Below are 114,863 nucleotides of genomic sequence, written 5' to 3' on the forward strand. Positions count from 1 at the left end.
AGGTCAGCCCGGCGTCCGTCTCCAAGGCGATCACGTTCCTGGAGAGCCAGGGCCTCGTCCGCCGGGAACAGGACGAACGCCGCCGCGAGCGCTACGTGGTCGACGACGATGTCTGGTACCAGTCGATGATCGCCAGCGCCCGTGCCACCGCCCAGCTCGTCGAGACCGCACGGCAGGGCGTCGCCGTCCTCGGCCCCGACACCCCGGCCGCCGCCCGCCTGGAGAACATCGCCCGCTTCCTCGACTTCGTCTCCGAGAGCATCACCCGCGCCGCGGAGCAGGCCCGCGAGATTCTCCACACGAAGCCCGAAACGACCTCGCGTGGCCCTGCCACGCCGGGTTCGGATCGCGGATAGCCGGGCGCCTCGATGGTCACGGCGATCGATGGCACCGCGGCGCAGGTGCCTGGCGTTGCGAGCCTCGCGGGTCACCGGGGGCCACCTGTGGCCCCTCACGCATCCGGGCCGCCGCAGGGCCCGGATCTCAGTGCGGCCGGGGTTGCCCGCTGTCGTCCGGGTCGGCGCGGGGGCGTGCGCGGAAGGCGCGGCGGTAGGTGTCCGGGGGTACGCCGACGGTCCGGTTGAAGTGCCGGCGCAGTGTGGTGGCGGTGCCCATGCCGGTGGCCGCCGCGATGGCGTCGACGCTGAGGTCGGTGTTCTCCAGCAACTCCTGGGCGCGGCGGATCCGTTGGGTGAGCAGCCATTGCAGTGGCGTGGTGCCGGTCGCCGTCCTGAAGTGGCGGCCGAGGTTGCGTGAGCTCATCCGTGCCCGGCGTGCCAGGTCCTCCACGGTCAGCGGCCGGTCGAGGCGTTGGATCACCCAGGGGAGCAGTGCGGCGAGCGGGTGGTCGTCCTGGGCGGGCACCGGGGTGGTGAGGAACTGGGCCTGGCCGCCGGCCCGGAGCGGCGGGACGACCAGGCGGCGGGCGACGGCGTTGGCGATCGACGAGCCGTGGTCGAGGCGGACGAGGTGCAGGCACAGGTCCAGCGCGGCGGCCTTGCCCGCGGAGGTGAGCACGCTGCCGTTGTCGACGTAGAGCACGTCCGGGTCGACCTCCACCCGGGGGTAGCGGGCGGCCAGCGCGTCGGTGTGCGCCCAGTGCGTGGTCGCGCGCCTGCCGTCCAGCAGGCCGGCTGCGGCCAGGACGAACGCGCCCGTGCAGAGGGAGGCCACGCGCGCACCCGCCTGGTGGGCCGCGCGCACCGCGTCGACCAGCTCGGCCGGCGGGTCCTCGTCGACGTCGGCCCAGGCGGGGACGATCACGGTGTCGGCGTGCCGGAGCCGGTCGAGCCCGAGGTCGGGCTCCAGTCGGAACCGGCCGACCCGCACGGCTTGCGGTCCGCAGACGGCGAGGTCGTACCAGGGGACCGCGACGGCGGCCGGGGCGTCGCCGAAGACCTCGTACGCCACGGACAGTTCGAAGTGCAGCATCCCGTCCGTGACGGCCAGTGCGACAGTGCCCATGTCCGGAATTGTACGCACCATGGCGTTCCGGACACTCACGGTGACGTGCCCGCCGGCGACAGGATGTCCGCAGCGGATCATTCGAACATGAGGGGGAGAAGCCATGGGATCGGCGCACACGGTGGTGGTGTTCGGCGCGTACGGGCACACCGGGCGGTTCGTGGTGGCGCAGCTGCGCGAGCGCGGGTTCGTCCCGGTGCTCTCCGGCCGCGACGGCGACAAGCTGCGGGCGATGGCCGCGGCCGAGCCCGGATCCGAGACCCGGCCTGCGGCGGAGGTCCGGCCTGCGTCGGTCGACGATCCGGCCTCGCTCGACCGTGCGCTGGCCGGTGCGGCCGCAGTGATCAACTGCGCCGGGCCGTTCGCCACGACCGCCGCCCCCGTGATCGAGGCGGCCCTGCGCGCCGGGATCCCGTACCTGGACGTGGCGGCCGAGGTCGAGGCCAACCTCGACACGTTCGCGCACTTCGCGGACCGCGCCCGCGCCGCGGGAGTGCTGATCGTCCCCGCGATGGCCTTCTACGGCGGCCTCGGCGACCTGTTGGCCACCGCGGCGATGGGCGACTGGACCGCGGCCGACGAGGCACACGTCGCGTACGGGCTGAACAGCTGGCACCCCACGGAAGGGACCCGCGCCGCGGGCCGGATCTCCCGGGAGCGGCGGGGCGGTAGGCGCGTGCTCTACACGAACGGGCAGCTGGAGTACCGCGACGACGCCCCGCCCACGCTGGAGTGGGCCTTCCCCGATCCGGTGGGCACCCGGTCCGTCATCGGGGAGTTCACGATGGCCGACGTCGTGACCCTCCCCAGCCACCTGGCCGTCCCCGAGGTGCGCACCTATATGACGACCGAGGCCGCCAGGGACCTGTCGGCCCCGGACACCCCGGCGCCGACCGCGGTCGACGAGCACGGGCGGTCCGCACAGACCTTCCTCGTCGATGTCGTCGTGCGCCGCGGCGGCGCCGAACGGCGTGCCGTGGCGAGGGGCCGGGACATCTACGCCGTCACCGCGCCGCTCGTGGTGGAAGCGGCCTCCCGCATCCTCGCGGGCGGGACGAAGACGGTCGGTGTCGCCTTCGCCGGCGAGATCTTCGACGCGCCCGACTTCCTCCGCGCGCTGTCCCCGCACATCTCGCTGGAACTGCGTCAGTAGCCGCGGCGCCGTCCGCCCGGACGGGCGCGGCCGGGGCTCAGAGCGTGACGGTGGCGCGGAAGAGGGTGGCGCCCGGTCCGGCCAGCTCGGTGTCCTTGCCGGTGGCCGGGAGGAAGGCCGACTCCCCGCGGGCGAGGTCGACCGTGCTGCCGTCGGCGGCGGTGAGGCGGGCGGTGCCGGCCGTGCAGAGCAGGATCTGCGGCGCGCGGCCGTCGATCCGCCGGGGCTCGGTGCCCAGGTCGAAGCGGGAGAGCCGGAACTCGTCGATCGGGACGGGGTAGAGCCCCTCGCCGGGGTTGTCGGCGACCGGGACGGGGCGCAGGACGTCCGGTGCGGCGGCCTCGAACTCGACGATCCTGAGCAGCTCGGGGACGTCGATGTGCTTGGGGGTGAGCCCGGCGCGCAGCACGTTGTCGGAGTTGGCCATGATCTCCACGGCGGTGCCGTAGAGGTAGCCGTGCGGCACACCGGCGCCGAGGTAGAGCGCCTCGCCCGGCTGGAGCCGGATGTGGTTGAGCAGCATCCCGGCGATCAGGCCGATGTCCCCGGGGAAGGTGCGGGTGATCCGGGTGTAGGCGGCGTACGGGCCGGCGGGGTCGGTCTCGGCGGCGCGTACGACGGCCTCGGCTACCTCGCCGACGACGGCGGCGGTGGTCGCCCCGTCCATCGAGAGGATGGCGGCGAGCGCCTCGCGCAGGGCCTCGCCCTCGGGGCGGCCGCGCAGGATCGCGATCACCGGGTCGAGCGCCGGTACCCGCAGTCCGGCGATCAGGTCGGCGGCGTCGGTGGGGTGACGGAAGCCGCAGAGGCCGTCGAACGCGTCGAGCGCGCAGATCAGTTCGGGCTTGTGGTTCGCGTCGCGGTAGTTGCGCTCGGGTGCGTCCAGCGGGATGCCCCTGGCCTGCTCGTCGGCGAACCCGGCGCGGGCCTGGGCGAGCGTCGGGTGGGCCTGGATGGAGAGCGGGATCCCGGCCGCCAGGACCTTGAACAGGAACGGCAGGCCGGGCCCGAAGCCGGCGACGGCGGCCGCGCCGAGTTCGCCCTGCGGGTCGGCGGCGATCAGCTCGTCGAGCGGGCGGGGCCCGTCGCCGCGGTCCACCCGGGAGGGGGCGCCGGGGTGGGCGCCCATCCACAGCTCGGCCTGCGGCTGCCCGGTGGGCTGCTGCCCGAGCAGCTCGGGGATCGCGGTGACCGACCCCCAGGCATACGGGCGGACGGTGTTGACGAGCCTGTCCATGGACGCGGTCCTACTCGCTGGCTGCAGTGACGTGGCAGTGCCGTGGGCGCCGGATCGCCGGGGTGTTCGGACCCCTGTGCGTGCGCGGGCGATCCTGGCAGAGGCTGCGTCTCGACCCTATCCGACGTACTGTACGGCCGGGCAACCGTGTGTTCGAGGGTCCCCGGGGTGCCGGGCCTGGGCCCGGCTGTCCGAGGAGTGCGGTATAGGATGCCGTTTCTCAGTTCTTTCCCACTGCCCGCGGGCCGTTGGCGAGGCTCCGCGTCCTTCCCGGTGCGGGCCGCGGCGACGTCTCCCGTGCGCCACTGTCCGGAAGGTTTGCACGTGACCGCGACCCAGCAGACTTTTGCTGATCTCGGCAAGGTGCTGGTGATCATTCCCACGTTCAACGAGGCCGAGAACGTCGGGCTGATCGTCGGACGGGTTCGGGCAGCGGTGCCCGAGGTCCACGTACTGGTGGCGGACGACAACAGCCCCGACGGCACCGGTGACATCGCCGACAAGCTGGCCGCCGACGACCCGCACGTGCAGGTGCTGCACCGCAAGGGCAAGGAGGGCCTGGGCGCCGCGTACCTCGCGGGCTTCCGCTGGGGCATCGACCACGGCTTCGACGTGCTGGTGGAGATGGACGCGGACGGCTCGCACCGCCCCGAGGACCTGCCCCGCCTGCTCACCGCGCTGCGCGGCGCCGACCTGGTGCTCGGTTCGCGCTGGGTGCCCGGCGGCGAGGTGGTCAACTGGCCGAAGTCGCGGCTGCTGCTCTCGCGCGGCGGTTCGCTGTACTCGCGGCTGATGCTGGACGTGCCGATCAAGGACGTCACCGGCGGCTACCGCGCGTTCCGCAAGGAGACGCTGCTCGGTCTGGGCATGGACCAGGTCGCCTCGGCCGGGTACTGCTTCCAGGTCGACCTGGCGTGGCGCACGGTCAAGGCCGGCTTCAAGGTCGCCGAGGTGCCGATCACCTTCGTCGAGCGTGAACTCGGCGCCTCCAAGATGAGCCGCAGCATCGTGGTGGAGGCTCTCTGGCGGGTCACCGCCTGGGGTCTCGGCGCCCGGTTCGAGCGGCTGACCGGCAAGAAGAAGTAGCCGGTCGCCCTCCCCGTAACGGCTTCCAGAGCAGCACCCGGACCCGCCTGATCCCAGGCGCCGGGTGCTGCTTTCGTATGTCCGCCCGGTCCGCCCGGCCGGCTGGAGCCGAGCCCGGCCGGGTGGCCTCAGACCTCAGACCTCAGGGCCCGCAGGGCTTGCCGGGGATCAGGGCGGCGGCCGGGAGGTGTTCCTCGGCCCACTTGGAGAGCTCCGCCAGGGCGGGTCCGAGCGCCGCGCCGGCCTCGGTGAGCCGGTAGCTGACCCGCAGCGGCGGGCCCTCGTCGACCTGGCGCAGCACGATCCCGGCCTCGGCCAGTTCGGTGAGCCGGTCGGAGAGCATCCGCTCGCTGATGCCGGGGATGGCCCGGCGCAGTTCGGAGAAGTACGCGGGGTTGTGGCTGAGGACGGCGATGACCAGGCCCGTCCAGCGCTTGCCGAGCAGCATGAACACCCGCGTCAGGGCCACGCCGGCGCCGGTGCAGGCCGCGGGTGTGTGGGTGAGGACTTCCTGGGGTGCCTCCTGCTGCGCCATTCCTACAGCCTACCGTCACTCCGCTAGTGACTGCAGAAAAGTAAGCTGCTACCGTAATGACAGCTGCGCAGGATTCCGCAGCAACTAATCTCCTGGAGGTACCGTCATGCCCGTGCTGCTGCACATCGACTCGTCCCCGTTCGCCGAGAGCTCCGTCTCCCGGGAGGTCTCCGCCGCCTTCCGTGCCGCCTGGCAGGCCCAGCACCCCGACGGCACCGTGATCCACCGTGACCTCGCCGCCGAGCCGCTGCCGCACCTGGACGCCGCCGGTATCAGTGCCGCCTTCGTACCCGCCGACCAGCGCAGCCCCGAGCAGGCCGCCGCGCTGGCCCTGCGCGAGCAGCTGTTCACCGAGCTGGAGCAGGCCGACGCGGTCGTCATCGGCGCCCCGATGTACAACTTCACGATCCCCTCCAGCCTCAAGGCGTGGCTCGACCACGTGATCCTGATGGGCCGCACCGCGGGCGACGCCCCCTCGGCCGCCGGCACGCCCGTCACCGTGGTCTCCTCCCGCGGCGGCTCGTACGGGCCCGGCACCCCGCGTGAGAGCTTCGAGTTCGTGACCACCTACCTGGAGAAGGTGCTCACCGGGATGCTCGGCCTGGACGTCGACTTCATCGTCCCGGAGTTCACCCTGGCCTCGGTGAACCCGGCCCTGGCGGAGTTCGTCGAGACCGCCAAGGCGTCCAAGGCCAAGGCGCTCCAGGACGCCGAGCAGAAGGCCAAGGCGCTCGCGGTCTGAGCGGGCAAGGGCCGGGACCAGCGGGACCGGCGGGACACGCGGTACGGACGTAACCCTGGAACGTGGGGACGCGGGACGGTCGGGGGGCCGTCACCCCTGCGGGCGAGCCGGGCGCGTCCACCCGGCGATCGGCGGCCGGAGCTTCCATGCTGGAGCGGACACGGCGGGCCGGCCCGACCCGACCCGGCGCAGCCGGGAGCCGACCGCCGACCAGGGAGCCGAAGTGACCACGTCCCCACCCGAGGACAGCTCCGGAGCGGCCGAGCAGGTGGGCCACAGCGCGGGGGCGCCACCGGTGCGCCCGCTGGAGATCGACGTCTTCACCGGCCCGGAGTCGGCCTTCTTCGCGACCTCGACCCTGATCCTCGGCGAGCGCTCGGCGATCCTGGTCGACGCCCAGCTGACCCGCAGCGCGGGGCGCGAGCTCGCCGAGTGGGTGGCCGGCAAGAACCGCCGGCTGCTGGCCATCGTCATCACCCACCACCACCCCGACCACTACTTCGGCGCGGAGGAGGTGCTGCGGCTCTTCCCGCAGGCGCAGCTGCTGGCCGCGCCGCCGGTGGTGGAGGGGATCATGCGTACGGCGGCGGCCAAGGTCGCCCAGTGGAAGCCGGTGTACGGGGACGACATCCCGGACCACCCGCTGGTGCCGGCCCAGCTGCTGCCGCAACCGCTGATGGTGGACCGCCAGCTGATCCCCGTCCTGCTGCTCGGCCAGGCCGACTGCGCCGGCTCGACCGTGGTGCACATCCCCGGCAGCCGGACGGTGATCGCCGGGGACTTCGTCTACAACGGCACCCATGTCTGGACGGCCGACACCACGCCCGAGGAGCGGGTGGAGTGGACCCGCAACCTGGGGCGGATCGCCGACCTCGGCGCGGAGCGGATCATCGCCGGGCACCGCGCGCCCGACCAGGACGACGCCGCGCTGCGGGTGCTCGCCTTCACCGGGGAGTACCTCCAGGACTTCGACGCCTGGCTGCGCGAGTACCCCGCGGACGTCGACGCGCTGATCGCGGCGATGGGAGAGCGCTACGGGGAGCTGACGCTGCCGGCCTTCCTGCGGCTCAGCGCCGCCGCCAACGTCGAGCGGGTGGCGCGCGAGCGCGCGGCGGAGCAGTCGACGGGGCAGGTGTCGGGGCCGGACGAGGCGTTCTGAGCGGTGTGCCTGAACGGCGTGCCTGAACGGGCCCGAGGGGGGTTCCGGCCGGCGGCCCCGGTGACGCCCCACGTGGGCGGATACTGACGGCATGACGGCGACGCAGTACGACGCGATCGTGCCGGCCGGTGGCGCGGCCCGCCGGCTCGGCGGGGCCGACAAGCCGGGCCTCACGGTGGGTGAGTCGACCCTGCTCGACCGGGTTCTGGCGGCCTGCGCGGGCGCCCGCACCACCGTGGTGGTCGGGCCCGTCCGGCCGACCTCGGGCGGCGCACCGCGCTGGACCAGGGAGCAGCCGCCGGGTGGCGGTCCGGTGGCGGCCGTCGCCGCCGGGCTGGCGTATGTGACGGCCGGGACGGTGCTGCTGCTCGCCGCGGACCTGCCCTTCCTCGACGAGCGGACCGTACGCAGGCTGATCGGCGCCCTGGACGAGCCGGACCCGGCGGCGGGGGAGGACGAGAGCGCGGGGGAGGGCGGGGGCGAGGGCCCCGAGGCCGTGCTGCTGGTGGACGCCGCCGGCCGGGACCAGCCGCTCGCCGCCGCCTACCGCACCGCCGCGCTGCGCCGCGCGCTCGCCGAGCTGGGCGACCCGGCCGGGCAACCGCTGCGCCGCCTCACCGGCGGGCTGCGGACGGTGCGCCTGGCGGACACCGAGGGCGTCACCTACGACTGCGACACCTGGGAGGAGCTCGCCCAGGCCCGCGAGCGCGACCGGGCGGAATCGTCCGGCGCCGGACGTACCACCTGGTGAGACCGGCCGGGGGCCGGACCTCACCGTGGGGCGCGGCCCCGCGTGAGCGAAGCGACCCCGGACGGTCATCGCCGGAAGGCCCCCGGCACGCCGTTGATCAGGCAGCATGGGGCTATGGAGCGCACGCTGAATGACTGGATCGCCGAGGTCAGTGCCGAACTCGGCATCGAGCTCGATGTCGACGTGCCCGGGCTGCTGGACATGACCAGGGTGGTCGCCCACCAGGTCGCGAGACCGGCGGCGCCGCTGACCGCCTTCCTGGTCGGGTACGCCGCCGCCCAGCAGGGCGGGGGCGCCGCGGCCGTCGCCCAGGCCAACAAGCGGGTGGCCGAGCTGGCCGAGCGCCGCACCGGCGAGGCACCACCGGAGCGGGCATGACCGCCGGCACCCGGCCGAGCCGGGCCACCCCGCGCTCCGCCCACGCCCCCGCGCCGGCCCCCGTACCCGCCCCCGTAACCGCGCCGACGCCGGCCGCCGTCCCCACGCCGGCCGCCGGGTCGGCTCAGGGCCGGGCCGTGCGGCCGGGCCCGGCCGGCGAGCTGCCCTGGCCCGGGGCCCGCGAGGTGGCTCTGGCGGCGGGCCGGCGCACGCTGCCCACCCTCGAACTCGACCTCGCCGACGCGCTCGGCCACACCCTCGCCGAGCCGCTCGCCGCGCTCACCGACCTCCCCGCTTTCGACACCTCCGCGATGGACGGCTGGGCCGTCGCGGGCCCCGGCCCCTGGCGCCCGGCCGGCCGGCTGCTGGCCGGCGCACCCGCCCGGCCGCTGGCCGACGGCGCGGCCGTCGAGATCGCCACCGGCGCCCAGCTCCCGCCCGGCGCCACCGCCGTACTGCGCCGCGAGCACGGCGTCCTCGACGGCCCGCTGCTGCGCGAGGGCACCTCGGGCGGCCTGGCGCCGGGCCAGGACGTGCGCCCCCGCGGCCAGGAGTGCCGCCGCGGCGAGCAGCTGCTCCCGGCCGGCACCGTGGTCGGCCCGGCGGTGCTCGGCCTGGCCGCCGCCTGCGGCCACGACCGGCTGACCGTCCGTCGCCGGCCCACCGTCGAGCTGCTGGTGCTCGGCGACGAACTGCTGGACTCCGGCCTGCCGGAGCCCGGGCTGGTCCGCGACGCGCTCGGCCCGCTGCTCCAGCCCTGGCTGCGCGCGGCCGGCTGTGAGGTGATCGCCCGGCGCTCGGTCCGGGACGACTTCGGGCTGCTGCGGGACGCGATCCGCCGCTCGCCCGCCGACGTGGTCGTCACCACCGGAGCCACCGCCGCCGGGCCGGTGGACTTCCTGCACCGCGCGCTGGAGGCGGCCGGCGCCCGGCTGCTGGTGGACGGTGTGGCCGTTCGCCCCGGGCACCCGATGCTGCTCGCGGAGCTCGCCGACGGCCGCCACCTGGTGGGGCTGCCCGGCAATCCGCTGGCCGCCGTCGCGGGTACCGTCACCCTCGCCCTGCCGCTGCTGCACCGCCTGGCCGGCCGTGCCGCCGCGGAGCCGTGCACCACACCGGCCGCCGCCGACCTGCCCGGCCACCCGCGCGACACCAGGCTGCTGCCCGTCCTGCGCACCGCGCGGGGCGCCCTGCCGCTGGCCTTCGACGGCCCCGCGATGCTGCGCGGCCTCGCGCTGGCGGAGGCGTTCGCGGTGGTACCGCCCGGTGGCGTCCGGGCCGGGGTCTGCGTGGAGCTGCTGGCCGTACCGTGAGCGACCGGGCCCGGCGGCTCGCGGCGGGCCGCCGGGCCTGCGGCCGGGTCAGACTGCCGGGTCACCCGGGCGTGTGCCGCGGGCGCGGTGGCAGGCGTCCTGCCCGCCGGCAGGGGAGCGAAGCGGCGCCCGGGGAGCGGGTATTGACCGGACGTCGGTGCCGGGCCGGGTGTCCGGGCGGGCGTAGCGTGGCGGCCATGCGAGCCATCACGATTCCCCATCCCGGCGGCCCCGAGGCACTCGTTTGGGCCGATGTCCCCGATCCGGTCCCAGCCGCCGGCGAGGTCCTGGTCGAGGTCGCGGCGACCGCCGTCAACCGCGCCGACCTGTTGCAGCGCCAGGGCCTGTACGACCCGCCGCCGGGCACGCCGCCGTACCCGGGGCTGGAGTGCTCGGGGCGGATCGTCGCGCTCGGCCAGGGCGTCGCCGGGTGGGGCATCGGCGACGAGGTGTGCGCGCTGCTGTCCGGTGGCGGGTACGCGGAGCGGGTGGCGGTGCCCGCCGGGCAGCTGCTGCCGGTGCCCCGCGGGCTGAACCTGGAGCAGGCCGCCGCGCTGCCGGAGGTGACGGCGACGGTCTGGTCGAACCTCTTCATGGTGGCGCACCTGCGGCCCGCGGAGACGGTGCTGCTGCACGGCGGGGCGAGCGGGATCGGGACCATGGCGATCCAGCTGGCCAAGGCGGTCGGCGCCCGGGTGCTGGTCACGGCGGGCAGCGCGGAGAAGCTGGCGCGCTGCGCCGAGCTGGGCGCGGACGTCGGCATCAACTACCGGGAGCAGGACTTCGCGGAGGCCGTCGGCAAGGCCACGGACGGCGCGGGCGTGGACGTCGTGCTCGACATTATGGGTGCGAAGTACCTGGAGCGGAACGTCGACTCGCTGGCGGTGAACGGGCGGCTGGTGATCATCGGTCTGCAGGGCGGGGTGAAGGCCGAGTTGAACCTGGGCGTGCTGCTGCGCAAGCGGGCGGCCGTGGCCGCCACCAACCTGCGGGGGCGTCCGCTGGCGGAGAAGGCGGCGATCGTGGCGGCGGTGCGCGAGCACGTCTGGCCGCTGGTCGAGTCCGGGGTGGTGCGGCCGGTGGTGCACGAGGTGCTGCCGCTCGCGCAGGCCGCGGCCGCGCACCGGCTGGTGGAGTCGGGGGCGCACGTGGGCAAGGTGGTGCTGCGGGTGTGAGTGCTGCGGGTGTGAGCGCTGCCCCTGTGCGGAGGGCGCGCGGGTATGGGCGGGTATCGAGGAGAGTCCGTGGGGGTGTTCGGGGGTGGTCCGACCGCTCTTTCGAAATGCCCGGAATATCGGATTGTGTGACGCTGGTGCGGAGCTGTCCCGCCGCCGACCACGCCAGAAACGCGTGGTCGGCCGTCGGAAGGACCTCCGTCCGTGACTGCATCTTCGAACGCGTTCTCCGCGCTCCCACTCCCCGCGCCGCCGCCCGGCGGGGCTCCCGCCTGCTCCCTCGGCGACGCCCTCGTCCCGCGCCGCGCCCCCATCTCCGCTGCCGCCCGTACGTCCGGCGGCGCTGCGGGTGCCGCCCCTACGGCCGCCCGGGTGGGGCGCCGTGGCCGGATCGCCGTGGCCGCCGCCGGGTTCGCCCTGCCGCTGCTGCTGGCGGGCCCGGCCCTCGCCGCGTCCGGTGACCAGCCCGAGGTGGGCAGCGCGCGGGCGGCCTGGCCCGTGCCGGCCGCCCAGGCCGGGGCGGCCGAGGCCGCTCCCGATGGCCTTGGGCCGCTGCCGGGCCCGGACGCCGGTGCCGAAGCTGTAGCCGAAGCCGTCGCCGTGGACGAGCCGCCGCTGCTCGCCGCGCCGATCGAGGAGCCCGCAGGCGCGGCCGAGGCGGAGCCGGCCGAGGAGTCGGCTCCGGTGCCCGAGGCCGTGGCGCCGCCCTCCGCCGAACCGCTGCCCGCCCCCGCGCCCGCCCCGGCCCCCGCGCCCTCGGCGGCGCCGTCGGGAGCGCCGTCCCCGCCGCCCGCCCCCGTGGAGCTGCCGTCCGCCCCCGGGGCCCGCCCGCTCTCCGGGCCGGCCCAGCACCAGGACGGCCGCTCGCCCGCGCCCGCCCCTGTGCCGCGCCCCGCACCGCTGGCCCAGCCGGCGAAGCCCGTCCAGTCCGTCCGGCCTGCTCAGCTGCCGATGTCGAAGGACGTGGGCCCGGCGTGGGAGAGCCCGCTGTGGGAGAACGCGGCCTGGAGCGCCGCGCTCTGGGACAGGTCGGCCTGGCAGCTCCCGGTCCGGGAGGGTACGGACAGGGAGAGCACGGCCAGGGAGAGTGTCGTCCGTGACGACCCCGTCCGCGACGGCGTGGTCCGGGAAGGGCCCGTCCTGGTGCGCCGGCACCGGGCCGCGCTGGCTCCCGAGCGGCCCGCCACGGGCGGCCGGCTCGACCTCGGGGCCCCCGCCCGCGCGCCGCGCGGTCCGGCCGGGTCCGCACCGGACGCGGAGCCGGGCCTGGACGCGGCCGGGCCGGCCACCCAGGACCAGGCCGGGCCCGACCAGCTCGCCGCCGTCCCCTCGCCGGTGGCGATCCCCACGCACTGGCGGGACGCGTCGACGCTGCAGCTGCCGCTCGGCGCGGGCCTGGCCCTGATCGGCTGCGGCGTCGGCCTGATCGGCCTGCGGATGCGCCGGGGCTGACCCGGCCCGCTCCGCCGAGTCGCGCCGGCGCCGCCGGTACTCCCCGCGGTCCGGTGGCCGCGTACGGTGAGCCACACCCTGTCTCCACGGTTGCCGGAACCACGGGCCGGTCGGCAGCGTCCCAGGTGACACCGCCTGGCGCGGACCCCGCCCGGCCGCAGAGTCGTGCCCGCGGGGGCTTGAGCCGGACCAACCCCAGTGAGGGAGAATGCTGTTCATGACGAAGCCGATGAACGAGCGCTCGCAGCAGGAGTTGTACCAGGCGTCGGCCGGGCAGTCCGACGACAACCCGAAGGTGCTGGTCGTCGGACCGGACGGGCTGCCCATCGGCGAGGGGTTCGCCCGTTTCGGAGCGGACGAGGGCGCCGAGCCGCGTGAACTTCCGGTCACCGAGATGGTGGAGCAGCCGGCCAAGGTGATGCGGATCGGCAGCATGATCAAGCAGCTGCTGGAGGAGGTCAGGGCCGCGCCTCTGGACGAGGCCAGCCGGGTCCGGCTGAAGGACATCCACGCCAGCTCCATCAAGGAGTTGGAGCTGGGCCTCGCCCCCGAGCTGGTCGCGGAGCTGGAGCGGCTCTCGCTGCCCTTCACCGAGGACACCATCCCGACCGAGGCCGAGCTGAGGATCGCCCAGGCCCAGCTGGTGGGCTGGCTGGAGGGGCTGTTCCACGGCATCCAGACCGCGCTGTTCGCCCAGCAGATGGCCGCCCGGGCGCAGTTGGAGCAGATGCGCCGTGCGCTGCCGCCCGGCCTGCACGGCGGCGAGCACGACGGCGAGGAGCCAGGCGAGGGCCGGGGGATCCGGTCCGGCCCGTACCTCTGAGCCACTGGCGGCGGGTACAAGGCCGGGGGCCTGGGTACAGTGTCGGCCCTGCACAGAGCGGTGACGCCCGGAGCCGATACCCTGACCCCTGTCGCAGGCCCGCCGAGGCCGCGGCGGGGGTCGGGCGGGCCGGGCGAGGCCGCCGGATCCGGTACGGACGAGACGAGACGTCACGGCGGCGGTCGCACACCGCGCCGAGGGGGAGCAGAGGACCATGAGCGAGGACGGCACCGCGGGTCAGGGCTACTCCCTGGGCAACGGCAGGTACGAGCTGCAGCACCTGCTCGGTGAGGGCGGCATGGCCTCCGTCCACCTGGCGTACGACCGGGTCCTGGACCGTCAGGTCGCGGTGAAGACGCTGCACACCGAGCTCGGCCGCGAGCAGTCCTTCCGGGAGCGGTTCCGGCGTGAGGCGCAGGCCGTCGCGCGGCTGGAGCACACCAACATCGTCACGGTCTACGACTCCGGTGAGGACGTCGCGGCCGACGGCGCCACCACGCCGTACATCGTGATGCAGCTCGTCGAGGGCAAGCCGCTGCGCGACGTGCTCAACGAGGAGATCGCCCAGCACGGCGCGATGCCCAACGAGCGCGCCCTGAAGATCACAGCCGGGGTGCTGGCGGCGCTGGAGGCCTCGCACGACGCCGGCCTGGTGCACCGCGACATCAAGCCCGGCAACGTGATGTTCGACCGCAAGGGCGTCGTCAAGGTGATGGACTTCGGCATCGCCCGCGCGCTGCAGTCCGGTGTCACCTCGATGACCCAGACCGGCATGGTCGTCGGCACCCCGCAGTACCTCTCGCCGGAGCAGGCGCTCGGCAAGAGCGTGGACGCCCGCTCGGACCTCTACTCGGTCGGCTGCATGCTGTTCGAGCTGCTCACCGGCCAGCTGCCGTTCGACGGGGACTCCCCGTTCTCGATCGCGTACAAGCACGTGCAGGAGGAGCCGCCGACGCCGTCCTCGCTGAACCGCGCGGTGACCCCGGCGATCGACGCCCTGGTCGCGCGCGCCCTGCGCAAGGACCCGGCGCACCGCTTCCCCACCGCCGAGGCGATGCGCGAGGAGGTCGAGCGGGTCCTCGGGGGCTCCGGCAGCCCGCTCCAGGCCAGCACCCCGCTGGTGATCGGCGAGGGCCCGCGTTCCGCGCACGCCTCCGGTTCGCTCACCGGTATGCCGCAGGTGCCGGGCGACATCCGTACGCCGGCCCCGCACGTGCAGCAGCCGTACCAGCAGGCCACCCCGCCGCCGTACGGGCCGCAGACCCCGCCGCCGGCCTTCCCGCAGGCGCCGCAGTACCAGACGCCGCCACCGCAGCAGCAGTACCAGACCCCGCCACCGCAGTACCGGACGCCGCCGCCGGCGTTCCCGCAGCAGGCGCACACCCCGGCTCCGATGCCGATGCCGCAGCCGATGCCCATGCCGATGCCGACGCTGGTGCCCGCCCCGGCGAAGAACAGCAACGGCTGCTCCACCGCGCTGGTGATCGTCGGGATCATCCTCGGTGTGATCGTCCTCGCGGTCATCATCATGGCCATCGTGATCACCAAGGCGGATGACGGTAACTCCAGCACCAAGTACGCTCCTCGTCCCGCCACCGTTCTGCACACCGAGGACCTCGGCCCGCTCGACGGCGGCCTCGTCTGACGTGCGCGGCCCGGACGGGCCGGGCCACGACGGGCTGCCCGAGGCGGTAGCGTTCTAGGGATACGAAGCGACAGGGCGACCGCGATCCGAGCGAAGGCCCGGGGCGAGGAGCGATGGCAAACACGCATCAGCCGGGCGACAACGAGGGTGACCGGGAGGACGGTTGGGCCGACGGCACCGGCCCGACCGCTGCGATGTCTTCGTCCGCCGGGGGCCGGGGCGGCCCGCAGACGCCCGGGCGCGGCACGGCCGCGCCGCTGGGCACCGTCGGTGACGGCCGCTACCGCCTGACCCACCGGCTCGGCCGTGGCGGCATGGCCGAGGTGTTCGCCGCCCAGGACGTCCGGCTCGGCCGGACCGTCGCCGTCAAGCTGCTGCGGCCCGAACTCGCCCAGGACGACATCGCCCGGCTGCGGTTCGGCCGGGAGGCGCAGTCCGTCGCGGGCCTGAACCACCACTCGATCGTGGCGGTCTACGACACCGGCGAGGAGCACGTCGGCGAGGAGTCCACGCCGTACATCGTGATGGAGCTGGTCGAGGGCCGCACCGTCCGCGAGCTGCTCGTGGACGAGGAGGCGCCGCCGGTCGACCAGGCGCTGATCATCATCGCCGGCGTCCTGGAGGCGCTCGCGTACAGCCACCGGCACGGCATCGTGCACCGTGACATCAAGCCCGCCAACGTGATCATCACGACCGCCGGTGCGGTCAAGGTGATGGACTTCGGCATCGCCCGCGCGCTGACCGGCGCCGCCAGCACCATGACCCAGACCGGCATGGTCATGGGCACCCCGCAGTACCTCTCGCCCGAGCAGGCCCTCGGCAAGCCGGTCGACCACCGCTCCGACCTCTACGCGGCCGGCTGCATGCTCTACGAACTGCTGACGCTGCGCCCGCCGTTCACCGGCGACACCCCGCTCTCGGTGGTCTACCAGCACGTCCAGGACACCCCCGTACCGCCCTCGCAGGCCAACCACCGGGTGCCGGGCGAGCTGGACGCGCTGGTGCTGCGCTCGCTGGCGAAGAACCCGGACGACCGCTTCCAGGACGCCGACGAGTTCCGGGCCCACCTCCAGCACGCGCTGCGCGAGATGCACGGTACGGCCGGCGCCGGCTACGCGGCCGGTGCGGCGGCCGCCGCCGCTGCCGCCGCCGGGCTGGCCGCGGCCGGTCAGGGCCCCGGCAGCACGCCCAGCAACGGGACGGGCGGCTACCCGGGTTCGCCGAGCGGCGGGACGGCCATGACGGCCCCACTCGGCGGCGTGGGCGGTGGCGAGCCGACCTCGGTGCTGCCGTACCAGTCCGGTGGCGGGTACGGGACCCCGTCCGGCCCGTACCAGCCGGGCAGCGGGCGCTACGACGACGACGGGGACGACGAGCACCCGCGCCGGCAGCTCTGGGGCTGGGTGGCGGGCGTGGTGGCGGTGGTCGCGGCGGCCGGCATCGGCATCGCCCTCGCGGTGAACGGCAGCCACGGCCCGGGGACGAAGGACAACTCGCCCAGCGTGCCGGTGGCGACCACCACCTCGGCCCCGCCGACCACCGGGACGGCCCCCTCGCCGACGGCGCCGCCGTCCACCTCGCAGACCAGGCGGCCGACCACCCCGGTGCCCAACGACAACCAGAACACCGTGCCCTCACAGCCGACGACCAGGCACACCTCGGCGCCGACCCAGCCGATGTCGCCGTCGGCCACCGCGAGCCGGTCGCCCAGTGCCACGGCCTCGGCGAGCAGCTCGGCGACCTCGACCCCGACGGGCGGGGCGAGCGCGACCAGCACGCCCACCGGCACCGGGAACCCGCCCCCGGTGACCACGACGCCCAAGCCGCCGACGCCGGACGCCTCGCCGCCGGCCCCCTGACCGGCCGGGCCCGGAACCATCGGCCCCGAACCGCCGCCGCCCGGCCCCCTGACCGGGGCCGGGCGGTGCTGTTCCCGGGCCGCTCCCAGGCCGGGGCTCAGTTCGCGAAGGCGTCCAGCACCTGCTCGTACTCCTGGCACCACCACGCCAGCTGCCCCGCCGCAGCCGCGAACAGCGGGTCGGCGCGGTGGTCGCCGCGCTGGTAGTGCCACTGGAGCATCCAGAAGTCGTTCAGCCGCTCCCACCACACCCGGTGCGTGGCCGCCGCCAGTTGTTCCGCGGTGGCGGCGCCGGTGGCCCGGTAGGCCTGGGAGTAGTGGCGGACCCGGACGAGATCGAGCACGCCGCCGACCGGGTCGTTGAAGAGCAGTGTGGCGCCGCGGACGGCCTCCTCGGCGCGGGGCTGGCGGCCGAGCTTGTCCCAGTCCAGGACCGCCGCGACCCGGCCGCCGCGGTAGAGCAGGTTGAGGCCGTGGAAGTCGCCGTGGGTCCAGCCGGTGGGCGGTGCGGCGTGCGGGGCGGGCCGGCGGTGGGCGTAGCCGCGGAGCAGGTCGAGCCGCTCGGTGAGCCGCCGCTCGGCGAGCTCGTCGAAGGCGCCGTGCGGCCGCCGGGCGCGGGCCCGGCGGCGCAGTTCCCGGGCGATCCTGGCGCTGTCGTGGGGGTCGGCGGTGCGGTAGCCGGCGGGTTGTGCGGTGGGGGCGCAGACCTCGTCGAGCGCGCCGTGCACCCGGCCGAGCAGCGCGCCCAGCTCGTCGCACTGCGGAGTTTCGAGCTCGGTGCCGTGCCGGTGGCCGCCCTCCACCCAGGGGAACAGTGCGAAGAGCCGGCCGCCGTGGGCGGTGACCGTCCGGCCGTCGGAGTCGGCCAGCGGCGGTGAGGTGGGCAGGCCCAGGGCGTGCAGCGCGGCGCTCGCGCGGTGCTGGGCGACGATCGCGGGGCGGTTGGCGGTGGCGGCGTCGACGTAGCACTTCAGGAAGTACGTACCGGCCTCGGTGGTGACCCGGTACCCCCGGTTGAGCAGCCCCTCCGCGACGGGTACGGCGGAGAGCGGCCGGCCCACCCGGTGGGTCTCCAGCACCCCGCCGAGGACGGCCGGCGGGACGGGCGGACTGAGCGTCCCTATCGGCGGTGCGGAGAGGTCGGGGCGGGCCGGGGCGCAGGCGAGGGTCTGGCTGTACGTCACAGCCGCAGCGTAGGGCCCCCAGGCGGGGGCCCTTGACAGGTCGTCAGAAGTGTGATCAGTGCTGCTGGTCGGCCTGGTGGCGGGCCACGAACGCGGCGGCCTGGGTGCGCCGTTCCATGCCCATCTTGGCGAGCAGGCTGGACACGTAGTTCTTGACCGTCTTCTCCGCCAGGTGCAGTTCGTTGCCGATCTGGCGGTTGGTCATCCCCTCGCCGATCAGGTCGAGGATGCGGCGCTCCTGCTTGGTCAGCTGGGCGAGCCGCCCGTCCTCCTTCTCCCCGCCGGCGCGCAGCCGCTCCAGCACCCGGCTGGTGGCGAGGGGGTCGAGCAGGGACTTGCCGGCCGCCACGTCCCGGACGGCGGCGATCAGGTCGGTGCCGCGGATCGCCTTGAGCACGTAGCCGGAGGCGCCGGCCATGATCGAGTCGAAGAGCGCCTCGTCGTCGGAGAAGGAGGTCAGCATCAGGCACCTGATCTCCGGCAGCCGGGAGCGGACCTCCCGGCAGACCTCGACCCCGTTGCCGTCCGGCAGCCGTACGTCCAGCACCGCGACGTCGGGGTGCACCGCGGGGATCCGGCTGAGCGCCTCGGCGACGGTGCCGGCCTCGCCGACCACCTCGATGTCCTCCTCGACGCTCAGCAGCTCATGGACGCCTCGGCGGACCACCTCATGATCATCAAGTAGGAATACCCGGATTTGTCCGTTTCCAGTCACGCCCAAAGACTCCCATATCGGTCCACAAAAGGCCCATGGTCCGCAGCGGCCCTCCCGTCCGATCCCGCCGGAGAAGGCAAAACCGATGCCCTGTACCCCCTTACGCGGAGGCCTTTGCCCGGATAGCGTGCGCTGGTGTCCTGACGGCACCGATGTGAGAGCTGCGCCACACCCGCAGCCCTCGGGACGTGAACAGCTAGGACGTCCTAGCTCCGGCGCACCGCAAGGTGTTGCTGGGTAACGTTCTCGTGAGGGACGCCGTCGGAGAAGGATCACCACCTGCCCCGCACTCGGCGCGCACACCCACGCGCGCCCCGCGGGGCGGTGACCGGACCGGTCACCGGCGACCCCGGGCGGCCGGACAGACCGAGGAGTGAACGTGACCGTCAAAAGCACGGCGAGGGCGAAGAAGAAGGCCGCCCCCGGCGTCCCTGGCACCCACAGTGCGCTCGCCGCGGCAGCGGCGCAGCAGCCGGAGCTCGTACAGTTGCTCACCCCGGAGGGCGAGCGGCTGGAGCACCCGGACTACCCGCTGGCCACCACCCCGGACGAGCTGCGCGCGCTGTACCGCGACCTCGTCCTGGTGCGGCGCTTCGACGCCGAGGCCACCGCGCTGCAGCGCCAGGGCGAGCTCGGCCTGTGGGCGTCACTGCTCGGGCAGGAGGCAGCCCAGGTCGGCTCCGGTCGCGCGATGCGCCCGGGCGACTACGCCTTCCCGACCTACCGGGAGCACGGCGTCGCGTGGTGCCGGGACGTGGACCCGCTGAACCTGCTCGGCATGTTCCGCGGCGTGAACCACGGCGGCTGGGACCCGAACGAGAAGAACTTCCACCTCTACACCATCGTGATCGGCTCGCAGACGCTGCACGCGACCGGCTACGCGATGGGCATCACCCGGGACGGCGCCGACGACGCGGTGATCGCGTACTTCGGCGACGGTGCCTCCAGCCAGGGTGACGTCAACGAGGCCTTCACCTTCGCCTCGGTCTACAACTCCCCGGTCGTCTTCTTCTGCCAGAACAACCAGTGGGCGATCTCCGAGCCGACCACCAACCAGACGAAGATCCCGCTCTACCGCCGCGCCTCCGGCTTCGGCTTCCCGGGTGTCCGGGTGGACGGCAACGACGTGCTGGCCTGCCTCGCGGTGACCCGCTGGGCGCTGGACCACGCCCGCAGCGGCAACGGCCCGGTGCTGATCGAGGCGTTCACCTACCGGATGGGCGCCCACACCACCTCCGACGACCCGACCCGCTACCGGCTCGCCGAGGAGACCGAGGCCTGGCGCGCCAAGGACCCGATCTCCCGCCTCAAGGCCCACCTGGAGAAGGAGGGCCTGGCCGACGAGGCGTTCTTCGCCTCCGTCGAGACCGAGAGCGAGCAGCTGGGTCTGCGGGTGCGCGAGGGCGTCCGCTCCATGCCCGACCCGGACCCGACCCTGATCTTCGACCACGTCTACGCCGAGCCGCACACGCTGGTGGACGAGGAACGGGCCGAGTACATCGCCTACGCGGCGTCCTTCGAGGGCGGGGAGAACCTCTGATGGCAGGTCAGCTCAGCATCGCCAAGGCGCTCAACGACGCCCTGCGCAAGTCGCTGGAGAACGACCCGAAGACCTTGCTCATGGGCGAGGACATCGGCAAGCTCGGCGGCGTCTTCCGGATCACCGACGGCCTGCAGAAGGACTTCGGCGAGAGCCGGGTCATCGACACCCCGCTCGCCGAGTCCGGCATCGTCGGCACCGCGATCGGCCTCGCGCTGCGCGGCTACCGGCCCGTGGTGGAGATCCAGTTCGACGGCTTCGTCTACCCCGCCTTCGACCAGATCGTCTCCCAGCTCGCCAAGATGCACGCCCGTGCGCTGGGGCACGTCAAGATGCCCGTCACCATCCGCATCCCGTACGCGGGCGGCATCGGCGCGGTCGAGCACCACAGCGAGTCCCACGAGGCGTACTTCGCGCACACCGCGGGCCTGCGGGTGGTCAGCCCTTCCAACGCCCACGACGCGCACTGGATGCTGCGCCAGTCCATCGAGTCCGACGACCCGGTGATCTTCCTGGAGCCCAAGCGCCGCTACTGGGACAAGGGTGAGGTCGGCGACTCGGCCGACCTCGGCCTGTACGACGCGCGGATCGTGCGCCCCGGCACCGACGCCACGCTGATCGCGTACGGGCCGATGGTCAAGGTCTGCCAGGAGGCCGCCGCGGCGGCCGAGGAGGACGGCCGCCGGCTGGAGGTCGTGGACCTGCGCTCGCTCTCCCCGGTGGACTTCGCGACGCTGGAGGAGTCGGTGCGGCGTACCGGCCGCGGCATCGTGGTGCACGAGGCGCCGGTCTTCATGGGCATGGGCGCCGAGCTGGCCGCCCGCCTCACCGAGCGCTGCTTCTACCACCTGGAGGCGCCGATCCTGCGGGTCGGCGGCTACCACGCGCCGTACCCGCCGTCCCGGGTGGAAGAGGCCTTCCTGCCGGACCTGGACCGCGTGCTCGACGCCGTCGACCGCGCGCTCGCGTACTGATCCCAGGAGCGATGATGACCACCGAAGTTCGCTCGCTCCGCGAGTTCAGGATGCCCGACGTCGGCGAGGGGCTCACCGAGGCCGAGATCCTCAGCTGGTACGTCAAGCCGGGCGACACCGTCACGGACGGCCAGGTCGTCTGCGAGGTGGAGACCGCGAAGGCCGCGGTCGAGCTGCCGATCCCCTTCACCGGGACGGTCGAGCAGCTGTTCTTCCCCGAGGGGTCGACGGTCGACGTCGGCACCGTGATCATCTCGGTGGCGGTGGCCGGTGCGGCCGACGCCGACGCCGCGGTCCAGGCCCCCGCGGCCACCCCGGCGGCTGCTCCGGCCGCCGTGCCGGGGCCGGTCGAGGAGGCGGTGCCGGAGCGCCGCGAGGTGCTGGTCGGCTACGGCCCCCGCACCGGCGGCACGCAGCGCCGGGCCCGGCGGACCGCCGCGGCGTCCGCCGCGGCGGCACCCGCTGCCGCCGCTCCGGTCGCGGCGCCCGCCCCCGTGGCGGTGCCCGTGCCCATGCCGGTCCCGGTGCTGCCCGAGCAGCCGACCGGCACGGCCGGTGAGCGGCCGCTGGCGAAGCCGCCGGTGCGCAAGCTCGCCAAGGACCTCGGCATCGACCTGAGGACGGTCACCCCGACCGGCCGGGACGGCGTGATCACCCGCGAGGACGTGCACGCGGCCGCCGCGCCGGCGCCCGCTCCCGTGGCGGTGCCCGCCGCCGCGCCGATCGCCGAGGTGGCTCCCGAGCAGGCGCCCGCCCCCGTCCTCGCGGCGTCCGTCTTCGCCGGGACGGCCGGCGCGGGCGACATCCGGGTGCCGGTCAAGGGCGTACGCAAGGCGACCGCGCAGGCGATGGTGGCCTCGGCCTTCACCGCCCCGCACGTCACCGAGTTCGTCCAGGTCGACGTCACCCGGACGATGAAGTTCGTCCGTCGGCTCAAGGAGACCGGCGAGCTGGGCGCGGACGTCCGGGTCAGCCCGCTGCTGCTGGTCGCCAAGGCCCTGCTGACGGCGATCAAGCGGCACCCGGAGATCAACGCCCAGTGGGACGAGGCGGCCCAGGAGATCGTCATCAAGGGGCAGGTGAACCTCGGCATCGCCGCGGCCACCCCGCGCGGCCTGATCGTGCCCAACATCAAGGACGCGGGCGGCAGGACGCTCTCCGGCCTGGCGCGCTCGCTCGGTGAGCTGATCGACACCGCTCGGCAGGGCAAGACCTCGCCCGCCGACATGCAGGGCGGCACCGTCACGATCACCAACGTCGGCGTCTTCGGCGTCGACACCGGCACCCCGATCCTCAACCCCGGCGAGGCCGCCATCCTGGCCTTCGGCGCGGTACGGGACATGCCGTGGGTGCACAAGGGCAAGGTGGTGCCGCGTCAGGTCACCACGCTGGCGCTCTCCTTCGACCACCGTCTGGTGGACGGCGAGCTCGGCTCCAAGGTGCTGGCGGACGTCGCCGCGCTGCTGGAGCGCCCCAAGCGCCTGATCACCTGGGGCTGACCCCGGGATCCGGCGCCGCAGGCGCCGAACGCGTCAAGGCACCGAACCTGCCGAACAGGGCCGTACCCCTCACCGCCGTGAGGGGTACGGCCCTGCCGGTTCTCCGTGCGGACGCTCAGGCCTGGTTGCGCAGGCGCCGCACGGCGAACAGGGCGGCGGCGCCGAGGGCGAGGACCGCGGCGGCGGCGCCGGCCAGCAGGCCGTTGGAGCCGTTCGACCCGGTCTGCGCCAGCTCCGCGGTGGCCGCAGCGGCGGCGGTGGGGGTCGGCGCGGCGGCCGTCGGGGCGGCGGGGGTGGTGGCCGCCGGCGTGGCGGTGACCGCCGGGGCGGGGCTCTGCTCGGCCACCGGCTTCGCGGCAGCGACAGGGGCGGCCGGCTTGGCTTGGGTGGCGGGCTTGGCAGGGGCCGCCGACGGCTTGGCGGTGGCGGTGGCGGTGGGCTTGGCGGCGGCCGGCGCGGCCTTCGGGTGGGTGATCTTCAGGGTGTGCAGATCCGAACGCCCGGCGTAGCGAGCCGTCGTTCCCCACGCGTCCGTCACCAGCATCAGCTCACTCTGGCTCTGCGGGGAGTCCGGCGAGAGCGCGATCCGGAACATGAAGTTGGCGGCCCGGTCGTGCGGCAGCGGCTGAGCGAGGACGTTCGTCTCGGCATCGATCGTCGGACCGCAGCCCGGAGTGGTCCCGAGCCGCTTCCAGGTGCCGTTCTGCATCACCTCGACGGTGACGTCCTTCGCCCGGATGGCGGCGCCCTTGGAGGCCATCAGGCCGAAGGTGGGGTGAGCCATCGACTGGTCGGTCGAGCTCGTGTTGGTCATCGACAGCCCGACCTCGACCCACTTGCCGTCGGCGGCGATGGTGTCGAAGCTGAACGGCTTGAACTCGCCGGCGGGGTGGACGATCTCGCCACGCTCCTCGGCGCCGTCGGTCGTCCGCGGGGAGGAGAAGCGATCGTCCCCGCAGGCCCAGGCGGCGCCGGCCCCCGGCAGCAGCGGCAGCCCGGCGCTGATGACCAGTGCGGCGACGCCGGCGGTGACGGCGGAACGGCGGGAGAGCGAGGGGACGTTCTTCGTGAAAGCGGAGATAACGGGCGCGCGCATGATGTGTTCCCCCAGGGACATGGTGCTGACGGTGTGTTGGGTGAAGGTGGCCGGTCCGCTCCTGCTGAGCAGTGGAGCGTGCCCGGTCCCGCCGGTCTCGCTCTCCGTGCCTTCATCCCTAAAGACGTCCATCCCCGCCGGGGGTTGCAGGTGGTTCCGAGGTTTCTTTTCGAGGATCACCCGCGGGCCGGCTCCGGGATACTGCCGGGATGGCAGACCAGCTGACAACCCAGGCCGTGACGGGCACTTCGGACCCGGAGCACCGCTACTCGCTGCGGCACGACACCTCCCTCCCGGCGCTGCTCGCCGGCCTCATCTGCATCGTGGTCTCCTTCTCCGGCCCGCTCGTGGTGGTGCTCGCGGCCGCCGCCGCCGGACGGCTGGACCAGGCGCACACCGCCTCCTGGATCTGGGCGGTCGCCCTCGGCAGCGGCCTGACCTGCCTGCTGCTCAGCTGGTGGACCCGGACCCCGGTGATCACCGCCTGGTCGACACCGGGCGCGGCGCTGCTGGTGACCAGCCTCGGCGCGTACCCGTACCGCGAGGCCGTCGGGGCGTTCGTGGTCAGCGGGGTGGCGGTCGCGCTGTTCGGGGTCACCGGGCTGTTCGGCCGGCTGATCCGGGCGATCCCCGCCGGGATCGTCAACGCCATGCTGGCCGGGATCCTGTTCTCCTTCGGCGCGGGCGTCTTCGCCGCGGTGCACGGCGCCCCCGTGCTGGTGCTGGGCAGCTTCGCGGCCTTCCTGCTCGCCAAGCGGCTGACGCCCCGGTACGCGGTGCCGGCCGCCCTGCTGGCCGGCGCGGTCCTCGCGGCCGGCACCGTCGGGCTGCCGCTGCACTTCGGCTCGGGCGGCCTCACCAGGCCCGTGCTCACCACGCCCGGGCTCTCCTGGCCCGCCCTGGTCGGGCTGGCGCTGCCGCTCACCATCGTCGCGCTGGCCTCCCAGAACGCGCCCGGCCTCGGGGTCCTGCGGGCCTGCGGCTACCGGCCCGACGACCGGCTGCTGATCGGGGCGACCGGCGCGGTCTCCGTCCTGCTGGCGCCGTTCGGCTCGCCGGGCATCAACGTCGCCGCCATCACGGCCGCGATCTGCGCGGGCCCGGAGAGCCACCCCGACCCGCGGCGCCGGTACGTCGCCGGGATGTCGGCGGGGGTGCTGTACCTGGTGGTCGGCAGCTTCGGCGGGGTGCTGGTCAGTCTCTTCACCGGCCTGCCCAAGGAGCTGGTCGCGGTCGTCGCCGGGGTCGCGCTGCTGGCCTCGCTCCAGGGGAGCCTGGCCGGCGCGATGGCGGACGAGTCCGGGCGGGACGCGGCGGTGGTGACCTTCCTGGCCACCGCCTCCGGGATGACCCTGTTCGGGATCGGCTCGGCGTTCTGGGGCCTGCTGCTGGGTGTGGGTACGCACCTGACGCTGAGCGCCCGCCGGCGGCCGTCGCCGGCTGCCTGAGCCCGAGGCCGGGGGCCCGAGGTCAGGGCCAGGGCTGGTGGTTCGGTGTGCGGTTCTACGGGTTCACGCGGTTCTGCGGAGTCATCGGTATGACTGGTGTGGTCCTTCTCGTTCGGCCAGGTCGGTGACATTTGCGCCGACCGGTGGGGGCACCCCGGCCGCCGGGGTACGTCTTCGCGACCCCCACCCGAGCGACCGCCGGGTGACCGGAGCACCGAGGACGCACCCGTATGCCGCCTGGCAACCCTGGCCGTCTCGTCCGGAGTCTGGCCGCGCTCATGCTGGTGTCCGCCGCCGTACTGCCGGCGGCGCTGGAGCTGGCCTCGCCCTCCCCGTTCGGTGTGATCGGCGCGGGCGCCCCCGCCGACCGCGCGGTGCCCCCGCACGCGGGGCTGCGGGCCGAGTTCCGGGCCGTCGGCACCGCCCCCACCGTCGACATACGCCGCACCGGGGATCCGGCCAACCGGATCACGCTGGTCCTGCTCGGCGACGGGTACACCGGCGACCAGCAGGATCTCTTCCGCCGGCAGGCGGACCTGGCCTGGCGCTCGCTGATGGAGATCGAGCCGTTCCGCACCTACCAGGGGTTCTTCAACATACGCCGGGTCGAGGTCGTCTCCGCGGTCTCCGGCATCTCCGAGAGCGACCCCCACGGGCGCAAGCCCGCCACCCCGCTCGGCATGCACTTCTGGTGCGAGGGCACCGCCCGGCTGCTCTGCGCGGACGAGGACGCCGCGGCCCGCTTCGCCGGGGACGGGCAGGGCCCGCAGTACCTGATCGCGCTGGCCAACTCCACCGAGTACGGCGGGGCCGGCGGCACCGGGGTCACCACCCTGGCGGGCGGCAGCCCGGACGCGGGCCGGATCATCCAGCACGAGATAGGCCACACCGTGGGGGATCTGGGGGACGAGTACGACAGCGCCCCCGACGACGCCGACTACCCCAACCTGTCCACCGCGAACGCCGACGAGATGCGCAGCAAGCAGCTCAAGTGGTGGCGCTGGCTGGGCGCGCAGTCCCCGGACGGCGGCGGGACGGTCGGGGCGTACCGCAGCGCCAACGGCGTCTACCGGCCCACCCAGGACTCGGTGATGCGCACCCTGGGCGGCACCTACAACCTGCCCTCGCGCGAGGCGATCATCGAGCAGCTCTACCGCCGGGTGCGGCCCGCCGACAACCCGGAGCCGCCGGCCGGCGAGGTGGCCGGGCGGCCCCGGCTGGAGGTCCGTCCGCTGCCGCTGGCCGGCGGGCGGACGATGAAGATCGACTGGCAGATCGACGGGCTGCCGGTGCAGCCGCAGGCGGCGGACCGGAGCTGGCTGGACACCGCCCTGCTGCCGCTGGAGCCGGGCCGGACGGTGACGGTCACGGCGGTGGTCCGGGACACCACGGACTGGGTCCGCGACGAGGCCTTCCGGGACCGCTTCATGACCCGCACGGTGTCCTGGACGCTCCGGGGCTGAGGGTGCTTCGTGTCCGACCCCGGGATGGGCGTCGGATGATGGGATGACTACGCTGGCGAGCTATGACCGTGGACCCCGCGAGTACCGCCCGTCCGCTGCCCGTCCCCGGTCCCCGGCGCAGCCCCGAGCCCGCGCTCCCCGCCGCCCCCGCGAGCGCGCCGCACACCCCGCCCGGCGGCCGGGCCGCCTGGTTCGCCTGGTCGATCGGGGTGAGCGTCTACGTCCTCGCGGTGATCCACCGCACCAGCCTCGGCGTCGCGGGGCTGGACGCCGCCGAGCGCTTCGGCATCGGTGCCTCGGCGCTCTCCACCTTCTCGATCCTCCAGGTGCTGGTCTACGCGGCGATGCAGATCCCGGTCGGACTGCTGGTCGACCGCTTCGGCCCCCGCCGGGTCCTGCTGCTCGGCGTGGTGCTGCTCAGCACCGGGCAGCTCGCCTTCGCGTTCAGCTCCGCCTTCGGGCCCGCGTTGCTCTCCCGGGCGGTGCTCGGCTGCGGCGACGCGATGACCTTCATCAGCGTGCTGCGGATCGCCGCCCGGTGGTTCCCGGCGGCCAAGAACGCGCTGGTCGCCCAGCTCACCGGCCTCGCCGGGATGGGCGGCAACCTGATCACCACGGTGGTGCTCGCCGGGGCGCTGCACAGCCGGGGGTGGACGGCCACCTTCACCACCGTCGCGCTGCTCGGGGCCGGGGTCTTCGCGCTGGTCGCCCTGCTGCTGCGGGAGTCCCCCGCGGGGCAGCCGCCCACGCCGGGGGTCGCACCCGCCGCGCCGGCCGGGCCGAGGCCCGCGGTGCGGGCGCAGATCCGCGCCGCCTGGCGGGAGCCGGGCACCCGGCTGGGCCTCTGGGTACACTTCACCACCCAGTTCCCCGGCAACGCCTTCGCGCTGCTCTGGGGCCTGCCCTACCTGGTCGAGGGCCAGGGCATGACCCGGGCCCAGGCCGGCGGGCTGCTCACCCTGCTGGTCCTCGGCAACATGTCCTTCGGACTGCTCTTCGGCCGGCTGCTCTCCCGCTCGGCGCGCGCCCGGATGCCGATCACCCTCACGGTGATCGCCGCCACCGCCGCCGGCTGGGCCCTGGTCCTGGCCTGGCCGGGCGCCCGTCCGCCGCTCTGGCTGCTGGTGACGATCATCCTGGTGATGGGCAGCAACGGCCCGGCCTCGCTGGTCGGCCTCGACTACGCCCGCTCCCACAATCCGGTCGAGCGGCTCGGGACCGCCTCGGGCATCGCCAACATGGGCGGCTTCATCGGGACGATGATCACCCTGCTCGGCATCGGGATCCTCCTGGACGCCCTCTCCCCCGGCAGCGGCTACTCGGCCCACGCCTACCGCTGGGCCTTCTGCTGGCTGTACGCCCCCATGCTGCTGGGCACCACGATGATCCTGCGCCTGCGCCGCCGGCTCGCCCCCGCATAGGCCCCGCAGAGGACTCGCGTGGTCCACCGGGCGGCCCGGCGTCGGACGGGAGTGCGCGCGGCCGTACCGGCGCGGGGTCGTGCCTTCGCGCCGGTACGGCGGCGGCCGGGGTTACGGGGTGAGGGCGAAGCTGGCCAGGATGCGGGCGGCGAGCTCCTCGTCGCCGTCGATCCGGACCGGGCCGGGGCGCCCCCGGCCGCAGGCCAGGCGGACGTACGTCTCCCAGTCCAGGGTGAGCCGCACGTCCGGGGCGAGGCTGATGGTGGTGTCCAGCGAGCCGCGCCCGTTCGCGTCCACCCGGACGCTGCGCAGGAACTCGACCGGGCCCGTGACGTCGACGGCCACGGTGCTCCCGGCGGGGGCGCCCGCGCGCTTGGCGATCACCTTGGGCAGGCCCTCCAGCAGGTGGTCGCGGGTCACCAGGGCGGCGGCCGAGTCCAGGTTGCCGGGCCGGTGCAGCGCGCGCCGCAGGTCCTGCTCGTGCACCCAGACGTCGAACACCCGCAGGCGCAGCAGCTCGTGGTACGGCAGGTCGCGGGACAGCGGGCCGGCCGGCCAGCGGACCTGCTCGTTCGGCTCGTACCGCGCGGTGCGCAGCGCGCGCGAGCGGCGGATGATCGTGTACTCCAGCTCGCCGGTCATCTCCGGTGAGGTGTGGCAGCGGCGCTTGTCGACCGGCAGCTCGACGTACCGGGCGAACTCGTTGGTCACGTGCCGAAGATCACGCGGCAGCGAGTGGATCGGGCGCGGATCGCCGAGCAGCTCGGACTCGAACGCGATGACATGCGAGACGACATCCCGTACGGACCAGCCGGGGCATTCGGTGGCCCGGTTCCAGGCGTCGGCGGGCAGCGGCGCCACCAGTTCCGATATCGACTCGATGGACTGGGTCCACGCATCGGTGTACGCCTGCACGGTCTGGTTGTCCGTCACGGGAATCTCCGGCCCTCCGTCAGCTGCCCTACACGCGTGCCCAGGACTGCGGAAGACCGGGAACGGCGGCTTCCGGGCGCACGCGCTAACCGCACGTTACGCTGCCCGGAGAGAGCAGGCAGCGCTTTCGGGTGACGATCGTAGGACTCTTGCCGTGGACGGTGGTACTGTGCGCGCTTCATTGATCCAACTCGCGGTCTCCGACTCCGAGCCACCCGCCGAGCGGCGGGCTCGCGCCGCGGCGCTGGTGCGGTCCCAGGAGGGGGCTGACCTGGTGGTCCTGCCGGAGCTCTGGGCGCTCGGGGGTTTCGCCCACGACCTCTGGTCGGACGGCGCCGAGCCGTTGGACGGGCCGACCTCGGACGCGATGTCGGCGGCCGCACGGGCGGCCGGGGTCTGGCTGCACGCCGGCTCGATCGTCGAGCGCGACCCGGACGGGCCGATCTACAACACCTCGCTGGTGTTCGCCCCGGACGGCGAGCTGGTGCACACCTACCGGAAGATCCACCGCTTCGGTTTCGACAGCGGTGAGGCGATCGTCATGGGCGCCGGGCAGGAGATCGTCACCGCCGCCACCGACTTCGGCGTCCTGGGCCTGGCCACCTGCTACGACCTGCGCTTTCCCGAGCTGTTCCGGGCGCTGCTGGACGCGGGCGCCGAGCTGCTGGTCGTCCCGGCCGCCTGGCCCGAGCGGCGGCGCGAGCACTGGACGCTGTTCAGCCGGGCCCGCGCGGTCGAGGAGCAGGCGTTCGTGCTGGCGTGCAACACCGCCGGTACCCACGGCGGTGTCGAGCAGGCGGGGCACAGCATCGTGGTGGACCCGTGGGGCCGGGTGCTGGCCCAGGCGGGGGCCGGTGAGGAGGTGCTCACCGTGGAGTTCGACCCCGCGGAGGTGGCCAAGGCGCGCGCGGAGTTCCCCGTGCAGCGTGACCGGCTGCTGGGCATCCCGGCGCCGGTCCAGCGCTGACCCGGCCCCGTCGGGGCCCCGGGTGGGGCCCGGCCGGGGCGGGCGCGTGAATCCGGATATGGCGGTTGTTGGTGCTCTTGTACACGGCATGGGCAAATTTGAGAAGATGAGCCGCCGTCGTGTTTCAGCCGCCCGAGAGGAGGTCGCGCGCATGTCCGGCGCAGGCGCAGGCGGGAGCCGCTCCGCCATCCAGCGCAACAGCCTCCGGGAGCAGATCGCCGGGGCGCTGCGCGAGGAGATGATGGCCGGGCGGCTGGCCGCGGGGCGCAACTTCACCGTCAAGGAGATCGCCGAGCTCTACGGGGTGTCGGCGACCCCCGCGCGGGAGGCCCTGGTGGACCTCGCCGCGCAGGGGCTGCTCCGGGCCGAGCACCACCGGGGCTTCACCGTCCCCGAGTTCGGGTGGGACGACTTCCTGGAGATCTTCGAGGCCAGGACGATGCTCACGGACAGCGCGATGCGCCTGCTCGCCTCCCACCCCGAGCGGGCCGACACCTCCCGGCTGCCGTCGCTGCGCCGTCGGGCCGACGCGGCCGTGCGGGCCGCCAGGGCCGGGCAGCTGGACGTGCTGGTCGGTTGCGACCGCAGGTTCTGGCAGGAGGCGGGCCTGCTGCTCGGCAACGGCAGGATCGCCGACTACCTGGACTGGCTGCGGGTGCAGTCCTGGATGTTCGCGGCCCCGTACCTGCGTGCGATGTCCGGGCTGGAGCGCGTCTGCTGGGACAGGCACCTGGATCTGGTGGCGGCGATCGAGGCGCGGGACCTGGACGGTGCGCGGCTCATCATCAACGAGTACAACCTGTACACCTTCCGGCTGCTGGCCGGGCTCACCGGGCACTCGCCGGAGTCGGTCGCCGTGCTGCCGCTGCTGGCCGGCCCCGCGTCCGAACAGGACGCCGGTGCGCCGGAGCAGCCGTCGGCCGACGGGGAGCAGGCGGCGGGCCAGGAGTCCGCCCGGGCGTTCGACTCCTCGTGTGACGTCCGATTCGGCACGGTGCCGCAACCGCGTTCGACGCCGTCCGCACGCGGCCCCGCTCCCGCGCCTCTGCCGGAGCCCGACCCGCGCCGCACGCCGGGCCGGTAGGGTGGGCGGTCGTCGAACCCGACCATGCCCATCAGCCGTCCGCCACCGTGCGGCCGGCACCGCCGTCCGGAGAGGAAGAGCCGGCCCATGGCCTGCGACCTCTGGCTCGTCCCGCTCGTGGACGTCCTGAGCCACAGCCCCGAGAACCCGTTCCGGGACGACCTCGCGGTCTACAACGCCGCCCTCACCGCACACGGTCTGCCCGAGGTGCCGATCTACCAGTACGTGCCGGGGATCAGCGGGGCGGTCGAGCCGATAGCCGCGTTCGACTACGACTCCCTGCACTTCCTGCGCCGGGCCTATCTGCTGAGCCTGACCGGCTTCGAACTCACCCCGGTGGACGCGCTCGGCGGTGACTACGAGCAGCTGCTGGAGATGTTCGAGAGCAGCGCCGAGCAGTCCCACCTGGTCTGGCACTTCGACCACGCCGGCGCGTACGTGCCGATCGAGTTCCCCGTCCCGCTGGTGGACGATGCGCTGCTGGCCGCCGGTGGGCCGCTGGGCTCCACCCACGGGCTGCTGCGCGAGCTCCAGGCCGTCGCCCCGGTGCTGGGCATCGACCCGTTCAACCCGCCGGACCCGACCCGGCCGCTCGGCCCGACCCAGCTGGAACAGCCCTTCGGGCCGCCGCTGGACGACTTCCACCCGTACGCCCGTGAGCGTCACGCCTGGGCCGGGCTCTACGCCGCGGCGACCCGCAGCCTCACTCAGGGCTCGATGATCGTCTTCGCCTGACCCCGGCCCCACCGGTCCTGGGCGGCGCCGGCCCCGGCGCCGCCCAGGACCGGTGGGGCCGCCGTCGACCGGCCGGTGCTCAGCGGAGCGGGCCCTCCGGCGGCCGCTGGCGCGGCATCGTGGGCCGGGTGCCGGGCGAGGGCAGGGCCCGCACCTGTGCGCCCGAGCCCGACTCGCTCCGCCCGCCCCAGGCGCCCGGCGCCTGCGTCGGCAGCTGGGTCATGCTCGCCCGGAACTCCAGCATCCACTCCGAGGTCTCGGTGCGGACCATGTCCGACACGTCCTCGCAGAAGCGGCGCAGCACGCCGAGGCAGCGTTCGGCCGCCTCGCCCGCGGTGCCCTCGGTCGGGCCGAGCACCTCGCGGACGCACTCCGAGGCCCAGTCGAACTGGAAGGCCTCCAGACGCCGCTGCAGCGCCTGCGCGGTGCTGACGTCCCGCATCCAGCCGGAGGTCAGCCCGAACGCCCGGTCCGCCCCGTAGCAGGCGGCGGAGAGCGCCAGCCCGACGTACCCCCAGCTCGCCGCCCGGTCGGCGACTCCGGTCAGCGCGACCAGCGGCGCGGTCACGCCGCCCACCGCGAAGCCCGCCGAGCCGAACCTCAGCAGGCGCGCCCAGCGGCGCTTCCAGACCCGATCCCACCGGTACCAGTCGATCGCCTCGACCGCCCGCTCCTCCGACCAGCGGTACAGCTCCTCCAGCCGTTCGGCCGGCTCACCCCAGTCCCCGAGCGGGAACTGGCGGGCGCTCAGATCCGTACGGCGGCGGGTGGACGCACGGCCCGTGGCGGCGCTGATCGCCGTGGGCTGGTCCTCCTCGCCGACCTCCTTGCCCCAGGGACTCTCCTCGGGCTGCATTTCCGGCTGGCTCACCTGTGGGGCTCCCTGTGGCGGGCTGACTGCTGGGCTCTGACGGCCGGGCCGACCCCGTGGTGGGTGTGGCCTCGGCCTGACGGTGTGTCGCCCTGGAGCCTCGTCGCCCTGGCGGGGCGGCGGGACTCGGGCGGCGCATCGGACGCACGATGCCGCGCGGGCGAGTGTGGGTCACCCGTCAGGTTCGCGCACCGGCACCGGGCCGGTGGTTGTCCAACAGCACTTCTTACCGCCAAATGGCTGACCGTGGGGTCGCTTCTCCAATGATCGTTATCGGATATGACCTCAGGATGCCGAGGTGGGAGGGTTGCGGGGGGCGGTGAGATTTCACCCTTCCGAGCGAGCGGCCGGTGACCCGCCGTCCTGACCCCGCAACGGAGTGCGCACCTGCGGCGCCCGCTCCTGGATGTTCCTCCAAACAGAAGCCGGATAGCAGTGGCGCGATTGGAGTTTTCGACGGAGCCGAGCGGCGGCCCCGATCCGCCACCGACTACCCTTCCAAGCGTGAAGGTCCTCGTCATCGGCGGCGGCGCCCGCGAACACGCCCTGTGCCGCTCTCTGTCCCAAGATCCCGCCGTCTCCGAGCTGCACTGTGCCCCGGGCAACGCCGGGATCACGCAGGTGGCGACGGTCCACCCGGTCGACCAGCTGGACGGCGCGGCGGTCTCCGCCCTCGCCCGGCGGTTGGCCGCCGACCTGGTCGTGGTCGGCCCGGAGGCCCCGCTGGTCGCGGGTGTCGCCGACGCCGTGCGCGCGGCCGGCATCCCGGTCTTCGGCCCGTCCGCCGAGGCCGCCCAGCTGGAGGGCTCCAAGGCCTTCGCCAAGGACGTCATGGCCGGCGCCGGGGTCCCCACCGCGCGCTCCTACGTGTGCACCACCCCGGCCGAGGCCGCCGAGGCGCTGGACGCCTTCGGCGCCCCGTACGTGGTGAAGGACGACGGCCTGGCCGCCGGCAAGGGCGTGGTGGTCACCTCCGACCGCGACGAGGCGCTCGCCCATGCCGCCTCCTGCGAGCGCGTGGTGATCGAGGAGTACCTGGACGGCCCCGAGGTCTCCCTCTTCGCCATCACCGACGGCGTCACCGTGCTCCCGCTCCAGCCCGCGCAGGACTTCAAGCGGGCCCTGGACGGCGACGAGGGCCCGAACACCGGCGGCATGGGCGCCTACTCGCCGCTGCCCTGGGCCCCCGAGGGACTGGTGGACGAGGTCCTGGAGACCGTCCTCCAGCCGACCGTGGACGAGCTGCACCGCCGCGGCACCCTGTTCTCCGGCCTGCTCTACGCGGGCCTGGCGCTCACCTCGCGCGGCACCCGGGTGATCGAGTTCAACGCCCGCTTCGGCGACCCGGAGACCCAGGTCGTGCTGGCGCGGCTGCGCACCCCGCTGGCCGGCGTGCTGCACGCGGCCGCCACCGGCACCCTCGACCAGCTGGAGCCGCTGCGCTGGGACGAGGGTGCCGCCGTCACCGTGGTGATCGCCTCCGAGGGCTACCCCGCCTCCCCGCGCACCGGCGACCCGATCGAGGGCCTCGCCGAGGCCGAGGCCGCCGACGGCACCAGCTACGTGCTGCACGCGGGAACCCGCGTCGGCGACGGCGGCGAGGTGCTCAGCGCCGGCGGCCGCGTACTCTCCGTCACGGCGACCGGGACCGACCTGGCCCAGGCCCGCGACCGCGCCTACGGCTCGCTGGAGCGGATCAGCCTCAAGGGCGGCCAGCACCGCACCGACATCGCCCTGAAGGCCGCCACCGGCTGACCCCGGAAACCGCGCCATCCCGGCCCACGGCCCCCGAACGGGAGCCGTGGGCCGCGCCATACCCGCACCACTGCACCCACCGTTGCCCCGGCCCCCGCCTTCCCCGACCTCAGCCCCCCGCGCGTTCCTGACCTGAGCCCCCCGTGCCTTCTCCGACCTCAGCCCCCCGCGCGTTCCTGACCTGAGCCCCCCGCTGCCCCCGCGAGCGAGCCGAAGGGGCGCGCCGGTGCCGAAAGGGAGGAGCGAGGAAGCGACCGAGGCACGAGGGAGCGCGGGAGCGACGACCGTCGGCGCCGGGCTGAAGCGCCCCGGAGGCGAGCCGAGCGCCAAATGAGGAGAGCGCCCCGGAGGCGAGCCGAGCGCCAAATGAGGAGAGCGCCCCGGAGGCGAGCCGAGCCCCAAAAGGCGCTCCCCTGTGCCGGGGATCATGCGAGTCCCGCCGCCACACCGATTGGCCGCCGGATTCCAGCCCTTCGAGTGATAGCCCCGGCATCCGGCTGACGCAGTCGCGCCAACGGCCTTATGGTGCGCTGGATCGCAGTGCCGCGGGTCGTGGTGCTGTGATCGCCGCCGGGTAGCGGCGCTCGTGCGGGGGGATGCTGGAGGCAGTTGGCGGCTCGGTGCGCCGATCCGGTCCGGGTCCGCCGTCGCGGCCCGGGGCTATGCACGGAACCGGCCCCGGATGCCCGGAACGCGTGTTGTCGTCACCGGGACGAGTGGAACCGGGGCGATCCGGAACACCCACCCGCACGCGGGCGTCAAAACTGTCAGATGCGCCACGCAGGAAGCACAACCGGGATCGGACGCCGCCGTTTCCCGATCGGATACTGATCGTTTCGAGTCGCCTCGGGTGCCCCTAGCCGGGCACCGGAGGACTCCGAAGGGGGTGCCGCACCGTATGGCCGCTGTCGACAGCGCGCGCGCACACGCCCAGGCGGTACTGCGGATCAGAGGCCTCGCCCTGGCCGCCGCCACACTGCCCGCCGCCCTGGCGGTGGTGCTGCTCGCCGGGCGGTTCACCGGCCGGCTCGGGGCACCCGGCTCACCGGACGCCCCGGCCTGGGACGCCGTCCGCTGGGCGGTCTGCGCGGTGGCGGTGGTCACCCTGGTGGTGTCCGGCCTGGTGGCCCGCGCCTACCGCCGGGCCACCCCGCCACGGACCCCGGCCGTCCCCGTCGCACGGGCGGCCGCGCCCGAGCTGTACCGGCTGATCGAGGATCTCGCCGACCGGCTGGAGGTCCCCGCGCCGTCCGCCATCGCGCTGACGCCCGACTGCGACAGCTGGCTGGAGGACGTGGCCCTGCCGCGCCCCTCCCGCCTGCTCGGCCTGCCGGGCGGCCGACGGCGGGCCGAGGAGCAGCCCGCCCCCGTCCTGGTGATCGGCTCGCCCTTCCTGTGGTGGATGCGGGTCGGTGAGCTGCGGGCGCTGCTCGCGCCCGTCGTGGCGGGGACGGCGGCCTCGGCCGATCCGGACATCGCGGCCGCCCGTCGGTTCGCCCGGGGCCTGGACGCCGCACTGGTGGTGGGGCCCGCGGCCGGCCCCGACCCGGTCAGCGGTCCGGCCGGCGGGGAGTCCGGCTCCGGCCGGGTGCGCCGGGATCCGGCGGCCGCCCTGGTGGACCGGATCAGCAGGCGGCTGCTGGGCGCCTGCCGCGAGCACTGCGCCGAGCTGGAGCGCTCGGTCGCCTGGTGGGCCTCCGAGCAGGCCAAGGCGGTCGACTACGGGCTGCGGATCGCCGCCCAGGAGCAGGTCGGCCTCGCCTACGCGGGGTGGGACCGCCTGCTCACCCGGGTGGCGCTGCCCGCCTGGAAGCTCGGCCGGCACCCGTCGCACCTGAACGCCGGGGTGGTCGCGGCGCTCACCGAGCTGTCCCGGCGGGACCGGCTCGCCGACGGCTACGGGAACCGGCTGGGCGACCGTCCCGCCTGCGATCTGCTGGAGGAGCCGGGGGCCGTCGACACGGCGGTCTCGCTGCTCGCCGCCGAGCTCTTCTTCGGCCGGCCGTCCGGCACCCCGTCCGGCACCCCGTCCGGATCACCGGCCAGGCTCGCTCCCACCGCGCTCTCCGCGGCCGTGTCCCGGCCCGCGCCCGGCGTCCTGCCCGGTGCCTGGCAGGGGCTGGACTGGGCCGACTACCCGGCCGAGGTGGTCGACGTCGGCTGGCGGGTCCGGGCCGCCGCCGTCCAGAGCACGCTGGACCGGCTCGCCCCGCAGTCCCGCCCCGGCGGCCCGACGCTCACCCGGCTGCTCGCCCGGCTCGCCGACGGTGACGGTGAGCCGCTGGCCGCCGCCCTCGCCTCCGAGCTGGGGCGTTCGGCCGTACCGGTCTCGCCGCTGGAGCCCGCCCGCACCGGGCGGGACCTGCTGGTCGAGCACGTCACCGCGATGGTCTGCTGCGCCGCCGTCGACACCGCCGGGGCCGCACCGGGCCTGGACTGGCTGGACGGGCCGGTGCTGCTGATCCGCGGGGTCCGCCGCACCGATCTGGCGGGGCCGGTGGCGCAGGCGGTCGAGCAGGGCGACGACGCTCCGCTGCGCTCCTGGCTCGACGCGGTCGGCGTCCGGCTGGAGAAGCCCGTCCGGCTCTGACCTCGGCCCCGACCTCTTCGACGACCTCTTCGACCACCGCTCCGACGACCGCCCCGGCCCGCCCCCGCGTTCGGCTCGCGGGCCGGTCGGCGTCCCCCGTCCGGCCGGTCGCGGAGCCCGGTCGCGCCGGCCGCAACGGCGCTCGGAGTTGCCGCTCGCGCCCCCGGAATCCGGGAATCCGCGCAGCACAGCGGCCCTGCGGCGGTCGGCCGGGAGGATTCACCGCCACTAGTTGCTACGGTGGGGCTACGCAGCGCCAGCACCTTGTGGTGTGCTAGTCCGCACGCACGTCCGGGGGGCACATGCCATCCGGCGGAGGTGCACCTGTGGGAGGGGCGCGTGAGGAGTGAACTCAATCGCCGCTGGGAGTCCGGAACGCATGCGCACGGCGTCGGTGACCCCTTCGGCCAGGGCCCGCTGCCCTGGCTGCGGAGCCCCGACGAGTACGTGGCGGGCACCGGCGAGGCGGTCCCCTGGTACGTCTGCGTCGACGCGCCCGGCCAGCGGCCGCTGGCCCCCGGGGCCCGCTCCCGGCCGCCGGTCGGCACCCCGCGCAACTCCGACGACGTCCGGCAGCAGATCAAGGGCTTCGCGTCCGCCGGCGTGATCCGCCCCGGCGGCTCGGTGGACTTCCGCGTCACCGTCAACCCGCCGCGCGACTTCACCGTGGACGTCTACCGCATCGGCCACTACGCGGGCGACGGCGCCCACCACATGACGTCCAGTCCGCTGATCTCCGGCCTGGTCCAGCCCGCCCCACTGGTGGCCGGCCGGACGGTCTCCTGTCACCACTGGTGGCACTCCTGGCGGCTCCAGGTCCCGACCCACTGGCGGCCGGGCGCGTACGTCGCCGTGCTGACCACCGGCGACAACCTGCACCGCAACCACATCCCCTTCACCGTGCGGGACTTCGACGAGCCGGCGCACACGGCCGACCTGCTGCTGGTCGTCCCGGACGTGACCTGGCAGGCCTACAACCTCTTCCCCGAGGACGGCAAGGCGGGCGCCAGTCTCTACCACGCCTGGGACGGCGAGGGCCGGCTGCTCGGGGAGCAGGAGGCGGCGGTCACCGTCTCCTTCGACCGCCCGCACGCGGGCGCCGGGCTGCCGTTGCACGTCGGCCACGCCTACGACTTCATCCGCTGGGCCGAGCGCTACGGCTACGACCTCGCCTACGCCACCGCGTCCGACCTGCACGCCGGGCTGGTCGACCCGTCCAGGCACCGGGCGCTGATCTTCCCGGGGCACGACGAGTACTGGTCGGAGCCGATGCGCCGGGCCGTCGAGCAGGCCAGGGACGGCGGCACCTCGCTGGTCTTCCTCTCCGCCAACACCATGTACTGGCGGGTCGAACTGTCCGCGGCTCCGTCCGGCGAGCCGGACCGGCTGCTCAACTGCCGCAAGCGCCAGCGGGTCCCGGCCGGCAGCCCGGCCGCCGGGGCCACCGGCGGCCAGAGCGCGCTCTGGCGGGACGCGGGCGAGCCCGAGCAGCGCCTGCTCGGCGTCCAGTACGCGGGCCGGGTCGCCGCGCCCGTGCCGATGGTCGCCCGGCACACCGGGCACTGGCTCTGGGACGGCACCGGGCTCCAGGAGGGCGACCAGCTGCCCGGCCTGGTGGCCGGCGAGGCGGACCGTTACTTCCCCAAGGTGGCGCTGCCCGCGCACACCGAGCGGGTCCTGCTCGCCCACTCGCCGTACCGGGACTCCGCCGGGCGGGTGCGCCACCAGGAGACCTCGCTCTACCGGGCGCCGAGCGGCGCGTACGTCTTCGCGGCCGGCACCTTCGCCTGGTCACCCGCCCTGGACCGGCCCGGCCACACCGACGAGCGGGTCCAGCGGGCCACCGCCAATCTGTTGGATCGTCTCTGCAAGGACGGCTGAACAGCCCTCCCCCTTGGATGAAGCTCCAAAGCCGCCACGTGGCAGACTCAGTCCCAGAGCTCCCCATCTCGCGCGCCGCGATACGCGGACCACCCTGAGGACTGAGACGAACTTGAGCGGATTTGTCACCAAGCCCGAGCCGGTCCAGGTGCCCGGCCTGGTCCACCTGCACACCGGCAAGGTGCGCGATCTCTACCGTGCCGAGTCGGGTGACCTGGTGATGGTCGCCAGCGACCGGACCTCCGCCTTCGACTGGGTGCTGCCCAACGAGATCCCGGACAAGGGCCGCGTCCTCACCCAGCTCTCGCTCTGGTGGTTCGAGAGGATCGCCGACATCCTCCCCAACCACGTGATCTCCACCGAGGTCCCGACCGGCGCCCCGGCCGACTGGAAGGGCCGCACGCTGGTCTGCCGCAGCCTGGAGATGATCCCGGTCGAGTGCGTGGCCCGCGGCTACCTGGCCGGCTCCGGCCTGGAGGAGTACCGGGGCGACCGGACGGTCTGCGGGATCGCGCTGCCGGAGGGCCTGGAGAACAGCTCCGAGCTGCCCGCCCCGATCTACACGCCCGCACTCAAGGCCGAGGTCGGCGAGCACGACGAGAACGTCTCGTACGAGGAGACCGCCCGCCGGGTCGGCGCCGAGCTGGCCGCCACGCTGCGCCGCACCACGCTGGACGTCTACGCCCGGGCCAGGGACATCGCCCGGGAGCGCGGGATCATCCTGGCCGACACCAAGTTCGAGTTCGGCCTGCTGGACGGCGAGCTGGTGATCGCGGACGAGGTGCTCACCCCGGACTCCTCGCGCTTCTGGCCGGCCGACGAGTGGCAGCCGGGCCGCTCCCAGCCGTCCTTCGACAAGCAGATCATCCGCGACTGGCTGGCCTCCCCGGCCTCCGGCTGGGACCGCGCGAGCGAGCTGCCGCCGCCGGCACTGCCCGCCGAGATCATCGAGCGCACCCGGGCCCGGTACATCGAGGTGTACGAGCGGCTGACCGGCACCGACTGGGTGTAGGGCCCGTCCGGCAGCCCCGCCGGGCGGCCGATGCGAATCGTCGGAGCGGCCCCGGGGCATCGGAGCGGCCCCGGGCCCCTCACGGCGCCGCCGACGCGGTCGCTCGCGCGCCGGGGCCGTCAGATCCAGCCGTGCTCGCGGGCGATCCGGACGGCGGCGTGCCGGTTCTCCGCGCCCAGCTTGGCGGCGGCGGAGGACAGGTAGTTGCGGACGGTGCCCTGGGAGAGCGCCGCGCGCTCCGCGATCCCGGCGATCGAGGTGCCGTCGGCGGCCAGTTCCAGGACGTCCGTCTCACGCGGCGTCAGCGGGGTCTCGCCGGCGCTGATCGCGTCGGCGGCGAGCTCCGGGTCGACGTAGCGCCCGCCGGCCCGGACGGTGCGGATGATGCCGGCCAGGTCCGCCGCCGAGACGGTCTTGGGCAGGAAGCCGCGTACGCCGACCTCCAGGGCCCGCTTGAGGTAGCCGGGCCGGCCGTGGCCGGTGACGATCATCGTCCGGCACTCCGGCAGCACCCGGCGCAGCTCGGTGGCCACCTCGATGCCGTCCATGCCCGGCATCTGGAGGTCCAGGACGGCGACGTCCGGCCGGTGTGCCTTGGCCATCGCCAGGGCCTCGTGGCCGGAGGCGGCCTGGGCGACCACGGTGAGGTCGTCCTCCAGCGCGAGCAGGGCGGCCAGGGCGCCCCGGATCAGGTGTTCGTCGTCGGCGAGCAGGACGCGGACCACGGCGGGCTCGGTCATCGGGGGGTGGCCTCCAGGGCGGTCGCGGTGGTGGTCAGCGGCAGGACGGCCCGCAGCCGGAAGGCGCCGGGGCCGGCCGGCGGGCGGGTGAGCTCGCCGCCGAGGGCGGCGAGGCGTTCGCGCAGCCCCTCCAGGCCGGTACCGGCGCCGGTGGAGGGCGCCGGATCGGCGGGCACGCCGTCGTTCTCCAGGTCGAGGACGGCCCGGCCGTCCTCGCTCAGCCGCAGCCGGATCGAGCAGCGCGCGGCCTCGCTGTGCCGCAGGACGTTGGTGGTGGCCTCGCGGACCACCCAGCCGAGGACGGACTGCACGGACGCGGGGATGGCGCCCGTGACGTCCCCGAGGTCGATCCGGCAGTCGATGTCGGCGGCGCGCAGTACGGCCCGGGCGCCGATCGCCTCGGCCTGGAGGTCGGCGCTGCGGTAGCCGCGGACCACGTCGCGGACCTCGCGCTGGGACTCCTGGGCGATCCGCTGCACCTCGGTCATCTGGTCCGCGGCCTCGGGGCGGCCGCGGCGGGCGAGCTGGACGGCGAGCTCGCTCTTGAGGGCGATGGTGGTGAGGTTGCGGCCCATCACGTCGTGCAGGTCGCGGGAGAAGCGCAGCCGCTCCTCGGCCACCGCCAGCCGGGCCTGGGTCTCGCGGGCGCCGTCCAGCTCCCAGACCACGGACACCATCCAGGCCGAGCCCCGGCAGGTCGCCGCGGCCGTCGCGCCGCCCATCCCGGCGCCGATCACCGCGCCCACGGCCGCGGCGAGCGGCAGCCCGGCCAGCCACATCGGCGGGGCGAGCAGGGCGAGCATCGTCGAGCCGAGCAGGGCGGCCTGGCGCAGGGGGAGGGCGATGGCGAGCGGGGCCATCCAGAAGCTGAGCAGCACGGTGGTCACCGAGATCATGAACGGCATCCGCGCGGGGTCCACCGGGCCCGAGACGGAGCGGTCCAGCAGCGGCCCCAGCCAGGCCATCGCGAGGACCACGGCGGCGGTGGCGGCGAGCCAGCCGGTGGGCCTGGGCCGGCGGCCGAGGAAGTGCTCCAGCCCGGCGCGGAACAGCCCGATCGAGAGGGCGGAGGAGAGCACGCTGGCCGTCACGGCCGTGAGCAGCAGCGCGGAGGACTGGGTGCGGCCTTCGGTGCTGCCGATCAGCAGCAGGACGACCGGCGGCTGGATCAGCGCGACCAGGTAGAGCGACCAGCGGGTGTAGACCTCCATGCGCTTGGGCTTGCTGTGACCCCGCCAGCGCCTGATCGGTCCAAGTGGCTGCATTCGCGCGCTCCCCCGTCGTTCATGATCTCGATCCGCGCCCTTCCTACCAGGCACGGCCGGTCGGGCGGGTGCCCGGCCCGGCGGGTGCCGGGTCGGGCACGGGATCCCGGTAGAGGATCTCAGCGGCGGGGCTCCCAGCGGAACCAGCGGCGGGCGGCCCAGATCGCCAGCGCGGCCCACAGCACGCCGAGGAGCAGGTGCGGGGCGGCCTGCGCCCAGGTGCCGGCGAAGCCGGTGGCCGGGTCGGAGCCGTCGGTGCCGGTCCAGCCGAGCTTGAGCAGCTGGAAGGCCGGGGTGGTCGGCAGCAGCCGGCAGACGTCCGCGAGACGGTCGGGCATGACCTCCAGCGGCACCAGCAGGCCGGAGCCGAACTGGGCGATCAGCATCACCGGCATGGTGGTGATACCGGCCGTCTCGACGGTCTTGGTGAAGGCGCTGGAGAGCGCGGCCAGCGGGATGAGCAGGGCGATCGCGAGCAGCAGTGCGACGGGCAGCAGCACCGGGTTCACCGGGGTGCGCAGCTCCAGCAGCGCTCCGCCGGCGCCGGTCACCAGCGCGCACATCAGCAGTGCGAGCGCGGTGGAGGGGAGGGCGGTGCCGCCGAGGATCTCCAGGTCTCCCGCCTCGCCGGTGCGCAGCCGCTTGAGGACCAGCTCACCGCGCCGGGCGACGTACGCGGCGGTGAGGTTGTAGTAGACGACGAACACCAGCACGATCCCGATCACGCTGCTGACCAGTGCGGCGTCCAGGTCCAGCCCGGGGGCGCGCTTCGCCGCCGCCTCAAGGGTGCCGCGCAGCGCGCCGACCATGAACAGCGGCAGGCCGACCGCGACGAACAGCGCGCTGCGGTTGCGCAGCAGCAGGGTGGCCTCGGCCCGGCCGAGGGCCAGGATCCGACCGGCGACGGTGGTCGTGGCGGGCGGCACGGTGGCGGTCGTGGCGGTGGGGGCGGCGGCGGTGGTGGTGGTCATCGGGCGCTTCCGATCAGGCTGAGCAGCCGCTTGCGCGGGGCGGGGGTGGTCGGCGTGGGGTCCTCGGTGGCCTCGGCGGCGATCGCCAGGAAGGCCTCCTCCAGCGAGGCGCTGCGGGCGTCGAGCCCGCCGAGGGCGAGCCCGTGCCGGGCGGCCCAGCCCAGGATCGTGGTGAGGTCGCCCTGGAGGTCGCGGGTGCGGACGCTGATCCGGCGGCCTTCGGCGGTGACCTCGGCGGCGGGGAGCGCGGGCAGCGCGAGCGCGGCGAACTCCTTATCGCGTTCGGGGAGTTCGAAGGAGATCCGGGCGGGCCGGCCGGCGATCACCTCGGCGACCGTCCCGGTGGTGACGATCCGGCCCCGGTGCATGATCGCCAGCCGGTCGGCCAGCTCCTGGGCCTCCTCCAGGTAGTGCGTGGTGAGCAGCACCGTGGTGCCCTGGGCGCGCAGTTCGCGCACCAGCCGCCAGGTGGCGGCGCGGGCCTCGGGGTCGAGTCCGGTGCTGGGCTCGTCCAGGAAGAGCACCTCGGGGCGGCCGAGCAGGGCCATGGCCAGGTCGAGCCGGCGGCGCTCCCCGCCGGAGAGCTGCTTGACCCGGACGGCTCGCCGGTCGGCCAGCCCGACCAGTTCGAGGGCCTCCTCCACCGGCCGGGCTCCGCTGGTGAGTCCGGCCCAGGTGCGGCCGGTCTCGGCGACGGTGAGGTCGCCGGGGAACCCGCCCTCCTGGAGCATGATGCCGATCCGGGGGCGGACGGCGGCCCGCTCGCGGTGCGGGTCGTGGCCGAGCACCCTGATCCGTCCGGCGGTGGGGGCGGCCAGCCCCTCGATGAGTTCCATGGCGGAGGTCTTGCCCGCCCCGTTGGTGCCGAGCAGGGCGAACAGTTCGCCCCGGCGCACGGTGAGGTCGATGCCGCGGACGGCGTCGAAGCCCGTGGCGCCGGCCGGGCCGTAGCGGCGGTGCAGGCCGGTGACCTCGATCACATCGTCCGTCGGGTGCGGGGACTGGCTGGTTTCCATGGCTCAAGCCTTCCGCCGCCCGGCCCGCGCGGGCAGTGCGCGGCGTCATCGAAGGCGGGTGAGGATCCACGGGTCGGCGATGACAAATGTCATGGGGGCGGGTCACGGTGAGGGCCGGGACGGGCCGGGGGCGCGGGGCCGGGAACACGACGAAGGCCCCCTCGGGAGAGGGGGCCTTCGACTTCTGGAGCGGACGACGAGATTCGAACTCGCGACCCTCACCTTGGCAAGGTGATGCTCTACCAACTGAGCCACGTCCGCATGATCTGTTCACTTGTGCGTACTGCGAGCGGACGACGAGATTCGAACTCGCGACCCTCACCTTGGCAAGGTGATGCTCTACCAACTGAGCCACGTCCGCACGGTGCCCTGGAGCACCGGCCGCCCCGCCCGGGCTCTCCCGGTTGCGGCGACGTGGATTACTTTACCCCATCGGCCGGGGTGGTCGCCCCACCCTTCCGGACGGGTGGGGCGACGGGCCGGGGCCGGGATCAGTTCGCCGCGGCGAAGTCCTCGTACACGCTCTTGGGGATCCGGCCGCGGGCCGGCAGCTCCTTGCCGTTGGACTGCGCCCAGGCGCGCACGGTGGCGGGGTCCGGGGTGAGTGCGGTGCGGCGGAAGGACTTTCCGGTGCGGCTCTGCCGGCGGCCCGCGGCGACGAAGGGGGCGAGGGCCTCCCGCAGCTTCTCCGCGTTGTCCAGGGACAGGTCGATCTCGTACGACTTCCCGTCGACGCCGAAGTGGACGGTTTCCGCTGCCGCGCCGCCGTCCAGGTCGTCGGAGAGCGTGACAACTACACGCTGAGCCATGGGTGTCAATCCTCTCGGGCAATTCGGCCGTAGGGCGCGGGTGCGCACCTGAGGCCCGATGTGCACCAGTCGCGCAAGCGCGTACGGGCAGGCGGGGTGCCATGCCGGATACGCAGCACTTGCCGCATCAGGTGGCCCTATTCTGCACCCGAAGCGGGGTGAAATCGAAGAGTCCCGCTTTCTTTTCTGGATATTCACTTCTCTTCGCCCGGCAACGGATACCCGGGTGCACTGTGATGGCCGATCTGTCCGGAGTGCCGGTATTCGGGCGTTCTTGTGTGGGCCCTCGAATCCGGCGAAATGGGCCGCCGTGCGGCCGCTCGGAGGGCTGGAACCCTTGTGCCGTAAGGGTCTCGTGTCTACGCGCGTTGCTCGGACCGGCCCGCAATCCGGCCCGAAACCACCGGTAGTCTGGAGTTCCCCCGCCTTCACGAGAACACCACCGGGAGTGCCAGTGGCACGCGTCGTAGTCGACGTCATGCTCAAGCCCGAGATCCTCGACCCCCAGGGACAGGCGGTGCAGCGCGCACTGCCCCGTCTCGGATTCGCCGGGATCGCCGACGTCCGCCAGGGCAAGCGTTTCGAACTGGAGCTGGAGGGCCCGGTCGACGACGCCGCGCTCGCCCGCATCAGGGAAGCCGCCGAGACCTTCCTCGCCAACACCGTCATCGAGGACTTCACCGTCCGCATCGAGGAGGAGGCGAAGTGACCACCCGCGTCGGCGTCGTCACTTTCCCCGGATCCCTCGACGACCGTGACGCCCAGCGCGCGGTCCGCCTGGCCGGCGCGGAGCCGGTCGCCCTCTGGCACCGTGACAAGGATCTCCACCAGGTCGACGCCGTCGTCCTGCCCGGCGGATTCTCCTACGGCGACTATCTGCGCTGCGGCGCGATCTCCCGCTTCTCCCCGGTGATGGACACCATCATCGAGCAGGCGAAGCTCGGAATGCCCGTTCTCGGTATCTGCAACGGCTTCCAGGTGCTCTGCGAATCGCATCTGCTGCCCGGCGCGCTCACCCGCAACGACTCGCTGCACTTCATCTGCCGCGACCAGAAGCTGCGGATCGAGAACGCGAACACCGCCTGGACGGCCGATTACTCGGTCGGGCAGGAAATCGTCGTGCCGCTGAAGAACGGCGAAGGCCGCTTCGTGGCCGATGAGCATGTCCTGGACGAGCTGGAGGCCGAGGGCCGGGTGGTGGCCCGCTACCTCGACGTCAACCCCAACGGTTCGTACCGCGACATCGCCGGCATCACCAACGCCGCGGGCAATGTCGTCGGTCTGATGCCGCACCCGGAACACGCCGTGGAGCCGCTCACCGGCCCGACCACCGAGGGCCTGGGCTTCTTCACCTCCGTACTGAAGCAGCTGGTGAACGCCTGATGACTCTCGACACCGTCAAGAACGCCGAGCAGACCCCGGACGACGCCCAGCCCTGGGCCGAACTCGGCCTCAAGGAGGACGAGTACAGCCGGATCCGCGAGATCCTCGGCCGCCGCCCCACCGGTGCCGAACTCGCGATGTACTCCGTCATGTGGTCGGAGCACTGCTCGTACAAGAGCTCCAAGGTGCACCTCAAGCAGTTCGGCGAGAAGGCCCCCGCCTCGGACGCCATGCTCGTCGGCATCGGCGAGAACGCCGGTGTGGTCGACGTCGGCCAGGGCTACGCGGTCACCTTCAAGGTCGAGTCGCACAACCACCCGTCGTACATCGAGCCCTACCAGGGCGCGGCCACCGGCATCGGCGGCATCGTCCGGGACATCCTGGCGATGGGCGCCCGCCCGGTCGCGGTGATGGACCCGCTGCGGTTCGGCGCGGCCGACCACCCCGACACCCGGCGCGTGCTGCCCGGGATCGTCGCGGGCATCGGCGGCTACGGCAACTGCCTGGGCCTGCCGAACATCGGCGGCGAGGTCGTCTTCGACTCCTGCTACCAGGGCAACCCGCTGGTCAACGCGCTCTGCGTGGGCGTGATGAAGCACGAGGACATCCACCTCGCACAGGCCTCCGGCGCCGGCAACAAGGTCATCCTGTACGGGGCCCGCACCGGCGGCGACGGCATCGGCGGCGTCTCCGTGCTCGCCTCGGAGACCTTCGACGCCACCGGCCCGGCCAAGCGCCCGGCCGTCCAGGTCGGCGACCCGTTCCAGGAGAAGCTCCTCATCGAGTGCACCCTGGAGATCTTCGCCGAGAAGCTGGTGCTGGGCATCCAGGACCTCGGCGGCGCCGGACTCTCCTGCGCCACCTCGGAGTTGGCCTCGGCCGGCTCCGGCGGCATGCGGATCGAGCTGGACACCGTACCGCTGCGCGACAACACGCTCTCGCCGGAGGAGATCCTCATGAGCGAGTCGCAGGAGCGCATGTGCGCCATTGTCGAGCCCGGCAAGGTCGAGCGCTTCCTGGAGATCTGCGAGAAGTGGGACGTCATCGCCACCGTGATCGGTGAGGTGACCGACGGCGAGCGCCTGGAGATCTTCTGGCACGGCGAGCAGGTCGTCGACGTGCCGCCGCGTACCGTCGCCCACGACGGCCCGGTCTACCAGCGCCCGTACGCCCGCCCGAGCTGGCAGGACGCGCTCCAGGCCGACGCCCCGACCGCCGAGCGCCTGCTGCGCCCGGCCACCGGCGAGGCCCTCAGGGAGGCCCTGCTGAAGGTCGCCGGCTCCCCGAACCAGGCCTCCAAGGCCTGGATCACCGACCAGTACGACCGCTACGTCATCGGCAACACCGTGCTGGCCACCCCCGAGGACTCCGGCATGGTCCGGATCGACGAGGAGACCAACCTCGGCGTCTCGGTCGCCACCGACGGCAACGGCCGCTACACCAAGCTGGACCCGTACACCGGTGCCCAGCTGGCCCTCGCCGAGGCGTACCGCAACGTCGCGGCCGGCGGTGCCAAGCCGCTCGCCGTCTCCGACTGCCTCAACTTCGGCTCCCCCGAGGACCCGGACGTGATGTGGCAGTTCGCCGAGGCCACCCGCGGCCTGGCCGACGCCTGCCAGATCCTGGGCACCCCGGTGACCGGCGGCAACGTCTCGCTCTACAACCAGACCGGCGACGTCGCCATCCACCCGACCCCCGTGGTCGCGGTGCTCGGCGTCATCGACGACGTCACCCGCCGCACCCCGATCGGCTTCGCCGAGGAGGGCCAGCACCTCTACCTGCTCGGCGACACCGCCGACGAGCTGGGCGGCTCGGCCTGGTCGCAGGTCGCCCACGGCCACCTGGGCGGCCTGCCGCCCAACGTCGACCTGGAGCGCGAGCGGCTGCTCGCCGAGATCCTGATCGCCGCCTCGCGCGACGGCATGATCGACGCGGCGCACGACCTCTCCGACGGCGGCCTGGCCCAGGCCCTGGTGGAGAGCTGCCTCAAGGGCGGCAACGGCGCCCGGGTGATCGTCCCGGCCGACCTGGACCCGTTCGTCTTCCTGTTCTCCGAGTCGGCCGGTCGCGCGGTCGTCGCGGTGCCGCGCAGCGAGGAGCTCCGCTTCAACGACATGTGCGGCGCGCGGGGCCTGCCGGCCACCCGGATCGGCGTGGTGGACGGCGACGTCCTGGAGGTCCAGGGCCAGTTCACCGTCTCGCTGGCCGAGCTGACGGACGCCCACACCGGCGTCATCGAGGCTCTGCTCGCCTGATCCGCAGGACATCGCGCACCGCATCCCGCCGTGCGCCCCGCAGGACGCCGAGGGCGGCCCGCTCGCATCCGAGTGGGCCGCCCTCGGCGCACCCGGCCGCCCGTCCGCGTTAGCCTGCCGCCATGCCCCCCAAGTCCCGTACGTACGACCCGGTGAAGGTGCGCGCCGCGCTGGCCGCGCAGACCCGGGCGCTGCGCGCCGCCGTGCACGACCTCTGCGCCCGCCCCGACGCCGAGCAACTGCTCGCCCGCCCCGCCGGGCTGGGGCAGTGGAGCGTACGCGAGCTCCTGGCCCACCTGGCGCTCCAGATCGGCTGGGTGCCGCGCCACCTCGACGACCCGCAGCAGGGCCGGGCGCCGATCGGCCTGCTCCAGTGGGTGGCCGGCGTCGGCGGGCAGGCGCCGCTGCTGGACACCGCCGCCCGGGAGCAGGCCGCCACCGCGGAGTTCGGCCCCGGCCCCACCGCGCCGGCCGCCGCGTTCGACCGGGAGGCCGACGCGCTGCTGGCGCTGCTCGCCAGCCCCGAGGCCGCCGATCCGCTGCGCCGGGTGGAGATCGGGCTCGGGTCGATGCTGCTGCGGGACATGCTCGTCACCCGGCTGGTGGAGACGGTGGTGCACGCCGACGACCTGGCCCGCGCGCTGGGCACCGACCGCTTCCCGCACGACCGGCAGGCGCTGGCCGCCGTCACCCGGCTGCTGGCCGACGCCTTCGCCGACCGCGCCCCCGGCGGCGCGGTCGAGCTGCGGATCCCGCCGTACGCGGTGGTGCAGGCTGTGGCCGGGCCCCGGCACACCCGCGGCACCCCGCCGAACGTGGTGGAGACCGACCCGCTCACCTGGATCCGGCTGGCGACCGGCCGGGTCGACTGGGCCGACGCGGTGGAGGCGGCCGCAGTCACCGCCGGCGGCGAGCGCAGCGACCTGCGCGCGCACCTGCCGATCCTGGGCTGAGCCACGGCCGCCGGGACTCCCCGTGGGACGGCCTCCGGGCCGCTGCCGGGGGCGTCGCACGGTTGTCCCCGGGGCTCCGGGACGATAGGCCGGCGGGCGATAACCTACGAAGATCGCACAGATGGCCGACCGGTCGGGCCCATGCGGCGACACCGGAAGCCAGGACGAGGGGACACGGCATGACCGACGGTGAGCACCGGCTGCCACCGCTGCGGGCGGGGCGCCGACCGGCCGGCGCGGCACTGCTCAGGTGGCTGGACGACGAGCGCTCGCCCCGGCTCTGCCGGGTGTCGGGATCGCCGGGCGCCGGCAAGAGCCACCTGCTGGCCTGGCTGGTGCTGGCCGGTACGACACCGAGCACGCCGCGGGCCCAGCGGGTGCACGCCGTGCTGCCGGCCAAGGGCCTGAGCCTGCACGGCGCGGTCTGGATGCTCGCGTACCACCTGGGCGTGGTGGCGCGCACCCCGCAGGAGCTGCTCGTCGCGTTGGAGGGGGACGCCCGGCGCACCGTGGTCTGCGTACCGGAGATCGAGCTGGCGGCGGATCCGGTCGCCCTGGTCACCGAGCTGCTCGATCCGCTGCTGGAGCTGGAGCAGGTCCGGCTGCTGGTGGACGCGCCGACCGGCAGCCCGGCCGCCGCCGCCTTCACCGCCGTCCCGCAGCCGGCGGTGCTGGACCTGGACGACCCCGGCTGGACCGACCGGGCGCGCTTCGAGAGCTGGTGCCTGAAGGCCGGCGGCGACCCGGCCAGGTACCCCAATCCAGGTGCGGCACTGGGTGGTTCGGCTCCCGTCACGCCCGAGGGGCTGGCCGCGCTGGCCGCCCGGATCCCGGTCAGGCCGGACGGCTCGCCCGACCTCGTGGGCGCCGGACAGGAGCTGCTCTCCGACTTCTGGGCGGCCGCGGCCCGTGAGGGCGGGGCCGGCCGGCTCCAGGGCGACCCGCTGCTGCTCGCCCTGGCCGGGCCGGTCACCGTGACGGCGGCCCTGGAGGGCGAGGACGGCACCGTCGCGCGCGCCTGGTACGCCGCCGGGCCGGGGCTGATCGAGGAATCCGACCCGGCCGCCCGGGCCGCGATCCTGCGCACCCGGCTGCTCGGCGTGGACGAGGCCGCCGCCGCCCGGCTGGCGACCGTACCGGCTCCGTGGGGCGGGGTCTGGGCGCACTGGGAGGCCGCCGCGCAGCAGGCGGGGCAGGCGGCCGGGCAGCTCGCGGGCCGGTCCGGCTGGCCCGGCCCGGTGACGGCGCTGGCGCCCGGTCAGGGCCCGTACGCGGGGCTGCTGCTGCTGGCCGACCCGTCCGGCGCCGTCCGGGTGGTGGAGGCGGGGGCGGGCCGCCCGCAGGGCGCCGCGGCGGTGCCCGCGCCACAGCCGTTGCGCGCGCTGGCCGTCACCCCCGGCGGCACGGTGGTGCTGCTGGACGCCCGGGGCGGCACCGAACTGCTCCCGCCGGCGCAGCCCGCGCCGGGCCTGGCGCCGGCCGCCCTGGAGGAGGCGCTCGGCCTGCTGCGGGCCGGCGCGGGCGCCGAGCTCAGCGCGCTGACCGCCGTACCCGGCCTGCCGGACGCCGCGCCCGCGCTCGGCGATGTGGCGGGTGCGGTGCATTGGGTCGAGCCCGGCGGCGCGGTGCGCAGCGAGCGGCTGCACACCGGCCCGGTGACGGCGCTCGCGGGCGCCGCGCTCGGCGGTGACGGCGGGGCGGATCCGGGGTTCCCGGCGCTGGTGAGCGGCGGCTTCGACGGCACGGTCCGGCTCTGGGGCCCGGGTTCGGAGCCGATGGCGGAGCCGGCCGACAGTCGGGGCTGCCCGGTCACCGCGGTGGCGGTGGCCGCCACGCCGGCCGGTCCGGTGGTGGCCGCCGCGTGGTCCGACGGGCAGGTGCGGGTGCGCTACCTCTCCGAGCCGGACGGGGTGTGGGACCTGCGGCTGGGGTCGCAGGTCTGGTCGCTCGCCCTGGTGGGGGAGCTGCTGGTACTGGGCCTGCCGGACGGTCTGGTCGCGGTGCGGATCACCCGGGGGTAGCGCGGCGCCCCGGTCGCGCCGCGGGGCGGGGCGAGGTGAGCGGCCGTCAGGGCACCTTGGGGTGAGCGGCCGTCAGGGCGCCGCGGGGCCGCCGAGGTAGGTGCCGTCGTCGGTGTACGGCCAGGCGTTCGGCAGGCAGCCCTTCAGCCCGTGGATCTGCTGCATCATCGCCGGTGCGGGCTTGCCCTTGCCGGGGCAGTCCTCGTGGCCGTGGCCGATCCGGTGGCCGACCTCGTGGTTGACGATCAGGGCCCGGTACTCGTCGAGCGGGCCGCTGAACTGCGGTGAACCGGTGTTCCAGCGCTTGGTGTTGACCATCACCTGGCTGCCGACGTCGCAGTTGACCTCGCCTTGCGTGTCCAGCCCGGCGGCGCCGCAGATCCGGTCCACGGTGGTCGGCGAGGCGATCTTGACGGTGAAGTCGTACGGCCCCGAGGAGACCAGCTGGAAGCCGTTGCGGCCGTCCTTGGTCCAGCCCCGGTGGTCGGCCAGGATGCCCTGGATCTGGGTGGCGGCGGCCTCCGGGTCCACGCCGCTGCCGTCCTCGACCTCGACCCGGAAGCGGCGGATGGTGCCCTGGCCGACGGGGGCGGCGGCCTTCCCGGCAATGGTGAAGCTGCCGGAGCCGGAGGTCGGGCCGGTGCCCTGGGAGCCGCTGGGGGAGGCGGTCGGGACCGGCTTCGGCGCGGTGGCGCTCTCCCGGGCGGGCGCGGCGGGTGTGGTGGTCGGTGTGGTGGTGGGTGCGGCCGGCGCGGCGTCACCGGCGGCTCGCGGGTTGTCGCTCGGCGGCACCACCCTGCCTCGGGCGGTTCCGGCGCTGCGGCCGGCGGCCGGCAGGGCATCGGGGTGGCCGAGAACGTAGACCGTGCCGCCGAGTATCGCGGTCGAGAGGGCCAGCGCGACGGCCAGGCCCGGGTTCCTGCGCCGGCTGGGCCGCCGCCGGCCGCGACGGGTTTGCGTCCTGTTCCGGGTTCCGCCTCGGGCGGGTTGGGATGCTCGCACGTCCACGCTCTCTGGTCGAACCGGCAACGGTTGACGAAGCGTCACTGCAGATGCGCGGCCCCCCGTCACTTGGCCACATTGGCAGGCGATGTGCAGGATGTCCACATACCCGGTATGCAGATCTTTCATAGCGGACGACGCGGCCCCCGCTCCGGGCCGGTACGGCGGTGGAGCGGGGGCCGGTGGGAGCCGGGTGGCTCAGCCCAGGGTGTCGGCGGCGGTCGGCGAGCTGTCGCGCAGGAACTGGGCGCAGCGCTCCGCCTCCTCCTTCTCCTCGATCGCGGCGGCCGCGCGCCCGAGCGCGTGCAGCGCCCGCAGGAAGCCGCGGTTCGGCTCGTGCTCCCATGGCACCGGGCCGTGGCCCTTCCAGCCGGCCCGGCGCAGCGCGTCCAGGCCGCGGTGGTAGCCGGTGCGGGCGTAGGCGTACGACTCGACGACCCGGCCGGCGGCGTAGGCGTCGTCGGCGAGCTGGGCCCAGGCGAGCGAGGAGGTCGGGTACTTCGCCGCCACCTCGGCCGGGGAGGCACCGCCGGCCAGCAGCTCCAGCGGGCCGGGCTCGGCGGGCAGGTGCGTGGGGGGCGGGCCCCCGAGGAGGTTCTGGTGAATGCTCATGCCCCCAGTCAACCATCCACAGCCGACGGGGCCGGGGCCCGAGGGCGCGCGGGTGCGGAAAGCGGCGCGGGCCGGCGGCGGGGCGCGCGCGGGGCCAGGCGCACGAGGGGGCGGAGACGTACGAGAGGGCGGCCAGGTACGAGAGGGGAGACGTACGAGGTGCGCGGGAGCGGGGAGGCGCAGGGAGGGGCGGCCGAGGCGACGCCACCCGTTCCGGGTCTGCCCCGGGTGGCACCGTGCCCTCCCCGTGAACGCGAGTCCACGAGGAGGGCACGGGCAGGCCGCGGGGTTACCGCCGCCGGGTCACTTCAGGCGGTTGCCGGCCGAGCGCAGGCTCTGGGCGGCCTCCAGCACGCGGGCGGCCATGCCCGCCTCGGCGAGCTTGCCCCAGGTGCGCGGGTCGTAGGTGTTCTTCTTGCCGACCTCGCCGTCGACCTTCAGCACACCGTCGTAGTTGCGGAACATGTGGTCCGCGACCGGGCGGGTGAAGGCGTACTGGGTGTCGGTGTCGAGGTTCATCTTCACGACGCCGTTCTCCAGCGCGGTGGCGATCTCCTCGGCGGAGGAGCCCGAGCCGCCGTGGAAGACGAAGTCGAACGGGTCGTTCTTGCCGTACTGGGCGCCGATGGCGTCCTGGAGCTCGCGCAGCAGCTGCGGCTTCAGGACGACGTTGCCCGGCTTGTAGACGCCGTGCACGTTGCCGAAGGAGGCGGCCAGCAGGTAGCGGCCCTTCTCGCCCAGGCCCAGCGCCTCGGCGGTGCGGACCACGTCGTTGACGGTGGTGTACAGCTCGTCGTTGATCTCGTGCGTGACGCCGTCCTCCTCGCCGCCGGTCGGGGTGATCTCGACCTCAAGGATGATCTTGGCGGCGACGGCCTGGGCCAGCAGCTCCTGGGCGATCGCCAGGTTGTCGTTCAGGGTCTCGGCGGAGCCGTCCCACATGTGCGACTGGAACAGCGGGTTCTGGCCCTTGGCCACGCGCTCGGCGGAGATCGCCAGCAGCGGGCGGACGTAGCCGTCCAGCTTGTCCTTGGGGCAGTGGTCGGTGTGCAGTGCGACGGTGATGTCGTACTTCGCGGCGACCACGTGCGCGAACTCGGCCAGCGCCACGGCGCCCGTGACCATGTCCTTCTTGTGCTGGCCGCCCAGGAACTCGGCACCACCGGTGGAGATCTGGATGATGCCGTCGCTCTCGGCCTCGGCGAAGCCGCGCAGGGCCGCGTGCAGCGTCTGCGACGAGGTGACGTTGATGGCCGGGTAGGCGAACTTGCCCGCCTTGGCCCGGTCCAGCATCTCGTTGTAGACCTCGGGAGTTGCGATGGGCATGCGAATCCGCTCCTGTCGGGTTGCGGCGTACGGACGAGCCTGTCCGACGCTGTAGTACGCCTTCGGTACGACTTCTAGGTACCGGGGGCCGACGCGGCTCTGCGGTGCGGCTTACTGGTACCGGGCTTCGAGGCGGCCGCCACGGTGCGGCAACGAGGGTGGTTTGCGACCCGCGACCGGACGCCCGTGCCATCTTCCCAGACTCGCCCCGCAGCGCCAGCATGAGGCCCGCCACTTCGCGGCGATGCGCGGGCTCCGGCCCGCCGGAGGCCGTGCGGCGCCCGGGGACGTTGAGGTTCCCGTCATGCCGGGACGCTATCCTGCGCCCGTGGACTACTCCCAGCTTGCCGTCAACCTGCTCGACGCAAAGTCACTGATCTCGTCACTCGGCGCGATCGGGCTGATCGCGATCATCTTCGCGGAGACCGGCCTGCTGGTCGGGTTCTTCTTCCCCGGTGACTCCCTGCTGATCCTGGCCGGCGTGGCCGCCTCCAGCGCCGCGTCCTCGGTGCTCGGCGAAGGCGCCAAGCTGCCGATCGCGGCGCTGCTGATCGGCGCCCCGATCGCCGCCATCGCCGGCGCCCAGCTCGGGCACCTGATCGGCGCCAAGGTGGGGCCGAGGCTGTTCGACAAGCCGGAGTCGAAGATCTTCCGCCGCGAGTACGTGCAGAAGGCGGAGGAGTACTTCGACAAGTTCGGCCCGGGCAAGGCCGTGGTGCTCGCCCGCTTCATGCCGATCGTGCGGACCTTCCTCAACCCCGTCGCCGGCACGCTGGGCATGTCGGCCAGGACGTTCTTCCTCTGGAACGTCGTGGGTGGCGTGCTGTGGACCGAGTCGATGCTGCTCATCGGCTACAAGTTCGGTGACGCGCTGGCGCCGGTGATCGACAAGTACCTGATCCCGGCGATCCTGCTGATCGTGCTGCTCTCGATCTCGCCGGTCCTGGTCGAGGTGGTGCGCGAGCGCCGCAAGAAGAAGGCGGGCGGCGTGCAGGCCGACGCCGTCCAGGCCGACGCCGTCCAGGCCGGCGGCCGGCACCGCCGCGGCTGAGCCCCGCCCACGCGAACCCCCGGAGCCCGGACACCCACCACGGGGTGTCCGGGCTCCGTCGTGCACGGGACCGTGCGCCCCGAGCGCCCCGGAGGCGAGCGGGCGTCCCGGACACGACGAGCGGCCGGCCCCGCGCGCTGTTTCACGTGAAACAACGCGCGGCGCCGACCGCTCGGCCGAACGGGGGATGCGCCGGGCTCAGCCCAGGTCGAGGTCCGCCAGGGTGTACGCGGTGTAGTACGGCAGGCCCGCGTCCTTGATGGCCGGCTCCGCGCCGCGCTCGACGATCACCGCGACACCGACCACCTCGGCGCCCGCCTCGCGCAGCGCCTCCACGGCCGTCAGCACCGAACCACCGGTGGTGGAGGTGTCCTCGACCGCCAGCACCCGGCGGCCCTTCACGTCCGGGCCCTCGATCCGGCGCTGCAGACCGTGCGCCTTGCCCGCCTTGCGGACCACGAACGCGTCGAGCTCGCGGCCGCGGGCGGCGGCGGCGTGCAGCATCGCGGCGGCCACCGGGTCGGCGCCCAGGGTCAGGCCGCCGACGGCGTCGTACTCCAGGTCGGCGGTGAGGTCCAGCATGACCTTGCCGACCAGCGGGGCGGCCTGGCCGTCCAGCGTGATGCGGCGCAGGTCGACGTAGTAGTCGGCCTCCAGCCCGGAGGAGAGGGTGACCTTGCCGTGCACGACGGCCTTGTCCTTGATCTGTGCCAGCAGGGCGTCGCGGTCGTTGCTCATGGTCACTGAGTCTAGAGCCCGCGGACCCGCACCCGGCTCAGCACGGGCCCCGAAGCCGGCCCCGCGCCCGGCCACCCTCCGGCCCCTACCCGGCCCCGTGCCGCGCGGCTCAGCGCCGACGCAGTACCCGGACCAGGACCACCGCGCCGCCCAGCAGCGCCACACCCCCGCCGATCACCCACGGCACCGCCGCACGGGCGCCGATGCCGGTGCCCAGCGGTGTGGCCGCGCCGCCCTCGCCGCCCCAGCGGGACGCCGCCCGGGCCCGCGCGCTGCGCGCCGGCAGGGCCGGTGCGTACGGGCCGCGCGGCGGGGCGTGGTCGACCTCCTCCGCCGAGCGGCCGACGATGCTGCGCCGGACGGGGCCGCTGAGCACCGGCTCCTGCGGGTAGTCGAGCGGGAGCTCGGCGGGCCGGTCCGCCGGCAACTCGGCCTGCGCGTCCGCCTCGGCGCCGGTGGGCAGCCCGAACCGCTCGGCGTCGTCGTCCGAGAAGGCGATCAGGTCGGAGAGGTCGTCGTCGAGCGAGTCGTCGTCGACGGCGTCCGCCGGGGTGTGGTCCTCCAGGAAGAGCACGGTGGCGGTGGGGCCGTCGGCCTCGTTCTCGTCGGCGTCCTCCTCGCTGTCCGCCGCCACGCCGTCGGCGCCCTGGGAGGTGAGGGCGGTGGCGAAGCGGTCCAGCAGCCGGCGGCCGGCAGCGGCGAGCGTCTCGGCGTCGAACTCGGCCAGCCGCCCGGTCGCGCTCAGGTCGCCGGTGAAGCGGACGCTGGCGCCCTCGCCGGCCTCCGCGACCGAGATCCGTACGGTGGCGGTGGCCTCGCCGTCGCCCCGGGCCTCCTGGCCCTCGGCGAACGCCGTCAGCACGCCCTCGCGGCCCTCGATCAGCGACAGCACCCCCCGGTAGGTGATCGTCGAGCCGCCGATCCGCAGCCGCAGCCGGCCGCTGATCTCCTCGGTCTGCCCGCTGCCCACCGCAGCCGGCTCGGTGCTCAGACCGGGGACACAACGGGCCAGCAGCGCCGGGTCCCGCAGGGCCTGGCGGACCAGCGTGGCCGGCATCGGGACGACAACCTCATGCTCCATGGCTGCGAGCCTACCGATCGGGCGGCCCCGAGCGGGGCCTCGGCGCGGGGTTGCTGTCCGTGCCCGCGGCGTCGCACCCAGCACCGCCCGCACCCGGCCCCGCGCACCGCCCCCGTTCGCGCGTGGCACCCGGCCCGCGGCGGGTGGTCAGCGCGGGCCGAGCAGGGTGAGCGGGGCCGGGGGCCGGGCCGGGCGGCGCTCGGCGAGGCGGTCGGCGGAGCCGCGCAGGGCGGCGGTGGTCAGGGCACGCGGCGGCGGGGCGTCGTCGGCGAGGGCCAGCACGGGCGGTTCGGCGGCGGCGAGCAGGAAGCTCTGGGCCCCGGCGGGGTCGCGCGGGCCGGTGCAGGAGGTGGTGGGCCCGCCGGGCACGCCGTACGGGAGGGTGCGCAGGCCGGCCGCCCGCACCCCGGCCTCCACCGGCCAGAGGGTGTCCTCGCCGCCGCCCGTGCGGACGGCGAGCCGCCCGTCGGGTGCGAGCAGCCGGCGGGCCAGCCCGAAGAACTCCCCGGTGCGGAACTTGTCGGTGTGCGCCTGGGCGGGCGGCGGCAGGTCGGCGAGCACCACGTCGTACGGCCCGTCGGCCCGGGCGCCGCCGCCGTGCAGCCACTCCAGCGGGTCGGCCTGGGTCAGCCGCACCCGCGGGTCGTCCAGGGCGTGGCCGGACAGGGCGGCCAGCGCCGGATCGGTGCGGGCCAGGCTGGTCAGCGCGGGGTCGAGCTCGACCAGCCGGACGGTCCGTACGCCGGAGTGCCGCAGCACCTCGCGCAGGGCGAGCCCGTCCCCGCCGCCGAGCAGCAGTACCCGGGTGTCCGGGCCGCCGGCCATCGCGGGATGGACCAGGGCCTCGTTGCCCCGGTACTCGTCCGGGCCGCAGACGGCCAGCCGGCCACCCAGGAACAGTTGCATCGGCCCGTCCTGGCCGTGGTCCGGGCCCTGGCCCGGGCGGGCCTCGGTGGCGCCGCCGGCCGGGCGCCGGTCCGGGGCGGCCGGAGCCGAGCCGGTGAGCACGATCTCCTGGTACCGGCTCTGGGTCGCGAACCTGACCTGGGCGCCGTACAGCGCGTGGCGGGCGGCCCGCTCGATGGCGCCGGAGCAGGCGGCGGCCGTGGCGAGGGTGACCAGGACCAGCCCGCAGCCGGCCCAGAGCAGCAGCCGGGCGCGCGGCGCGGGCTCGTCGCGGAACAGCCAGAGCACGACGGCCGCGCCCGCCACGGCGTTGACCGCGCCGGTGAACAGCGCGCCGGCGCCCTGGCCGAACACGGGCAGCAGGACGAACGGGAAGGCGAGGCCGCCGATCAGCGCACCCACGTAGTCGGCGGCGAACAGGTCGGCGGCGGCGCGGCCGGCGTCCTCGCGGCGGATCCGCTGGATGAGTGTCATCAGCAGCGGGATCTCGGCGCCGATCAGGACGCCGATGGCGCAGGTCAGCACCACCAGCGCGGCCTGGTAACAGCCGATCCAGGCCCAGCAGCAGTGGAGCGCGAGCACCGAGAGCCCGCCGACCAGCGCCAGCGTGCATTCGAGCAGGGCGAAGGAGGTCGCCGGGCGGCGGGTCAGGCGCTTGGCCAGCAGTGAGCCCACGCCCATCGCGAACACCATGACGGAGAGCACGACGGAGGTCTGGGTGACGGAGTCGCCCAGCAGGTAGCCGCCGAGCGCGACGAGTTCGAGCTCGTAGACGAGCCCGCAGGCCGCGCAGACGAAGGCGGCCAGCAGCACCGCGAGCCGGGCGGCGCGGGGGCGGGCGCGCAGCCGGGAGCGGCGGCGGGTGGACAGCGGGGTCAGGGCCCGCCCGGATCGGGGAGGGCCGGTGGCGGTGCCGCCGTCGCTGCGGTCACCGGGGCCGTCGTCGAGGTCGAGTCCCGGCTGAGCGGGTGGACCGGCCGGATGATTGATCACGAACAAACGCTAGGCGACAGGTGCCGCGTGTAGCTGCGTCCATTCGGTGGACTGCTCGGCGGTGCCGGTTGACGGATCGTTCCTGCGTGCGAATCATCGGTGCTCCCGGTCATCGACGCGGGACCACCAGCGAGGAACGGGTGCACACCAGCCGGCCCTCCTGCGGGTAGGCGTGCCAGGTGCGCCAGAGCACCCGGTCCGCGTCGCCGTGCGTGACGAGGGCGGTGAAGGCGCTCGGATCGCCCGGGAAGACCCCGGCCAGCCCGCGCGGGTGCCCCTCGACCAGGGCGAGCAGCTCCTGCGCCCTGGCGGCGAAGTCGTGCGGTGGAAGGGCCTCGATCCGGGCCGCGAACTCGTACTCCCAGCCCGCGACCTGCTTGGCCACCCGGGCGGGCAGCGGGGTGCGCCGGCCGGGCAGGCAGGCGACCGTCTCCAGACACTCGCCCGGTCCGGCCGCGATGACCACCTGGTGCGAGGCACCGAGCAGGCGCAGCTGGAGCGTGCCGGGCGGGCCCGGGCGGCGGACGCCGCCGAGTCTCAGGTCACGGACCGCGAGCGCGGGCAGCGGATCGCCGCCCAGGCACCAGGCGAGGTCACCGGCCCGCGTATCGGTGTAGGAGGTCTGCAGTGTGGTGAGCATGCTCGGCTCCGCATTTCAGCTCCGTGCGCGCCCGCCGAGCAGCATCCGACTAGGCCGTTGGGGAGGCTGTTCGAGGCTGTGCGGTCCAGGGCGCGGCCGACCGTGGAAGGAAGGATTCCGGCTGGAGATTCAGCAGCAGAGAAGCATGAATGAGCCGGGTCCGTCGGTGATTTACCCAACTTTGTCAAGCATTCACTGTTTCGGGCACAGGCGCTTCTGAGGTCTGATCACCCCGGTGTGCGACTCTGCAATGCGTGAGCCCCCTCTACCGGAGCATGCGCCGTGCAGGCTGAAAGTGCGCCGTGTGCGCCCGGTACGCGCTGTTTGATGCGTCGTTCGAATGATTCCTGGTTTGCCTGCCGGATTGACCTCCCGACGTGCCCGGCGAGGGGCGCGGGGAGCGGTCGGCGCCCGTTCCGGCCGTCCTCGTCCGTCCTCGGGGTGGGGCCGGGATGCCGTCGCCCGGGGGTCGGGTGCCGCCGGAGGAGGACGTTCCGCCGGCGCGGCCGGGCCCGCCCACCGCCGCGGCCCAAACCTGCCCGCGCGAGTGCGCCGGAGCCTCCGGGCCATCCGCGCCCCGCCGTGCCCCGATCTGCGGCCTGTCAGCCCGTCCTTCGCTCACCAATTGTCATGACTCGTACCACAGTTGACCGAACGTCAGGCCTGCCGGGCCGAGGGGCGTACTCGGACGGCTCAGAGCCGCCCGAGCCTGGCGACGGCCTCCGCCAGGATCTCGTCCCGCTTGCAGAACGTGAACCGGACGAGGCTGCGCCCGGCCTCGGCGTCGTCGTAGAACACCACGTTGGGGATCGCGACGACCCCGCAGCGCTCGGGCAGGGCACGGCAGAACTCCAGGCCGTCCTTCTCGCCGAGGGGGGTGATGTCGGTGGTGATGAAGTAGGTGCCCTCGGGGTCGAAGACCTGGAAGCCGGCGGCGCGCAGGCCGGTGGAGAGCAGGTCGCGCTTGCGCAGCAGCTCGGCCCGGAAGCCGGCGAAGTACTCGTCGGGCAGCCGCAGCGCCTCGGCCACCGCGTACTGGAACGGACCCGCGCTGACGTATGTCAGGTACTGCTTGGCGGTGCGGACGGCGGCGACCAGCGGGGCCGTGGCCGTCACCCAGCCGACCTTCCAGCCGGTGAAGGAGAAGGTCTTGCCGGCCGAGGAGATCGAGACGGTGCGCTCGCGCATGCCGGGCAGGGCCGCGATGGGGTGGTGGCCGGTGGCGAAGACCAGGTGCTCGTACACCTCGTCGGTGACGACCAACAGGTCGTGTTCGACGGCGAGTTCGGCGACGGCGGCGAGCTCCGCGGGGGTCAGCACCAGGCCGGTCGGGTTGTGCGGGGTGTTGAGCAGCAGCAGCCGGGTGCGGGGAGTGATCAGCGCGCGCAGCCGGTCGAGGTCGGGACGGAAGTCGGGGGCCCGCAGGGTCCAGGGCACCCGGGTCGCGCCGGCCATCGCGATGCAGGCGGCATAGGAGTCGTAGAAGGGTTCGAGGGCGATCACCTCGTCGCCCGGCTCCAGCAGGGCGAGCAGGGCGGCGGCGATCGCCTCGGTGGCGCCGGCGGTGACCAGGACCTCGGTGTCGGGGTCGTAGCCGAGGCCGTAGAAGCGCTGCTGGTGCTCGGCGACGGCGGTCCGCAGTTCGGGGATGCCGGGGCCGGGCGGGTACTGGTTGCCGTGGCCGTCGCGGATCGCCCGCACGGCGGCCTCGGCGATCTCGGCCGGGCCGTCCGTGTCGGGGAAGCCCTGACCCAGGTTGATCGAGCCGGTGGCGGTCGCCAGCGCGGACATCTCGGCGAAGATCGTCGTCCCCAGCCCGTGCAGGCGTCGGTTCAACAGCGGCCTCGTACCCATGGCAGCGCTCCCAGGATTGTCGTCGGCCCATCCTCGGGCCGCGGGGTGGGCGGGGACAAGTACGTCCTCGGCGGGGCGAGGTCCGGCCTGTCGGCTGCCGGCCGCCGACCGCCGGTCATTGGCCCGGCGGGACGGGGAGCGGTCGATCCCGACCCGGCCCACGGCTCGGCGGTGATCACCCTGGACGCCCCGCTGCCCTACGGGCCGGCGAGGGCCGGGCCGTAGCCGGTGCCCGCTCCCGGGACGGGCCCGCGCGGCCGCCGCCGGGTACGGCAGCGGCCCGCCCGCGCCGCGAGGGCGTGGACGGGCCGCACGGCCGTGGGCCGGGAGGATCAGTCCTCGTCGGGCGTGTCGCCCTCGCCCTCGCCCTGCTCGCTCTCGATCTCCTTCTGGAGGCCGAGCCGCTCGACGATCCACTGCTCGAAGCCGACCGCGGCCTGCGTCCAGTTGGCGGTGGTCGTCACGAAGTACTCCAGGTTGACGCCGGTGCCGACGATCATCTGGGACTCGCCGATCAGCCGGACGACGCCGTCCTCGTGGGTGTGCGTGTAGACCTTGGGCCAGAGGGTCTCACGGTTCCACTCGTCGATCAGGTCGAGGATCTCGCCCTTGTCCTCCAGCGGGTACGCGCGGTCGTAGAACGCGCGCACGGCGAAGAGCTCCTTCTGCTCGCCGCGGAACATGTAGTACACCCGGAAGCCGTCCCAGGGGGCGGTGAGGTCACCCTCCTCGTCCACCACGTGCTTGAGCTGCATCTGGTCCAGCAGCTGGGTGACCAGGGCCTGGTCCGGCACGACCACCGGCGGCGGCCCGGCCGGGCGGTCCTGGCCGCCCTGGCCGCCCTGCGGCCCCTGCGGCATGCCGAACGACGGGATCGAAGACGGGTCGATGCTCATTGGGTGGTCCTCTTCTCAGTGCACAAGGGTGGTCGGCAATGAGAGGCCGCCCTTTCCATGTCCCATCCTGCCTCATCCGGGGCGTCGGACACAGGGCCTCCCCGGGGTGTGGCGCCGGGGACGACCAGGGCGAAACGGGTCCAGGGCCGGTCGGACAGGCTCTAGATGGGGCGGTACGACTCGACCGAACGTACGGTGCCGCGGTTCCCGGCGTCGTTGTAGTTGTCGCTCTGCCACGTCCAGGCCCACAGGTGCCGGGTTCCGCTGCCCGCGGGGGAGGAGATGCTGTCGTAGTAGAAGAAGTCGTTGTTGCCGGAGTACACGTCGCCGACGTTGTAGATGGTGACGTTCAGGTACCCGTAGTTGGCGTAGCAGACGGTGCCGCCGTTGGTGAGGATGTTGACGAAGTCCCATCGGCCGGCGCAGTCGACCCGGTTGATGGCGGAGGCGTCGGTCGCGGGCATCGCGACGGCGAGGGTGGCCGCCGCCACCGAGGTCAGGGCGGCCTTCTTCCAGCGCGAGCTCATGGTTCTCCTTCGTCTGCCTGGCTTCACTCCCCGGGCGGCCACCGCGGTGGGGCGCTCGGCGGGCCGGCGGCGCTCGGCACGGACCGACCGGATCCTCGCAAGGGGAGGGTGGGGCGGCCAGGAGGTTCGCCGGAGGTTGGCCGGAGGAACTGCCGGGTGGCGTGATCAAACGTGTACGCGCAGTGAACTATGTCACGCGGGGTGTCGGCCGTTCCCGTTGCTGCCCGCAGCCCCAGCGGTTAGCGTGCGGTGGAGTCTCCCCGGCAGGGCGATCTCCGCTGCCGGACGTCCAGTTGATGATTCGTGGGTTCGGGGGAGTCGGTGGTGGCGGGTCCTGGCGTGGGGACGGGCAATTCTCTGGGGGTGCTGCTCCGCAGCATCCGGCTGGACCGGGGGATGACCCAGGAGGAGCTGGGTGAGGCGTCCGGGATGAGCGTGCGCTCGATCCGGGACCTGGAGCGCGGGGTGTCCTGCCCGCGGATCTCCACCCTGCGGCTGCTCGCCCAGGCCTGGAAGCTGTCGGACGCCCAGGGCGCCGAGCTGCACCGGCTGGCCCGCGCCGCCCGGGACCGGGCGGGCCGCAATCTGCGGGCCGGAGCGTGTTCGTGAGGCCGAGGGTCCGGGCGGTGGCACTGCCCCTGGCCTGCGCCGGGGTGGCGATCGCACTGTCGGGCTGCTCGTCGGGCCCGGGCGGCCGGGCCGCCGCGCCGGCGCTGACGCCGCCGCCCGTCGGGGCCGTGCAGGCGCCCGCCTCCGGGCGCGAGGGGATGCTGCAACTGCCACTCTCCGCCTACGGCTCCGGTGACGGCGTCGGCCCGACCAGGGTGCTGGCCATTCGCGCCCTGACCGCGCGATGCATGCACGACGCCGGGTACGCGCTGTTCACCCGGGAGGACGCGATCGACGAGGGCGCGGGCGCGCCGGTCAACGCCTCGGCGCTGCCGGCCGGCGCCTTCGGGTACCTGCCGGAGAGCGTGGCCGCCGGTCAGGGCTTCCACGCGGCGAGATCGGTGGCGCCCGGGCGGGCCCGCCGGCCGCTGTCGGGGGCCGAGGACCAGGCCGCGCAGGAGTGCGTCAAGAACGCCTTCCCGCAGGTCGAGGTCGCGGACCAGGGCGGTGCGGAGCTGGTCGCGAAGCTGTTCGGCGAGTCGGTCGCGGCGCTGGAGAAGGACGAGCGGGTGGCCGCGGCCACCCGGGCCTGGCGGGACTGCATGGGCGCGGCCGGCTTCGCCGGCGTGAGCCCGTCCGGACTGGTGGAGCAGTACCGCCGCTCGGCCGCCGCCACCGCCGAGCCCACGGCGCAGGAGCTGGCCGCGGCCAGGGCGGACGCCGCCTGCACCACCTCCACCAACCTGGCGGGCATCTGGTTCGCGGTGCTGGCCGGGTACCAGCGCCAGCAGATCGCCGCCAACCAGGAGCGGCTGGCGGCCTACCAGCAGACCTTCAAGGACTACGCCGCGAAGATGGCCGGGATCATCGCCGGTTCCTGACCGCCCGGGACTCCGCCGCGGCCGGCGGGCCGGGCGGGCCGGAACCGTCCTGGCCCGGCCCGCCCGAGGGCGTCACTTCTCCAGCGGCCCCCGGCCCCGTACCGTCAGCCGGTCCGACTCCTCGTCCCGCTCGACCAGCACGGTGTCGCCGTCGTGCACCTGGCCGGAGAGGATCGCCTTGGCCAGCTGGTCCCCGATCGCGGACTGCACCAGCCGGCGCAGCGGCCGGGCGCCGTACGCCGGGTCGTAGCCGGTCAGGGCCAGCCAGTCGCGGGCCGCCTCGGTGACCTCCAGGGTGAGCCGGCGCTCGCGCAGCCGCGCGCCGAGCCTGGCGACCTGGAGGTCGACGATCCGGCTGAGCTCGGCGGTGCCCAGCGGCTCGAAGACCACGATGTCGTCCAGCCGGTTCAGGAACTCCGGCTTGAACGCCGCCCGGACGCTCTCCATCACCAGCTCCTTCTTGCGCTCCTGCGGCGTGGCCGGGTCGACCGGGCTCGGTTCGACAAACGCGTGGGAGCCCAGGTTGGAGGTCAGGATCAGGATCGCGTTGCGGAAGTCGACCGTACGCCCCTGGCCGTCGGTGAGCCGGCCGTCGTCCAGCACCTGGAGCAGCACGTCGAAGACCTCGGGGTGGGCCTTCTCCACCTCGTCCAGCAGGACGACGCTGTACGGGCGCCGGCGCACGGCCTCGGTGAGCTGGCCGCCCTCCTCGTAGCCGATGTAGCCGGGCGGGGCGCCGACCAGCCGGGAGACGGAGTGCTTCTCGCCGTACTCGCTCATGTCGATGCGGACCATCGCCCGCTCGTCGTCGAAGAGGAAGTCGGCCAGCGCCTTGGCGAGCTCGGTCTTGCCGACGCCGGTCGGGCCGAGGAAGAGGAAGGAGCCGGTCGGGCGGTCCGGGTCGGCGATGCCGGAGCGGGTGCGGCGCACCGCGTCCGACACGGCCTGGACGGCCTCGCGCTGGCCGATCAGGCGGCGGCCGAGCTCCTCCTCCATCCGCAGCAGCTTGGCGCTCTCGCCCTCCAGCAACCGGCCGGCCGGGATGCCCGTCCAGGACGAGACCACGTCGGCGACGTCGTCCGGGCCGACCTCCTCCTTGACCATGGACTGGCCGGCCTCCCCGTCGGCGGCGCGCTCCTGCGCCTCGGCGAGCTCGTGCTCGGCGGCCGGGATCTCGGCGTACATCAGCTTGGACGCGCGCTCGAAGTCGCCGTCCCGCTGGGCGCGTTCGAGCGTGCCGTGCAGGTCGTCCAGGCGCTCCTTGAGCTCGCCGACCCGGTTGAGGCTCTTCTTCTCCTGCTCCCAGCGCGCGGTGAGCACGCTCAGGTGCTCGTTCTTGTCGGCGAGATCGCGGCGCAGCCGGGCGAGGCGGTCGACCGAGGCCGGGTCCGACTCCTTCTCCAGGGCCAGCTCCTCCATCCGCAACCGGTCGACGGAGCGCTGGAGTTCGTCGATCTCCAGGGGGGAGGAGTCGATCTCCATCCGCAGCCGGGAGGCGGCCTCGTCGACCAGGTCGATCGCCTTGTCGGGGAGGAAGCGCGAGGTGATGTACCGGTGCGACAGGGTGGCGGCGGCGACCAGCGCGGCGTCGGAGATCTCCACCTTGTGGTGCGCCTCGTAGCGGCCCTTGAGCCCGCGCAGGATCGCGATGGTGTCCTCGACCGAGGGCTCGCCGACCAGCACCTGCTGGAAGCGCCGCTCCAGCGCCGGGTCCTTCTCGATCCGCTCGCGGTACTCGTCGAGGGTGGTCGCGCCGACCATCCGCAGCTCGCCGCGGGCCAGCATCGGCTTGAGCATGTTGCCGGCGTCCATCGCGGAGTCGCCGCCGGCGCCCGCGCCGACCACGGTGTGCAGCTCGTCGATGAAGGTGACGACCTGGCCGTCGCTCTGCTTGATGTCGTTCAGGACGGCCTTCAGCCGCTCCTCGAACTCGCCGCGGTACTTGGCCCCGGCGACCATCGCGCCGAGGTCGAGCGAGACCAGCCGCTTGCCGCGCAGCGACTCGGGGACGTCGCCCGCGACGATGCGCTGGGCCAGCCCCTCGACCACGGCGGTCTTGCCGACGCCGGGCTCGCCGATCAGGACGGGGTTGTTCTTGGTGCGCCGGGAGAGCACCTGGACGACCCGGCGGATCTCGTGGTCCCGGCCGATCACCGGGTCGAGCTTGCCGTCACGGGCGGCCTGGGTGAGGTCGGTGCCGTACTTCTCCAGCGCCTTGTAGGTGCCCTCGGGGTCGGCCGAGGTGACCTTGCCGCTGCCGCGGACGTCCTTGAAGGCGGCCAGCAGGGCCTTGGGGCTCGCGCCGTGGCGGGTGAGCAGGTCGGCGACGGCGCCGCCCTCGGCGGCGAGGCCGACCATCAGGTGCTCGGTGGAGAGGAACTGGTCGTCCAGGTCGTCGGCGCGCTTGCCGGCCTCGGACAGTACGGCCAGGGTGTCCCGGGCCAGCTGCGGCGCGGCGACGGTGGAGCCGCTGGCGGCGGGCAGGGCCGCGAGCTGGCGGCGGGCCTCCGCGGTGACCTGCGCGGGGACGGCCCCGACGGCCTCCAGCAGCGGCTTGGCGATGCCCTCGGGCTGCTCCAGCAGGGCGAGCAGGATGTGCACCGGTTTGACGTCCGGGTTTCCCGCGGATCCCGCCTGCCGGATCGCGGCGGACAGGGCGTCCTGCGTCTTGGTGGTGAACTTGCTGGCGTCCACTGCTGGGTCGTCCTCCTCGGTCTCGCGAAACTCCTGCTAGCTACAGCATGCACTAAGTTGAGTGTATTCCGCTCAAGTTTCGGGTGAAGTCTCCGGTGGCGCATCCGGTGACGCTTCCGGCAAGGCTTCCCCGACGCTTCCTGTCGGAGCCTGCGGCAGGTCCGGCCGGGAGCTCGCCCGGCTCGCCGTGCTCGCCCGGCTCCCGGGGGCGGTGCTCACCGGCCGCCGCGCCGCGTGAGTGCCAGCAGGTCCCGGGCCGGTCCGGCCGGCTGCTGGCCCGCCGGCCAGACCGCGCGCAGCGGCCGCCGAAGATCCAGGCTCTCCTCCAGCGGGACGGCCACCAGGCGCCGGGTCGCCAGCTCCTCCACCACCGCCAGCTCGCTCAGGCAGACCGGCCCGGCGCCCGTCATCGCGGCCGCCTTCAGCGCCGTGGACGAGGCCAGCTCCAGCCGGGGCCTGGCGACCCCGCCGTACGGGGCGAGCGCGGCGTCCAGCACCTCCCGGGTGCCCGATCCCGGTTCGCGCAGGACCAGTGAGGTCGCCGCCAGCCGCTCCGCGGTCAGCGGGCTCCGCCGGCGGGCCCACGGGTGGTCGGGCGCGACCACCACCACCAGGCGGTCGGCCGCGACCACCACGCCGGACAGTCCGGGCGGCGCGGCCGGGCCCTCCACGAAGCCGAGATCCGCCTCGCCCGCCAGTACCTGCCCGGCGACGTCCGCCGAGTTCGCGGTCCGCAGCGTCACCGCCGTGCCGGGGCTGGCCCGGTGCAGTGCCAGCAGCCAGCCCGGCATCAGGTACTCGGCGACGGTCAGGCTCGCCACCACCCGCAGCCGGGCGTCCCGCCGCTCGCGCAGCGCGTCGATCCCGGCGTCCAGCGCCTGCGCCGCCTCCACCACGCCACGCGCCCACTCCACCACCAGCAGGCCGGCCTCGGTCGGCCTCGACCCGCGCGGCGAGCGCTCCAGCAGGGCCACCCCGATCTGCCGCTCCATGCCCTTGATCCGGGCGCTCGCGGTCGGCTGGCTGACCCCGAGCTCGGCGGCCGCCCGTCCGACGCTGCCGCGGCGGGCCACCGCGAGCAGCAGCTCCAGGGCGCCCAGCTCGGGGACACGGGGAGAGAGGGGCATAGGTTCAGGCTATGCCCTCATAGAGCGGCGGGCGCTACCGGCCCGGCGCGGTGCTCGGCACGGTGGGGCCATGGCCACCCTCACCGTCACCCGCCCCCTGCGCGGCACCCCGCGCGTCCACCGGCTCGACCTCGCCCAGCTCGGCCCCAACTGGTACGCCGTGGTCATGGGCACCGCCATCGTGGCCAACGGCGCCGCCGCCCTGCCGGTGCGACTGCCCGGGCTGACCGGGTTCGGCGAGCTGATGTGGGCCCTGTCCTGCGTGGCGCTCGCCGCCCTGCTCGGGGCCCGTGGCCGCCACCTCGTACGCCACCGCGCGGCGGCCCGCGCCCAGCTGCTCGACAACCCGGCCACCGCGGTCTTCTACGGCTGCCCGCCGATGGCCCTGCTCGCGGTCGGGTACGCGACGCTGGCGCTCGGCTCCCGGGTGATCGGCTCCGGCCCCGCCGTGGCCGTCGACGCCGTGCTGTGGACGGCCGGCACGGCGTACGCCCTGGCCGTCGCGGCCGGCCTCCCGTACCTGATGATCACTCGGTTCCGGCTCGCGGCGGCGCAGGCCGACCCCACCTGGCTGCTGCCCACCGTGGCCCCCGTGGTCGCCGCCGCCCTCGGCCCCGCGCTGGTGGCGCACCTGCCCGTCGGCGCCTGGCAGGCGGCCATGGTCTACGGCTGCTACGCGATGCTCGGGGCGGGCGTGCTGGCCACCGCGGTGCTGCTCCCGGTGGTGCTGGCCGCTCTGCTCCGGGGCGGCGGCCTTGCTCCCGCGCTCACCCCGTGCCTCTTCCTGGTGCTCGGCCCGCTGGGCCAGTCCACCACCGCCACCCACCAGCTGGCCGACGCCGCCGCCACCGCCGTCCCCGGGCTCGCCCCGGCCGCGCTGGCCTTCGCAGAGCTGTCCGGCGTGCCGGTGATCGGTGTGGCGTTGCTCTGGCTACTGGTGGCCGGCGCCGCCAACCTGCGGGCCCTGCGCGCCGGCCTGCCCTTCTCGATGACCTGGTGGGCGTTCACCTTCCCGGTCGGCACCTGCGTCACCGGCGCCGCCGCCCTCGCCCGCCACACCGGATTCCCCGGCTTCACCGTCCTGGCCACCGGCCTGTACGTGCTGCTGGTCTCGGCCTGGGCCGTCGCCGCCACCTGCACCGCCGCCGCGCTGGCCGGCGGCCGGCTGCTGCACCGGCCCGCCTGACCGCCGGGCAGGGGTGCGCGGGTGAAGGGTGGTCCGGAATCCGGCGATTACCGGACGGCCGACCGGGGCAATCTGCACCTGAGCTTCACGCGATACCCGGAATGGCGAATTGGCCGACCCCTGACATAACTGTTCATACGGTTCATATTCCTTGAACGGTCGGAAACCGGTGAATTCCCAGGTCGCTCCGGCAAGCCCGCCGCCGCCCCGCTCTGCAGGTTCCTGCACTTGCGGGAACCTGCAATCAGAGGCCACTTGTTCACCGGGCGTCACACTGTGATGGTGGACAGACGCCAGGTCGTCCGGGCAACCAAAGCCTGAGGATGGCGACTTGCTCTTCACAAGCGTGCGCTGGGTACGTCGGTATCCGCGCGCAACGGGGGAAGAGCCCCGGCCGGGACGCCATGTGTGGTGATGGCCCCCGGGGTACCGGAGTCGGCGAGGCGTTGCTGCTCCGCCTCGCCGGAAGCGCCTTGGCATTGGCGTGACAGCGGCGGGCTCCCGGGCCCGGGTGTGCCTTCGCACCCCGGCCCCGGGAGCCCGTCGGCACCGGCCTTCGCGATCGCACCCCGGCCAGCGGGCTGAGATCATGATCGGACGTTGAGCGAAATCCGGCAGGGAGTGTTCGAGGTGACCGCGGATCCCACGGCCGATCCGGGAGCAGGGGTGCCCGACGAGGCGGCCCGGCAGCTCTACCTGGCAATCCTGGCCGAGGGCGGCCGGATCCCGGTGGCCGCGGTGGCGGAGGCGGACGAGCCGGCCCTGCGCCGGCTGGTGGACATCGGCCTGGTCATGCCGAACTCCCTGGACGCCTCGTACACCGCCGTCAGCCCCCGCGCCGTCAGCGACCGCCTCGGGGCCGAGCTGCGCTCGGAGGCCACCCGGCTGCTGGTCAGGGCCGAGGGCCTGCCCGGCGCCCTGGACTCGCTCACCCGGGCGTACGACGCGCTGCCCCGCCGCTCGGACCGGCCGGGCGAGGCGACCGTGATCGAGGGGCACCTCCACATCAGGCACCGGATCGCGCAGCTGGTCTCGGACTGCCAGGAGGAGATGCTGACCGCCCAGCCGGGCCACCGCCCGGCCGACGGCCTGGCCATGGCGCTGCGCCAGGACCAGCAGCTGCTGGAGCGCGGCCGGGCCATGCGCACCATCTACCAGCCCGTCGCCCGGGCCGGCTCGGCGGCCGCCGGCTACGCGGCGGCGGTCACCCGGCACGGCGGCCAGGTCCGGGTCCTGGACGAGCCCTTCCAGCGGATGCTGGTCTTCGACCGGGCCGTCGCGGTCGTCCCCGCCAGCGGCGACGGCGGCGTGGCGGCCGTCATCTCGGAGCCGGCCACGGTCGCCTTCCTGGTCGCGGTCTTCGAGCGGGACTGGGCGCGCGCCGAGGTCGTGGACTGGGGCGCCGAGCCGCAGGCCGGCACGGCCGGCCACGCCGCCGAGCGGGTCGGACGACTGCTGGCGAACGGCCTCACCCAGCGCGCGGTGGCCACCCGGCTCGGCCTCAGCGAGCGCACCGTCGCCGCCCACATCTCCCGGCTGCGCGAGCGCTACGGCGCCCAGACGCTGTTCCAGCTGGGCTGGCTGATGCGGGGCGGCCATGGCGGGTGACCACGGGCTCCCGCCCGCCGGCGAGGCGCCCGGGCCCGCCGAACTGGTACCGGGCCTGCCCGGCACGACGCTGCCCGACCTGGCCGCGCGCGAGCTCTACCGCGAGATCCTGCGCGAGGGCGGCCGGATCCTCGTCCGGGACGTCGAGCCGGGGGACGCGGGCACGGTCGAACGGCTGCTGGAGCTCGGCCTGGTCGTCCTGAACATCGCCGACGCCTCGTACAGCGCGGTGAACCCACGGGCCGTCAGCAGCCGGATCAGCGCGGACCTGCGGGCCCTCGGCACCCGGCTGCTCACCAAGGCGGAGGAGCTGCCCGCGCTGCTCGACGAGCTGACCCAGGCCTACGACGCGGCTCCGCGGCGGACGGACCGCTCCAGCAGGGTCCGGCACATCGAGGGGATGGAACAGATCCGGCACCTGGTGATCCAGCTGACCGAGGACCACCCCCAGGAGGCCCTGGCCGCGCAGCCCGGCGGCGCCCGTCCCGAGAGGCACCTGGCGGACTCCCTCGACCGCACCCGGCGCTACCTGGAGCGCGGTGGTGCGATGCGCTCGATCTACGAACCCGCGGCCCGCGCGGACGCCGCGACGGCCGAGTTCGCGGCCCGGGCGACCCGGCTGGGTGCCCGGATCCGGGTGCTGAACCAGCCTTTCAAGCGCCTGCTGGTCTTCGACCGTACGGTCGCCGTGATCCCCGCCAGGGCGGACAACGCCAGCGCGGCCTTCATCGAGGACCCGGCGACGGTCGACTTCCTGGTCGGCGTCTTCGAACAGCACTGGCAGCAGGCCGAGGGGACGGACTGGACGGGCGCCGCGGGCGGCGGTGAGCCGCTGGTGCACCAGCAGACCGGCCGGCTGCTGGCCCAGGGCTTGACCCAGCGCGCGATCGCGAGCCGCCTCGGGCTGAGCGAGCGCACCGTGGCGGGTCACATCTCGCGGCTGCGCGAGCTCTACGACGCCGAGACGTTGTTCCAGCTGGGCTGGCAGATGCGGGGAGCCGGGGTGGAGTCCGGTGACTGACGTCCCGACGGGTTCGGCGGGTCCGGTCGGTGCGGCCGGTTCAGCCCGTTCGGCGGGTTCGGCGGGTTCAGCCGGTCGCGGCGCCCGTGGCCCAGTAGTCGAAGGGGCCGACGGCCGGCGGCTGCTGACGGGGGATGGTGAACTGCTCGCCGGGCGCCGTCCAGAAGCCCTCGCGCAGGGAGAGCGCCATGCCGGCCCAGTCGAGCGCCGTCTCCACGGTGTGGTGCAGCGCCTCCTGCGACCAGGTGTCGTCGAACACCAGCGGCAGCACGGGGGCGACCTGCTCGATGGTGGCGATCAGCGGGTTGTGCGTGATCGCCTCGTCCACCAGCAGCACCACCGGCTTGCGCAGCGCCGACGCCCAGCCGAGCTCCAGGCTCACCCCGGCGGACAGCGGCGCTCCGACGTACGCGAAGACCAGGTCGGCGGTCTGCAGCGCCCGGAAGTCGGAGGGCACCCGCGGCTCGGGGGCGCGGTCGGCCACCGACCAGGCGTCGCTGTGGTGGGCGCTGTACACGGCGGCGCCGCTGCGCAGCAGCGTGGAGCGCAGGGTGGTGAGGCGGGTACGGCTGGCCAGGGTCACCACGCTGTCGGCCGGTCCGGTCAGCCGCATCAGCGGCGCGGCCAGGAACACGCGGGCTCGTCGGCCTTCGGTGGCCGAGGACGCACCGAGGGGAGAGTGTCGATCGCTCATTGTCGACTCCGTGGAATGGCCGACCGGGGCAGTGCCGAGTCCCAGCGGGCGATGTGGTCTTGGAGGGGGGTGTACGGCTGCTGCTCGTCGAGTCGGGGGCGCTCGATGAGTTGTTGAAATGTGCATTTCCAGTGATGTCCACCCCAAATACCGATGGGGTGTGCACTGATCGTCTCGGCAGGCACCGCAGGCCGTCCACCGGATGGGGGTGGCATCTGCATGTCTGGCAGACAGATGACACCGTGACGATCTGGGGCCTGGACCGGCCCGGAGAGTTTCATCGAACGGGTGTCATGTTTCTGCCTGGCAAGAGAATGACACTCTCTTTGCCGGACAGACGTTTGCGTGGCCCTGCCGGTCAGGCTTTGATGACTTGCGCACCGCTCTTCGCTGCAACGCGCCTGAGGACTGCTGTGGGTGGCATGCGTGCACCATCGGTTATAGCAGATACATGACAAGGAGTCGTGACATGCGACGTGTACCCCGCGCCTTGATCCGCGCACTGGCGGCCGCCGCAGTCCTTGCGGCCGTCACTGCGTCGTCTCCGGACGACTGGCACTGGGGTGGCGCGGTGGTGACCGGGTCGGGCACGGTCCGCGTGGACAGCGATTCCAGTTCCGACTCGGTGGTCCTGGCCGACTGGCACTGGGGCCAGGCTGTCGCCAACGAGGCGCTGCCGGCCCAGACCCTCGTGGTGACGACGATGGAGGACTGGCACTGGGGGAACTAGCCGGACCGAGGCCGGCCGTCAGCCCTGGATCGCAGGGCCCTCTTCGGTGTCGATGAGGTGCGGAGGATGCTGCGCCATCCGCCAGCCGAGCTGGAAGAGCGTCTCGGAGTCGTACTCCTCGCGGAACTCGGCGATATGCCGGGCGAGTGTTCGCTCGCTGATCCCCAGGCTTCTGGCGATGACCCGGTGGCCCACACCCTGGATCATCATCCTGAGGATCTTTATGCGAAGCCTTGAGATGACTTCCTGGGGGACTTCGGTGGCGCCGGGAAAGGGAATCGACCGGCTCCAGAGTCCTTCGAAGGACTCGGTGAGATAGGCGGCGACTGCGGGGTCGTGAATGAAGGCTGCTCTGGCGTTGTCACCCTGAGCCGGTATCACCGCGACCTCCCGGTCGACGACGATCAGCCGGGTGAACGGCTCGGCGAGCGTTCTGACCTCGGCGCCCTGCTCGGTCATCCGCTCCACGTACTGCCGGGTCGGAGCCGAGTAGCGGGCGCTGGGCTGGTAGATCGTCCGGCGTGCGACACCGCGGCGCACCAGCAGGATGTCCCGGTCGGCGAGCCTGCGGATGGCGTCCTGTGGCCGACTGCCGCCCGGCTGGGCGGTGAGGACCTCCTTCGAGGCACCTTCAACCAGGCACTCCAGCCGCTGGTTGATCTCGGAGCCTCCGTAGACGTACTCGATCGGCCCGCCGCTCTCGACTTTCTGACCGAGCGTCCCGTAGGCCTGGCTGAGTTCCTGGAATGCCTTCGGGGCGGATATCGAGCGGCTGAGCAGCGAAAGGGCCTGATCCTGCCAATGGCTGCTGAGCCGGGCCGCTATTCGGGCCGGATCGGCAATTGTCGCGGCCGACGGATCGTCGATGTCGGGGATGAGCAGGCCCAGTTCGAGGAGTTCCTGTTTGGACCGCTCCGCGGCGGGATCGCAGGCCGCTAGCCGGCCCCCGGCGGCGAGAACCTGTAGGTAGAGCGCCCGCGCCTCGTGCGAGATGACCTCTTCGTGGCCCGTCCCGGACTCTGTCCCACCCGTTGCGCTCATCCGCGGTCTCCCTGTCCTCCAGGCTCTCTGGCGACCTTGCCCTGCGATTGAACGATCATTCAGGAAGCCCGATCCGATGTCCATCATCGGACGCCAGTTCACCATCGAGCACTTTACGCATGCGCCAGAGCTGTTGGCACCCCGCTGTCCGGGGGGCGCCAACAGCCCGTACGTGGAACCTGCCGGCCCGCTACCGCTTCGGGCGCCAGACGACCAGTGCGCTGGACTGGGTGGCCGGCTGGTAGGGCACCAGGTCGCGGCGGTAGGAGGCGTGGACGGCGGCCTCGCGCTGCTGGAGCGCGCTGGCCGCGCCCTCCAGGGAGTCGGCCAGTTCGCCGATCCGGGACTGCAGGGCGGCGACCTGGTTCTCCAGCTCGATGATCCGCTTGATGCCGGCCAGGTTGATGCCCTCGTCCTGGGAGAGCCGCTGTACCTCGCGCAGCTGCTGGATGTCCCGGGCGGAGTAGCGCCGGCCGCGCCCGGCCGTGCGGTCGGGGCAGACCAGTCCGAGCCGGTCGTACTGCCGCAGGGTCTGCGGGTGCAGGCCGGAGAGCTCGGCGGCGACCGAGATCACATAGACCGGGGTGTCCTCGGTGAGGACGTAGTGCGAGGCGCGGCCGCCCGCACCGGCCGGTGCTCCCCGCCCGACACGGGGGCCGCCTGGCAGGCCCTCGCCGAGTCCGACGCCGATCGAGTCACGGTTCATCTGGTGCTCACGCTCCCTCCGCCGCCCGGAACAGGGCGGCCCGCGGGTCCTCCGAGGCCGTGGCCTCGCGGTACTGCTCCAGGGCCGACAGCGCGTCGCCGGTGACGTGCTTCGGTACCACGACCTCCACGGTGACCAGCAGGTCCCCGCGGGTGCCGTCCTTACGGGTGGCGCCCTTGCCACGGGCCCGCAGGGTGAGGCCGTTGGCGCTCCCGGCGGGCAGCTTGAGTTTCACCGACGGCCCGTTGAGTGTCGGCACCTCGATGGTGCCGCCCAGCGCGGCCTCTGGGAAGGAGACCGGCACGGTGACCGTCAGGTTGTCGGCCTTGCGGCCGAACACGGGGTGCGGGTCGACGTGCACGGTGACGTACAGGTCGCCGGGCTGGCCGCCGCGCTCGCCCTGGGCGCCCTTGCCCTTGAGCCGGATGCGCTGGGAGTCCTGCACGCCGGCCGGGATGCGCACCTGCATGGTGCGGGCCGAGCTGGCCCGGCCGCTGCCGTGGCAGTCGGGGCACGGGTCGTCGACGATCATGCCGCGGCCCTTGCAGTCCCGGCAGGGCTCGGAGAGCGCGAACGCGCCCTGGCCCCGGCTGACCGTCCCGGCGCCGACGCAGGTCGGACAGACCCGCGGGGTGGTGCCGCTCTTGGCACCGGTGCCGGTGCAGGTCCGGCAGGGGGCCTGGCTGGTCATCCGCAGCGGGACGGTCGCGCCGTCCACGGCCTCCTCGAAGCTGAGGGTGACCTCGGTCTCGACGTCGGCGCCGCGGCGCGGTTGGGCCTGCCGGCCACCGCGGCCGAACAAGCCGCCGAACACGTCGCCGATGCCGCCGCCGCCCGCGCCGGTGGTCTGCGTGCCGGTGAAGAGGTCACCGAAGTCGAAGCTGTAGCTGCCGGCGCCCGGGCCGCCGCCGGCCCGGTACCCGCCGTTGGCGAACAGGCTGCGGGCCTCGTCGTACTCCTTGCGGCGCTTGTCGTCCGACAGGACGTCGTAGGCCTCGGAGATGTCCTTGAAGCGGTCCTCCGCCTTGGCGTCGCCGGTGTTGGCGTCCGGGTGGAACTCGCGTGCCAGCTTGCGGTAGGTCTTCTTGATCTCGGTGGCGGTGGCGTCCTTGGGCACGCCGAGGACCTTGTAGTAGTCCTTCTCCACGTAGTCCTTGCCGCTCATGGCTGCCGCCACCTCCCACAGTCGATCGAGCCAGAGTCACTAGGGCCGGCACCGGCCGGACCGTTGCCGGCCGGACCGGAGCCGGTCAATACGGCGCTGCGGAGCCGGCCGTCGTACTGGACGACGTACGACTCCGCAGCGCACAGATTGTCAGCTTTCCGCGCCACCGTCAGCCTTGTCGGCCTCCGAGGGCTCGGCGTCCGGGGCGGCCGTGGTCTGGGTGCCCGGCTGGGGCTCCGCGACCGCGACCATCGCCGGGCGGATGATCCGCTCGCCGATCCGGTAGCCCGGCTGGAGGATCTGCACACAGGTGTCCTCGGTGACGTCCGAGGAGTAGCTGTGCATCAGGGCCTCGTGCATCGTCGGGTCGAAGGGCTCGCCCTCCTTGCCGAACTGCTGGAGGCCGAGTTTTGCGACGACCGTCTCCAGGTTGTCGGAGACGGACTTGAAGCCGCCCGTCACCTCGCCGTGCTCGCGGGCCCGGCCGATGTCGTCCAGCACCGGGATCAGGGACTCCAGGATGTTGGAGACCGCGATCTCGCGGACCGTCAGACGGTCCCGCTCGACCCGCTTGCGGTAGTTCTGGTACTCGGCCTGGAGACGCTGGAGGTCACCCGTCCGCTCGGCCAGCTCACGCTTGGCCGCGGCCAGATCCTCCGCGCCACCCGCCGCGGCAGCCTCCTCGGCTGCCGCGATGACGGCCTCCTCGGCGGCGGAGTCGTCGCCGGGCTCAGCACCCTGCGGCTTCTCCGTCATGCCGTCGCACCACCCTTGGGCTTCTCGTCGTCGACGATCTCGGCGTCGACCACGTCGTCGTCCTTGGCACCGGCCGCGGCGTCGTCACCCGCGCCGGCGGCACCCGCGGCGTCGGCGTTGGCGTAGAGCGCCGTACCGAGCTTCTGGGCGGTGGTGGAGACCTTCTCGGTGGCCTCGCGGATCGCCGCGATGTCCTCGCCCTTGAGGGCTTCCTTCAGCTCGGCGATCGCCGTCTCGACCTCGGTCTTGACGTCGGCCGGGAGCTTGTCGGCGTTGTCCGCGATGAACTTCTCGGTCGAGTAGACGAGCTGCTCGGCCTGGTTGCGGGTCTCGACCGACTCGCGGCGCTTGTGGTCCTCCTCCGCGTACTGCTCGGCCTCGCGCATCATGCGCTCGATGTCGTCCTTCGGCAGCGCGGAGCCACCGGTGACGGTCATCCGCTGCTCCTTGCCGGTGCCGAGGTCCTTCGCGCCGACGTGCATGATGCCGTTGGCGTCGATGTCGAAGGTGACCTCGATCTGGGGCAGGCCGCGCGGGGCCGGCGGGAGACCGGTCAGCTCGAACATGCCGAGCTTCTTGTTGTACGCCGCGATCTCGCGCTCGCCCTGGTAGACCTGGATCTGCACGGACGGCTGGTTGTCCTCGGCCGTGGTGAAGATCTCGGAGCGCTTGGTCGGGATCGTGGTGTTGCGCTCGATCAGCTTGGTCATGATGCCGCCCTTGGTCTCGATACCGAGGGACAGCGGGGTGACGTCGAGCAGCAGGACGTCCTTGACCTCGCCCTTGAGCACACCGGCCTGGAGCGCGGCACCGATGGCGACGACCTCGTCCGGGTTGACGCCCTTGTTGGCGTCCTTGCCGCCGGTCAGCTCGCGCACGAGCTCGGCGACGGCCGGCATACGGGTCGAGCCGCCGACCAGGACGACGTGGTCGATCTCGGAGAGCGAGATGCCGGCGTCCTTGATCACGTTGTGGAACGGGTGCTTGCAGCGCTCCAGCAGGTCGGCGGTGAGCTGCTGGAACTGGGCGCGGGTGAGCTTCTCGTCCAGGTGCAGCGGGCCCTCGGCGGAGGCCGTGATGTAGGGCAGGTTGATCGAGGTCTCGGAGGACGAGGACAGCTCGATCTTGGCCTTCTCGGCAGCCTCACGCAGACGCTGGAGGGCCATCTTGTCCTTGGACAGGTCGACGCCGTGGCCGGCCTGGAAGACCTTGACCAGGTGGTCGACGACCTTCTGGTCCCAGTCGTCACCACCGAGGTGGTTGTCACCGTTGGTGGCCTTCACCTCGACGACCCCGTCGCCGATCTCCAGCAGGGAGACGTCGAAGGTGCCGCCGCCGAGGTCGAAGACCAGGATGGTCTGGTCGTCCTTGTCGAGGCCGTAGGCGAGCGCGGCCGCGGTGGGCTCGTTGACGATGCGCAGGACGTTGAGGCCCGCGATCTCACCGGCCTCCTTGGTGGCCTGGCGCTCGGAGTCGGAGAAGTACGCCGGGACGGTGATGACGGCGTCGGTGACCGTCTCGCCCAGGTACGACTCGGCGTCGCGCTTCAGCTTCTGCAGGATGAAGGCGGAGATCTGCTGGGGGTTGAAGTCCTTGCCGTCCAGGTTGATCTTCCACCCGGTGCCCATGTGGCGCTTCACCGAACGGATGGTGCGGTCCACGTTGGTGACCGCCTGGCGCTTGGCGACCTCGCCGACCAGAACCTCGCCGTTCTTCGCGAAGGCGACGACGGACGGCGTGGTCCGGGCGCCCTCGGCGTTCGTGATGACGGTGGGCTCGCCGCCCTCCAGAACGCTGACGACCGAGTTCGTCGTACCGAGGTCGATGCCGACCGCGCGTGCCATCGTAAATACCTCCACGGAAGAGTTGAGCTTTACACGCTCAAGCATGCATGACCGGATCGTGACCGTCAACAGCGTTGAGTCCTGCTCGCTCAACTTTACTGCGCGCTTATGTGTTCGGGATTCTGCTCGGACCGCGTGTTGCGGCCTCGCGCGTGATCGGTGCGTGAGTGGGCCGTCCGGGTGAGCGTCCCCTTAGTGACTGCCGCCATACCCTGCGCATCTTCTGAGCGGGTCGCGACGGGCGATAGTGTCCGCCCGGGTCCGCCTTGAAGTTACTGATGAGTACACTCGAAGTGACCCCTTATTCCACAGCTTCAGTCAGCCGCAGGAGACGGAGAGCCGATGCAGCTAGCAGCGATCGTCATCTCGCTGGTCACCACTGTGATCGGCACCGCGCTCGCCGCCCGGGCGGCCGCGTACATCTACAAGGTGGTGCGCACCGGGCAGGCGGACGCGACCCGCTTCGGCAACCCGGTCCAGCGCACCAAGACCGTGGCCGTCGAGTTCGTCGGCCACACCAGGATGAACCGCTGGGGCATCGTCGGCATCGCGCACTGGTTCGTCGCGGTCGGCTTCTTCACCCTGGGCCTCACCCTGGTGACCGCCATGTGCCAGCTGTTCGACGCCGAGTTCGTGCTCCCGGTGCTCGGCGGCTGGCTGCCGTACGAACTCTTCACCGAGCTCGTCGGCACCCTCACCACGCTGGGCATCGCGACCCTGATCGTGATCCGGCTGCTCAGCCTGCCGGGCCGGGCGGGCCGTAAGTCCCGCTTCGCCGGCTCGATCGCCTGGCAGGCCTTCTACGTCGAGTACACGATCCTCGGCATCGGCATCTGCATCATGGTGCTGCGCGGCCTGGAGGGCGCGCTGGAGAACGTCGGCTCGTACGAGGCCAAGTACCTGATCTCGTACCCGCTGGTGCTGGCCTTCAAGGGCCTGGCGCACGGCACGCTGACCAACCTGATCTACCTGTTCGCGATGCTGAAGATCTGCATCTCCTTCGCGTGGGCGATCACCATCGGCATCAACCCGTCGATGGGCGTCGCCTGGCACCGCTTCCTCGCCTTCTTCAACATCTACTTCAAGCGCGAGGAGGACGGCGACGTCGCCCTCGGCGCGCTGCGCCCGATGACCAGCGGCGGCGCCCCGATCGACTTCGAGGACCCGGCCGACGACGCCGTCTTCGGCGTCTCCCAGGTCGAGCACTTCTCCTGGAAGGGCATCCTCGACTTCTCCACCTGCACCGAGTGCGGCCGCTGCCAGTCGCAGTGCCCCGCCTGGAACACCGGCAAGCCGCTCTCGCCCAAGCTGCTGATCATGAGCCTGCGCGAGCACGCCTTCGCCAAGGCGCCGTACCTGCTGGCCGGCGGCGGCAAGGACGCCGAGGGCAACGAGCAGGCCACCCCCGAGCAGCTGGCGAACGTCCCCGCCGCCGCGCTCGCCGAGGCCGAGCGCCCGCTCATCGGCACCGCCGAGGAGAACGGCGTCATCGACCCGGACGTGCTGTGGTCCTGCACCACCTGCGGCGCCTGCGTCGAGCAGTGCCCGGTGGACATCGAGCACATCGACCACATCGTCGACATGCGCCGCTACCAGGTCATGATCGAGTCCTCGTTCCCGACCGAGGCCGGGACGATGCTCAAGAACCTGGAGAACAAGGGCAACCCGTGGGGCATGGCCACCAAGGCCCGCCTCGACTGGGTCAAGGAGCTCAAGAAGGAGACCGGCATCGAGGTGCCGGTGATCGGACAGGACATCGACCCGGCCGAGGTCGAGTACCTCTACTGGGTCGGCTGCGCCGGCGCCCTGGAGGACCGCGCGAAGAAGACCACCAAGGCCTTCGCGGAGCTGCTGCACACCGCCGGCGTCCAGTTCGCCATCCTCGGCAAGGAGGAGTCCTGCACCGGTGACTCCGCCCGCCGCCTGGGCAACGAGTTCCTCTTCCAGATGCTCGGCGCGCAGAACGTGGAGACGCTGAACGCGGCGCTGGAGGACGCTCCGAAGAAGCGGATCGTCGCCACCTGCCCGCACTGCTTCAACACCATCGCCAACGAGTACCCGCAGCTGGGCGGCCACTTCGAGGTCATCCACCACACCCAGCTGCTCCAGCACCTGATCGACGAGGGCAAGCTCGTCCCGGTCAACCCGGTCGAGGGCCTGATCACGTACCACGACCCGTGCTACCTGGGCCGCCACAACAAGGTCTACAGCCCGCCGCGCGAGATCATGGACAAGGTCCCGGGCCTGCGTCAGCAGGAGATGCACCGTCACAAGGAGCGCGGCTTCTGCTGCGGCGCCGGCGGCGCGCGGATGTGGATGGAGGAGCGGATCGGCAAGCGCATCAACACCGAGCGGGTGGACGAGGCGCTGTCGCTCAACCCCGACATCGTCTCCACCGCCTGCCCGTTCTGCCTGGTGATGCTCTCCGACTCGGTCAACGGCAAGAAGAACGAGGGCGCGGCCAAGGAGCACCTGAAGGTCGTGGACGTCGCCCAGCTGCTGCTGGACTCGGTGAAGGCCGCTCCGAGCGCCGAGGTGGCGGCGGAACCGGTCGACGCCTGATCGCGTCCCGTACCCGTAGAACGACCGGGCCCGGTCGGCACCCGCGAGGTGCCCGCCGGGCCCGTCCGTTCCGTCGGCAGGTCCGTCGGCAGGTCCGTTCGGCCGTCCGTGGTGCGTGGGCGCGCGGTGCGGCGCACGGCGCGGGCACGGGACGGGTGCGGTACGAGCGCGGGCCGCGGCGTGCGGATACCGTGCGAAAGGTGTGCCAAATCGGGCAGGTGCCCGGAGGGGCACCCCGTGGAAGGAAATACAGTAGGCCCAGGACCCGCGCTCTGCGGGTCCGGCCCGACCCCGGACGGACCGGGCGGGTCGACCACCAGCGGAGGACCGGCCACACCGGCGGCCGGACCACACCGGAGCACAAGGGGAACAGCGCAGACCATGACCGAGGCGATCATGCTGGTCGGTGGTAAGGGCACGCGACTGCGCCCGCTGACCACCCACACCCCCAAGCCCATGCTCCCCGTGGCGGGCGTCCCTTTCATCGCCCACCAGCTCGCCCGGGCCGCGGCCGCCGGGGTCACCCGCGTGGTACTCGCCACGTCCTACCTGGCCGAGGTCTTCGAGGACCACTTCCAGGACGGCACCCCGTACGGCATCGAGCTGGTCTACCTGACCGAGCGCGAGCCGCTGGGCACCGGCGGCGCCATCCGCAACGCCGCCTCCGGTCTGACCTGCGGCCCCGACGAGCCGGTGCTGGTCTTCAACGGCGACATCCTCTCCGGCGTCGACATCGCCGCCCTGCGGGACGGCCACACGGCCACCGGGGCCGACGTCACCCTGCACCTGACCCGGGTCGAGGACCCACGCGCCTTCGGCCTCGTCCCGACGGACGCCGACGGGCGGGTGCTGGAGTTCCTTGAGAAGCCCGAGACCCCCGAGCAGATCGTCACCGACCAGATCAACGCCGGCTGCTACGTCTTCACCCGCTCGGTGATCGACCGCATCCCGGCCGGCCGAGAGGTGTCGGTCGAGCGCGAGACCTTCCCCGAGCTGCTCGCCACCGGCGCGCTGCTGCGCGGTGTGGTCGACACCTCGTACTGGCTGGACCTCGGCACCCCCGCCGCCTTCGTCCGCGGCTCCGCGGACCTGGTGCTCGGCAAGGTCGATTCCCCGGCCGTCCCCGGCCCCACCGGCGACGCCCTGCTGCTGCCCGGCGCGACCGTGCACCCCGGCGCCGTGCTCGGCTCGGGCGCCGTGGTCTCCGAGGGCGCGGTGGTCGAGGCCGGCGCGATCGTCGTGGGCAGCGTCGTGCTGCCGGGCGCGGTCGTCGGCCCGGACGCCTTCGTCAAGGACTCCATCGTCGGCGCGTACGCCACCATCGGCGCCCGCACCTCGCTGGACGGCGCCGTGATCGGCGACGGCGCGATCATCGAGGACGACAACGAGCTGCCGAACGGCATCCGGATCGCCTGCGGAACGCTGTTGCCGGTCGGCGCGGTGCGCACCACGGCGGGCCCGGGCGGCTGCCCGGCCGGTGCGACCTCGGCCGCCGTCGTGCACGGGCCCACGGTGGGTGCGCAGCGCTGAGGCCGGTCCCCGTGCCGCGTCGCGGGGCCCTCGGGCGGGTGGCTGCGCCGGTGATCGGCGGGCGGTCGGCGGTGGTCGGCGGCTGGTTCGAGGGTGCTCCGCGAGTGCTCCGCAGGTGCTCCGCTGGTGCTCCGCAGGGCGTATCCGGTCGTCACAGGCTCGCTGCAATCCTGCTCCGGCCCCGCGATCGGCCGACGGATGGTCAGCTGGGCGGGTACCTTCGGATCGTGGCTGGCAATCGATACGACAACGGGCAGGGCGCCGATCCCCGCCAGGGACGGACGGCTCCCCCCGCGGGGTACCCGCAGGCGCAGTACGGGCAGCAGCAGTACGGGCAGGCGGACGGACCCGAGTTCTTCACCGCGCCGCACCCCGGCCCGGGCCGTGGCCCGGACAACGGGCGCCCCGCCGCGGGCTCCGGCGCCGCCGGCCCGGGCCCCTCGGGCGGACCCGACCCGTTCGCGGCCGACCAGCCGGGCCACACCCGGGCGTTCCCGGTGGGCGCGGACCCGTACGGTCCCAACAGCCCGTACGGCGCCGGCCCGCAGGGCCAGGGCTACCCGCCCGCCGAGTACGGGCAGCAGCAGTACGGACCGGAGTACGGGCAGCAGTACGGGCCGGAGTACGGCGGCGGGTACCAGCAGGAGTACGCGCAGGGCTACCCGCCGGAGTACGGCCAGGAGTACCCGGGCGGCGGCTACCCGGCGGACCAGGACCAGGGCCGGGGCCGCCAGGACAACGTCGGCGTCTACCGGGCCGGCGGCCAGTCCACCCCGCACGCCTCCGGCCCGCGGCCGCGCTGGCGCGAGCTGCTGATCGGCATCTACCGGCAGCCCACGCTCACCTTCGACCGCACCAGGGACCACCAGGTCTGGCTTCCCGCGCTCTGCGTCTCGATGATCTACGGCGTGCTGGCCGTGCTCGGCATGGGCCTCACCCGGGACGACGTCTTCAACTCGACCTTCACCGTCGCGCTGACGGCGCTCGCGGCCGCCGCGATCGGCTTCACCATCGCCGGCGGTGTGCTCAGCGCCGTCACATACGCGCTGGCCAGGCAGTTCGGCGGCGACGGGCCCTGGCAGTCGACCATCGGCCTGGCCGCCCTGATCGGGTGGACGACCGATGTGCCGAGGCTGGTGCTGGCGCTCTTCCTGCCCTCCGGGAACGCGGTCGTCCAGGTACTCGGGTGGATCACCTGGCTGTTCTGCGCGGTCCTGCTGACCGTGATGGTGCGCCGGGTGCACGACCTGCCCTGGGGCAAGGCGGCGGGCGCGGCCTCGCTCCAGCTGCTGGCGCTGCTCGTACTGATCAAGCTGCCGACCCTGGGCTGACGGCGCGGTGCGGCGCGGCGGTGCACAGCGCTGCCGGCCCGGCAGCGGAGTGGTCGCAGTGGCCGCAGTGGCCGTCCACTGTGACGTGTGAGGCGAGAGAGAATGGTGGGACGACCCGGTCACCCGGGCCGCCCGCTTCCGCAGCACTGCACGGCATCAGCGCGGCGCCAGTCCGTTGATCCCCGCACCCCTACTTCCGTCCTCTACTTCCGTCCTCGCGACGCACGGAGCCAGCGAATGACCCTCCCCACCACCCACGTCAGCTTCCCGGCCGGGTCGGTGACCGGCGAGTCCCCGGTCCTGGCGGTGCAGCCGCTGGCCGACGGCCGGTACGCCGTCGTCACCGCGGCGACCCCGTTCCACCCGCTCGACCACACCTGGCCCGACCAGCCCGCCGACACCGGCACCCTCACGGTGGACGGCGTCGAGCTGGCGGTCGTCGACTGCCTGACCGGAGCCGTCGGCCCGGATGGCGGCGAGCTGCTGGTGGGCGCCGACATCCCGGTGCGGCGCGGCGACGAGGAGTGGTCCTGGCTGGTGCTGCACCTGCTGGCCGGCGACCCGGGCGACGTGGTCGGCCGGACCGCCCAGCTGTCCGTGGACGCCGAGCGCCGCGGCGCGCTGTCCGCCTCCCACAGCGGCTGCCACCTGCTGGCCCTCGCCCTCAACGCCGCCCTCGCCCCGCGCTGGCGCAAGGACCCGGGCCGCGCCGACGCCTTCGGCAACCCGGACTTCGACAGCCTGGCGATGGCCTCCTCCGTGATGGACACCGAGGCCAGCACCGACACCTACCGGCTCGGGAAGTCCCTGAAGAAGAAGGGCTTCACCGCGGACGCCACCGAGGAGCTGCCCGCCCTCGCCGACGCCCTGCCCGCACTCACCGAGGCCGTCAACGCCCAGCTCGCCGCCTGGGTCGCGGCCGACGCGCCCGTGCGCATCGACGTCCCCGGCCCCGAGCTGACCGCCCGCCGCCAGTGGCACTGCGAGCTGCCCGCCGGCCCCGCGCAGATCTTCTGCGGCGGCACCCACCTGCACCACCTGGGCGAGCTGGCGGAGCTGTGCACCGAGCTCCGGCTCTCGGAGGACGGCAGCGAGCTGATCGCCGTCACCCGCCCCAAGCGCGCCTGACCCGCCCCCAAGCGCGCCTGACCCGCCCCCAAGCGCGCTGACGCGCCCCCGGAGGCGCCCGGACACGCGTGCGGGCGGCCGCTCCCTGTCGGGAGCGGCCGCCCGCGCTGCTGCGTCTGCGCCAGGTCAGACCTGGGTGCGGTGGAAGTTCAGGAACGAACGCGAGGGCGTCGGACCGCGCTGCCCCTGGTAGCGCGAGCCGTACCGGGCGGAGCCGTACGGGTGCTCCGACGGCGAGGACAGCCGGAACAGGCAGAGCTGCCCGATCTTCATCCCCGGGTAGAGCTTGATCGGCAACGTCGCGACATTGGACAGTTCCAGCGTGACGTGCCCGCTGAACCCCGGGTCGATGAAGCCCGCCGTGGAGTGCGTCAGCAGCCCGAGCCGGCCCAGGCTCGACTTCCCCTCCAGCCGGGACGCGACATCGTCCGGCAGCGAGATGACCTCGTACGTCGAGGCCAGCACGAATTCACCCGGATGAAGGATGAACGCCTCGTCGCCCTCCGGCTCGACCAGCCGGGTCAGATCCGGCTGCTCCTCGGAGGGGTCGATGTGGGGGTAGCGGTGGTTCTCGAACACCCGGAAGAAGCGGTCCAGCCGGACGTCGATACTGGAGGGCTGGACCATCGCGGGGTCGAAGGGGTCGATGACCACCCGGCCCTTGTCGATCTCGGCCCGGATGTCCTTGTCAGAGAGCAGCACGCCCCCGAGGTTACGTGTACCTGCGGGCCCCGGACGAATCGCCCGGGGCCCGCGGCCACCGTCTAACCGCCCCCGTACCGCCTCAGGCCAGGAACTCCGCGGCCTCCAGCCGCAGCGCGCGCGCCAGTTGCGGCGCGGACAGCTCCCGCACATCGGCGAGCACCGAGTTGCGCAGCCGTCCGCACTGCGGACACCGGATCAGTCTGCCGGGCCCCAGCCGGCCGGGCCCGAGATTCTGCATCGGGAACGTGGTGGTACTGAACAGGTGCCCCTCGGCACAACGAACGACGGTGCGCTGCTCCATCGGTCCCCTTCCCATTCTTCCCCCGTACTCGTGGCGCCCCGGCGGGACTTGCATCGCGGTACAGCGTCACATTAGGGGATGTTCCGGACATTCCACCCTGCGGCTCGCCGCCCCGGAACCGACCATCGGGGGGCGCCCCCGCCGCCCAAACAGTACGCCCCCGACCCCACCCGCCACGGCCGCGCCACGACTCCCGAGCCCGGTGCGGGCCACCTCGCGCATGGGGTAGAGTGATGATGGATCGAGCGGTCTTCTGACGGCTCATCAGGCGGGCGTAGTTTAATGGTAGAACATGAGCTTCCCAAGCTTATAGCGCGAGTTCGATTCTCGTCGCCCGCTCAGAGGTAAAGCCCCAGGTCAATGGCCTGGGGCTTTCTTGTTGTCTGGACCAATTTGGGGCTGTCGTGCCAGATTCGTGCCAGATAGTCGCTGACGTAGCGTTAGATTCGTCGGATTCCGGTCGCGGGGCGTGTCCTCCAGGGGTGGCGCGCGCCGAGTGTCCCAAATCGCGAGATCAACTTTTGGTGATCTGGGTCACTTGCAGTGCCCCTGCGCGGGTGACCCGTAAGCCGGGGAGTCAGTTGTCGGCGCACGGCCCGACAGCCCACCCGTTTGTAGCGGCCGGACAAGTTGTTTGCCGGTGGGGACCGCACAGGCTACGGGGCCACCCTCGGGTTGGTGCGAAACCCTGCCCTGGCGCGCGATGACTCGGGCACCATGGCGGTATGGCCATCGCAGATGAGCGACAGCGTGCGGCTCGGACTCTCGCTCAGCGTGCTCACGAGGTCGGGCGCGCATCTGGGCGGGAACTTTGGCGCGAAGCGCTGCAGTGGATCAGTCGGGGGAGGCTCGGCCGGCAGTACGGCCTACCAGTAGTCCCCGAGTTGGGGACGCCGTGGCAGGACACGGTCTCGGGTGAGCGGGTCGGGTGGCGTCAGCGCGCCGCCAATCTGGACGGGGAGTTCGCGTTCTCCGTCGATTACCAGGTCTGCCACCGCTGCGGTCTCGGCTGGGTCGAGCAGCCGCACACGTGGCCCCAGTACCAGCGTTGTGGGTTGGCCAGCGCGGGCCTGGCCGCGCTACGTGCTGAGCACCCGGGCATCGCGTGGCACACGCTGGGAGGCCATTTCGCCGAATCGCGGGGCTTCTGGACTGTTGTCGGCGCTGGCGTCAGCGGGGCCTACCAGCAGCGCCGGCTCTGTCTGCACGTCGGCCGCGGCTGAACGGCAAGGAGCCCGGCCAGCGAGTAGCTGGCCGGGCTCGGGCGGGATGCCGCCAGGGCGCTTGGCCGGTGGTCAGTCTTCGTCGCCCTCGTCCACCGGATCGGTGGTGGGGTACCCGTCCTCGGTGACGACCGCCTTGCCTGTGGCCTTCTCGATCGCCTCGACCAGGGCCCGCTGTCGGGCGTTGAAGAAGCCCGCGAAGTCATCCTTGGCGAGCAGCGCGGGATCAGCCAGGTGGGTACGGATGTGGTCGGCCACGGTGTCCGCCTCCACCTCGGCGTTCTTGGCGAGCCTGGGGAGGTAGGAGGAGGGCGCTGCCCCGCCGATGATCCGGTTGGTGCGTCCGGTCAGCGGGGTCTTGTTGACGATCGAGTTGTAGCTGCCCCTGGGGATGTTCTCCCGCTCGCACCACGCCTGCGGGAAGATGTGGTGGATGTCCACGGCCTCTGCGAAGTACTCGGTGATCTCGGTCTTCTCACCAGTCCGCCAGTCGACGGCGCCTTCCTTCATCAGCAGGGCGTAGATCCCCTTGTAGGCGGCGCTGTTGCGGGTACGCAATGTCAGCAGGCGGCTCTCACTGAACCGGGCGTCGCGGATGGTGCGAGGTTCGGCCCCTGTGCCGCGCACCCAGCCCACGGTCTCGGGGAGGTCGTGGCTGAACCTGGTCTCCGTCGAGCCGCCGTACAGCTCGCCGAACACACCGCACCAGTACCAACGGGCCAGCTTCTGCTGTGCACCGGCCGGTTCGGCATGCTCGCCGAGCACGCTGAGGATCGCGGCGAGCGGGATCAGCTGGGTGCCGTAGGGCAGGAACTTGGTGTCAAAGAGGTACTGCTGGCGGAGGAACTTGGCGGCGTCCTTGAAGCCCCGGACGACCAGTGGCGCGAAGCGGCGGTACTCGTCGAGACCCAGTTCCAGCATGTCCTTGCGCTTGCAGCCGATCCGGGGCAGACGTTCCTCGTCGACCCCGACGGTAGCCGCCTCGGCTCGCCGGGCGGCCGTCGCCATCAGCGTGACGGCCTGCAGGAAGTCGGTGTTGGAAACCTCCTTGAGGACGCGGTACTCCGGCGCTTTCCACGCGGCCCGGACGACGTTGTCCCAGTGGTCGCGCAGGTCGAACTCGTCGGCGGCGTATGTGGCGGTGAGCAGCTCGAAGACAGTGAGGGTGACGCCGCCGGTGTTGACCTTCTCGAAGACCTGGCAAACGGCCTGACGCTCGGTCTGCTTCCCGAGTTCGATCACCGGCACCTGGTAGAGCTCGAAGGGGCGGACGAAGGCCTCCTCGAAGTCCCGCCACCACTTGCGGCCGTCCTCGCCCCGCGCCTTCCAGTAGTCCTCGTAGCCGTAGCTCCAGTCGCGGTTGGCGAAGAGCTGGGAGAGCGGGAAGAGCCGGGCCGCGTACTCCTTCTCCGGAGTCGAGCAGTCCTCGACGGGATCGCCCCGGAAGGTGCGGACCACCCGGTCCGCCGGCAGCAGGCGGATGGCGTCCTCACGGTCCAGCTGGGGGTCGAGAGCCTTGACCATGTCGACGTAGAACCAGCCGGAGATCCGCTGCTTGCGCTGGTTCTGTGTCTCGACCGGCTTGCCGAGCATGAGCGACTGGAAGAGCGAGGTCATCCGCTGCTGGCCATCGAGGATCAGGGTGTCCGGTTCGGCGCCCGGGGGCGGGGTGGCGCCCTCAACCGGGCGGCACTTGAAACGGACGTCACCGCCGGTCTGCAGCAACATGAGGGTGCCGACCGGGTATCCACGAGAGATCGAGGCGAGCAGGCCGATGATGTTGTGGTCCGGCCACACCCAGCCGCGTTGGAACTCCGGCAGCTGTGCTTCGCCCTCGGCCACCCGCCGTAGCAGTTTGACCAGCTGGATCTTGTCGATCCCGAATGCTTGCTCCGTCACGGCCCGTCCCCTCCTTGACACTGAACGCTGCCGAGAGGCTATCGGGTGGCCGAGTGAACACGAGGGCGGTTCTGAAACTGAACACGCCTTGGCAGTGGTCACCGCCATTTGCTCTTTGGCCAGGGCTGGTTGAGGAAAGCCAAACGCGACTGGACCGGCTACCTCGGGGAGCCGACTCGCGATCCCCGCTGAGCCACCTCAGTCGCGCCGGAGGGCAGCATCGTGATCGACATCAGGGGATACCACGCACCTGCCCGGCCAGCAGTGTCTTGCGCCTGCTTCAGACCCGTATCGGCTTTGTGCCCGGGTGTGAACCTGAACGAGGCCGTACTTGCCGCTGGTGCGCCACGGCTTCCCAGCGGTGTCCAGCCTGGCGACCACCGGTCCGTCGGGGCCGACGATGACGCCCGACCTCAACGTCCGCAAGGCAACTACTGGGGACGGTCGGCTTCACCGTTCAGACCGCGATGAACAACTGGGGCAGCCTGTTCAGTTCGGTCCTCATGTCGCGATGTCGCTGGCGCCGGTCGGCCTCAGCTTTGGCCGCCGCCGTCAGTTCGTCTTTCAGCACGTCGTACGTCATGCCCCAAGCGTCGAGCTCTGCTTCGAGGATGGCGAGTGCTGCGGCGAGCTCGGAGTCAGCGTTCGCTGCTGACTCCCGCTGTCGACTGAGTTCGCTCTCGCGCGACTCCGTGGTCTCGTAGCGCCCAAGTGGCTCCGAAGCCTTTCGCAGCTTCTCCGCGAGCCGTCCTCGCTGCTGATCAGCTTCGAGCTTCTTGTCCGCTGCCTCCACCGCAGCATCGGAAGCAAATGCCATCACGCGGAATCCGAACATCTGTCCCAGGCTGCGCTCGCCTGTATGACGCGAGCGGTAGTTCTCGCGCGTCAGGGGTGCCTCCTCGACAGCCCCATGTATCCACTCCCGAACCAACCCATTGAGGAAGCGATCGGCCTCATCAGATCGGAAGTCAGCGGGGAGTCTCCAGTCCACCTCTAGGTCGAAGTCGGGAACGTGGTACACCCTGCCTCGCAGAAGTTCGTCTCCACGTTGCCAGACGTAGTGCTTGTGTGCCCGTGCGCCATCGCACTTGTCGGGGTGATAGTTCACGAACCCCCAGGGCTGGCCGTTGAGGGTCCCATCGTCAGCGATGATCTGCTCCTCGCGGAGCTGGCGAAACACGGCGAGGGTGACCTGTTTTCCCGAGATGCTGAGAGTCTTCACCTCCACTGCCACTGTGTTGATCGTAGCGTTGTGGACGGTCAACTGCTTAGCCATCAAGCCCCCTTCGACATCGGTGTTCCAGGATGCCGCTATTTCTGGTTCGTTGTGGGCATGTCGATGTAACTCACTCACTGAACACGCGTTGGCGGCCCAGGGCACGTCTCATGTCGGTAGCGCCAAGTCCGTGGAGCAGCAGCGGAAACCCCATGTCGTCCAGGTATGCCCGCACGGGCTCGAAGATCCCGTACGGCACGTACGCGGGGATCTCCGCAGGGGAGACCCAGGCCAGCTCGGCGACTTCGTCCGGAGCTGCAACGTACGCGGCTCCAGTCCGTGCCGCACAAGCCACGTAGGACAGCCGCCGCCCCGTCTTCGGATGTACTCGCTCGCCCAGGAGACGGAGGGCTGCCACATCGAGGCCCACTTCCTCCCGCGTCTCACGGACAGCGGCCTGCAGCGGCGTCTCCCCGGCCTCGATTTTGCCGGCCGGGAACTGCCAGGACAGCTCGCCCTCGCTGACCCGGCGCCGCAACATCAGCACGCGACCTTCGCGGACCACGATCGCGGCGGCGATGCCCGTGGGCTCGTGAGTGGTCGGGTTCACGTCGGCTCCTCAAAGAGGCGGATAGGACGGGTGACTGATCGTGGAGGCGTCTCCGAAGCAACCCAGCAATATCCGAGGACGCTACTCGGCGAGACCGGCACCGCGACCGTCCTCGCTGAGTCAGTGACGCAGAGGGCGGCCTGGACTTCAGGTGCGACGCAGGAACCTGCGGGGGCCGCGATGGCGTCCGGCACGCCGGCCCTTCCCACTGCGCTGCTTCCAAATCTGTCGCTGGACCGGGCTGGCCTGGTTCGTCGTTGAGAACGATCGACTGCCAGACCCGCTCTTGGAGTTCCTGGATGCAGGGCCCGCAGGCGTACATCGCCGCCTGGGCGCCGGCCACGCTCGCCGGGCCGATCCACAGCACGCGTGTCCGCTGCTGACCGCAGTAGAGCCAGTAGACGCCGTCGACCCAGTGGTTGCCGTCGTCCGTGGCGGCCGGGGCGGGCAGGCCGCCACGGACGAAGTCGGCGATCCCGGGTATCACCTGGTGGGGCACTGCCGGGTCCGTAACCACACGTTCCCCCAAGGTCAGCTTCCGTCGGCAGCGGCGGTCTCCACCCCGTCGATCGGCGACCACTCCTGTTCCAGGATCGAGTAGGTGATCGAGTCGCGCCACGCGCCTCGGACGAAGACGTGATCGCGGATACGGCCGTCCTCGGTCATCCCGGCCCGGAGGAGAGTCCGCGCCGAAGCCTCGTTGAGTGGCGAGCGGGCTGCCCAGACACGGTGCAGGCCAAGCCTGTTGAACGCCAGCGCGCACAGCAGATGGACGGTCTCCGTGCCCAGCCCCCGCCCCCACACGGCGGGGTGCAGGGCGAAGCCGATGGTGGCCGCCTGCTGGGGCTCGGTCGCCAGGCGGGCATAGCCGATCAGTTCGTGCTGGCCGAGTCGGGTGACGGCGAGGCAGTACTCCGTCCTCGGGCTGTCCTTCGCCGACGCGATTGAGCGGTCGGTGATCAGCTGGACCTGGTCCGGGGTCCGCGGTTCGAAGCTGAGATGCCGAGTGGCCTCCCGGTCGCCGTAGATGGCCAGAAGGGCGTCGGCATCCCCGGGTTCGACTTCGCGCAGTGCCAGGCGAGGGCCGGCCAGGTGGACTGAGGTCATGGCTGCGGAGCCTACCGGCGCGGTCACCGGATGAGGACCGACGTCGGGGTGGCGGTGAAGGCTTCGATCTCCTCACGCAGGCTGGTGATCGGTCCGCCACCTCGTCGTCCGTCGGCGTGCAGCGCGCTGTGGACACGCTGGGCACTGCTGGTGATGCCGAAGTTCCGCTGCTCGACGGGGAGATCCAGCACCGGACGGACAGCCTCGGCCGCTCCCTCGAACTCGCCGCGGGAAATGCGGGCGAGCGCGAGGTCGGTCTGGGCGCCGGCCTCGTCGCCGAAGGCCCACTCATCCTCGGAAGCGCTACGGTACGCGGCGACGGCAGTCTGCGACTGGCTCTCGCCGAGCGTGGGGTCCTCGCCCAGGGTCACGGTGGCCTCGGCGACGTAGTAGAGCTGACGGGGCACCGGAAAGGTCATGATGCCGCCGAAGCCATCGAGGTCGTCGAGTTGGACCGCCGCACGGGCGTCTTCCGCTCTCTGGATGGCGGCGCGAGTGGCTTCACCATCGCCGAGCAGGGCGTTGGCGCGAGCGGACAGACTGGCAAGCCACACGCTCGTGGTGCCGCGAACGCTGCTGGCCGCGGACTGCCCGAGCGTGGCGTAGTCGATGGCTTCGGCGGGGCGGCCGGCCCAGTAGGAGATAAGCGACTGCAGGGAACGGACCCAGGCGCGCATCGCGTGGTGGTCGGCGTTGTCGGCGCACACGTAGGCGGTGCGGGCCTGCATCATCGCGGCGCTCGGGTTGCCCAGGTCGTGGCTGGCCTTGGCCAGCATTCCTGAGGTGATCCCTGCGAGGAGGTACAAGTCGCGGGCCTGCAGAGGCTTGACCCTGCCGTGCTCCAGCAAGCGGAAGGTGAGGTCCTGTACCTCGACCAAGTCGCCGAGAAGAGTAGGGAGGGCAAGCCGGGGATAAGCGGCGGTCAGCCGCCGCACTTCGTCATGGATCTGCCCCAGGGTCTCCGGGCCGACGCTGCTGCCTTCCGCCATCGCGGTGAACCGAAGCGCACGACGAGCCGCCATCGCGACCTGCCTTTCCAATTCCGTGGTGCCCGCGTCAAAGCGGGTCTCGATGCTGAACGGGTCACCAGCAGGCAGCACGTGCGCCTGCTCGGACGAGAGGAGGACAGAGGCTGGCCGTGCCGGGGGGACGACGAACGAGGGTGCGACGACTTCCGGGCTCGGCCTGTCCGGTGCGGGCGCCAGGAGAAGATCGACGCTGACTCCGAACATGGCCTCAAGAACCCGGCACAGGTCCGGATACGGCCGTGTCTTGACCGCGCCGCCGTACCAGCGTTCGAACTGGCGCTTGGAGACCGACAGTCCCTCCAGTCGAGGGTCGTCGTCCTCCTGCGCCAGCCGGTTGGCCGTCGCTTCGAACCGGAGCCGGAAGGTCTCGTGCACCTGCCAGTGCCGCTGTAGCGTCAACACCCTTAACAGCGTTGGATCTTGAGCCACAGCAGATCCTCTCCGATCCACGTTCATCTGTTCTGACGATAGCCCTGGCAGCTCGGCAGGAAACCCCTTCAGCCGCCGCCCGGCCAAGATGGCGGTGCTCATGACGGCAGTCATGACGCGCGACGACGCAAGCCCCTCGCTCCGCCCGTGAACGACGGCGGCCAGAAGACGGCAGCGGCGTCGTATCGAAGCCCGTCGACGCGCCGCCATCCTGAGCACTCCTTCGCTTTCCGTGCATTCCTGACAGCGAAGCGTGAGATCAGCTGCTGAGACCAGCAGCCCCCGAGGACACCCACGTCGAGCACCACGTGGACACGGCCTGCCGAGCGGCAGGCCGGCAACGGGAGGGAACTGATGGACAACACCTTGACCACCCTGGCTGGGCAGATCGCCCAACTGGACGCGGTGGATCCCGCACAGCTCGAACGGATTCGCCACGAGGCCCTGACCGCGCGGGCCCCCTGGAAGGCGGAGTACAGCGCCTACCAGTCCGGCGGCTGGTGGACGACCTCGCTCATGAACGCCTCCGGCGACGCCGGCGACGTGACGATCGACGACTGCACCGCCCAACCGACCGCGCTCCTCGGACAGATGCCGGCCACTGCCGCGCTGCTGACCGAGCTGGGCCTGAACTACATGTGGGTGCGCCTGGCCCGACTGGAGGCCAACGCCTTCCTCTGGGAACACCGTGACTACGACGAACTCGACCAGGTCGAGCGGCACCGGCTGCACATCCCGCTGCACACCAACTCCTCCGCGTTCCTGGTCACCGGCGGCACGAAGGTGCACATGACCGGCGGCCGGATCTGGCGTCTGACGCCGACCTACGCGCACGGGGTGTGCAACCTGCTCGGCCCCGACCGCATCCACCTGATCGCCGACGTGTACGCCGACGACGTCTACCGGCGGCTCGCGCGGCGCCCGTCCCTCCACCCGTCGGGTGCGGAACTGCTGCCCGCCGCCGACGAAGCGACCCTCGCCGAACGGCTGGAAGCCGCCCGCGGCATGGCAGCGCTGGGCTACACCGATGCGGCCGAACGCATGCTGCTGCGGCTGTTCTACGCCTACGCCCTGCCCGAGGGCACGGTCTACGACCTGATCGCCGAACTGCACACCTCGCTCGGCGACATGGAGGCCGCGACGCGCTGGACGGTGGCCAAGCGGCGCCTCCTCGCCCTCACGCCCTGACCGGCCGCTCACCTCGTACTGTCCAACCCCGCCGGAATCCGAACAGAGGACGCGCATGCCCACCCTGCAACTGGCCGAGCTCACCCAGGCCAACCGCCCGACCCAGCTCCCGCTCCTGGCGAAGCTCGCCGACATCCTGGCCACCTCCCCGGCCGTCACCCACCTGATGGTCCGCGGCTCACTGGCCCACGGCACCGCAGACCGCCTCTCCGACGTCGACTTCGTCGTCGGCGTCGACGACGCCCAGCTGCCCGCCTTCGTCGAGGCCCTGAACGACCTGATGTCCATCGAGGCCGGCGCCCTGCTGCCCGGCTGGCGCGACACGATCGTCGCCGACCGCGGCGGGGTCGGGACGGTCTTCCTCATCCCGGATGAGGGCAGGCTGCACCAGATCGACCTCTACCTCGTGCCCGCATCCCGCGTCCCCCACCTGCAGGCGACGGTCGCCACGGCCCCGCTCCTCGACCGCCGGCCCGCGCCCGCCGCGCCGGAAGCGGTCGCGCTGGCCGAGCGCTTCGCCGTCGAGTTCCTCGCTCGGCCGCGCTCGTGCACCGAGCTGCTGATCGAGCACCTGGTGCTGGCTGTACTGCTCCACAAGCGCATCAAGCGCGGCCAGCGGTTCGTCGCCTACTCCGAATGGCACCGGCTGCACACCGCGACGAAGGACCTCATCAAGACCGCCCTCGCGCCGACCTCCCGGTACTGGGGCTGGTACCAGCTGCGCGAGGAGATCGCCGTCACCCCGATCGGCCGGGCCTGCCTGGGCGACCTGGACGCGGCGATCAGCGGGCCGGCGGTCCCGCTGGCGGCGGACGTCGACTCGGCGATCGAGCGGATGCTCGCCCTGGTGAACCGCACCTGCCCGGAAGCGCTCGACGGATTGCGCGACGCCGTCGCCGCCTACCGTGCGTACCTGGAGCTCGTGTGAACGCGCTCCACCTCTCGGGCCCGGCGACCAGCCGGGCCCGAGAGGGCCTCATCGCCGTCTTCTTCGGGGGCGTCGTCCCCGCCTCCGCCGAGGAGGAGAAGCTGGCCGAGGAGATCGGCCGGGCCCTGGCCCAAGCCGGGTACTCCCTTCTCCACGGCGGCTACAACGGGCTGATGGAGGCCGCCGCCCGCGGGGCCTCCTCCCAGGGAGCCGCGGTCACCGCGGTCACGCTGATCGGCAAGCACGACGAGTGGGGAGCGTTCAACCCGCACGCCACCTTGTCGGTCCACCTGCCCAACCTCGGTGCCCGCCTCAACCACTACCTGGAACACGCCGACCTGATCGTTGCGATGGGCGGCGGCGTCGGCACCCTGCACGAGCTGACCGCCGCCCTCTACTACGCGACCACCGTCCGCCCCGTGCCGGTCTACCTTGCCGGGCCGACCGCCCTTCGCCTGCTCGCCTTCCTGTGCGAGGAGAGGTGGCTGTTCGAGACCCCCACCCGGCCGCTCGGGTTCCTCACCGTCACCGAGTCCGCCGACGCCTTCCGCGCTCACCTCGCCGCCCTCGATACAGCCCCGATTGGAGGAGCATGACCACCAGCACACCGCTGGCCGGCCTCGCCGCCAGGCTCGCCGAAACCGCATGCGTCAACGCCTCGTTCAAGCTCGTCAACGGCACCCAGCTCGACACCTACTTCGACGAGTACCGCCTTGCCGCCGATCCGACGCTCCTGCACGACGTCGCCGCCGCCATGGCTAACCTCGTCCCCAACGACGCCCAGGTCCTGGCCGGCGTGGAACTCGGCGGCGTCCCGCTCGTCGTCGCCCTCTCCGCAGCCACCGGCCTGCCCGCTGTCTTCCTGCGCCGCCAGCCCAAGCGCTACGGCTCGCGCCGCCAGATCGAAGGCGCCGCCATTGACGGCCGTCGAACCGTCCTGGTCGACGACGTTGTCCGCTCCGGCGGCCAACTGCTCAACATGGCCCGCATCTTGCGGATCGCCGGAGCCCCCGTCGCCGACGCCCTGTGTGTGCTGGAGCGCCCGCTCGGCGGACGCTCGCTGCTGGCCGACCAGCGGGTCACCTTGCACAGCCTGCTCGCCGAGGCCGACCTGCCCTCGCCCAGGAACGGAGACGCTGCGTGAGACGAGCCGCGCTCTTCGACGTCGACGGCGTACTCGTCGACAGCAAGACCGCCCAACTCGCCGCCCTGGCAGGGTTCGCGACCTTCGCACTCGGCCGCCGTGTCAGCGTCGCGGACCTCCCGTCGTGGGCCGTGACCACCCCGCGAGCGCAGGTGCTGGCCGAGCTGGGCCTGTACGGAGCGATCAACGAGGACGGCTGGGATGCGGCCACCTCCACGGCCAGCCTCGACGCCGTCGTCTTCCCTTACGTCACCGGCACCCTGAAGGCGCTCCGGGCCGAGGGCCTGGCCACCGGAATCGTCACCCGGCGCGACCGCCGGCGGCTGGGCTGGCTGCTGTCGCCGGACATCCACGACCTGATGGACACCGTCGTCTGCTACGAGGACGCGACGCCCAAGCCCGCGCCCGACGGACTGTACCTCGCCCTCGACCGGCTCGGCGTCGCTCCCAGCGCCGCCGTCTTCGTTGGGGACATGGACGCGGACATCCACGCTGCCAGAGCGGCGGGCGTCACCTCCGTGGGCGCAGGCTGGGGGTTCACCGAGCCCGAGGAACTCGCAAGCTTCGGCGCCGACCTCGTCCTGCTCGACCCCGCCGAGCTCACCGACGTGCTGCTCGCCCTACTGCACGCGGGGCAATCCGACGGGAACAGCAAGCGATCTTGACTCCAGATCAGCTACGCTCGATGGTGCAGCGCACAGAAGATCGCTACGTGCGCTGCACCATCAGTGAGCAACGGATCTGGAGTCATGGTCTACACCGTGGGGGCGCGAGCTATCTGCGTCGAGCTGGAGAACTGAGAACTTCTCAGTCCCTGTTCTCGGCCCGGCTCGGCGTGTGATCTCCCCCCACCCTCCACGACTCTTCCGTGAGGCCATACCGCCATGCGCTCGACGCAGATCCGCTCCACCTTCCTGGACTACTTCACCGACCGCAGCCACCACCAGGTCCCGTCCAGTCCCCTCATCCCCTCCGATCCGACGCTGCTGCTGACCAACGCCGGCATGAACCAGTTCAAGCCCTACTTCCTGGGCGAGGTCACCCCGGAGAACCCGCGGGCCACCAGCCTCCAGAAGTGCGCCCGCACCTCTGACATCGACAACGTCGGCCGCACCAACCGGCACGCGACGTTCTTCGAGATGCTCGGCAACTTCTCCTTCGGCGACTACTTCAAGGCCGACGCCATCGCCTACGCCTGGGAACTCCTCACCCAGGGCTACAACTTGGAGAAGGACCGGCTCTGGGTCACCGTCTACGAGGACGACGACGAGGCCGAGCAGCTCTGGCGCAAGATCGGCGTCCCCGCCGAGCGCATCCAACGCCTGGGCACGGACGACAACTTCTGGTCCATGGGCGTCCCCGGCCCCTGCGGGCCCTCCTCCGAACTCCACTACGACCGAGGCCCCGCCTTCGGCCCCGAAGGCGGCCCCGCCGTTGACGGTGAGCGCTTCATGGAGATCTGGAACCTCGTCTTCATGCAGTCCCAACGCGGCGAGGGCGACAAGAAGGGCAACTTCCCGATCCTCGGCGACCTCGCCCAGCAGAGCATCGACACCGGCCTCGGCCTCGACCGGCTCGCCGCGATCCTTCAGGGCGTCGAGAACGTCTGCACCACCGATCTGCTCCTGCCCACCCTGAAGACGGTCCAGGAACTCGCTGGCCGCGACTACCCCGGCACCGGAGAGGAGAAGGTCTCCTTCCAGGTCGTCACCGAGCACGCCCGCTCCATCGCCTTCCTCATCGCCGACGGTGTCCTGCCCGCCAAGGACGGACGCGGCTACATCCTGCGACGCCTCATGCGCCGGGCGGTCCGCCATGCCCGCCTGCTCGGCATCGACCAGGACGTCCTCGCGCCGACCACCAGCAGCGTGATTGCCAACCTCAGCGACGTCTGGACCGAACTCTCCGACCAGGCCGCCCTCATCGAGCGGGTCGTCACCGCTGAGGAGGAGTCGTTCACCCGTACCCTCGTACAGGGCACCCGGCTGCTGAACGCCGCGATCACCCGTACCCGTGAGAGCCGTTCCACCGCGCTGCTGGGCGAGACCGCCTTCGAACTGGCCGACACCTTCGGCTTCCCCCTGGAACTGACCGTCGAGGCAGCCCACGACGCCGGGCTGACAGTCGATGAAGACCGCTTCACCGCCCTGCTGGACGAGCAGAAGAAGCGCGCCAAGGCCGGCGGCAAGGCCAAGACCACCCAAGCCTTGCGCAAGCAGGACACCTACCGCGAGCTGTCCGCCCAGCTGCCCCGCACCGACTTCCTCGGCTACGACCATCTCGCGGCGGAGGCCACCATCCTGGGCCTGATCCTCGACGGTGCTGTCACCACCAGCGCCCCCGAAGGCGCCGAAGTCGAACTCGTCCTCGACCGTTCGCCGTTCTACGCCGAGGCCGGCGGTCAGATCGGCGACACCGGCACCCTGCGCACCACCGACGGCACGCTTCTTCGGATCACCGACACCCGCTACGGCCTGGAAGGCTTCCGCGTCCACAACGCTCGCGTGATCGCAGGCGAGATCCGCACCGGAGCGAGCGGCGAAGCCGCCGTGGACGCCGACCGGCGCAAGGGCCTCATGCGCTCCCACTCCGCCACCCACATCCTCCACGCCGTCGTCCGCGCCACCCTTGGCGACCACGCCCGCCAGCAGGGTTCCCTCGTCGAACCCGACCGGCTCCGCTTCGACTTCGCCCACTTCTCCGCCGTCACCCCCGACAAGCTCGCCGAGATCGAAGCCGCCGTCAACGGCCACGTACTCGACGACCCCGCCGTCCGGGCCTGGCACGCCGACCGCGTCGAAGCCGAGGCCGCCGGAGCCATCGCCCTGTTCGGTGAGAAGTACGGCGACACGGTGCGCATCGTCGACATCGGCGACTTCTCTCGCGAGCTGTGTGGCGGAACCCACGTCGGCCACGGCTCCCAGGTCGGTGCCTTCCGCCTGCTCAGCGAGTCCTCGGTCGGCTCCAACCTTCGCCGCATCGAAGCCTTCACCGGCTACGGCACCCTCCGCCACCACGACACCGAGCGCCGGTTGCTCGAAGAGGTCTCCACGCTCCTCGGCACACGCCCGAAGGATGTCCCCGAGGCCCTGCGCAGGCGCCTCGACGCCCTGGCCACCACGCAGCGGGAACTCGTCCGCCTGCGCGAGGCCGAACTACGGAACCGTGCGGGACAGCTCGCCTCGGGCTCCCGCCAGGTGCCCGGGGGCCGGATCGTCTCGCAGCGGGTCACGGGGCTCGGGGCGGATGACCTCCGCGTCCTCGCCGCCGGCACAGCAGACCACCTCCGCGACGACCGCGCCGTAGTCGTCCTCGGGACCGAACACGACGGCAAGGCCCTGCTCGTCGCCGCGATCACGCCCGGTCTGCTCAGCGCCGGTGCCGAGGCCAGTCAGATCCTCGCCGCTGCCGCCCGTGCCGTAGGCGGTGGAGCAGGCGGCAAGGGATCAGTCGCGAACGCAGGAGGCCGCCGCGTCGAAGCCCTCGATGAGGCCCTCAGCATCGCTGTCCAGGAAGCGACCCGCGCCCTCAACCAGTAGCCGTCCACGTGCATGAGCATGCTGCGAGCGGCGACCCCACGCGGAGGCCGCCGCTCGCAGCATGCCTCCCACCACCACGATCAGCGCGCGAACAGGTCTTTCACCAGGACGACGCTGTCGTAGTTGGTGACGTCCCACCGCCACGTTCCCGCCGGCACGTAGCCACGTCGGAGGTACCAGCCAACCAGCTCGCTCGCCTGGGACGACGTGTCGATCACTACCTGACCGGAACCCAACGCGGCAATCCGCTCCTCTGCGAGTGCCAGCAGCCGCTGCCCCAGCCCAGTGCCCCGCTGCGACGGCTCCACCGCCAGCTGCCAGAACGACCCCGCGCCCGCCGGCGCTGGGTACCCCTCCGGGGCCGCGAAAGGAGCCGCCACCGTCACCGTCGCCACCATCGCGTCCCCCTGGAACGCCACCCAGCATTCACCCTTGCCCAGGCGGTAGGCCGTGTCCTGCGCGGACTGGTGCGAGGCAAAGAACACCCGCCCAGCGGCGGCGTGATCGGCGTATGCGCGATGCAGCAAGCGGGTCAGCTGCTCCACCGAGTCCCCCTTGGCGAATCGCCGCACGGTGCCGAGGTCAAAGGGGCGGTCTCGGGCCGCCGGATCAGTTGATCGAAGAGTCACAGCAACAGTGTCGGCCGAACGCCGACCTACGGCCTGCTGGGGGCAGGCATGCGTCTATGAGCACGAGCCGGGCCAGCGCGCGGCCTTGGTGTCGGTCCTCACGCCTACGCTGAGTGGAGGGGCACGGATTCGGTATACCTGCCTTCTCGCGAGAGAGCCACGGACAGGGGAGACGAGACGTTGACGATCGTCCGCGCGACACATCTGGTCGACCGGGCCGGCGTGAACAGGGCCGCTTACCTGGTGGCTACACAGCTCGGCTGGCTTTTTCGCGAGCAGGACACGAGTGACGTCGGCATCGACGCCCACCTCGAGGTAGTAACCGGCGCCAGCCTGACCGCGAAGACCACGGGCGGTGCGACCGGCCGTCTACTTGCGGTGCAGATCAAGTCCGGGGCGAGTCAGTTCGCCTCTGCGACCGAAGGGGGGTGGTGGTTTCGCTGCGATGCTGCCCACGTGGCCTACTGGCAGAACCACTCCCTACCAGTCGTCGTCATGCTGTTCGACCCCGAGACCGAACGCGTCCACTGGCAACACGTCAACAGCAGCACACTGATCAGCACGGGCAAGGACTTCAAGGTCTACGTGCCCTCGAACCAGCAGATCGACACCGGCAGCGCCTTTGCGCTGAGCATCCCGGCCCGGCCGCAGACCGATCCCGACCCACTCCAGGCCGCGACAGACCAGCTCCCTGGCGACAGCCGCACTCGCCTGCTGTCTGATCACCGCGCCGGTGCCAGCCACGCCCTGCCGCTGGCGGTACTGCTTGCGGAAGCGCCGGACCCCGGCATCGCGGTGATCGGGCTCCTGACGCAACCACCAGCCTGGTTGAGCGGCCTCGAGCCAGAGCACGAGCGCGGTGCATGGAAGGCGATCGCGGCCTATGCCGCAGCGCATGAGCTGGGGCTACCGGTCGTCGATGCACTCGAGCGCGCTGCCGCTGCCGACCCAGAGGACAACGGTCGCCTCCTTGCGCTTGCAGCGATCATCGCCGCCGTCCATGCGCCGGATCGTGCCCCCGACTTGGCCGCCGCTGGCGAACGGGCGGGCTACGTCATGCTGGCATCCATCGCCAGGGCACTGCTCGACGCAGAGGGCGGGCACCTTAGGGACCTACCGGAAACGGTGGCACAGGCGATCGCAGCCCAAGACCCGAGCGCGGTCGGAGACGTGAATGTCCTGCGGTTTGTCGCCCACTGTCACTTCGCGGCTGGCCGGGACAACGAGGGCGAGGAAGCTCTCGAAAAGGCCCTGCGCATCGCCCCGGACGAGCCGAACCTACAGCTCGAATGCGCCCAGTACCTGGTACGCCGCAACGCCTCCGGCGCACCACGCCAGGCGTCTTTCGACGCGGGACGGGCTCAACGCCTCGCGCTGGCCGCACGTGCCGACTATCGGCGTTGGCACGGGCCGAGCGCTTTCGCAGCAGCTGTCCTCATGCAGGCCCGGCTTCTGACCGACGACGTCATGGCCGCTATCCGCACCGCGATCGCCGAGCCAGAGGGAGAAGCCCAGGGCCCGGAGACCACCTTCCAGCCGCTACAGCTGGAAGCGGCACGTCTGTGCCACCGAGCAGGCCAACTCGATCTCGCTGAGGCGCTCGCCCAGGGGCTGACCGACGAGGGCGCCAAGCTTCAGCTCGACGCGTTCTCCACAGACGCGGATCTCTCCAGCAGTCGCGAGGCGCGCATTGCCGCTTGGGAAGCCGCAGCGGCTGGGGCCACTGACGAGGACCAGCTCGGCGCCGCGGCCTTCGCCCTGACTGGCCTCGGTGTCTGGCCGGTCCCGCACTTCGATGAACTCCTCGAGCAGGGCATCATCCCCGAAGCGGTGTACCAGACGCGTTGGGCCGTCGCTGAGGCCGAGGCCGGAGAGGTAGCCGCGGCGATCCGCCGCTTGCGGACCTGGGAGAACATCAGTGTGGTGGCCGCCACCGGACTGATCACCATGTATGAGCGCGGCGGGCAGCTGGCGCTGGCGGCCGAAGTTGCAGAGCGGGCTGGCATCCGCTTCGGTGACGCCTCGTTGAGGGTCCTTGCGGTCGACCTGTGGGACCGTTCTGGCGAGGCGGAACAGGCACGGATCCGGGCGCTGACGCTCCTGAGTCGGCCGTTCCTACCGACGGGCATGCGTCGCTACTTGCGCGGCATGGCTATCCAGTGGGCCAACGACCGGGCGGACTGGACCGACATGGAAGACCACTCGCTCGTCGGACTAGCCGAGGAAGTCGGAATCGAAGACATCACCGCCCTGGCAAGTGACCCGACTGCTCTGCCTGAGGCAGCCCTCCCCTTCGTGTGGGCGGCGATCCGCGCGCAGCTCAACGCTCGAAATCTCGAATCCGCGCGAGACACGCTTGCCCGGTTCGCGCCGCAGATCCGCAACACGGACGACGCAAGATCGTGGATGATGCTCGTCGGCTGGTCCGGGTGGACCATCACCTTCGCCGAGACCGCGATCGACCTGGCCGAACGCTACTACTCCGACGACGCAGAGCTGGCTGGCGCTCTCCTGGGCGGCCTACTCACCGCGACTGGTGGGCCGTCGGAGGAGGGACCACAACCCGGCGACGCTGGTCTGCAGCAGCCCCTGGTACTACCCGAGGCTCTGGAGAGGAGACTGCGAGATCTTCTCGCCAACCCTCCGGCGAACAGCCGGGCATTCACGATGATGCCAGGGACAGCGGAAGACCTCGTACGGTTTGTCGAACAGGACCTCGGACCCCGCGAATGGCTGATCCAGGCAGCCGCCGACGCGGTGCGCGTCGGCAGCATCTCCATGGGGACCTACGCGGCATCGCGCCCCGTCGCCCTCACCTTTTCCCAGCGGGCAGCCGGCCTTATCCCTGCCGCCAGCATCGACAGCGCACACATCGAAGCCGAAGTCCGGGCCGCTCTCGGCGCGCTGAACGGCACCGTCGTCCTTGACGTCAGCGCCATTGCGCTCACCACGCTCCTACCTGGTCGGTTCGACCAGCTCCGATCGGTCTTTACCGCCACTCCCACCACGACTGCGGTCTACGACGACGTCATCAGGACCCGCTACGCCCTCGACGGCATGCTGCGATCCTCTGGCCAACTCGGGGTATGGGACGGACGCTTCACGATGTCCGAGTACTCCGACCAGGACAAGGAACACCTGGCACGCCAGGCGATCGCCTTCACCGAGATCATCCCCACTCTCCAGGCTATGGACGTCACAGACCTCGCCCTGATCCGCGACCTGCTCGGTCTTCCCACCAGCCCGGATGACGCCGATGTGCCGTGGCTCTCGGCCGCGCAGCATGCCCTCGCCATCGGAAGCGCCCTGTGGTGCGACGACGTAGCCCTCCGCGGGCTCCTCATCCAGGCCGGCATCCCGACCTTCGGAACGGTCGCCCTACTGCACGTCCTGAAGGAGCACAACGGCTACCCGGAGTTCACCGCCGAGCGCCACGACCTCGACATCCGCACCCTGCTGGAGTCCTACGTCGTGGACCTGCCCCTGTCCTCGGATGACCTCATCGAGGCGGCAGCGGCGGGCGGCGACTGGAAGCCCGGGTGCGCGGCGATTGTGTTCGCACGGCCCCAGCTGTGGGCCTCCGGGGCGGCGGAACCGTTGTGGGCCACCGTCGTTGAGAGGCTGTGGGACAACGCACCGGACCGTCTCGGCGACTGGTACGCGTTCGCGGTGCTCGGGCTGACCGCGCTCAAGCCGCCCGAGGACATACCCGAAGCCGTCGCCCAGCTGGCCGCCGCGACGCTCCTCGCCGCCGGAGTAGGGCCTGAAGTGGCCGACGCGCTCTGGCCAGCTCTCCTCCGCGCGCTCGACACCTGCAGTCACGCGGCAAACCGGCGCCGCAGTTTGACCGTGCAGGCGCCGCAAACGCCGCCGCTGCCCACGGAGAGTGAGTTGCGATCCCTGCTCCGATCAGTCTTGCTGAGGCAGTTGACGGATAGTCGGGGATTCTCGGAGGCGACCTCAGCCGCCTTCGTCGATGCCGCTCTGCCAGAGTTGCCGGAGGGCTGAGCGGGAGCTGACGAGGGACTGACCAGCCCGTGCCAGAACGGCGGTGGAACGGACGGCCAGCTGGGGGAAGACTGCGCGCGCCAAGGCGTCGCAACAGCCCGCTGCCGGTTAGATGCCGCAGTGCTCGAAGCCGAACGATCTACGCGAGCGCCGGGGTGCTCAACATGCCGAGCAGAGCTGTATTTGTCGCCGCCGAAGCCTCGGCCATCTGCCGTAGGGCGTCGCCGGCGACGTAGCGGTAGCTCTGCGGCGGGTGGAACGCCCCGGCAGACCGCAGCGCGCTGAGCGGCACGGGCTCCTCGAAGGTGACCGGTTCCTCCAGCGTGAGACCGCTGGCCTGGGCGGCGCCGCTCATGTACTCGTCGTACTCGCGCCGGGTAATCCCGGTACGGGAACGGCTGGCCGACCAGACCTCCCGAGGGGTGCCGACTTGGACGGCAGCGACGCGGGCCATGCCCACCAGAGCCATGGTAGGCGCGGTGGCGTAGAGCACGACAGGCGTTCCGGGAGGAACGGCGACTCGCTGGCGTCGCACCTCGACCGTCTTGCTACCCGCGAGGATCGCGGTGGCAAAGCGCGGGTGGACTGAGAGCAGGAGCGCGCGTTCCATCTCGTTCACGTCCGTCGGTGCCCTTCCTGGTAGACCGCCTGGAACAGCCTGTTGTCGATCTTCGTCAGCGACATCAGGGACAACCGTAGCCCCAGACCCTCCGCCAGCGAGGTCAAGCGCCGCAACGTCACCGGTTTAGGGAAGAGCTCGGTGTCCGAGAACCGCAAGGCCATAGCCTTGCCTGATGATCTGTCAGCGATTTCGTGGATCTCCCGCTGACCATATACGCCCAAGTGTTCGAATCGCGCGCGTAGGGCCTCAGCTGTGTCGACCACCACTTCCTCCAGTCGTGAGCAACCGATCACCAACTGCCCTTCCTGGTTGGGCAGCCCCTTGCTGACGTACCAGAGCAGGCGGGCTGGGACGCTCTCGCCGCGGTGGCCGGGGGAGCGGTAGTAGACGTGCTCCCTGCTGATGCCCAGTTCGTTGCGTCGGGGCAACAGCATCGCGGGCACGTTGAACAGCTCCGTGGACCAGCGCGGGTCGATCGGCACGATGAACGACGGCAGCTGCGAGTCCATGACCTTCGCCGGCCACCAGGACCGTTCGGCCACGCCGGCAACTTCGGCCGACAGCTCAGCGGGGAGGACATCCGCAGTTTGGCCCAGCTCCCATGCTGCCAAGGCGGCTGCATTGGTGACCGCTGCCGATGTTCCGCAGATGTCCACCAGCAGCGTTGCCTGGCCGCCGGAGTGCTCGAGGAAGCCGTCGTCGCTAGCTGCTGCCCGCGCGGTGGCTGATACGAAGGGGTCGGTGATGCGCACGACGTGGGCGCCGGATTCGCGAGCGCTCTGCTTCAAGGTGAAGAGCAGCTGCCGTGCCAGAGTCTCCTCCAGCGGATGGGTGGCGGTGCGCAGAACCGGGACGGTCAGCGTGCGGCCGTCGACCGCCCAGGCGTACAGCGCGACCGGATGCCCGCTGCCGTCGCGGATGAGTTCGCGGCGCCAACTGAGCGAGTCCTCCACCAGGGCCCTCAGGCGCTCGGCGAAGGCTGAGCCGCTGTCGCCCCCTGTCTGTTCGAAGAAGGCCACCAGCTCTGCCTCTGCACCCGGCGCGACCTCGTTGATCCGGAACTCGGTGCCCATCAGGCCGGCTGGCCGATAGACCTGAGCCTGTCGCAGCTCGTCCACGTGCAGTGTCACCACCGACGGTGCCACCACGTGGACCCCGGCGACTGCCCAGGCCACATCCGCCAGCTGCGTGAGCAGCGGATCGCGGGTGGCCAGTACCTGCAGTCCGGCGGCCGAGGTCTCGGCGACGTAGCGCAGCCGCGCTTCCAGCCCGGACCGTTCGGTGAGGTCGGGAAAGGCCGCGACTGCGGCGTTCAGCAGATCGCGACCGCAGGTGGTGGCGGCCTCGGGATCGGGGGTGATCTCCCGCAGCCCGGTGAGAGCCGAGCGCTGGTGCTGGCGCTCGACGGTGTCCTCGATCGCGCGGACCTCGTGATTGATCCGAGGCGTGATCGCCACCTCGACCAGGTCGGCCATCCAGTCGGCCGCGAGCGCTTGCGACTCGGCGGCGTCGGGCGACAGCACCTTGCCGTGCAGATCCGCGAAGACGCCGTGGTCCACCACGACGGTCAGCAGGGCATCGCTGTCCACCTCGGCAAAGAGGCTCGGGTGCCGGAAGTCCAGCCACCAGGCATCCAGAATGTCGCCGCGGCGACTGCGACCCTTGACCTCACCCCGCGGATTGAATCCGAGGCTCTCCCACATCCCGGTGAGCCCGTAGTCGCGCCGGCACTTGGCCTTGATCCCGAACCGCTGCCCGTGGCCGGCCCGGATCGCCTCCACCAGGTCGCGTGCTATTCCCTTGCCTCGGTGCTCCTGGGCAACGCAGAGATGGGCCAGCCGCACGTGCGGGGTCCGCTTCGGGAGCCCGAACAGCGCGTAGCCGATGACGTCGTCCCCATCGACGGCAACGAGCAGCCCGCCGTCGTCCGCCATCTTCTCGTAGGCCGGTGGTGTCATCAGGCCCAGTGTCTTGGTGTAGCGATCACCCAACGCGATCGCTGCAGCGAGCAGTTCCTTTTGAACCCCCGACACAGGCACGACCTTGATCCCCATGGATCCCCCTCCCGCCAGCCACCCAGGTGGTATCGGCCCTAGCAATATCGACACGGAGAACCGGTTCAAACCAACGCTGCCTGGCCAGTTGCCAGCAGCCCGGGCTCGCTACCTCAGTGGATTTCAGTGGCCATGGCGCAAGTCGCCAGCTGGGAGGCCATCCAAGGGCTAGCGCTCTGGCCCTCCTGGAGCGCCTTCTCGACGCCTGTGCCACCGTTGGCGTCCGCGTTGGTCTTCACCGCCCCCGGCACCCGCCCCATGGGCGGCAGCGACAGTGACGGAGCTCGGTTGGTGTTCTTCCAGGTAAGAGTTTTGCGTGGGCGGCTGGTGTCGCGGCCGACGATCAGTCGCCCAGGAGATCACCAGCGTGCTCTGCTGCGAGGATCTTCCAGGCGGGAATTCGTACCGTTCGAATGATCGGGTCACAGCTGCCGCCCGGTGTGCTGGGGAGCAACCCGGGAAGTAGGGCGGCCTGGGCGTGAAGCAGGCGCAGGTGGCGGGCAGCGTCCTCGTCGACTTCTGGTCCTCGGTCGATGAGAAGAGCGATGTCGCCCTCGTTGGTGGTTACCAGAAAGTCGCATTGATGGCCGTCCGGACGAACGTCTCGCTGAACGCGCGTGTGACCGGCCTTGATCAGGTGGGCGTGAAGCATATCGCTGAGTTGGTCCACGCGCGTGGTCAGTGCCGGCAACACGAAGGGCCCGTCTTCGGCGGACTGTTGGGCGAGCGTGGCGGGAAGTCCGGGTTGCCCGGACCAGAACGCATGGTCGCCGACGGTAATGAGCTGGGCCTTGGCGCGAGTGATCGCGACGTTCCACAACTGGGCTTCTCGGCTTAGCCAGTTGACGGTACGCCGTGGCATGGTGGCATTGGCGGCCAGGCTCAGGACGATGACGTCGCACTCACCGCCTTGAAACCGGTGGACCGTGCCGATCGCGACGCGGGTGCCGTCCAACTGGGCTTGGAGTCGTTTGCGCTGCTCCCGGAAGGGCGTGATGACACCGATTGTCGCGTGCGGTGGGAGGGCGGCTGTCAGGTCGCTGACGATCTCCTGGACCTGTCGGACTTCCGAGCTGTTGTACCAGGACCCCTGGGGGCCGGGCAGGGGCTGGCTGTTGGACACGTCAATCCAGCGCAGCGGCGTCGCGGAGTGGCCTGCACCCGGCCGCTCGAGCTTGCGGACATCGGTGAGGACACGGAGCCTGCCCGCATAGCAAGCACGGTTGGGAATCTCGGCGATATCAGGGTGGCAGCGGTAGTGCTCGTCGAGGAAGATCGGCTCGCCAAAGGCGTGGGCGGCCGCGTCGAAGGCCGACGCGGTCGTGTAGCCGAGGCGGCGTTCTTCCAGCCAGGATGCACTGAGCTGGGCATGGCGACGGGCGTCGCGTTCAGTACCGACCGTGAGACTGCTGATGTGCCCCAGCTGAGCGGGGTCGCCGATGATGAGAGCTCGCTTGGCGCGGAACAGGAGCGGCATCACTGCGGGGATGGAGCACTGGCTGGCCTCGTCGATGATGACAAGGTCGAAGTGGCCTGGTGCCAGGTCGAGTTGTTGGACGGAGTGGGTTGTCACGGCCCAGCTGCCGAGGACGCTCATCAGGTCGCGTTGGGTGCGGCGCAGGTCGCGGCCGCGCTGGAAGGCGCTGAGCCTGGCCTGGATGAGCGTGCGGGCGGCCCGGACCCGTCCGTTGGTGGTGGAGCGGATCAGGCGCCCTGATGCCAGACTGGCCTGTTCGCCGGCGCGGGTGAGAGCGGCCATGGCCTGAGCGGCCGCGTCCGGCGGAAGGAGGAGAAGGTCCTGGCGCAGCTTCCACTCGGCTTGGCCGGCGTCGGCAAGCGCCGCGAGGGTGGCGGACACGGTGGCAGGGTCGGTCGCGCGGGCCGCGAGGGTGGGTGCGGTGGTGCCGGCTGCATCGAGGGCCTTGAGCAGGGCGGCGCTGGTTCGGCGCCTGCGCCAGGGTCCCAGCAGACGGGCGTCGGCGGCTTTGCGCGCCCGGTGCGCCCAGCGGCGCAGCTGGTCGTCCTGTCCGGCCCAGACGCTGGAGAGCGTGGGGTGCTCGGCGCCGGCGTCGGTCAGCCTTCGGTTGCGCTCGGTCGCCGTGGCCACCAGCGCGGCTTCGTGTTCCGTGACGCCTGCGAGGCGGGTGCGGGCGGCGGCCAGGGCGTCCCGAGCAATGCGTAGTTCGCCGCTGGCCGTGCCTGGCGAGCACTCCGGGGGTTCGGCGTCCTGCAGGAGGCGGGCCAGGTTTTCTGCTTCGCGGACGCGGACGTCTGGGTTTCCGGTCCGCAGGAGCAGCCCGGGAGCGATCGCGGAGCAACGGCCTTCGACTTCGTCGACGGCCTTGTTGTTGGTGGAGGCCACGGCGGTCTTCCAACCGAGGTGAGCCGCGGTCTCCACGAGAGCGGTGACCAGCTGGCTCTTGCCCGTCCCGGCCGGTCCGGTTGCGACAGTTAGTCCGTTTCCGAGGACCGCACGGATGATCTCTTCCTGGCGCTCGTTGAGAGGCTGGACGGAGACGATCGGGCTGTTGCTGAGATCCTCCACGGGTTTCCGTCGGCGCCGGTTGTCGCGGTGGCGGTCGGAGATGAGGTCGGCCAGAGCGGTGTTCTCGATCTCGCTCGACCGGTCGGCGAGTTCACGCAGGTTGGCGACGAGGCCGACGGTCGCACGGTCGGCTCCTGAGGAAGTCAGCAGGAGCGCGCAGTTATGGGCACTGGGGCGTACTTCGGCGGTGACGCTGTCGCCTTGGAGGAGGAGGGGATCCAGCGGCTGTATCTCGTCGATGCCGAGGATCTTCAGGAGTTGGCGAATACTCTGGAGCATCTGGGCGGTGTTGCCGTGCTGCCAGTCGGGCTGCCACGAACTGGTGAGTTCGGTGATCTCGTGCGTCTCCAGGAACTCCTCGAGGACGCCGGGGTGCGGGATGGGTACACCAGCCGACTGTAGAATCCGCGAGCCGTGCTCGTCGGTGGTGAGTTCGAGCTGCTGGAGGAGCAGGGGCGCGAGTCGAGTGCTGTCCGCGGTGCCCTTCCTGCGAGCTCCGCCGGTGGCTGGCAAGGTGACGACGGGGTAGCCGTACCAGATTTCGGGGTCGCTGTCAGCGCTGCCGAGCGTGGTGCCGGGGAGCCGGCTGGGAGCCGGCATGGTCTGCCCGGCGCCGGACTGCAGGAGTTCCCGGCCGCGGCCGAGGATCTCGTACTTGTCCCTCTGGCTGCGGGTCGGCAGCCAGTCGGCGGCCGCTTCCTTGGACATGCACGAGAGGTAGAAATCGGTAAGCTGCGGCCACCGGGCGCTGCCCCTGGACTCGTCGGCCGCCCTGTGTAGAGCTTTGTCGGGGATCGACGGCGTGGTGTCCCCGGGCTGCGCTCCGTGGCCGGGCAGGGAGACGGGCGAGGCGACGCCGCGTGCCAGACGCAGGGTGCCGGTGGCTGCGAGCATGGAGCGAGTGGGCTGCTGGCCACCGGGAGCGCGCAGTTGCTGGGAGACGTAGGTGAAGAGGTCGTCGGTGGTGACCCAGTTCTTGTCGGTCATCCGCCCTGAGCGCAAGCCTTCGACGATCTCGCCCGTGAAACGGGAGGTGCCCAGCGTTGATCCCTCTGGGGCCTTCGCCGAAGCGCTCTGGCGTGCCCGGGAGGCAGTGATGACGTAGACACCGGAGGGCCTGAGTAGCACGCCTTCGGCGGGAGCCTTGAGCGGGCCGGCGGTGGTGCCCTTGGCGGACCAGGACTGGACGGCGGCGCCGCTGTCACAGCAGTCCAGCAGGACGACGCGGGCCGTGGCGCGGCATTCCTGAAGCTGCTGGTGGAGGAACTCGGCGGCGACGGCGGTGTGGGACAAGTCGTCGGGATCGCTGTCCTGGGTGATGAAGTACAACTGACCATCGGCGGCGGAGTACTGACCGTGACCGGTGAAGTACAGCAGGGCGGTGTCGGTGCTGGTCCGTTCGGACAGGAAATCCTCGACGACACGCATCATCTGTGCGGCGGTCGGCTCGGCCGCAATCGTGCACGGGTTGAACATGCCGATGTCGGTCCGCTCCAGGACGGCCTGCATGTAATGAAGGTCGGCTTGTACGGCCGGAAGATCCTGATAGTGGGGCGCGTCGTAGGCGCTGACGCCGATGAGAAGAGCGTGGCGATCGTTGTCCTGCATCTCCTAGCTGCCCTCGACCTCGCGCGGCGCGTCAGGGGCACAGAACGCCTTCACCACGTCGGCGTCTTCGCGCTGGGTACGCCCGTCGATTTCGAGGACGCTGCCATCAGCACGCTCGATCCGGAGACGGCGTGCGGGTACCCGGGATAGCCACAGCTGGATGGCAGCGATGCCGAGGCCGCTTCCCTCGAAGATCAGAGAGAGGATCTCGGAGGTGCTCGGGCCCTTGGAATCGGAGTCAGGCGTGCCGATGCGGGTCTGCCGTGTTTCGGTGGGCACACCGTCGCGAGTCAGGGCCCCTTGAAGAGACCGAAGGTCGCGCGCCTCCCGCAGCGGATCGTCGTCCAGGACGGTGACGGTCAGACGTGTGGCACCGAGCGGGCTGGCCATGACTCCCCCTTGAGACTGGCTCGTGGCTACTGATTCGATCTGCCTGATGACAATGCGTTTTGATGCGTACCCTACCGGTGTGCAGTCCATCTGCTGGGTCCGATTCGGTAATCTGTGGAACTCCTGGCCAGTGACTGGCGCATGTCTCTGGGCTCATTGCCGCTACGAGCTTGTGCGGCGTTCCGGCACGCGGTCCGCACCTTGGCCCGACCAGCAGATCTGACGCCGTGGTAGGTATGGGTTGACCGGACTCACCGACCGTTGGCTTGATAGGTCTTCCTCCACCGAGCACGATGACTCGGATCGCCTTGGCCAGCTCCGCTGACGTGGGTCAGCGACTCCAGGGTGGCGCCGTTGTTCCAGACGCCGAAGTGGTCGCGGTGGATGGCGATGATCCCGTTTTCCTGGGCGAAGGTCTCGGCGGGGCGGGTGAACCGGGTGGTGGTGACGAAGATGGCGATGTCGGCTTTGAAGTGCTGCTTGGCGCCCAGAAGGTCCCGGACTTCGCGGCTCGGGATGGAGGAGGTGGGCGCGTAGCGCTTGCACTGGATCACCATCTTGCGTCCGTCCGGAAGGCGGCCGAGCACGTCGGCTCCGTTGTCGCCGGCCCCGCCTACTCGCTGGACCTCGGAGCACCCGTCTCGGCGGCAGAGGTCGGCTACCAGCTCCTCGAACTCGGTGCCGGTCATCTTGTCCACATCGGCGAGCGTCCGGTGCCCGGCCCGCACCAGCTCCTCGGCCCGCCACTTCCGATCGCTGCGAAGGAGGCGGTCAGTGCGCCACAGCCGCCACCCCAGCGCGCCGACACCACTGATCCCGACCGTGCCGAGGAGGTACGGCCAGATCAGCGACCAGAAGGCCGCGAGGAGAAGCAGCAGTACACCGGCGCCAACGGCGGCTGCCTTCCACTGGCTGTTCCGGCGCCTCCGCGCGGATGAGCGACGTCCGCCTCGCTTGGCCATGCGGCCCCCTCCGAAGATCCCTGTCAGCAGTGTTAGGCACGGAGAGGGGCCGGGGGAAGACCGCCTCAGTCACCGGGTAGGACCGGCTCGCGACTCTTCGGCCCAGGGGGCGGCTCTGTGGGCTTCCTACGACTGGTCGTGATCGTCGGTGGCGAACTGGCCGTCAGATCTGTGAACGAGGCGCTCGGCGTGAGAGGCTGAGGGTGGCGGGCGCATTGTCCATGAGCCCACGAGCGAGCGCTGACCGGGCGACCTGATCAGGCTGTGCCAGTTCCGTGCCAGAACGGGCGGTGAAGGACGGTCAGTGGTGGTCGGAACCGGGCCCGCCACGAACCCACCTGATCGGGTATCGCCGCAGGTCAGAGGCCATTTTGGGCTCGAAAGGCCAAAGATTCCCAAGCTTATAGCGCGAGTTCGATTCTCGTCGCCCGCTCCAACGCTCAAGGCCCAGGTCAGGGAAATGATCCCCGATCTGGGCCTTTGCTGTTGGTGTGCTGCTTTCGGCCGTCGTGCCCCTCGGGCGCCCAACTGGTCAGGCGTGCCTGTTTCGAACTTCCGGGTGAGTTCCACATCCATGCCATGGCTCACCTGCCCCAGGGGGCAGGTGACTTGTCGGCGGTCGAAGTCGATGCGGACGTTGTCCCGTCGAAGCATTTGTTCCTGCGGGCGAAAGCCCGGGGCGGCCGTCGCGCGGGTGCCAGCCGACGACGTCCTCGTCGTGCCACAGCCCGTCCAGCCGGTCCCGCACCAACGTCGCCGTCGGCCCCTCGGGTTGCTCGCCCGAGCGATCTGCGCGGTCAGAGGGGGAGCTTGGTCACGGGAACGGGGGGCGAACGGGCAGCGCACACCTCGTCGGCCGGGTCGGCCCGAGCCGCAGCCGCGAGCCTGCCTGCTGATCATGCTGCTCGCCCGGGATTTCGAGGATCCCCGACGGGGGCGAGCTGAACCGGTGAGTGGTCGGGAGCGTCGGCTCAGTGGGTGGGCGGGGTCCAGTCGGCGGGCAGGCCGGACTGGGTGAGGACGGAGTTGAGGCTGTAGTAGTCCTGGTCGGAGGCGATCCGGTGGTGCTCGCCGAGGTCGAGGAGGGTGGCCATCGGCACGGCGAACGGCTTGGGCGCACCCTTGAGGTGGCCGGAG

At 72.3% G+C, this 114,863-nt stretch carries 91 protein-coding genes, 3 tRNA genes and 4 pseudogenes (1 of these 98 running past the window's edge); 51 read left to right on the forward strand and 47 right to left on the reverse strand.

The genetic code is table 11. The features are described 5' to 3' along the window. Positions 1-356, forward strand: a pseudogene (locus ACIBH3_RS09330) (MarR family transcriptional regulator); the annotation flags it as partial. A gap of 127 nt (positions 357-483) precedes the next feature. Here ACIBH3_RS09330 and ACIBH3_RS09335 read toward each other — a convergent pair. After that, on the reverse strand, positions 484-1,464 hold the full coding sequence (locus ACIBH3_RS09335; protein ID WP_396311317.1) for a helix-turn-helix domain-containing protein: 981 nt from the start codon (positions 1,462-1,464) through the stop codon (positions 484-486). 103 nt (positions 1,465-1,567) lie between these two features. Here ACIBH3_RS09335 and ACIBH3_RS09340 point away from each other — a divergent pair, with 103 nt between their 5' ends. Then, the gene (locus ACIBH3_RS09340) at positions 1,568-2,617 is read left to right on the forward strand and encodes a saccharopine dehydrogenase family protein (protein ID WP_396311318.1); all 1,050 of its coding nucleotides are present in this window, start codon (positions 1,568-1,570) and stop codon (positions 2,615-2,617) included. A 37-nt stretch (positions 2,618-2,654) separates the two neighbouring features. Here ACIBH3_RS09340 and manA read toward each other — a convergent pair whose 3' ends face one another. After that, on the reverse strand, positions 2,655-3,854 hold the full coding sequence (manA, locus tag ACIBH3_RS09345) for a mannose-6-phosphate isomerase, class I (RefSeq protein WP_396311319.1): 1,200 nt from the start codon (positions 3,852-3,854) through the stop codon (positions 2,655-2,657). Positions 3,855-4,178: 324 nt separating this feature from the next. Here manA and ACIBH3_RS09350 point away from each other — a divergent pair, with 324 nt between their 5' ends. After that, complete coding sequence (locus ACIBH3_RS09350; RefSeq protein ID WP_396311320.1) at positions 4,179-4,940, forward strand: polyprenol monophosphomannose synthase; 762 nt, start codon at positions 4,179-4,181, stop codon at positions 4,938-4,940. A gap of 142 nt (positions 4,941-5,082) precedes the next feature. Here the strand turns inward: ACIBH3_RS09350 and ACIBH3_RS09355 are convergent, their stop codons facing one another. Further along, entirely contained in the window at positions 5,083-5,475 is a 393-nt protein-coding gene (locus ACIBH3_RS09355) for a winged helix-turn-helix transcriptional regulator (protein WP_396311321.1), read from the reverse strand. A gap of 106 nt (positions 5,476-5,581) precedes the next feature. Here ACIBH3_RS09355 and ACIBH3_RS09360 point away from each other — a divergent pair, with 106 nt between their 5' ends. From ACIBH3_RS09360 to ACIBH3_RS09405, 10 genes and pseudogenes are all read left to right on the forward strand, one after another. Next, positions 5,582-6,217, forward strand: a complete 636-nt coding sequence (locus ACIBH3_RS09360) for an FMN-dependent NADH-azoreductase (RefSeq protein ID WP_396311322.1) — start codon at positions 5,582-5,584, stop codon at positions 6,215-6,217. A 223-nt stretch (positions 6,218-6,440) separates the two neighbouring features. Continuing rightward, on the forward strand, positions 6,441-7,376 hold the full coding sequence (locus tag ACIBH3_RS09365) for an MBL fold metallo-hydrolase (RefSeq protein WP_396311323.1): 936 nt from the start codon (positions 6,441-6,443) through the stop codon (positions 7,374-7,376). Between the two features lie 91 nt (positions 7,377-7,467). Then, positions 7,468-8,091 (forward strand): annotated as a pseudogene (locus ACIBH3_RS09370) (molybdenum cofactor guanylyltransferase); the annotation flags it as partial. A gap of 150 nt (positions 8,092-8,241) precedes the next feature. After that, positions 8,242-8,505, forward strand: coding sequence for a DUF6457 domain-containing protein (locus ACIBH3_RS09375; protein WP_396311324.1), 264 nt, complete (start codon positions 8,242-8,244; stop codon positions 8,503-8,505). Continuing rightward, positions 8,502-9,818 (forward strand): molybdopterin molybdotransferase MoeA, encoded by a 1,317-nt coding sequence (locus ACIBH3_RS09380; protein WP_396311325.1) that lies wholly within the window; start codon positions 8,502-8,504, stop codon positions 9,816-9,818. The genes ACIBH3_RS09375 and ACIBH3_RS09380 overlap by 4 nt, the downstream gene beginning before the upstream one ends. A 197-nt stretch (positions 9,819-10,015) precedes the next feature. Next, the gene (locus ACIBH3_RS09385; protein ID WP_396311326.1) at positions 10,016-10,993 is read left to right on the forward strand and encodes an NAD(P)H-quinone oxidoreductase; all 978 of its coding nucleotides are present in this window, start codon (positions 10,016-10,018) and stop codon (positions 10,991-10,993) included. 204 nt (positions 10,994-11,197) lie between these two features. Further along, positions 11,198-12,445, forward strand: coding sequence for a hypothetical protein (locus tag ACIBH3_RS09390; protein WP_396311327.1), 1,248 nt, complete (start codon positions 11,198-11,200; stop codon positions 12,443-12,445). A gap of 217 nt (positions 12,446-12,662) precedes the next feature. Continuing rightward, on the forward strand, positions 12,663-13,268 hold the full coding sequence (locus ACIBH3_RS09395; RefSeq protein WP_396311328.1) for a bacterial proteasome activator family protein: 606 nt from the start codon (positions 12,663-12,665) through the stop codon (positions 13,266-13,268). A gap of 214 nt (positions 13,269-13,482) precedes the next feature. Then, positions 13,483-14,913: a protein kinase gene (locus ACIBH3_RS09400; RefSeq protein ID WP_396311329.1), complete on the forward strand. Its 1,431-nt coding sequence runs from the start codon at positions 13,483-13,485 to the stop codon at positions 14,911-14,913. A gap of 194 nt (positions 14,914-15,107) precedes the next feature. Further along, positions 15,108-16,772 carry a protein kinase gene (locus ACIBH3_RS09405; protein ID WP_396311587.1) on the forward strand — a complete coding sequence of 555 codons (1,665 nt, stop codon included), beginning with the start codon at positions 15,108-15,110 and terminating at the stop codon, positions 16,770-16,772. Between the two features lie 97 nt (positions 16,773-16,869). Here ACIBH3_RS09405 and ACIBH3_RS09410 read toward each other — a convergent pair whose 3' ends face one another. Together ACIBH3_RS09410 and ACIBH3_RS09415 are read right to left on the reverse strand one after the other, a co-directional pair. Then, a complete protein-coding gene (locus ACIBH3_RS09410) occupies positions 16,870-17,955 on the reverse strand; it encodes a phosphotransferase enzyme family protein (protein WP_396311330.1) in 1,086 nt (361 codons plus the stop codon). 55 nt (positions 17,956-18,010) lie between these two features. Further along, on the reverse strand, positions 18,011-18,670 hold the full coding sequence (locus ACIBH3_RS09415) for a response regulator (protein ID WP_396311331.1): 660 nt from the start codon (positions 18,668-18,670) through the stop codon (positions 18,011-18,013). Between the two features lie 379 nt (positions 18,671-19,049). Here ACIBH3_RS09415 and pdhA point away from each other — a divergent pair, with 379 nt between their 5' ends. Genes pdhA through ACIBH3_RS09430 form a run of 3 tightly spaced genes read left to right on the forward strand, consistent with a single transcriptional unit; the run spans position 19,050 to position 22,683 of the window. After that, positions 19,050-20,210: a pyruvate dehydrogenase (acetyl-transferring) E1 component subunit alpha gene (gene pdhA, locus ACIBH3_RS09420; protein ID WP_396311332.1), complete on the forward strand. Its 1,161-nt coding sequence runs from the start codon at positions 19,050-19,052 to the stop codon at positions 20,208-20,210. Beyond that, on the forward strand, positions 20,210-21,184 hold the full coding sequence (locus ACIBH3_RS09425) for an alpha-ketoacid dehydrogenase subunit beta (protein ID WP_396311333.1): 975 nt from the start codon (positions 20,210-20,212) through the stop codon (positions 21,182-21,184). The genes pdhA and ACIBH3_RS09425 overlap by 1 nt, the downstream gene beginning before the upstream one ends. Positions 21,185-21,198: 14 nt before the next feature. Beyond that, entirely contained in the window at positions 21,199-22,683 is a 1,485-nt protein-coding gene (locus tag ACIBH3_RS09430; protein WP_396311334.1) for a dihydrolipoamide acetyltransferase family protein, read from the forward strand. A 115-nt stretch (positions 22,684-22,798) separates the two neighbouring features. Here ACIBH3_RS09430 and ACIBH3_RS09435 read toward each other — a convergent pair whose 3' ends face one another. Next, on the reverse strand, positions 22,799-23,779 hold the full coding sequence (locus tag ACIBH3_RS09435; protein WP_396311335.1) for an LPXTG cell wall anchor domain-containing protein: 981 nt from the start codon (positions 23,777-23,779) through the stop codon (positions 22,799-22,801). A gap of 209 nt (positions 23,780-23,988) precedes the next feature. Between ACIBH3_RS09435 and ACIBH3_RS09440 the strand changes: the two genes are divergently transcribed. The 3 genes from ACIBH3_RS09440 to ACIBH3_RS09450 all read left to right on the forward strand — a co-directional run bounded on the left by ACIBH3_RS09440 (position 23,989) and on the right by ACIBH3_RS09450 (position 28,111). Then, positions 23,989-25,227 carry a benzoate/H(+) symporter BenE family transporter gene (locus ACIBH3_RS09440; RefSeq protein ID WP_396311336.1) on the forward strand — a complete coding sequence of 413 codons (1,239 nt, stop codon included), beginning with the start codon at positions 23,989-23,991 and terminating at the stop codon, positions 25,225-25,227. A 230-nt stretch (positions 25,228-25,457) separates the two neighbouring features. Beyond that, entirely contained in the window at positions 25,458-26,690 is a 1,233-nt protein-coding gene (locus tag ACIBH3_RS09445; protein ID WP_396311337.1) for a M64 family metallopeptidase, read from the forward strand. 62 nt (positions 26,691-26,752) lie between these two features. Next, a complete protein-coding gene (locus ACIBH3_RS09450; RefSeq protein ID WP_396311338.1) occupies positions 26,753-28,111 on the forward strand; it encodes a nitrate/nitrite transporter in 1,359 nt (452 codons plus the stop codon). Between the two features lie 111 nt (positions 28,112-28,222). Here ACIBH3_RS09450 and ACIBH3_RS09455 read toward each other — a convergent pair whose 3' ends face one another. Continuing rightward, positions 28,223-29,044 (reverse strand): maleylpyruvate isomerase family mycothiol-dependent enzyme, encoded by an 822-nt coding sequence (locus ACIBH3_RS09455; RefSeq protein WP_396311339.1) that lies wholly within the window; start codon positions 29,042-29,044, stop codon positions 28,223-28,225. Between the two features lie 169 nt (positions 29,045-29,213). On the opposite strand from ACIBH3_RS09455, the gene ACIBH3_RS09460 reads away from it, so the two are divergent. From ACIBH3_RS09460 to ACIBH3_RS09470, 3 genes are all read left to right on the forward strand, one after another. Then, the gene (locus tag ACIBH3_RS09460; protein WP_396311340.1) at positions 29,214-30,011 is read left to right on the forward strand and encodes a carbon-nitrogen family hydrolase; all 798 of its coding nucleotides are present in this window, start codon (positions 29,214-29,216) and stop codon (positions 30,009-30,011) included. Positions 30,012-30,162: 151 nt separating this feature from the next. Then, positions 30,163-31,095 (forward strand): GntR family transcriptional regulator, encoded by a 933-nt coding sequence (locus tag ACIBH3_RS09465; RefSeq protein WP_396311341.1) that lies wholly within the window; start codon positions 30,163-30,165, stop codon positions 31,093-31,095. 87 nt (positions 31,096-31,182) lie between these two features. After that, positions 31,183-31,830, forward strand: coding sequence for a hypothetical protein (locus tag ACIBH3_RS09470; protein ID WP_396311342.1), 648 nt, complete (start codon positions 31,183-31,185; stop codon positions 31,828-31,830). A 79-nt stretch (positions 31,831-31,909) separates the two neighbouring features. On the opposite strand, the gene ACIBH3_RS09475 is transcribed toward ACIBH3_RS09470, so the two are convergent. Further along, complete coding sequence (locus ACIBH3_RS09475) at positions 31,910-32,701, reverse strand: SLATT domain-containing protein (protein ID WP_396311343.1); 792 nt, start codon at positions 32,699-32,701, stop codon at positions 31,910-31,912. Between the two features lie 504 nt (positions 32,702-33,205). Between ACIBH3_RS09475 and purD the strand changes: the two genes are divergently transcribed. From purD to ACIBH3_RS09495, 4 genes are all read left to right on the forward strand, one after another. Continuing rightward, positions 33,206-34,456, forward strand: a complete 1,251-nt coding sequence (gene purD / locus ACIBH3_RS09480; protein ID WP_396311344.1) for a phosphoribosylamine--glycine ligase — start codon at positions 33,206-33,208, stop codon at positions 34,454-34,456. An 898-nt stretch (positions 34,457-35,354) separates the two neighbouring features. Next, a complete protein-coding gene (locus ACIBH3_RS09485) occupies positions 35,355-37,046 on the forward strand; it encodes a hypothetical protein (protein WP_396311345.1) in 1,692 nt (563 codons plus the stop codon). A gap of 339 nt (positions 37,047-37,385) precedes the next feature. Continuing rightward, positions 37,386-38,927 carry a N,N-dimethylformamidase beta subunit family domain-containing protein gene (locus ACIBH3_RS09490; protein ID WP_396311346.1) on the forward strand — a complete coding sequence of 514 codons (1,542 nt, stop codon included), beginning with the start codon at positions 37,386-37,388 and terminating at the stop codon, positions 38,925-38,927. Positions 38,928-39,039: 112 nt separating this feature from the next. Further along, positions 39,040-39,939, forward strand: coding sequence for a phosphoribosylaminoimidazolesuccinocarboxamide synthase (locus ACIBH3_RS09495; protein ID WP_396311347.1), 900 nt, complete (start codon positions 39,040-39,042; stop codon positions 39,937-39,939). A gap of 119 nt (positions 39,940-40,058) precedes the next feature. Here ACIBH3_RS09495 and ACIBH3_RS09500 read toward each other — a convergent pair whose 3' ends face one another. From ACIBH3_RS09500 to ACIBH3_RS09530, 7 genes are all read right to left on the reverse strand, one after another. Then, a complete protein-coding gene (locus ACIBH3_RS09500) occupies positions 40,059-40,679 on the reverse strand; it encodes a response regulator (RefSeq protein WP_396311348.1) in 621 nt (206 codons plus the stop codon). Further along, positions 40,676-41,944, reverse strand: coding sequence for a sensor histidine kinase (locus ACIBH3_RS09505; protein ID WP_396311349.1), 1,269 nt, complete (start codon positions 41,942-41,944; stop codon positions 40,676-40,678). The genes ACIBH3_RS09500 and ACIBH3_RS09505 overlap by 4 nt, the downstream gene beginning before the upstream one ends. Positions 41,945-42,063: 119 nt before the next feature. Continuing rightward, the gene (locus ACIBH3_RS09510) at positions 42,064-42,915 is read right to left on the reverse strand and encodes an ABC transporter permease (protein WP_396311350.1); all 852 of its coding nucleotides are present in this window, start codon (positions 42,913-42,915) and stop codon (positions 42,064-42,066) included. Continuing rightward, on the reverse strand, positions 42,912-43,931 hold the full coding sequence (locus ACIBH3_RS09515; RefSeq protein ID WP_396311351.1) for an ABC transporter ATP-binding protein: 1,020 nt from the start codon (positions 43,929-43,931) through the stop codon (positions 42,912-42,914). Before ACIBH3_RS09515 ends, ACIBH3_RS09510 begins: the two co-directional genes overlap by 4 nt. Before the next feature lie 185 nt (positions 43,932-44,116). Then, positions 44,117-44,192: transfer RNA gene (locus ACIBH3_RS09520), tRNA-Gly, on the reverse strand. Between the two features lie 27 nt (positions 44,193-44,219). Continuing rightward, a tRNA-Gly gene (locus tag ACIBH3_RS09525) sits at positions 44,220-44,292 on the reverse strand. A gap of 130 nt (positions 44,293-44,422) precedes the next feature. Next, on the reverse strand, positions 44,423-44,740 hold the full coding sequence (locus ACIBH3_RS09530; protein ID WP_396311352.1) for an Lsr2 family protein: 318 nt from the start codon (positions 44,738-44,740) through the stop codon (positions 44,423-44,425). Positions 44,741-45,194: 454 nt separating this feature from the next. On the opposite strand from ACIBH3_RS09530, the gene purS reads away from it, so the two are divergent. The 5 genes from purS (at position 45,195) to ACIBH3_RS09555 (ending at position 51,352) form a co-directional block, all read left to right on the forward strand. After that, positions 45,195-45,449 (forward strand): phosphoribosylformylglycinamidine synthase subunit PurS, encoded by a 255-nt coding sequence (purS, locus tag ACIBH3_RS09535; protein ID WP_396311353.1) that lies wholly within the window; start codon positions 45,195-45,197, stop codon positions 45,447-45,449. Then, positions 45,446-46,123 (forward strand): phosphoribosylformylglycinamidine synthase subunit PurQ, encoded by a 678-nt coding sequence (gene purQ / locus ACIBH3_RS09540; protein WP_396311354.1) that lies wholly within the window; start codon positions 45,446-45,448, stop codon positions 46,121-46,123. The genes purS and purQ overlap by 4 nt, the downstream gene beginning before the upstream one ends. Continuing rightward, positions 46,123-48,378, forward strand: coding sequence for a phosphoribosylformylglycinamidine synthase subunit PurL (gene purL / locus ACIBH3_RS09545; RefSeq protein ID WP_396311355.1), 2,256 nt, complete (start codon positions 46,123-46,125; stop codon positions 48,376-48,378). The genes purQ and purL overlap by 1 nt, the downstream gene beginning before the upstream one ends. A gap of 122 nt (positions 48,379-48,500) precedes the next feature. Then, positions 48,501-49,331: a sterol carrier family protein gene (locus ACIBH3_RS09550; protein WP_396311356.1), complete on the forward strand. Its 831-nt coding sequence runs from the start codon at positions 48,501-48,503 to the stop codon at positions 49,329-49,331. A gap of 179 nt (positions 49,332-49,510) precedes the next feature. After that, the gene (locus tag ACIBH3_RS09555; protein WP_396311357.1) at positions 49,511-51,352 is read left to right on the forward strand and encodes a hypothetical protein; all 1,842 of its coding nucleotides are present in this window, start codon (positions 49,511-49,513) and stop codon (positions 51,350-51,352) included. Between the two features lie 72 nt (positions 51,353-51,424). On the opposite strand, the gene ACIBH3_RS09560 is transcribed toward ACIBH3_RS09555, so the two are convergent. The 3 genes from ACIBH3_RS09560 to fbaA all read right to left on the reverse strand — a co-directional run bounded on the left by ACIBH3_RS09560 (position 51,425) and on the right by fbaA (position 54,292). Further along, positions 51,425-52,354 carry a DUF3152 domain-containing protein gene (locus tag ACIBH3_RS09560; protein ID WP_396311358.1) on the reverse strand — a complete coding sequence of 310 codons (930 nt, stop codon included), beginning with the start codon at positions 52,352-52,354 and terminating at the stop codon, positions 51,425-51,427. A gap of 198 nt (positions 52,355-52,552) precedes the next feature. Continuing rightward, the gene (locus tag ACIBH3_RS09565; protein ID WP_396311359.1) at positions 52,553-52,966 is read right to left on the reverse strand and encodes a DUF3151 domain-containing protein; all 414 of its coding nucleotides are present in this window, start codon (positions 52,964-52,966) and stop codon (positions 52,553-52,555) included. A 303-nt stretch (positions 52,967-53,269) separates the two neighbouring features. After that, a complete protein-coding gene (fbaA, locus tag ACIBH3_RS09570) occupies positions 53,270-54,292 on the reverse strand; it encodes a class II fructose-bisphosphate aldolase (RefSeq protein WP_396311360.1) in 1,023 nt (340 codons plus the stop codon). Positions 54,293-54,620: 328 nt separating this feature from the next. On the opposite strand from fbaA, the gene ACIBH3_RS09575 reads away from it, so the two are divergent. After that, on the forward strand, positions 54,621-55,343 hold the full coding sequence (locus ACIBH3_RS09575; protein ID WP_396311361.1) for a DedA family protein: 723 nt from the start codon (positions 54,621-54,623) through the stop codon (positions 55,341-55,343). 198 nt (positions 55,344-55,541) lie between these two features. Here ACIBH3_RS09575 and pyrE read toward each other — a convergent pair whose 3' ends face one another. From pyrE to ACIBH3_RS09610, 7 genes are all read right to left on the reverse strand, one after another. After that, on the reverse strand, positions 55,542-56,081 hold the full coding sequence (gene pyrE / locus ACIBH3_RS09580; protein ID WP_396311362.1) for an orotate phosphoribosyltransferase: 540 nt from the start codon (positions 56,079-56,081) through the stop codon (positions 55,542-55,544). Between the two features lie 109 nt (positions 56,082-56,190). Continuing rightward, complete coding sequence (locus ACIBH3_RS09585) at positions 56,191-57,162, reverse strand: SRPBCC family protein (RefSeq protein WP_396311363.1); 972 nt, start codon at positions 57,160-57,162, stop codon at positions 56,191-56,193. A gap of 147 nt (positions 57,163-57,309) precedes the next feature. Further along, a complete protein-coding gene (locus ACIBH3_RS09590; RefSeq protein ID WP_396311364.1) occupies positions 57,310-59,061 on the reverse strand; it encodes a spermidine synthase in 1,752 nt (583 codons plus the stop codon). A 109-nt stretch (positions 59,062-59,170) separates the two neighbouring features. Beyond that, a complete protein-coding gene (locus ACIBH3_RS09595) occupies positions 59,171-59,701 on the reverse strand; it encodes a DUF2617 family protein (protein WP_396311365.1) in 531 nt (176 codons plus the stop codon). Positions 59,702-60,394: 693 nt separating this feature from the next. Beyond that, complete coding sequence (locus ACIBH3_RS09600; protein WP_396311366.1) at positions 60,395-61,555, reverse strand: pyridoxal phosphate-dependent aminotransferase; 1,161 nt, start codon at positions 61,553-61,555, stop codon at positions 60,395-60,397. A gap of 332 nt (positions 61,556-61,887) precedes the next feature. After that, positions 61,888-62,451: a YbjN domain-containing protein gene (locus ACIBH3_RS09605; protein WP_396311367.1), complete on the reverse strand. Its 564-nt coding sequence runs from the start codon at positions 62,449-62,451 to the stop codon at positions 61,888-61,890. Between the two features lie 161 nt (positions 62,452-62,612). Then, positions 62,613-62,978 carry a beta/gamma crystallin domain-containing protein gene (locus tag ACIBH3_RS09610; protein WP_396311368.1) on the reverse strand — a complete coding sequence of 122 codons (366 nt, stop codon included), beginning with the start codon at positions 62,976-62,978 and terminating at the stop codon, positions 62,613-62,615. Positions 62,979-63,341: 363 nt separating this feature from the next. Here ACIBH3_RS09610 and ACIBH3_RS09615 point away from each other — a divergent pair, with 363 nt between their 5' ends. After that, a complete protein-coding gene (locus ACIBH3_RS09615) occupies positions 63,342-63,587 on the forward strand; it encodes a helix-turn-helix domain-containing protein (protein WP_396311369.1) in 246 nt (81 codons plus the stop codon). A 17-nt stretch (positions 63,588-63,604) separates the two neighbouring features. Continuing rightward, on the forward strand, positions 63,605-64,468 hold the full coding sequence (locus ACIBH3_RS09620; RefSeq protein ID WP_396311370.1) for a hypothetical protein: 864 nt from the start codon (positions 63,605-63,607) through the stop codon (positions 64,466-64,468). 72 nt (positions 64,469-64,540) lie between these two features. Here ACIBH3_RS09620 and clpB read toward each other — a convergent pair whose 3' ends face one another. After that, positions 64,541-67,162 (reverse strand): ATP-dependent chaperone ClpB, encoded by a 2,622-nt coding sequence (gene clpB, locus ACIBH3_RS09625; RefSeq protein WP_396311371.1) that lies wholly within the window; start codon positions 67,160-67,162, stop codon positions 64,541-64,543. A 215-nt stretch (positions 67,163-67,377) separates the two neighbouring features. Further along, positions 67,378-68,289, reverse strand: coding sequence for a LysR family transcriptional regulator (locus tag ACIBH3_RS09630; protein WP_396311372.1), 912 nt, complete (start codon positions 68,287-68,289; stop codon positions 67,378-67,380). 70 nt (positions 68,290-68,359) lie between these two features. On the opposite strand from ACIBH3_RS09630, the gene ACIBH3_RS09635 reads away from it, so the two are divergent. From ACIBH3_RS09635 to ACIBH3_RS09645, 3 genes are all read left to right on the forward strand, one after another. Next, positions 68,360-69,475: a C4-dicarboxylate ABC transporter gene (locus ACIBH3_RS09635; protein ID WP_396311373.1), complete on the forward strand. Its 1,116-nt coding sequence runs from the start codon at positions 68,360-68,362 to the stop codon at positions 69,473-69,475. A 600-nt stretch (positions 69,476-70,075) separates the two neighbouring features. Continuing rightward, on the forward strand, positions 70,076-71,083 hold the full coding sequence (locus ACIBH3_RS09640) for a LuxR C-terminal-related transcriptional regulator (protein ID WP_396311374.1): 1,008 nt from the start codon (positions 70,076-70,078) through the stop codon (positions 71,081-71,083). Next, positions 71,073-72,104, forward strand: a complete 1,032-nt coding sequence (locus ACIBH3_RS09645) for a LuxR C-terminal-related transcriptional regulator (protein ID WP_396311375.1) — start codon at positions 71,073-71,075, stop codon at positions 72,102-72,104. Before ACIBH3_RS09640 ends, ACIBH3_RS09645 begins: the two co-directional genes overlap by 11 nt. 67 nt (positions 72,105-72,171) lie before the next feature. Here the strand turns inward: ACIBH3_RS09645 and ACIBH3_RS09650 are convergent, their stop codons facing one another. Continuing rightward, positions 72,172-72,798 (reverse strand): hypothetical protein, encoded by a 627-nt coding sequence (locus ACIBH3_RS09650; protein ID WP_396311376.1) that lies wholly within the window; start codon positions 72,796-72,798, stop codon positions 72,172-72,174. A 469-nt stretch (positions 72,799-73,267) separates the two neighbouring features. Here ACIBH3_RS09650 and ACIBH3_RS09655 point away from each other — a divergent pair, with 469 nt between their 5' ends. Continuing rightward, positions 73,268-73,528, forward strand: a complete 261-nt coding sequence (locus tag ACIBH3_RS09655) for a hypothetical protein (protein WP_396311377.1) — start codon at positions 73,268-73,270, stop codon at positions 73,526-73,528. An 18-nt stretch (positions 73,529-73,546) separates the two neighbouring features. Here the strand turns inward: ACIBH3_RS09655 and ACIBH3_RS09660 are convergent, their stop codons facing one another. The 5 genes from ACIBH3_RS09660 to dnaK all read right to left on the reverse strand — a co-directional run bounded on the left by ACIBH3_RS09660 (position 73,547) and on the right by dnaK (position 79,040). Beyond that, positions 73,547-74,674 (reverse strand): helix-turn-helix domain-containing protein, encoded by a 1,128-nt coding sequence (locus ACIBH3_RS09660; RefSeq protein ID WP_396311378.1) that lies wholly within the window; start codon positions 74,672-74,674, stop codon positions 73,547-73,549. A gap of 85 nt (positions 74,675-74,759) precedes the next feature. Next, entirely contained in the window at positions 74,760-75,275 is a 516-nt protein-coding gene (locus ACIBH3_RS09665; protein WP_396311379.1) for a heat shock protein transcriptional repressor HspR, read from the reverse strand. Between the two features lie 7 nt (positions 75,276-75,282). Continuing rightward, on the reverse strand, positions 75,283-76,440 hold the full coding sequence (gene dnaJ, locus ACIBH3_RS09670; RefSeq protein WP_396311380.1) for a molecular chaperone DnaJ: 1,158 nt from the start codon (positions 76,438-76,440) through the stop codon (positions 75,283-75,285). Between the two features lie 150 nt (positions 76,441-76,590). Next, on the reverse strand, positions 76,591-77,196 hold the full coding sequence (gene grpE / locus ACIBH3_RS09675; RefSeq protein WP_396311381.1) for a nucleotide exchange factor GrpE: 606 nt from the start codon (positions 77,194-77,196) through the stop codon (positions 76,591-76,593). Further along, complete coding sequence (gene dnaK / locus ACIBH3_RS09680) at positions 77,193-79,040, reverse strand: molecular chaperone DnaK (protein WP_396311382.1); 1,848 nt, start codon at positions 79,038-79,040, stop codon at positions 77,193-77,195. The genes grpE and dnaK overlap by 4 nt, the downstream gene beginning before the upstream one ends. A gap of 342 nt (positions 79,041-79,382) precedes the next feature. Between dnaK and ACIBH3_RS09685 the strand changes: the two genes are divergently transcribed. From ACIBH3_RS09685 to ACIBH3_RS09700, 4 genes and pseudogenes are all read left to right on the forward strand, one after another. Then, positions 79,383-81,602 carry a (Fe-S)-binding protein gene (locus ACIBH3_RS09685; protein ID WP_396311383.1) on the forward strand — a complete coding sequence of 740 codons (2,220 nt, stop codon included), beginning with the start codon at positions 79,383-79,385 and terminating at the stop codon, positions 81,600-81,602. Between the two features lie 381 nt (positions 81,603-81,983). Beyond that, a pseudogene (locus tag ACIBH3_RS09690) lies at positions 81,984-83,048 on the forward strand (sugar phosphate nucleotidyltransferase); the annotation flags it as partial. A 311-nt stretch (positions 83,049-83,359) separates the two neighbouring features. Continuing rightward, on the forward strand, positions 83,360-84,463 hold the full coding sequence (locus tag ACIBH3_RS09695; RefSeq protein WP_396311384.1) for a YIP1 family protein: 1,104 nt from the start codon (positions 83,360-83,362) through the stop codon (positions 84,461-84,463). Positions 84,464-84,700: 237 nt separating this feature from the next. Continuing rightward, positions 84,701-85,591, forward strand: coding sequence for a metal-dependent hydrolase (locus ACIBH3_RS09700; RefSeq protein WP_396311385.1), 891 nt, complete (start codon positions 84,701-84,703; stop codon positions 85,589-85,591). Between the two features lie 126 nt (positions 85,592-85,717). Here ACIBH3_RS09700 and dcd read toward each other — a convergent pair whose 3' ends face one another. Together dcd and ACIBH3_RS09710 are read right to left on the reverse strand one after the other, a co-directional pair. Then, entirely contained in the window at positions 85,718-86,293 is a 576-nt protein-coding gene (dcd, locus tag ACIBH3_RS09705; RefSeq protein ID WP_396311386.1) for a dCTP deaminase, read from the reverse strand. An 82-nt stretch (positions 86,294-86,375) separates the two neighbouring features. Next, complete coding sequence (locus ACIBH3_RS09710) at positions 86,376-86,597, reverse strand: hypothetical protein (RefSeq protein ID WP_396311387.1); 222 nt, start codon at positions 86,595-86,597, stop codon at positions 86,376-86,378. A gap of 268 nt (positions 86,598-86,865) precedes the next feature. On the opposite strand from ACIBH3_RS09710, the gene ACIBH3_RS09715 reads away from it, so the two are divergent. Next, positions 86,866-86,936, forward strand: a tRNA-Gly gene (locus ACIBH3_RS09715). Positions 86,937-87,322: 386 nt separating this feature from the next. Further along, complete coding sequence (locus tag ACIBH3_RS09720; protein WP_396311388.1) at positions 87,323-87,820, forward strand: hypothetical protein; 498 nt, start codon at positions 87,323-87,325, stop codon at positions 87,818-87,820. Positions 87,821-87,892: 72 nt separating this feature from the next. On the opposite strand, the gene ACIBH3_RS09725 is transcribed toward ACIBH3_RS09720, so the two are convergent. From ACIBH3_RS09725 to ACIBH3_RS09745, 5 genes and pseudogenes are all read right to left on the reverse strand, one after another. Beyond that, positions 87,893-89,719 (reverse strand): DUF262 domain-containing protein, encoded by a 1,827-nt coding sequence (locus ACIBH3_RS09725; protein WP_396311389.1) that lies wholly within the window; start codon positions 89,717-89,719, stop codon positions 87,893-87,895. 457 nt (positions 89,720-90,176) lie between these two features. Beyond that, positions 90,177-90,995, reverse strand: a complete 819-nt coding sequence (locus ACIBH3_RS09730) for a hypothetical protein (RefSeq protein ID WP_396311390.1) — start codon at positions 90,993-90,995, stop codon at positions 90,177-90,179. Between the two features lie 157 nt (positions 90,996-91,152). Next, a pseudogene (locus ACIBH3_RS09735) lies at positions 91,153-91,545 on the reverse strand (NUDIX hydrolase); the annotation flags it as partial. Positions 91,546-92,076: 531 nt separating this feature from the next. Next, positions 92,077-92,652: a GNAT family N-acetyltransferase gene (locus ACIBH3_RS09740; RefSeq protein ID WP_396311391.1), complete on the reverse strand. Its 576-nt coding sequence runs from the start codon at positions 92,650-92,652 to the stop codon at positions 92,077-92,079. Positions 92,653-92,675: 23 nt separating this feature from the next. Then, the gene (locus ACIBH3_RS09745) at positions 92,676-94,211 is read right to left on the reverse strand and encodes a hypothetical protein (RefSeq protein WP_396311392.1); all 1,536 of its coding nucleotides are present in this window, start codon (positions 94,209-94,211) and stop codon (positions 92,676-92,678) included. A 252-nt stretch (positions 94,212-94,463) separates the two neighbouring features. Here ACIBH3_RS09745 and ACIBH3_RS09750 point away from each other — a divergent pair, with 252 nt between their 5' ends. From ACIBH3_RS09750 to alaS, 6 genes are all read left to right on the forward strand, one after another. Further along, entirely contained in the window at positions 94,464-95,297 is an 834-nt protein-coding gene (locus tag ACIBH3_RS09750) for an aspartyl/asparaginyl beta-hydroxylase domain-containing protein (protein WP_396311393.1), read from the forward strand. A gap of 55 nt (positions 95,298-95,352) precedes the next feature. Further along, positions 95,353-96,225: a hypothetical protein gene (locus ACIBH3_RS09755; RefSeq protein WP_396311394.1), complete on the forward strand. Its 873-nt coding sequence runs from the start codon at positions 95,353-95,355 to the stop codon at positions 96,223-96,225. Further along, a complete protein-coding gene (locus ACIBH3_RS09760; RefSeq protein ID WP_396311395.1) occupies positions 96,222-96,821 on the forward strand; it encodes an LOG family protein in 600 nt (199 codons plus the stop codon). The genes ACIBH3_RS09755 and ACIBH3_RS09760 overlap by 4 nt, the downstream gene beginning before the upstream one ends. Next, positions 96,818-97,369 carry an orotate phosphoribosyltransferase gene (locus ACIBH3_RS09765; RefSeq protein ID WP_396311396.1) on the forward strand — a complete coding sequence of 184 codons (552 nt, stop codon included), beginning with the start codon at positions 96,818-96,820 and terminating at the stop codon, positions 97,367-97,369. The genes ACIBH3_RS09760 and ACIBH3_RS09765 overlap by 4 nt, the downstream gene beginning before the upstream one ends. After that, the gene (locus ACIBH3_RS09770) at positions 97,366-98,034 is read left to right on the forward strand and encodes an HAD family hydrolase (protein WP_396311397.1); all 669 of its coding nucleotides are present in this window, start codon (positions 97,366-97,368) and stop codon (positions 98,032-98,034) included. Before ACIBH3_RS09765 ends, ACIBH3_RS09770 begins: the two co-directional genes overlap by 4 nt. A 219-nt stretch (positions 98,035-98,253) precedes the next feature. Next, positions 98,254-100,908: an alanine--tRNA ligase gene (alaS, locus tag ACIBH3_RS09775; protein WP_396311398.1), complete on the forward strand. Its 2,655-nt coding sequence runs from the start codon at positions 98,254-98,256 to the stop codon at positions 100,906-100,908. Between the two features lie 80 nt (positions 100,909-100,988). On the opposite strand, the gene ACIBH3_RS09780 is transcribed toward alaS, so the two are convergent. Then, positions 100,989-101,453, reverse strand: coding sequence for a GNAT family N-acetyltransferase (locus ACIBH3_RS09780; RefSeq protein WP_396311399.1), 465 nt, complete (start codon positions 101,451-101,453; stop codon positions 100,989-100,991). Positions 101,454-101,717: 264 nt separating this feature from the next. On the opposite strand from ACIBH3_RS09780, the gene ACIBH3_RS09785 reads away from it, so the two are divergent. Beyond that, positions 101,718-105,545, forward strand: a complete 3,828-nt coding sequence (locus ACIBH3_RS09785; protein WP_396311400.1) for a DUF4365 domain-containing protein — start codon at positions 101,718-101,720, stop codon at positions 105,543-105,545. Between the two features lie 139 nt (positions 105,546-105,684). Here the strand turns inward: ACIBH3_RS09785 and ACIBH3_RS09790 are convergent, their stop codons facing one another. The 6 genes from ACIBH3_RS09790 to ACIBH3_RS09815 form a co-directional block, all read right to left on the reverse strand. Next, a complete protein-coding gene (locus ACIBH3_RS09790; protein ID WP_396311588.1) occupies positions 105,685-106,155 on the reverse strand; it encodes an ASCH domain-containing protein in 471 nt (156 codons plus the stop codon). A 5-nt stretch (positions 106,156-106,160) separates the two neighbouring features. Further along, positions 106,161-108,221 carry a GNAT family N-acetyltransferase gene (locus ACIBH3_RS09795; protein ID WP_396311401.1) on the reverse strand — a complete coding sequence of 687 codons (2,061 nt, stop codon included), beginning with the start codon at positions 108,219-108,221 and terminating at the stop codon, positions 106,161-106,163. Between the two features lie 343 nt (positions 108,222-108,564). After that, positions 108,565-112,374, reverse strand: coding sequence for an AAA domain-containing protein (locus ACIBH3_RS09800; protein ID WP_396311402.1), 3,810 nt, complete (start codon positions 112,372-112,374; stop codon positions 108,565-108,567). A gap of 3 nt (positions 112,375-112,377) precedes the next feature. Then, positions 112,378-112,764, reverse strand: a complete 387-nt coding sequence (locus ACIBH3_RS09805) for a hypothetical protein (RefSeq protein WP_396311403.1) — start codon at positions 112,762-112,764, stop codon at positions 112,378-112,380. A 251-nt stretch (positions 112,765-113,015) separates the two neighbouring features. Next, a complete protein-coding gene (locus tag ACIBH3_RS09810; RefSeq protein WP_396311404.1) occupies positions 113,016-113,726 on the reverse strand; it encodes a restriction endonuclease in 711 nt (236 codons plus the stop codon). Between the two features lie 971 nt (positions 113,727-114,697). Next, positions 114,698-114,863 carry the end of a nuclear transport factor 2 family protein gene (locus ACIBH3_RS09815; RefSeq protein WP_396311405.1) on the reverse strand. The gene runs 341 nt beyond the window's last position, so 166 of the gene's 507 nt are visible here — the last part of the coding sequence; its start codon lies beyond the right edge, outside the window; its stop codon occupies positions 114,698-114,700.

Origin of the sequence: Kitasatospora sp. NPDC050543, assembly GCF_044457565.1 — a bacterium.
Lineage (GTDB): Bacteria > Actinomycetota > Actinomycetes > Streptomycetales > Streptomycetaceae > Kitasatospora.

What these genes read in the sequence shown, in the direction of transcription:
- ACIBH3_RS09335 (WP_396311317.1), bottom strand. Translation starts at nt 1,464, where the DNA reads ATGGGCACTGTCGCACTGGCCGTCACGGACGGGATGCTGCACTTCGAA.
- ACIBH3_RS09340 (WP_396311318.1), top strand. Translation starts at nt 1,568, where the DNA reads ATGGGATCGGCGCACACGGTGGTGGTGTTCGGCGCGTACGGGCACACC.
- manA (WP_396311319.1), bottom strand. Translation starts at nt 3,854, where the DNA reads ATGGACAGGCTCGTCAACACCGTCCGCCCGTATGCCTGGGGGTCGGTC.
- ACIBH3_RS09355 (WP_396311321.1), bottom strand. Translation starts at nt 5,475, where the DNA reads ATGGCGCAGCAGGAGGCACCCCAGGAAGTCCTCACCCACACACCCGCG.
- ACIBH3_RS09360 (WP_396311322.1), top strand. Translation starts at nt 5,582, where the DNA reads ATGCCCGTGCTGCTGCACATCGACTCGTCCCCGTTCGCCGAGAGCTCC.
- ACIBH3_RS09375 (WP_396311324.1), top strand. Translation starts at nt 8,242, where the DNA reads ATGGAGCGCACGCTGAATGACTGGATCGCCGAGGTCAGTGCCGAACTC.
- ACIBH3_RS09380 (WP_396311325.1), top strand. Translation starts at nt 8,502, where the DNA reads ATGACCGCCGGCACCCGGCCGAGCCGGGCCACCCCGCGCTCCGCCCAC.
- ACIBH3_RS09385 (WP_396311326.1), top strand. Translation starts at nt 10,016, where the DNA reads ATGCGAGCCATCACGATTCCCCATCCCGGCGGCCCCGAGGCACTCGTT.
- ACIBH3_RS09395 (WP_396311328.1), top strand. Translation starts at nt 12,663, where the DNA reads ATGACGAAGCCGATGAACGAGCGCTCGCAGCAGGAGTTGTACCAGGCG.
- ACIBH3_RS09400 (WP_396311329.1), top strand. Translation starts at nt 13,483, where the DNA reads ATGAGCGAGGACGGCACCGCGGGTCAGGGCTACTCCCTGGGCAACGGC.
- ACIBH3_RS09405 (WP_396311587.1), top strand. Translation starts at nt 15,108, where the DNA reads ATGTCTTCGTCCGCCGGGGGCCGGGGCGGCCCGCAGACGCCCGGGCGC.
- ACIBH3_RS09425 (WP_396311333.1), top strand. Translation starts at nt 20,210, where the DNA reads ATGGCAGGTCAGCTCAGCATCGCCAAGGCGCTCAACGACGCCCTGCGC.
- ACIBH3_RS09430 (WP_396311334.1), top strand. Translation starts at nt 21,199, where the DNA reads ATGACCACCGAAGTTCGCTCGCTCCGCGAGTTCAGGATGCCCGACGTC.
- ACIBH3_RS09435 (WP_396311335.1), bottom strand. Translation starts at nt 23,779, where the DNA reads ATGCGCGCGCCCGTTATCTCCGCTTTCACGAAGAACGTCCCCTCGCTC.
- ACIBH3_RS09440 (WP_396311336.1), top strand. Translation starts at nt 23,989, where the DNA reads ATGGCAGACCAGCTGACAACCCAGGCCGTGACGGGCACTTCGGACCCG.
- ACIBH3_RS09445 (WP_396311337.1), top strand. Translation starts at nt 25,458, where the DNA reads ATGCCGCCTGGCAACCCTGGCCGTCTCGTCCGGAGTCTGGCCGCGCTC.
- ACIBH3_RS09450 (WP_396311338.1), top strand. Translation starts at nt 26,753, where the DNA reads ATGACCGTGGACCCCGCGAGTACCGCCCGTCCGCTGCCCGTCCCCGGT.
- ACIBH3_RS09465 (WP_396311341.1), top strand. Translation starts at nt 30,163, where the DNA reads ATGTCCGGCGCAGGCGCAGGCGGGAGCCGCTCCGCCATCCAGCGCAAC.
- ACIBH3_RS09470 (WP_396311342.1), top strand. Translation starts at nt 31,183, where the DNA reads ATGGCCTGCGACCTCTGGCTCGTCCCGCTCGTGGACGTCCTGAGCCAC.
- ACIBH3_RS09485 (WP_396311345.1), top strand. Translation starts at nt 35,355, where the DNA reads ATGGCCGCTGTCGACAGCGCGCGCGCACACGCCCAGGCGGTACTGCGG.
- ACIBH3_RS09500 (WP_396311348.1), bottom strand. Translation starts at nt 40,679, where the DNA reads ATGACCGAGCCCGCCGTGGTCCGCGTCCTGCTCGCCGACGACGAACAC.
- ACIBH3_RS09505 (WP_396311349.1), bottom strand. Translation starts at nt 41,944, where the DNA reads ATGCAGCCACTTGGACCGATCAGGCGCTGGCGGGGTCACAGCAAGCCC.
- ACIBH3_RS09510 (WP_396311350.1), bottom strand. Translation starts at nt 42,915, where the DNA reads ATGACCACCACCACCGCCGCCGCCCCCACCGCCACGACCGCCACCGTG.
- ACIBH3_RS09515 (WP_396311351.1), bottom strand. Translation starts at nt 43,931, where the DNA reads ATGGAAACCAGCCAGTCCCCGCACCCGACGGACGATGTGATCGAGGTC.
- ACIBH3_RS09530 (WP_396311352.1), bottom strand. Translation starts at nt 44,740, where the DNA reads ATGGCTCAGCGTGTAGTTGTCACGCTCTCCGACGACCTGGACGGCGGC.
- purL (WP_396311355.1), top strand. Translation starts at nt 46,123, where the DNA reads ATGACTCTCGACACCGTCAAGAACGCCGAGCAGACCCCGGACGACGCC.
- ACIBH3_RS09550 (WP_396311356.1), top strand. Translation starts at nt 48,501, where the DNA reads ATGCCCCCCAAGTCCCGTACGTACGACCCGGTGAAGGTGCGCGCCGCG.
- ACIBH3_RS09555 (WP_396311357.1), top strand. Translation starts at nt 49,511, where the DNA reads ATGACCGACGGTGAGCACCGGCTGCCACCGCTGCGGGCGGGGCGCCGA.
- ACIBH3_RS09565 (WP_396311359.1), bottom strand. Translation starts at nt 52,966, where the DNA reads ATGAGCATTCACCAGAACCTCCTCGGGGGCCCGCCCCCCACGCACCTG.
- fbaA (WP_396311360.1), bottom strand. Translation starts at nt 54,292, where the DNA reads ATGCCCATCGCAACTCCCGAGGTCTACAACGAGATGCTGGACCGGGCC.
- pyrE (WP_396311362.1), bottom strand. Translation starts at nt 56,081, where the DNA reads ATGAGCAACGACCGCGACGCCCTGCTGGCACAGATCAAGGACAAGGCC.
- ACIBH3_RS09585 (WP_396311363.1), bottom strand. Translation starts at nt 57,162, where the DNA reads ATGGAGCATGAGGTTGTCGTCCCGATGCCGGCCACGCTGGTCCGCCAG.
- ACIBH3_RS09595 (WP_396311365.1), bottom strand. Translation starts at nt 59,701, where the DNA reads ATGCTCACCACACTGCAGACCTCCTACACCGATACGCGGGCCGGTGAC.
- ACIBH3_RS09600 (WP_396311366.1), bottom strand. Translation starts at nt 61,555, where the DNA reads ATGGGTACGAGGCCGCTGTTGAACCGACGCCTGCACGGGCTGGGGACG.
- ACIBH3_RS09605 (WP_396311367.1), bottom strand. Translation starts at nt 62,451, where the DNA reads ATGAGCATCGACCCGTCTTCGATCCCGTCGTTCGGCATGCCGCAGGGG.
- ACIBH3_RS09610 (WP_396311368.1), bottom strand. Translation starts at nt 62,978, where the DNA reads ATGAGCTCGCGCTGGAAGAAGGCCGCCCTGACCTCGGTGGCGGCGGCC.
- ACIBH3_RS09630 (WP_396311372.1), bottom strand. Translation starts at nt 68,289, where the DNA reads ATGCCCCTCTCTCCCCGTGTCCCCGAGCTGGGCGCCCTGGAGCTGCTG.
- ACIBH3_RS09635 (WP_396311373.1), top strand. Translation starts at nt 68,360, where the DNA reads ATGGCCACCCTCACCGTCACCCGCCCCCTGCGCGGCACCCCGCGCGTC.
- ACIBH3_RS09645 (WP_396311375.1), top strand. Translation starts at nt 71,073, where the DNA reads ATGGCGGGTGACCACGGGCTCCCGCCCGCCGGCGAGGCGCCCGGGCCC.
- ACIBH3_RS09650 (WP_396311376.1), bottom strand. Translation starts at nt 72,798, where the DNA reads ATGAGCGATCGACACTCTCCCCTCGGTGCGTCCTCGGCCACCGAAGGC.
- ACIBH3_RS09655 (WP_396311377.1), top strand. Translation starts at nt 73,268, where the DNA reads ATGCGACGTGTACCCCGCGCCTTGATCCGCGCACTGGCGGCCGCCGCA.
- ACIBH3_RS09660 (WP_396311378.1), bottom strand. Translation starts at nt 74,674, where the DNA reads ATGGTGAACTGGCGTCCGATGATGGACATCGGATCGGGCTTCCTGAAT.
- ACIBH3_RS09665 (WP_396311379.1), bottom strand. Translation starts at nt 75,275, where the DNA reads ATGAACCGTGACTCGATCGGCGTCGGACTCGGCGAGGGCCTGCCAGGC.
- dnaJ (WP_396311380.1), bottom strand. Translation starts at nt 76,440, where the DNA reads ATGAGCGGCAAGGACTACGTGGAGAAGGACTACTACAAGGTCCTCGGC.
- grpE (WP_396311381.1), bottom strand. Translation starts at nt 77,196, where the DNA reads ATGACGGAGAAGCCGCAGGGTGCTGAGCCCGGCGACGACTCCGCCGCC.
- dnaK (WP_396311382.1), bottom strand. Translation starts at nt 79,040, where the DNA reads ATGGCACGCGCGGTCGGCATCGACCTCGGTACGACGAACTCGGTCGTC.
- ACIBH3_RS09685 (WP_396311383.1), top strand. Translation starts at nt 79,383, where the DNA reads ATGCAGCTAGCAGCGATCGTCATCTCGCTGGTCACCACTGTGATCGGC.
- ACIBH3_RS09700 (WP_396311385.1), top strand. Translation starts at nt 84,701, where the DNA reads ATGACCCTCCCCACCACCCACGTCAGCTTCCCGGCCGGGTCGGTGACC.
- ACIBH3_RS09710 (WP_396311387.1), bottom strand. Translation starts at nt 86,597, where the DNA reads ATGGAGCAGCGCACCGTCGTTCGTTGTGCCGAGGGGCACCTGTTCAGT.
- ACIBH3_RS09720 (WP_396311388.1), top strand. Translation starts at nt 87,323, where the DNA reads ATGGCCATCGCAGATGAGCGACAGCGTGCGGCTCGGACTCTCGCTCAG.
- ACIBH3_RS09730 (WP_396311390.1), bottom strand. Translation starts at nt 90,995, where the DNA reads ATGGCTAAGCAGTTGACCGTCCACAACGCTACGATCAACACAGTGGCA.
- ACIBH3_RS09740 (WP_396311391.1), bottom strand. Translation starts at nt 92,652, where the DNA reads ATGACCTCAGTCCACCTGGCCGGCCCTCGCCTGGCACTGCGCGAAGTC.
- ACIBH3_RS09745 (WP_396311392.1), bottom strand. Translation starts at nt 94,211, where the DNA reads ATGAGCACCGCCATCTTGGCCGGGCGGCGGCTGAAGGGGTTTCCTGCC.
- ACIBH3_RS09750 (WP_396311393.1), top strand. Translation starts at nt 94,464, where the DNA reads ATGGACAACACCTTGACCACCCTGGCTGGGCAGATCGCCCAACTGGAC.
- ACIBH3_RS09755 (WP_396311394.1), top strand. Translation starts at nt 95,353, where the DNA reads ATGCCCACCCTGCAACTGGCCGAGCTCACCCAGGCCAACCGCCCGACC.
- ACIBH3_RS09765 (WP_396311396.1), top strand. Translation starts at nt 96,818, where the DNA reads ATGACCACCAGCACACCGCTGGCCGGCCTCGCCGCCAGGCTCGCCGAA.
- alaS (WP_396311398.1), top strand. Translation starts at nt 98,254, where the DNA reads ATGCGCTCGACGCAGATCCGCTCCACCTTCCTGGACTACTTCACCGAC.
- ACIBH3_RS09790 (WP_396311588.1), bottom strand. Translation starts at nt 106,155, where the DNA reads ATGGAACGCGCGCTCCTGCTCTCAGTCCACCCGCGCTTTGCCACCGCG.
- ACIBH3_RS09795 (WP_396311401.1), bottom strand. Translation starts at nt 108,221, where the DNA reads ATGGGGATCAAGGTCGTGCCTGTGTCGGGGGTTCAAAAGGAACTGCTC.
- ACIBH3_RS09800 (WP_396311402.1), bottom strand. Translation starts at nt 112,374, where the DNA reads ATGCAGGACAACGATCGCCACGCTCTTCTCATCGGCGTCAGCGCCTAC.
- ACIBH3_RS09805 (WP_396311403.1), bottom strand. Translation starts at nt 112,764, where the DNA reads ATGGCCAGCCCGCTCGGTGCCACACGTCTGACCGTCACCGTCCTGGAC.
- ACIBH3_RS09810 (WP_396311404.1), bottom strand. Translation starts at nt 113,726, where the DNA reads ATGGCCAAGCGAGGCGGACGTCGCTCATCCGCGCGGAGGCGCCGGAAC.